General features: G+C 70.5%; 107 protein-coding genes, 2 tRNA genes, 1 other RNA gene, 2 pseudogenes and 1 riboswitch (1 of these 113 only partly in view). Of the genes and pseudogenes, 67 read left to right on the top strand and 45 right to left on the bottom strand.

Features of this window, described 5'->3' with window-relative positions; translation table 11 throughout:
• Nucleotides 1–75, bottom strand: partial view of an FHA domain-containing protein gene (locus ACIQ6Y_RS38440; protein ID WP_404047377.1) — the 5' end (the start) only. 3126 nt of this gene lie to the left of the window's left edge; 75 of the gene's 3201 nt are visible here — the first part of the coding sequence; its start codon is at nt 73–75; its stop codon lies off the left edge, out of view.
• 328 nt (nt 76–403) lie between these two features.
• On the opposite strand from ACIQ6Y_RS38440, the gene ACIQ6Y_RS38435 reads away from it, so the two are divergent.
• The 4 genes from ACIQ6Y_RS38435 (at nt 404) to ACIQ6Y_RS38420 (ending at nt 5621) form a co-directional block, all read left to right on the top strand.
• On the top strand, nt 404–2065 hold the full coding sequence (locus ACIQ6Y_RS38435; protein ID WP_404047275.1) for a serine/threonine-protein kinase: 1662 nt from the start codon (nt 404–406) through the stop codon (nt 2063–2065).
• Nucleotides 2066–2195: 130 nt separating this feature from the next.
• Nucleotides 2196–3434 carry a serine/threonine-protein kinase gene (locus ACIQ6Y_RS38430; RefSeq protein WP_404047272.1) on the top strand — a complete coding sequence of 413 codons (1239 nt, stop codon included), beginning with the start codon at nt 2196–2198 and terminating at the stop codon, nt 3432–3434.
• A 112-nt stretch (nt 3435–3546) separates the two neighbouring features.
• Entirely contained in the window at nt 3547–4650 is a 1104-nt protein-coding gene (gene prfB / locus ACIQ6Y_RS38425) for a peptide chain release factor 2 (protein WP_404047269.1), read from the top strand.
• A gap of 302 nt (nt 4651–4952) precedes the next feature.
• Nucleotides 4953–5621, top strand: coding sequence for a hypothetical protein (locus ACIQ6Y_RS38420; protein ID WP_404047266.1), 669 nt, complete (start codon nt 4953–4955; stop codon nt 5619–5621).
• 64 nt (nt 5622–5685) lie between these two features.
• Here ACIQ6Y_RS38420 and ACIQ6Y_RS38415 read toward each other — a convergent pair whose 3' ends face one another.
• Entirely contained in the window at nt 5686–5880 is a 195-nt protein-coding gene (locus ACIQ6Y_RS38415) for a hypothetical protein (protein WP_404047263.1), read from the bottom strand.
• 194 nt (nt 5881–6074) lie between these two features.
• Here ACIQ6Y_RS38415 and ftsE point away from each other — a divergent pair, with 194 nt between their 5' ends.
• From ftsE to dacB, 8 genes are all read left to right on the top strand, one after another.
• The gene (ftsE, locus tag ACIQ6Y_RS38410; protein ID WP_399642071.1) at nt 6075–6764 is read left to right on the top strand and encodes a cell division ATP-binding protein FtsE; all 690 of its coding nucleotides are present in this window, start codon (nt 6075–6077) and stop codon (nt 6762–6764) included.
• Between the two features lie 37 nt (nt 6765–6801).
• Nucleotides 6802–7719, top strand: coding sequence for a permease-like cell division protein FtsX (ftsX, locus tag ACIQ6Y_RS38405; protein ID WP_404047257.1), 918 nt, complete (start codon nt 6802–6804; stop codon nt 7717–7719).
• A 67-nt stretch (nt 7720–7786) separates the two neighbouring features.
• The gene (locus tag ACIQ6Y_RS38400) at nt 7787–8950 is read left to right on the top strand and encodes a S41 family peptidase (protein ID WP_404047254.1); all 1164 of its coding nucleotides are present in this window, start codon (nt 7787–7789) and stop codon (nt 8948–8950) included.
• Between the two features lie 58 nt (nt 8951–9008).
• The gene (gene smpB, locus ACIQ6Y_RS38395; protein ID WP_404047375.1) at nt 9009–9551 is read left to right on the top strand and encodes an SsrA-binding protein SmpB; all 543 of its coding nucleotides are present in this window, start codon (nt 9009–9011) and stop codon (nt 9549–9551) included.
• Nucleotides 9552–9647: 96 nt separating this feature from the next.
• Nucleotides 9648–10016: a transfer-messenger RNA gene (gene ssrA / locus ACIQ6Y_RS38390) on the top strand.
• Nucleotides 10017–10114: 98 nt separating this feature from the next.
• Complete coding sequence (locus ACIQ6Y_RS38385) at nt 10115–10999, top strand: DUF4232 domain-containing protein (protein WP_404047251.1); 885 nt, start codon at nt 10115–10117, stop codon at nt 10997–10999.
• Between the two features lie 67 nt (nt 11000–11066).
• The gene (locus ACIQ6Y_RS38380) at nt 11067–12035 is read left to right on the top strand and encodes an alpha/beta hydrolase family esterase (RefSeq protein ID WP_404047248.1); all 969 of its coding nucleotides are present in this window, start codon (nt 11067–11069) and stop codon (nt 12033–12035) included.
• A gap of 29 nt (nt 12036–12064) precedes the next feature.
• Nucleotides 12065–13654 (top strand): D-alanyl-D-alanine carboxypeptidase/D-alanyl-D-alanine-endopeptidase, encoded by a 1590-nt coding sequence (gene dacB / locus ACIQ6Y_RS38375; protein ID WP_404047245.1) that lies wholly within the window; start codon nt 12065–12067, stop codon nt 13652–13654.
• A gap of 3 nt (nt 13655–13657) precedes the next feature.
• Here the strand turns inward: dacB and ACIQ6Y_RS38370 are convergent, their stop codons facing one another.
• The 6 genes from ACIQ6Y_RS38370 to ACIQ6Y_RS38345 all read right to left on the bottom strand — a co-directional run bounded on the left by ACIQ6Y_RS38370 (nt 13658) and on the right by ACIQ6Y_RS38345 (nt 21485).
• A complete protein-coding gene (locus tag ACIQ6Y_RS38370) occupies nt 13658–14665 on the bottom strand; it encodes a LacI family DNA-binding transcriptional regulator (RefSeq protein ID WP_404047242.1) in 1008 nt (335 codons plus the stop codon).
• Complete coding sequence (gene yicI, locus ACIQ6Y_RS38365) at nt 14665–16914, bottom strand: alpha-xylosidase (RefSeq protein ID WP_404047239.1); 2250 nt, start codon at nt 16912–16914, stop codon at nt 14665–14667. Before yicI ends, ACIQ6Y_RS38370 begins: the two co-directional genes overlap by 1 nt.
• Before the next feature lie 11 nt (nt 16915–16925).
• Nucleotides 16926–17750, bottom strand: a complete 825-nt coding sequence (locus tag ACIQ6Y_RS38360) for a carbohydrate ABC transporter permease (protein WP_404047236.1) — start codon at nt 17748–17750, stop codon at nt 16926–16928.
• Nucleotides 17747–18655, bottom strand: a complete 909-nt coding sequence (locus tag ACIQ6Y_RS38355) for a carbohydrate ABC transporter permease (RefSeq protein WP_404047233.1) — start codon at nt 18653–18655, stop codon at nt 17747–17749. Before ACIQ6Y_RS38355 ends, ACIQ6Y_RS38360 begins: the two co-directional genes overlap by 4 nt.
• Nucleotides 18652–19953 (bottom strand): ABC transporter substrate-binding protein, encoded by a 1302-nt coding sequence (locus ACIQ6Y_RS38350; RefSeq protein WP_404047230.1) that lies wholly within the window; start codon nt 19951–19953, stop codon nt 18652–18654. The genes ACIQ6Y_RS38355 and ACIQ6Y_RS38350 overlap by 4 nt, the downstream gene beginning before the upstream one ends.
• Before the next feature lie 263 nt (nt 19954–20216).
• Entirely contained in the window at nt 20217–21485 is a 1269-nt protein-coding gene (locus ACIQ6Y_RS38345) for an MFS transporter (protein WP_404047372.1), read from the bottom strand.
• Nucleotides 21486–21646: 161 nt separating this feature from the next.
• Here ACIQ6Y_RS38345 and ACIQ6Y_RS38340 point away from each other — a divergent pair, with 161 nt between their 5' ends.
• The 9 genes from ACIQ6Y_RS38340 to ACIQ6Y_RS38300 all read left to right on the top strand — a co-directional run bounded on the left by ACIQ6Y_RS38340 (nt 21647) and on the right by ACIQ6Y_RS38300 (nt 34528).
• Nucleotides 21647–22615, top strand: coding sequence for a LysR family transcriptional regulator (locus ACIQ6Y_RS38340; protein WP_404047227.1), 969 nt, complete (start codon nt 21647–21649; stop codon nt 22613–22615).
• 1096 nt (nt 22616–23711) lie between these two features.
• Entirely contained in the window at nt 23712–24467 is a 756-nt protein-coding gene (locus ACIQ6Y_RS38335) for a hypothetical protein (protein WP_404047224.1), read from the top strand.
• Entirely contained in the window at nt 24467–26665 is a 2199-nt protein-coding gene (locus ACIQ6Y_RS38330) for a polysaccharide deacetylase family protein (protein ID WP_404047221.1), read from the top strand. The genes ACIQ6Y_RS38335 and ACIQ6Y_RS38330 overlap by 1 nt, the downstream gene beginning before the upstream one ends.
• The gene (locus ACIQ6Y_RS38325) at nt 26662–28200 is read left to right on the top strand and encodes an acyltransferase (RefSeq protein WP_404047219.1); all 1539 of its coding nucleotides are present in this window, start codon (nt 26662–26664) and stop codon (nt 28198–28200) included. Before ACIQ6Y_RS38330 ends, ACIQ6Y_RS38325 begins: the two co-directional genes overlap by 4 nt.
• Before the next feature lie 983 nt (nt 28201–29183).
• A complete protein-coding gene (locus ACIQ6Y_RS38320; protein ID WP_404047216.1) occupies nt 29184–29834 on the top strand; it encodes a hypothetical protein in 651 nt (216 codons plus the stop codon).
• Between the two features lie 86 nt (nt 29835–29920).
• Nucleotides 29921–30775: a hypothetical protein gene (locus ACIQ6Y_RS38315; RefSeq protein ID WP_404047213.1), complete on the top strand. Its 855-nt coding sequence runs from the start codon at nt 29921–29923 to the stop codon at nt 30773–30775.
• Nucleotides 30776–30930: 155 nt separating this feature from the next.
• Complete coding sequence (locus tag ACIQ6Y_RS38310) at nt 30931–32328, top strand: nitrate/nitrite transporter (RefSeq protein WP_404047210.1); 1398 nt, start codon at nt 30931–30933, stop codon at nt 32326–32328.
• Between the two features lie 307 nt (nt 32329–32635).
• Entirely contained in the window at nt 32636–33787 is a 1152-nt protein-coding gene (locus ACIQ6Y_RS38305; protein WP_404047207.1) for a uroporphyrinogen-III synthase, read from the top strand.
• Nucleotides 33788–34051: 264 nt separating this feature from the next.
• On the top strand, nt 34052–34528 hold the full coding sequence (locus tag ACIQ6Y_RS38300; protein ID WP_404047204.1) for a hypothetical protein: 477 nt from the start codon (nt 34052–34054) through the stop codon (nt 34526–34528).
• Here the strand turns inward: ACIQ6Y_RS38300 and ACIQ6Y_RS38295 are convergent.
• From ACIQ6Y_RS38295 to ACIQ6Y_RS38255, 9 genes are all read right to left on the bottom strand, one after another.
• Entirely contained in the window at nt 34511–35110 is a 600-nt protein-coding gene (locus tag ACIQ6Y_RS38295) for a hypothetical protein (protein ID WP_404047201.1), read from the bottom strand. The genes ACIQ6Y_RS38300 and ACIQ6Y_RS38295 overlap by 18 nt on opposite strands.
• Before the next feature lie 8 nt (nt 35111–35118).
• Nucleotides 35119–36513: a hypothetical protein gene (locus ACIQ6Y_RS38290; protein ID WP_404047199.1), complete on the bottom strand. Its 1395-nt coding sequence runs from the start codon at nt 36511–36513 to the stop codon at nt 35119–35121.
• Nucleotides 36510–36812: a hypothetical protein gene (locus tag ACIQ6Y_RS38285; protein ID WP_404047196.1), complete on the bottom strand. Its 303-nt coding sequence runs from the start codon at nt 36810–36812 to the stop codon at nt 36510–36512. The genes ACIQ6Y_RS38290 and ACIQ6Y_RS38285 overlap by 4 nt, the downstream gene beginning before the upstream one ends.
• Before the next feature lie 3 nt (nt 36813–36815).
• A complete protein-coding gene (locus ACIQ6Y_RS38280; RefSeq protein WP_404047194.1) occupies nt 36816–37436 on the bottom strand; it encodes a hypothetical protein in 621 nt (206 codons plus the stop codon).
• A 178-nt stretch (nt 37437–37614) separates the two neighbouring features.
• Nucleotides 37615–38274, bottom strand: coding sequence for a hypothetical protein (locus ACIQ6Y_RS38275; RefSeq protein WP_404047191.1), 660 nt, complete (start codon nt 38272–38274; stop codon nt 37615–37617).
• 87 nt (nt 38275–38361) lie between these two features.
• Nucleotides 38362–39306 (bottom strand): hypothetical protein, encoded by a 945-nt coding sequence (locus ACIQ6Y_RS38270; protein WP_404047188.1) that lies wholly within the window; start codon nt 39304–39306, stop codon nt 38362–38364.
• Nucleotides 39307–39380: 74 nt separating this feature from the next.
• Complete coding sequence (locus ACIQ6Y_RS38265) at nt 39381–40043, bottom strand: hypothetical protein (protein ID WP_404047186.1); 663 nt, start codon at nt 40041–40043, stop codon at nt 39381–39383.
• 209 nt (nt 40044–40252) lie between these two features.
• Nucleotides 40253–40906 carry a hypothetical protein gene (locus ACIQ6Y_RS38260; RefSeq protein ID WP_404047184.1) on the bottom strand — a complete coding sequence of 218 codons (654 nt, stop codon included), beginning with the start codon at nt 40904–40906 and terminating at the stop codon, nt 40253–40255.
• 84 nt (nt 40907–40990) lie between these two features.
• Entirely contained in the window at nt 40991–41530 is a 540-nt protein-coding gene (locus ACIQ6Y_RS38255) for a DUF1772 domain-containing protein (RefSeq protein WP_404047181.1), read from the bottom strand.
• Nucleotides 41531–41698: 168 nt separating this feature from the next.
• Between ACIQ6Y_RS38255 and ACIQ6Y_RS38250 the strand changes: the two genes are divergently transcribed.
• The 7 genes from ACIQ6Y_RS38250 to ACIQ6Y_RS38220 all read left to right on the top strand — a co-directional run bounded on the left by ACIQ6Y_RS38250 (nt 41699) and on the right by ACIQ6Y_RS38220 (nt 49851).
• The gene (locus tag ACIQ6Y_RS38250) at nt 41699–42298 is read left to right on the top strand and encodes a CGNR zinc finger domain-containing protein (RefSeq protein WP_404047178.1); all 600 of its coding nucleotides are present in this window, start codon (nt 41699–41701) and stop codon (nt 42296–42298) included.
• 217 nt (nt 42299–42515) lie between these two features.
• Nucleotides 42516–43097, top strand: coding sequence for a sigma-70 family RNA polymerase sigma factor (locus tag ACIQ6Y_RS38245; protein ID WP_399642039.1), 582 nt, complete (start codon nt 42516–42518; stop codon nt 43095–43097).
• A gap of 50 nt (nt 43098–43147) precedes the next feature.
• Complete coding sequence (locus ACIQ6Y_RS38240) at nt 43148–43909, top strand: anti-sigma factor family protein (RefSeq protein WP_404047175.1); 762 nt, start codon at nt 43148–43150, stop codon at nt 43907–43909.
• 422 nt (nt 43910–44331) lie between these two features.
• Nucleotides 44332–44850, top strand: a complete 519-nt coding sequence (locus tag ACIQ6Y_RS38235) for a cupin domain-containing protein (RefSeq protein ID WP_404047173.1) — start codon at nt 44332–44334, stop codon at nt 44848–44850.
• A 226-nt stretch (nt 44851–45076) separates the two neighbouring features.
• Nucleotides 45077–47374: a HelD family protein gene (locus tag ACIQ6Y_RS38230; RefSeq protein ID WP_404047170.1), complete on the top strand. Its 2298-nt coding sequence runs from the start codon at nt 45077–45079 to the stop codon at nt 47372–47374.
• 401 nt (nt 47375–47775) lie between these two features.
• A complete protein-coding gene (locus tag ACIQ6Y_RS38225) occupies nt 47776–49197 on the top strand; it encodes an NAD-dependent malic enzyme (protein WP_404047167.1) in 1422 nt (473 codons plus the stop codon).
• Between the two features lie 372 nt (nt 49198–49569).
• Nucleotides 49570–49851, top strand: a complete 282-nt coding sequence (locus ACIQ6Y_RS38220; protein ID WP_360212855.1) for an HU family DNA-binding protein — start codon at nt 49570–49572, stop codon at nt 49849–49851.
• A 158-nt stretch (nt 49852–50009) separates the two neighbouring features.
• Here the strand turns inward: ACIQ6Y_RS38220 and murA are convergent, their stop codons facing one another.
• Complete coding sequence (gene murA, locus ACIQ6Y_RS38215) at nt 50010–51353, bottom strand: UDP-N-acetylglucosamine 1-carboxyvinyltransferase (protein ID WP_404047164.1); 1344 nt, start codon at nt 51351–51353, stop codon at nt 50010–50012.
• 246 nt (nt 51354–51599) lie between these two features.
• Between murA and ACIQ6Y_RS38210 the strand changes: the two genes are divergently transcribed.
• From ACIQ6Y_RS38210 to ACIQ6Y_RS38170, 9 genes and pseudogenes are all read left to right on the top strand, one after another.
• Nucleotides 51600–52172 (top strand): YqgE/AlgH family protein, encoded by a 573-nt coding sequence (locus ACIQ6Y_RS38210; RefSeq protein WP_404047161.1) that lies wholly within the window; start codon nt 51600–51602, stop codon nt 52170–52172.
• 29 nt (nt 52173–52201) lie between these two features.
• Nucleotides 52202–52489 carry a DUF3039 domain-containing protein gene (locus ACIQ6Y_RS38205; RefSeq protein ID WP_389327261.1) on the top strand — a complete coding sequence of 96 codons (288 nt, stop codon included), beginning with the start codon at nt 52202–52204 and terminating at the stop codon, nt 52487–52489.
• 289 nt (nt 52490–52778) lie between these two features.
• Nucleotides 52779–53546, top strand: a pseudogene (locus ACIQ6Y_RS38200) (carbohydrate ABC transporter permease); the annotation flags it as partial.
• Nucleotides 53543–54367 (top strand): carbohydrate ABC transporter permease, encoded by an 825-nt coding sequence (locus ACIQ6Y_RS38195; protein WP_404047157.1) that lies wholly within the window; start codon nt 53543–53545, stop codon nt 54365–54367. The pseudogene ACIQ6Y_RS38200 and the gene ACIQ6Y_RS38195, both read left to right, overlap by 4 nt.
• A gap of 10 nt (nt 54368–54377) precedes the next feature.
• Complete coding sequence (locus ACIQ6Y_RS38190) at nt 54378–56012, top strand: beta-N-acetylhexosaminidase (RefSeq protein WP_404047369.1); 1635 nt, start codon at nt 54378–54380, stop codon at nt 56010–56012.
• 224 nt (nt 56013–56236) lie between these two features.
• Nucleotides 56237–57130, top strand: coding sequence for an FAD binding domain-containing protein (locus tag ACIQ6Y_RS38185; protein ID WP_404047154.1), 894 nt, complete (start codon nt 56237–56239; stop codon nt 57128–57130).
• On the top strand, nt 57127–58821 hold the full coding sequence (locus ACIQ6Y_RS38180) for a (2Fe-2S)-binding protein (RefSeq protein WP_404047152.1): 1695 nt from the start codon (nt 57127–57129) through the stop codon (nt 58819–58821). The genes ACIQ6Y_RS38185 and ACIQ6Y_RS38180 overlap by 4 nt, the downstream gene beginning before the upstream one ends.
• Nucleotides 58818–61133 (top strand): xanthine dehydrogenase family protein molybdopterin-binding subunit, encoded by a 2316-nt coding sequence (locus tag ACIQ6Y_RS38175; protein ID WP_404047150.1) that lies wholly within the window; start codon nt 58818–58820, stop codon nt 61131–61133. The genes ACIQ6Y_RS38180 and ACIQ6Y_RS38175 overlap by 4 nt, the downstream gene beginning before the upstream one ends.
• Nucleotides 61134–61622: 489 nt before the next feature.
• Nucleotides 61623–62135 carry an SUKH-4 family immunity protein gene (locus ACIQ6Y_RS38170; protein ID WP_404047147.1) on the top strand — a complete coding sequence of 171 codons (513 nt, stop codon included), beginning with the start codon at nt 61623–61625 and terminating at the stop codon, nt 62133–62135.
• Here ACIQ6Y_RS38170 and ACIQ6Y_RS38165 read toward each other — a convergent pair.
• A tRNA-Cys gene (locus ACIQ6Y_RS38165) sits at nt 62104–62178 on the bottom strand. The genes ACIQ6Y_RS38170 and ACIQ6Y_RS38165 overlap by 32 nt on opposite strands.
• A gap of 223 nt (nt 62179–62401) precedes the next feature.
• On the opposite strand from ACIQ6Y_RS38165, the gene ACIQ6Y_RS38160 reads away from it, so the two are divergent.
• From ACIQ6Y_RS38160 to ACIQ6Y_RS38140, 5 genes and pseudogenes are all read left to right on the top strand, one after another.
• Nucleotides 62402–63862 (top strand): MFS transporter, encoded by a 1461-nt coding sequence (locus ACIQ6Y_RS38160; protein WP_404047145.1) that lies wholly within the window; start codon nt 62402–62404, stop codon nt 63860–63862.
• A 32-nt stretch (nt 63863–63894) separates the two neighbouring features.
• A pseudogene (locus tag ACIQ6Y_RS38155) lies at nt 63895–64135 on the top strand (type II toxin-antitoxin system death-on-curing family toxin); the annotation flags it as partial.
• Between the two features lie 174 nt (nt 64136–64309).
• Complete coding sequence (locus tag ACIQ6Y_RS38150) at nt 64310–66100, top strand: DEAD/DEAH box helicase (protein WP_404047142.1); 1791 nt, start codon at nt 64310–64312, stop codon at nt 66098–66100.
• A gap of 355 nt (nt 66101–66455) precedes the next feature.
• The gene (locus tag ACIQ6Y_RS38145; protein WP_404047140.1) at nt 66456–67097 is read left to right on the top strand and encodes an IclR family transcriptional regulator; all 642 of its coding nucleotides are present in this window, start codon (nt 66456–66458) and stop codon (nt 67095–67097) included.
• A 102-nt stretch (nt 67098–67199) separates the two neighbouring features.
• On the top strand, nt 67200–67991 hold the full coding sequence (locus ACIQ6Y_RS38140) for a S16 family serine protease (protein ID WP_404047137.1): 792 nt from the start codon (nt 67200–67202) through the stop codon (nt 67989–67991).
• Here ACIQ6Y_RS38140 and ACIQ6Y_RS38135 read toward each other — a convergent pair.
• The 7 genes from ACIQ6Y_RS38135 to ACIQ6Y_RS38105 form a co-directional block, all read right to left on the bottom strand.
• Nucleotides 67988–68161: a hypothetical protein gene (locus ACIQ6Y_RS38135; RefSeq protein WP_404047134.1), complete on the bottom strand. Its 174-nt coding sequence runs from the start codon at nt 68159–68161 to the stop codon at nt 67988–67990. The genes ACIQ6Y_RS38140 and ACIQ6Y_RS38135 overlap by 4 nt on opposite strands.
• Nucleotides 68162–68174: 13 nt before the next feature.
• Nucleotides 68175–68747 carry an ArsR/SmtB family transcription factor gene (locus ACIQ6Y_RS38130; RefSeq protein ID WP_404047132.1) on the bottom strand — a complete coding sequence of 191 codons (573 nt, stop codon included), beginning with the start codon at nt 68745–68747 and terminating at the stop codon, nt 68175–68177.
• A 100-nt stretch (nt 68748–68847) separates the two neighbouring features.
• Nucleotides 68848–69816: a glycine betaine ABC transporter substrate-binding protein gene (locus ACIQ6Y_RS38125; RefSeq protein WP_404047129.1), complete on the bottom strand. Its 969-nt coding sequence runs from the start codon at nt 69814–69816 to the stop codon at nt 68848–68850.
• Nucleotides 69813–70622, bottom strand: a complete 810-nt coding sequence (locus ACIQ6Y_RS38120) for an ABC transporter permease (RefSeq protein ID WP_404047126.1) — start codon at nt 70620–70622, stop codon at nt 69813–69815. Before ACIQ6Y_RS38120 ends, ACIQ6Y_RS38125 begins: the two co-directional genes overlap by 4 nt.
• Nucleotides 70619–71863, bottom strand: a complete 1245-nt coding sequence (locus tag ACIQ6Y_RS38115; protein WP_404047123.1) for a betaine/proline/choline family ABC transporter ATP-binding protein — start codon at nt 71861–71863, stop codon at nt 70619–70621. Before ACIQ6Y_RS38115 ends, ACIQ6Y_RS38120 begins: the two co-directional genes overlap by 4 nt.
• Nucleotides 71856–72503: an ABC transporter permease gene (locus ACIQ6Y_RS38110; RefSeq protein ID WP_404047120.1), complete on the bottom strand. Its 648-nt coding sequence runs from the start codon at nt 72501–72503 to the stop codon at nt 71856–71858. The genes ACIQ6Y_RS38115 and ACIQ6Y_RS38110 overlap by 8 nt, the downstream gene beginning before the upstream one ends.
• 29 nt (nt 72504–72532) lie before the next feature.
• Complete coding sequence (locus tag ACIQ6Y_RS38105) at nt 72533–73009, bottom strand: Lrp/AsnC family transcriptional regulator (RefSeq protein WP_404047118.1); 477 nt, start codon at nt 73007–73009, stop codon at nt 72533–72535.
• 122 nt (nt 73010–73131) lie between these two features.
• Between ACIQ6Y_RS38105 and hppD the strand changes: the two genes are divergently transcribed.
• On the top strand, nt 73132–74277 hold the full coding sequence (hppD, locus tag ACIQ6Y_RS38100) for a 4-hydroxyphenylpyruvate dioxygenase (RefSeq protein ID WP_404047116.1): 1146 nt from the start codon (nt 73132–73134) through the stop codon (nt 74275–74277).
• On the opposite strand, the gene ACIQ6Y_RS38095 is transcribed toward hppD, so the two are convergent.
• Nucleotides 74274–75677, bottom strand: a complete 1404-nt coding sequence (locus tag ACIQ6Y_RS38095) for a tetratricopeptide repeat protein (protein WP_404047113.1) — start codon at nt 75675–75677, stop codon at nt 74274–74276. The two genes, hppD and ACIQ6Y_RS38095, sit on opposite strands and share 4 nt — an antisense overlap.
• Nucleotides 75678–75769: 92 nt before the next feature.
• On the opposite strand from ACIQ6Y_RS38095, the gene ACIQ6Y_RS38090 reads away from it, so the two are divergent.
• Nucleotides 75770–77176 (top strand): FAD-binding oxidoreductase, encoded by a 1407-nt coding sequence (locus ACIQ6Y_RS38090; RefSeq protein ID WP_404047110.1) that lies wholly within the window; start codon nt 75770–75772, stop codon nt 77174–77176.
• 17 nt (nt 77177–77193) lie between these two features.
• Here the strand turns inward: ACIQ6Y_RS38090 and ACIQ6Y_RS38085 are convergent, their stop codons facing one another.
• Complete coding sequence (locus tag ACIQ6Y_RS38085) at nt 77194–77670, bottom strand: SsgA family sporulation/cell division regulator (RefSeq protein ID WP_404047108.1); 477 nt, start codon at nt 77668–77670, stop codon at nt 77194–77196.
• 254 nt (nt 77671–77924) lie between these two features.
• On the opposite strand from ACIQ6Y_RS38085, the gene ACIQ6Y_RS38080 reads away from it, so the two are divergent.
• Both ACIQ6Y_RS38080 and ACIQ6Y_RS38075 read left to right on the top strand, forming a co-directional pair.
• Nucleotides 77925–79508, top strand: a complete 1584-nt coding sequence (locus ACIQ6Y_RS38080) for an RDD family protein (protein ID WP_404047105.1) — start codon at nt 77925–77927, stop codon at nt 79506–79508.
• A gap of 73 nt (nt 79509–79581) precedes the next feature.
• Nucleotides 79582–80277, top strand: a complete 696-nt coding sequence (locus tag ACIQ6Y_RS38075) for an RDD family protein (protein ID WP_404047103.1) — start codon at nt 79582–79584, stop codon at nt 80275–80277.
• A 60-nt stretch (nt 80278–80337) separates the two neighbouring features.
• Here ACIQ6Y_RS38075 and ACIQ6Y_RS38070 read toward each other — a convergent pair whose 3' ends face one another.
• Entirely contained in the window at nt 80338–80598 is a 261-nt protein-coding gene (locus ACIQ6Y_RS38070) for a hypothetical protein (protein ID WP_404047100.1), read from the bottom strand.
• A gap of 359 nt (nt 80599–80957) precedes the next feature.
• Here ACIQ6Y_RS38070 and ACIQ6Y_RS38065 point away from each other — a divergent pair, with 359 nt between their 5' ends.
• Both ACIQ6Y_RS38065 and ACIQ6Y_RS38060 read left to right on the top strand, forming a co-directional pair.
• Entirely contained in the window at nt 80958–83303 is a 2346-nt protein-coding gene (locus tag ACIQ6Y_RS38065) for an immune inhibitor A domain-containing protein (RefSeq protein ID WP_404047098.1), read from the top strand.
• A gap of 120 nt (nt 83304–83423) precedes the next feature.
• The gene (locus tag ACIQ6Y_RS38060; RefSeq protein WP_404047096.1) at nt 83424–83786 is read left to right on the top strand and encodes a hypothetical protein; all 363 of its coding nucleotides are present in this window, start codon (nt 83424–83426) and stop codon (nt 83784–83786) included.
• Here ACIQ6Y_RS38060 and ACIQ6Y_RS38055 read toward each other — a convergent pair.
• Nucleotides 83779–84366 carry an isochorismatase family protein gene (locus ACIQ6Y_RS38055; protein ID WP_404047093.1) on the bottom strand — a complete coding sequence of 196 codons (588 nt, stop codon included), beginning with the start codon at nt 84364–84366 and terminating at the stop codon, nt 83779–83781. The genes ACIQ6Y_RS38060 and ACIQ6Y_RS38055 overlap by 8 nt on opposite strands.
• Nucleotides 84367–84498: 132 nt before the next feature.
• Entirely contained in the window at nt 84499–85830 is a 1332-nt protein-coding gene (locus ACIQ6Y_RS38050) for a nicotinate phosphoribosyltransferase (RefSeq protein ID WP_404047090.1), read from the bottom strand.
• Between the two features lie 7 nt (nt 85831–85837).
• Between ACIQ6Y_RS38050 and clpS the strand changes: the two genes are divergently transcribed.
• The 7 genes from clpS to ACIQ6Y_RS38015 all read left to right on the top strand — a co-directional run bounded on the left by clpS (nt 85838) and on the right by ACIQ6Y_RS38015 (nt 90673).
• Nucleotides 85838–86203, top strand: coding sequence for an ATP-dependent Clp protease adapter ClpS (clpS, locus tag ACIQ6Y_RS38045; RefSeq protein ID WP_404047366.1), 366 nt, complete (start codon nt 85838–85840; stop codon nt 86201–86203).
• A 12-nt stretch (nt 86204–86215) separates the two neighbouring features.
• A complete protein-coding gene (locus ACIQ6Y_RS38040; RefSeq protein ID WP_404047087.1) occupies nt 86216–86809 on the top strand; it encodes a DUF2017 domain-containing protein in 594 nt (197 codons plus the stop codon).
• 351 nt (nt 86810–87160) lie between these two features.
• A complete protein-coding gene (locus ACIQ6Y_RS38035) occupies nt 87161–88579 on the top strand; it encodes an amino acid permease (RefSeq protein ID WP_404047085.1) in 1419 nt (472 codons plus the stop codon).
• Nucleotides 88580–88725: 146 nt separating this feature from the next.
• Complete coding sequence (locus ACIQ6Y_RS38030) at nt 88726–89148, top strand: Mov34/MPN/PAD-1 family protein (protein ID WP_404047082.1); 423 nt, start codon at nt 88726–88728, stop codon at nt 89146–89148.
• Between the two features lie 79 nt (nt 89149–89227).
• Nucleotides 89228–89323 (top strand): putative leader peptide, encoded by a 96-nt coding sequence (locus tag ACIQ6Y_RS38025; protein WP_343234080.1) that lies wholly within the window; start codon nt 89228–89230, stop codon nt 89321–89323.
• Nucleotides 89324–89437: 114 nt separating this feature from the next.
• Nucleotides 89438–89716 (top strand): MoaD/ThiS family protein, encoded by a 279-nt coding sequence (locus tag ACIQ6Y_RS38020; protein WP_404047079.1) that lies wholly within the window; start codon nt 89438–89440, stop codon nt 89714–89716.
• A 6-nt stretch (nt 89717–89722) separates the two neighbouring features.
• Nucleotides 89723–90673, top strand: coding sequence for a PLP-dependent cysteine synthase family protein (locus ACIQ6Y_RS38015; RefSeq protein ID WP_404047076.1), 951 nt, complete (start codon nt 89723–89725; stop codon nt 90671–90673).
• A 273-nt stretch (nt 90674–90946) separates the two neighbouring features.
• Here the strand turns inward: ACIQ6Y_RS38015 and ACIQ6Y_RS38010 are convergent, their stop codons facing one another.
• The 8 genes from ACIQ6Y_RS38010 to ACIQ6Y_RS37975 all read right to left on the bottom strand — a co-directional run bounded on the left by ACIQ6Y_RS38010 (nt 90947) and on the right by ACIQ6Y_RS37975 (nt 96588).
• Complete coding sequence (locus tag ACIQ6Y_RS38010) at nt 90947–91357, bottom strand: type II toxin-antitoxin system PemK/MazF family toxin (RefSeq protein ID WP_404047073.1); 411 nt, start codon at nt 91355–91357, stop codon at nt 90947–90949.
• A gap of 82 nt (nt 91358–91439) precedes the next feature.
• On the bottom strand, nt 91440–92096 hold the full coding sequence (locus tag ACIQ6Y_RS38005) for a hypothetical protein (RefSeq protein WP_404047070.1): 657 nt from the start codon (nt 92094–92096) through the stop codon (nt 91440–91442).
• Nucleotides 92093–92641, bottom strand: a complete 549-nt coding sequence (locus tag ACIQ6Y_RS38000) for a hypothetical protein (protein ID WP_404047067.1) — start codon at nt 92639–92641, stop codon at nt 92093–92095. The genes ACIQ6Y_RS38005 and ACIQ6Y_RS38000 overlap by 4 nt, the downstream gene beginning before the upstream one ends.
• A gap of 100 nt (nt 92642–92741) precedes the next feature.
• Nucleotides 92742–93191 (bottom strand): hypothetical protein, encoded by a 450-nt coding sequence (locus ACIQ6Y_RS37995; RefSeq protein WP_404047065.1) that lies wholly within the window; start codon nt 93189–93191, stop codon nt 92742–92744.
• A 56-nt stretch (nt 93192–93247) separates the two neighbouring features.
• Nucleotides 93248–94528: a putative T7SS-secreted protein gene (locus ACIQ6Y_RS37990; RefSeq protein ID WP_404047062.1), complete on the bottom strand. Its 1281-nt coding sequence runs from the start codon at nt 94526–94528 to the stop codon at nt 93248–93250.
• A 47-nt stretch (nt 94529–94575) separates the two neighbouring features.
• Nucleotides 94576–94875: a hypothetical protein gene (locus ACIQ6Y_RS37985; protein WP_404047060.1), complete on the bottom strand. Its 300-nt coding sequence runs from the start codon at nt 94873–94875 to the stop codon at nt 94576–94578.
• A gap of 22 nt (nt 94876–94897) precedes the next feature.
• The gene (locus ACIQ6Y_RS37980; RefSeq protein ID WP_404047363.1) at nt 94898–95938 is read right to left on the bottom strand and encodes a hypothetical protein; all 1041 of its coding nucleotides are present in this window, start codon (nt 95936–95938) and stop codon (nt 94898–94900) included.
• Nucleotides 95926–96588, bottom strand: a complete 663-nt coding sequence (locus ACIQ6Y_RS37975; RefSeq protein WP_404047057.1) for a hypothetical protein — start codon at nt 96586–96588, stop codon at nt 95926–95928. The genes ACIQ6Y_RS37980 and ACIQ6Y_RS37975 overlap by 13 nt, the downstream gene beginning before the upstream one ends.
• Before the next feature lie 450 nt (nt 96589–97038).
• Here ACIQ6Y_RS37975 and ACIQ6Y_RS37970 point away from each other — a divergent pair, with 450 nt between their 5' ends.
• The gene (locus ACIQ6Y_RS37970) at nt 97039–97791 is read left to right on the top strand and encodes an MBL fold metallo-hydrolase (RefSeq protein WP_404047055.1); all 753 of its coding nucleotides are present in this window, start codon (nt 97039–97041) and stop codon (nt 97789–97791) included.
• 66 nt (nt 97792–97857) lie between these two features.
• On the opposite strand, the gene ACIQ6Y_RS37965 is transcribed toward ACIQ6Y_RS37970, so the two are convergent.
• Both ACIQ6Y_RS37965 and ACIQ6Y_RS37960 read right to left on the bottom strand, forming a co-directional pair.
• Nucleotides 97858–99120 (bottom strand): PTS transporter subunit EIIC, encoded by a 1263-nt coding sequence (locus ACIQ6Y_RS37965; protein WP_404047052.1) that lies wholly within the window; start codon nt 99118–99120, stop codon nt 97858–97860.
• Between the two features lie 298 nt (nt 99121–99418).
• Nucleotides 99419–100708 (bottom strand): PTS transporter subunit EIIC, encoded by a 1290-nt coding sequence (locus ACIQ6Y_RS37960; protein ID WP_404047049.1) that lies wholly within the window; start codon nt 100706–100708, stop codon nt 99419–99421.
• Between the two features lie 152 nt (nt 100709–100860).
• On the opposite strand from ACIQ6Y_RS37960, the gene ACIQ6Y_RS37955 reads away from it, so the two are divergent.
• The 4 genes from ACIQ6Y_RS37955 to rdgB all read left to right on the top strand — a co-directional run bounded on the left by ACIQ6Y_RS37955 (nt 100861) and on the right by rdgB (nt 103109).
• A complete protein-coding gene (locus tag ACIQ6Y_RS37955) occupies nt 100861–101094 on the top strand; it encodes a glucose PTS transporter subunit EIIB (RefSeq protein WP_404047046.1) in 234 nt (77 codons plus the stop codon).
• A gap of 77 nt (nt 101095–101171) precedes the next feature.
• Nucleotides 101172–101897, top strand: coding sequence for a ribonuclease PH (gene rph, locus ACIQ6Y_RS37950; protein ID WP_404047043.1), 726 nt, complete (start codon nt 101172–101174; stop codon nt 101895–101897).
• Nucleotides 101898–102034: 137 nt separating this feature from the next.
• On the top strand, nt 102035–102436 hold the full coding sequence (locus tag ACIQ6Y_RS37945; RefSeq protein WP_404047041.1) for a hypothetical protein: 402 nt from the start codon (nt 102035–102037) through the stop codon (nt 102434–102436).
• Between the two features lie 67 nt (nt 102437–102503).
• On the top strand, nt 102504–103109 hold the full coding sequence (gene rdgB, locus ACIQ6Y_RS37940) for an RdgB/HAM1 family non-canonical purine NTP pyrophosphatase (protein WP_404047038.1): 606 nt from the start codon (nt 102504–102506) through the stop codon (nt 103107–103109).
• Nucleotides 103110–103152: 43 nt separating this feature from the next.
• Here rdgB and ACIQ6Y_RS37935 read toward each other — a convergent pair.
• The 3 genes from ACIQ6Y_RS37935 to bcp all read right to left on the bottom strand — a co-directional run bounded on the left by ACIQ6Y_RS37935 (nt 103153) and on the right by bcp (nt 104401).
• A tRNA-Leu gene (locus ACIQ6Y_RS37935) sits at nt 103153–103237 on the bottom strand.
• Between the two features lie 19 nt (nt 103238–103256).
• Entirely contained in the window at nt 103257–103832 is a 576-nt protein-coding gene (locus ACIQ6Y_RS37930) for an HNH endonuclease (RefSeq protein ID WP_404047035.1), read from the bottom strand.
• Nucleotides 103833–103933: 101 nt separating this feature from the next.
• On the bottom strand, nt 103934–104401 hold the full coding sequence (gene bcp / locus ACIQ6Y_RS37925) for a thioredoxin-dependent thiol peroxidase (protein ID WP_404047033.1): 468 nt from the start codon (nt 104399–104401) through the stop codon (nt 103934–103936).
• Between the two features lie 93 nt (nt 104402–104494).
• Here bcp and ACIQ6Y_RS37920 point away from each other — a divergent pair, with 93 nt between their 5' ends.
• The 3 genes from ACIQ6Y_RS37920 (at nt 104495) to ACIQ6Y_RS37910 (ending at nt 105725) form a co-directional block, all read left to right on the top strand.
• Nucleotides 104495–104824: a DUF3618 domain-containing protein gene (locus ACIQ6Y_RS37920; RefSeq protein WP_404047031.1), complete on the top strand. Its 330-nt coding sequence runs from the start codon at nt 104495–104497 to the stop codon at nt 104822–104824.
• A gap of 94 nt (nt 104825–104918) precedes the next feature.
• Nucleotides 104919–105221, top strand: a complete 303-nt coding sequence (locus ACIQ6Y_RS37915) for a co-chaperone GroES (protein WP_203634995.1) — start codon at nt 104919–104921, stop codon at nt 105219–105221.
• Nucleotides 105222–105280: 59 nt separating this feature from the next.
• Nucleotides 105281–105371, top strand: a riboswitch (guanidine-III (ykkC-III) riboswitch).
• 33 nt (nt 105372–105404) lie between these two features.
• On the top strand, nt 105405–105725 hold the full coding sequence (locus ACIQ6Y_RS37910) for a multidrug efflux SMR transporter (protein WP_239766353.1): 321 nt from the start codon (nt 105405–105407) through the stop codon (nt 105723–105725).
• A 57-nt stretch (nt 105726–105782) separates the two neighbouring features.
• Here ACIQ6Y_RS37910 and ACIQ6Y_RS37905 read toward each other — a convergent pair whose 3' ends face one another.
• Nucleotides 105783–108191: a transglycosylase domain-containing protein gene (locus ACIQ6Y_RS37905; protein ID WP_404047027.1), complete on the bottom strand. Its 2409-nt coding sequence runs from the start codon at nt 108189–108191 to the stop codon at nt 105783–105785.
• A 208-nt stretch (nt 108192–108399) separates the two neighbouring features.
• Here ACIQ6Y_RS37905 and ACIQ6Y_RS37900 point away from each other — a divergent pair, with 208 nt between their 5' ends.
• The 4 genes from ACIQ6Y_RS37900 (at nt 108400) to ACIQ6Y_RS37885 (ending at nt 111750) form a co-directional block, all read left to right on the top strand.
• Nucleotides 108400–109200: an ABC transporter permease gene (locus ACIQ6Y_RS37900; protein ID WP_404047024.1), complete on the top strand. Its 801-nt coding sequence runs from the start codon at nt 108400–108402 to the stop codon at nt 109198–109200.
• A gap of 91 nt (nt 109201–109291) precedes the next feature.
• The gene (locus tag ACIQ6Y_RS37895) at nt 109292–110056 is read left to right on the top strand and encodes an ABC transporter permease (protein WP_404047361.1); all 765 of its coding nucleotides are present in this window, start codon (nt 109292–109294) and stop codon (nt 110054–110056) included.
• 6 nt (nt 110057–110062) lie between these two features.
• Nucleotides 110063–111028 (top strand): ATP-binding cassette domain-containing protein, encoded by a 966-nt coding sequence (locus ACIQ6Y_RS37890; RefSeq protein WP_404047022.1) that lies wholly within the window; start codon nt 110063–110065, stop codon nt 111026–111028.
• Between the two features lie 32 nt (nt 111029–111060).
• Nucleotides 111061–111750, top strand: coding sequence for a DUF1707 domain-containing protein (locus ACIQ6Y_RS37885; protein ID WP_404047019.1), 690 nt, complete (start codon nt 111061–111063; stop codon nt 111748–111750).
• Nucleotides 111751–111891: the final 141 nt, after the last annotated feature.

Below are 111891 nucleotides of genomic sequence, written 5' to 3'. Positions count from 1 at the left end.
GTCACGGCTCGTGGCCCGGGCGCGCGCCTCGGCGGCGGGGCCCAGCGGGTCTACGACGGTCAGCCGGATCTGCATCGCCGTCAGCGGTCCCTTCTGCGCGCGGGCGCGGACTCCCCCCACCACCACACGAGCACGTCGGCCAGTACTGCACGCATCCTCGCACCTGCCACCGACAACGCGCCCGCCGCCCGGGAAGAAGTGATCTTGATTGGTCGGCTCTGCCCGTAAAAGTGCCTGATCCCGGTCACGCGGACGATCAGTAGAGATCGGTCACGCCCGGCCCGGGCAACCAAAAGGAACGGCGCCGACGTCTTTCCTTCGAACCTCTGCTTCGATCCGCACAGCACTACAGTGGGTCGGAACATCGGGACACTCTTCGGGCAAGCAGCAGGGAGCGCGTGACGTGCGGCCAGTCGGCAGCAAGTACTTCCTCGAGGAGCCGCTCGGCCGCGGCGCCACGGGAACCGTCTGGCGAGCCCGCCAGCGGGAGACGGCCGGTGCCGAGGCGGCCGTGCCCGGCCAGCCCGGCGAGACCGTCGCGATCAAGGTGCTCAAGGAAGAGCTCGCCAGCGACGCGGACATCGTGATGCGCTTCCTGCGCGAGCGCTCGGTCCTGCTCCGGCTCACCCACCCCAACATCGTCCGGGTCCGTGACCTGGTCGTCGAGGGCGAGCTGCTGGCCCTGGTGATGGACCTCGTCGACGGCCCCGACCTGCACCGCTACCTCCGCGAGAACGGCCCCTTCACGCCCGTCGCGGCCTCGCTGCTCACCGCGCAGATCGCCGACGCGCTCGCCGCCAGCCACGCCGACGGAGTGGTCCACCGCGACCTGAAGCCGGCCAACGTCCTGCTCGCGCAAGCCGGCGGCGAGATGCACCCGCTGCTGACCGACTTCGGCATCGCCCGCCTGGCCGACTCGCCGGGCCTGACCCGCACCCACGAGTTCGTCGGCACGCCCGCGTACGTGGCTCCCGAGTCCGCCGAGGGCCGTCCGCAGACCTCCGCCGTGGACATCTACGGCGCCGGCATCCTGCTGTACGAGCTGGTCACCGGCCGTCCGCCGTTCTCCGGCAGCTCCGCCCTGGAGGTCCTGCACCAGCACCTCAGCGCCGAGCCGCGCCGTCCCTCCACCGTGCCCGAGCCGCTGTGGACGGTCATAGAGCGCTGTCTGCGCAAGAACCCCGACGACCGCCCCAGCGCGGAGAACCTCGCCCGTGCCCTGCGCGTGGTCGCCGAGGGCATCGGGGTGCACGCGAACTCGGCGCAGATCGCCGCCGCCGAGAACGTCGGCGCGCTGCTCGCGCCCGACCCGGCCCCCGCCGCCGTACCGGGCGCCGCCGACGCCACGCAGGTGCTGCCCCACAGCGGGCAGGGCGCCTACGACCCCAACGGCGCCACCAGCGTGCTGCCGCACACCGGCCCGGCCGGTGCCGCGGACCCCACCGCCGTACTGCCGAACACCGGGGCGGCCGACCCGACCGCGGTCATGCCGCCGGTGCCGCAGGGGCAGCCCGGCGCGCCCGAGGAGCCGCACCCCTGGCAGTCGCAGCTGCGCGCGGCCCGCGACCGCAACGAGCAGACGCAGGTCCAGTACCTCGACCCGAACCAGGACCCGCTGCGCCGCCGCCCCCAGCGGCAGGTGGCCCGGCCGCAGCAGCAGCCGCGCCCGCAGCAGCCTCAGCAGCAGCGCCCGCAGCAGGGACCGCCGCCCGGGTACGGCCATCCGCAGCAGCAGCGCTACCAGACGCCCCAGCCTCCGGCGCCGCAGCCGCAGCGGTACGCCCCCGCGGCGCCCCCGCAGCCGCAGCAGCCCCAGCCGCCGGTGCGCGAGCCCCGGCAGCCGCGTGGGCGCAGCGCCAACCCGGTGCGCATCCCGGGGCTCGGCTGCCTCAAGGGCTGCCTGGTCATGATCGTCGTGCTGTTCGTGGCGGGCTGGCTCATCTGGGAGCTGAGCCCGCTGCAGGACTGGATCGGCACCGGCAAGGGCTACTGGGAGCAGATCAGCGACTGGTTCGGCACGGTCTCGGACTGGATCGGGGAGCTCGGCGGGAACTCCTCGCAGTAGCACCGCAGGCCGCCGGTGACGGTGAGTCTGTGGATTTGTCGACACCTGGCGGGTGATTTATGCCTCGGCGGTGAAGGTTGGCTCGTCGGACGCGTACTTTTAACGACAACACGCGTCTGTAGGAGCAGTCTTGGCACGGAAGATCGGCAGCCGGTACACCGCCAACCAGATCCTGGGGCGGGGCAGCGCCGGCACGGTGTGGCTGGGCGAGGGCCCCGACGGGCCCGTCGCCGTCAAGCTGCTGCGCGAGGACCTCGCGTCGGACCAGGAGCTCGTCGGGCGCTTCGTACAGGAGCGCACCGCCCTGCTCGGCCTGGAACACCCGCACATCGTCTCCGTACGCGACCTCGTGGTCGACGGCAACGACCTCGCGCTCGTCATGGACCTGGTCCGGGGCACCGATCTGCGCACCCGCCTGGAGCGGGAGCGGCGGCTCGCCCCCGAGGCGGCCGTGGCGATCGTCGCGGACGTCGCCGAGGGGCTCGCCGCGGCGCACGCGGCCGGGGTCGTGCACCGGGATGTCAAGCCGGAGAACGTGCTCCTGGACATGCAGGGCCCGCTCGGGCCCGGCGGGGCGCACCCGGCCCTGCTGACCGACTTCGGCGTCGCCAAGCTCATCGACTCGCCGCGCCGCACCCGCGCCACGAAGATCATCGGCACGCCGGACTATCTCGCGCCGGAGATCGTCGAGGGGCTGCCGCCGCGCGCGGCCGTCGACATCTACGCGCTCGCGACCGTGCTCTACGAGCTGCTGGCGGGGTTCACGCCGTTCGGCGGGGGGCATCCCGGCGCGGTGCTGCGGCGGCATGTGACCGAGACGGTCGTGCCGCTGCCCGGCATCCCGGAGGAGCTGTGGCAGCTGCTCGTCCAGTGCCTGGCCAAGGCACCGGCCTCCCGACTGCGCGCCTCCGAGCTCGCCGCCCGGCTGCGCGAGCAGCTGCCGACCCTGACGGGGATGCCGCCGCTGGACGTGGACGAGCCGGACAGCGAGCCCGAGGAGGAGTCCGCGGGGGGCGTGACCGGACGGGGCGAGGTGCCTGCGGCGCGGGAGCGGAAGGGGGCCGTGTCGCTGGTCCCGGGCGCGAAGCCCGACTCCAACCGTGACACGCATACGTCGATGAGGGTGCCCGCGCCCGACGAGCTGGCCGGCGGCGCCCGGGGTACGGCCCGTGCGCCGCGGGCCTCCGGCGCGCCCCGGCCGGGTTCCGCCCGGCACCGGTCCGCCACCCGGAGGCGCCGGCTGACGCTGGGGGCCGCCGCGGTGGCCCTGGTCGCCGCTGTGGGAGTCGGCACATGGGCGGCCACCTCGGGCGACGACCCGGGCACCCCCTCCGACGACCGCGGCTCCTCGTCCCCGGCGTCCCCCTGAGCCCCGGGGCTCCGCCCCGGACCCCGGCCCCGTTCCCCCTGTGAACCGCGCTCACCGCCTGTGAACCCCACTCACGGACCTCGCCGCCCGGCGGAGCCGTTACGCTGGGAGCGTGGCAGTCGTCGATGTATCCGAAGAGCTCAAGTCCCTCTCCTCGACCATGGAGTCGATCGAGGCCGTTCTGGACCTCGACAAGCTGAGGGCAGACATCGCCGTGCTCGAGGAGCAGGCGGCCGCGCCGTCCCTGTGGGACAACCCGGACGAGGCGCAGAAGATCACCAGCAAGCTGTCCCACCTCCAGGCGGAGGTGAGGAAGGCCGAAGCCCTGCGCTCGCGGATCGACGATCTCTCCGTGCTGTTCGAGATGGCCGAGGAGGAGGACGACCCGGACACCCGTGCCGAGGCCGAGTCCGAGCTCGCGGCCGTCAAGAAGGCGCTGGACGAGATGGAGGTCCGCACGCTGCTGAGCGGTGAGTACGACGCCCGCGAGGCGCTCGTGAACATCCGTGCCGAGGCGGGCGGCGTCGACGCCGCCGACTTCGCCGAGCAGCTCCAGCGCATGTACCTGCGCTGGGCGGAGCGCCACGGCTACAAGACCGAGCTCATCGAGACGTCGTACGCCGAAGAGGCCGGCATCAAGTCGACCACCTTCTCCGTGCAGGTGCCGTACGCCTACGGCACGCTCTCCGTCGAGCAGGGCACCCACCGCCTCGTGCGGATCTCGCCCTTCGACAACCAGGGGCGCCGCCAGACCTCCTTCGCGGGCGTCGAGGTGCTTCCGGTCGTCGAGCAGACCGACCACATCGACATCGACGAGTCCGATCTGCGCATCGACGTCTACCGGTCCTCCGGGCCCGGTGGCCAGGGCGTCAACACGACCGACTCCGCGGTCCGCATCACGCACCTGCCCACCGGCATCGTCGTCTCCTGCCAGAACGAGCGCTCGCAGATCCAGAACAAGGCCACGGCCATGAACGTTCTGCAGGCGAAGCTGCTCGAGCGGCAGCGCCAGGAGGAGCGGGCCAAGATGGACGCCCTCAAGGACGGCGGCAGCTCCTGGGGCAACCAGATGCGTTCGTACGTCCTGCACCCGTACCAGATGGTCAAGGACCTGCGGACGGAGTTCGAGGTCGGCAACCCGCAGGCCGTGCTGGACGGGGAGATCGACGGCTTCCTGGAGGCCGGCATTCGCTGGCGCAAGCAGCAGGAGAAGTAACTTTGTCGATTTGACAGTTTGATGATCGATTCGCCAACCGCCCTCGCTTTCGGGGGCGGTTGGCGTTTGTCCGGGTTTCGCAGGACGCTCACAGGGGTGAATTCCGGCATCGCGCACCGGAATTGGGCAATGCGTACGCAACGGCCTTGACGTTGCTTTGAAAAATGGGAAGGGTGAAGCGTGGCATGCGTATTCCTGGGACGCATGTGAACCGGGGGGCTTCGCTTCGATCCGACTACCTCCGTTGATCACCGTCCCGAGCGCCGCCTCATCGACGATCAGCTACTGGGGGTAGCAGCCTGATGACCAACAAGACGCGGATCCGAGTCGCGCGCATAGCGGCCGGTGCCGTGATCGCCGCCGGTGCCTCGCTGACCGCCGCGGGAGCCGCTTCCGCCGCCGAGTCCGACGAGTGCGTCCTCGGCATCCTGTGCGCCGACGAGTCCCCGAGCCCCGACCCGGAGCCGGACCCGACCAACACCGGCCTGCCGACCGACATCCCCACGGACCTTCCGACGGACCTGCCGCCGGAGCCCACGGAGGAGCCGACGGAGCCGACGGAGGAGCCGGAGCCCACCACCGAGGAGCCCAGCGAGGACCCGAACCCGACCGAGGACCCCTCGGAGGACCCGAGCACCGGTAACGGCAACGGGAACGGCAACAACGGCAACGGGAACGGCCAGGGCAACGGCAGCTCCGGCAACAACACCGACCCGAACGGTGGCTCCGGCGACTCGGCGCAGGGCGAGGGCTCCTCGTCCCTGACCGACACCGGCACGGACACCGGTACGGGCACCGGCACCGGCACGGGCTCCGACACCACCGCCCAGGGCGGCGGCCAGGAGCTCGCCGAGACGGGTGCCGCGCAGACCACCTTCCTGGTGATCGGCGCCGCGACGATGATCGCCGGCGGTATCGGCTTCCGCATCCTGCCGCGACTGGTCGGCGGCCGGGGCGGTGCGGCTGCCTGACGGCGGCCGGCGTCTCTCACGCCAGTTCCAAGGGCCTGGAGCTCGCGCTCCGGGCCCTTCGGCGTCACACGGTCTGGTGGGCGGCCAGCAGCGCCACAGCGGCGATCAGGATGGCCAGCAGCGCGATGAGCGCCATGGGGTTCAGACCGGCGAAGAAGTTCTCCTGCTGCAGTCGCTCTCTGTTCGCACGGCACACCGGACAGCGACCCTCCGCCACAGGGGCGGCACAGTTCGCGCACACCAACCGGTCGTACGTCATGCGCTCGCCCTCCTAGTGCCGGGTCCTTACCTGAGAACGCGCCCGGGGGTGAGAACGTTCCCCCTCCACTGTGCCAGGTTCTTCCGGTGCGCAAAAACGAACAAGGTACACACAACCGCTCCCGGAGCCTGCGGTTGCGCACCCGGTTCGCGTATGGTCACGCACATCTACCCCCGGCGACCCGTGGTGCACCCGTGATCCGATTCGACAACGTCTCCAAGGTCTACCCCAAGCAGAGCCACCCCGCACTCAGGGATGTGTCCCTGGAAGTGGAGAAGGGCGAGTTCGTCTTTCTCGTGGGGTCCTCCGGCTCCGGCAAGTCCACGTTCCTGCGGCTGGTCCTGCGCGAGGAGCGGGCCAGCCACGGGCAGGTGCACGTACTGGGCAAGGACCTCGCGCGCCTCTCCAACTGGAAGGTGCCGCACATGCGCCGCCAGCTGGGGACCGTGTTCCAGGACTTCCGGCTGCTGCCGAACAAGACGGTGGCGGAGAACGTCGCCTTCGCGCAGGAGGTCATCGGCAAGTCCCGGGGCGAGATCCGCAAGTCCGTGCCGCAGGTGCTGGAACTCGTGGGCCTCGGTGGCAAGGAGGACCGGATGCCGGGCGAGCTGTCCGGCGGTGAGCAGCAGCGCGTGGCCATCGCGCGGGCGTTCGTGAACCGGCCCAAGCTCCTGATCGCGGACGAGCCCACCGGCAACCTCGACCCGCAGACCTCCGTCGGCATCATGAAGCTGCTCGACCGGATCAACCGGACCGGCACGACCGTGGTGATGGCGACGCACGACCAGAACATCGTGGACCAGATGCGCAAGCGCGTCATCGAACTGGAGAAGGGCCGCCTCGTGCGCGACCAGGCACGTGGCGTCTACGGCTACCAGCACTGACGACCGACTGCTCCACGGAAAGGCTTGACCAGACGCCATGCGCGCCCAGTTCGTACTGTCGGAGATCGGTGTGGGTCTCCGCCGCAACCTGACGATGACCTTCGCCGTCGTCGTGTCCGTCGCCCTGTCCCTGGCGCTGTTCGGCTGCACGCTGCTGATGAGCGATCAGGTCAACACCATGAAGGGCTACTGGTACGACAAGGTCAACGTCTCGATCTTCCTCTGCAACAAGAGCGACGCCGAGTCCGACCCCAACTGCGCCAAGGGCGCGGTCACCGAGGATCAGAAGAAGGAGATCCTCGCGAGCCTCGACAAGATGAACGTCGTCGAGAAGGTGACGTACGAGTCGCAGGACGAGGCGTACAAGCACTACAAGGAGCAGTTCGGCGACTCCCCGCTGGCCAGCTCCCTGACGCCGGACCAGATGCAGGAGTCGTACCGCATCAAGCTCGAGGACCCGACGAAGTACAACGTCGTCGCCACCGCGTTCAACGGGCGTGACGGCGTGCAGTCCGTGCAGGACCAGAAGGGCATCCTGGACAACCTCTTCGAGCTGCTCAACGGCATGAAGTGGGCGGCTCGGGCGGTCATGGCGCTGATGCTGGTGGTGGCGCTGATGCTGATCGTCAACACCGTGCGCGTCTCGGCGTTCAGCCGTCGGCGGGAGACCGGGATCATGCGCCTGGTCGGCGCCTCCGGCTTCTACATCCAGGCGCCGTTCATCGCGGAGGCGGCCGTCGCCGGACTCATCGGCGGCAGCGTGGCCTGCGCCTTCCTGGTGGCCACGCGCTACTTCATCATCGACCACGGCCTCGCCCTGTCCGAGAAGCTCAATCTGATCAACTTCATCGGCTGGGACGCCGTCCTCGGCACCCTCCCGCTGATCCTGGTGACCAGCCTGCTGATGCCCGCGCTGGCCGCGTTCTTCGCGCTGCGCAAGTACTTGAAGGTGTGACGCACGCCCCGAGGGCCGTACGGTCAACCGACCGTACGGCCCTTGCCGTTGTCCTAGACTCACCGCCATGTCAGGTCGTGACCTGTTCTGTCAGCCCCGCCGCGTCGGCCGCGGGGCTGCCCTGACATTGGTGTTCGCCGGGGTGCTGGCCGCCGGTGCGGCGACCGGGGCACTGCCCGGTGAGGAGCGCAGACCCGAGCCCGAGGTGAGCCGGACCGCCGCCGCGTCGGTCAGCCGGCACGAGGTGGCCGAGGCCGCGGCCGAGGCGATGGCCGACGGCAAGTCCCCGGAGGAGGCCGCCGAGCGCGCGGTCAGCCGCAGCGGGGACCGGTGGGGGGCCGTGTACTCGGAGGGCGAGTACGAGGAGTTCACCGAGGCCCTGGACGGGCGCTACACCGGCGTCGGGCTGTGGGCCCGGCGCGAGCGGGACGGGCGGATCGAGGTGGCCCGGGTGCGCTCGGGCTCACCGGCCGACGGGGCCGGCATCCGCGAGGGCGACCGGCTGCGCAGCGTAGACGGCCGCACGGTCGACGGGCGCCCGGTCACCGAGGTCGTCTCCCTGCTGCGCGGCGACGCCACCGAAGCGGCCGTCGGTACGACGGTCAGGCTCGGCCTGGAGCGCGGCACACGCGCGTGGAGCGTCACCCTGCGCCGCGCGAGCCTGTCCACGGAGCCGGTGACCGTACGGGGGCTGCCCGGCGGGGTCACCGTGATCAAGGTCGCCGCGTTCACCAAGGGCTCGGGCGAGCGGGTGCGGGGCGCCGTACGGCAGGCCCGTCCCGGCGGGATCATCCTCGACCTGCGCGGCAACTCCGGAGGCCTGGTCACCGAGGCCGTCAGCGCCGCCTCGGCCTTCCTCGACGGGGGCCTGGTCGCCACCTACGACGTCGAGGGCGAGCAGCGCGCCCTGCACGCCAAGCCCGGCGGCGACACCGAGAAACCCCTGGTCACCCTGGTCGACGGCGGCACCATGAGCGCGGCCGAGCTGGTCACGGGCGCCCTGCAGGACCGCGGCCGGGCGGTCGTCGTGGGCGCCCGCACCTTCGGCAAGGGCTCGGTGCAGATGCCGAGCCGGCTGCCCGACGGCTCGGTCGCCGAGCTGACCGTCGGCCACTACCGCACTCCGGCGGGCCGGGGCGTCGACGGCCGGGGCATCACCCCCGACCTGGAGGCGGACGGGGAGGCCCTCAAGCGGGCCGAGACGGTGCTGAGCGGACTGGGCAAGCAGTAAACGGCTTCCCGTCGGACCCCTGTGTAGTGCGAAAATGGACGGCACTATGAGCAAGGGAATGTACGTACCCAAGGAGTCCCAGCCCAAGCAGGGCGGGACGGCCGCCAAGGCCAAGGACGGCGAGAAGGGCGGCAAGCGCAAGATCGTCGCCCAGAACAAGAAGGCGCGGCACGACTACGCGATCATCGACACCTACGAGGCCGGCATCGTGCTGACCGGCACCGAGGTGAAGTCGCTGCGTCAGGGCCGTGCCTCGCTGGTCGACGGGTTCGTCCAGATCGACCGGGGCGAGGCGTGGCTGCACAACGCCCATATCCCCGAGTACAGCCAGGGCAGCTGGACCAACCACTCCGCGCGCCGCAAGCGCAAGCTGCTGCTGCACCGCGAGGAGATCGACAAGCTGGAGGTCAAGGCGGGGGAGACGGGTCACACCATCGTGCCGCTCGCCGTGTACTTCAAGGACGGCCGCGCGAAGGCCGAGATCGCTCTCGCGCGAGGCAAGAAGGAGTACGACAAGCGCCAGACCCTGCGCGAGCAGCAGGACCGCCGGGAGTCGGACCGGGCGATCGCGGCGGCGAAGCGCAGGCAGCGGGGCGCGTAGCCCCGCCGGGAATACGCTGGCACAGGCGTGCGTTCGTCACGTACGATGGCAGCAGCACCGGCCGGACGACCGGTGTGCAGATTGAAAAATCAACATGGGGATGATCGGTTTCGACAGCGGCTGTCGAAGCAGGGGAAGCGTGTCGAGGAAGCGGCCATGATCTCGTAAACCACAGGCCGAAACAAATAATCGCCAACACCAAGCGCGATTCCTTCGCCCTCGCTGCCTGATCAGCGACTCGCGAAGTGTCAGCCCGGGCCTGTTCCCGTCCCGGATCCTGGCATCAGCTAGGGAACTAAACCTTGATCCCGGTCACGGGGTGAAGAGGGAAATCTAACAGTGACTGAGCCCGTTCCGGACTTGTCTGGGTGATCCGGAGGGCTGAGAAACTCGTACCAGACTGCACACGGAGAAGCCCTGATTCCGCACCGTTGGACGCGGGTTCGATTCCCGCCATCTCCACCAGCCCCTTTCGGGGGCACACCCCATGTGGGCACAGGCCCCGTCGCTTCCGAGCGGCGGGGCCTGTGTCATGTGGTGATCCCATGTGATGGGGTGAGCGGATGCCGATACGTCTTCGTGCCGTTCCCGCCGCACTCGCCGGTGTCCTGCTGCTCGCCGCGTGCGGCTCCGAGCAGGCCTCGCCGCAGAGCACCACAGGCCCGGCGACCTGCGGCCCGTCCACGGGTCCGAGCCCCGCTCCCGACCCGTCGCCGGAGGACGGCGTGAAGGTCGTCGCACTGGACACCTGCGGGTCCCAGGCCTCCGCCGAGATCGAGGTGACGAACCGGAGCACCCAGGCCGCCGCCTTCACCGTCACCCTCGGGTTCGTCTCGGAGCTGGGAGGCGACACCGTGGAGCACGTCGTCGCGTCGGTCGGCCCGGGCAGGACCGTCTGGAGCGCCGTCGATCTGGGGGCGTGGTCCCAGGTGTCCGACCTCAAGGTCCTCAAGGTGCGCAGCGTGCCCGCCGCCGAGGCGCCCTCCGCGTCGGGGCCGTGCCCGGCCTCCGGGGTGCATGTGTACGCCGACCAGGGCGACGCCGCCATGGGGCTGCGCGTGGTCGGGCTGCATCTCGTCAACTGCGGCAGCACGCCGTACGAGCTGAACGGCTACCCCGAAATCGAGCTCCTCGACGAGGCGCATGACTCCGTGAAGGGCGTACGGATACTGAAGGGGACCGAGCAGATCAGCACCGGTCTCGGCGGCGAGGGCGGGCCTCGGCCCGTCGTCCTCGAGCCCGGTGAGGGCGCGGCGGCCACGCTGGCCTGGCGCAACACCACCCAGTTCGGCGAGGCGGTGAACGTGCCCTACGTCCGGCTGGTTCCCAAGTCCGGTGCGCGGCCGGTCATCGTGACGCCGGAGCTCGACCTCGGCACGACCGGGCGGCTCGGCGTCGGGGCATGGCGCAAGGACGACAGCGGCGTCCAGAGTTCCGGCCGCCCATAGCCGGAGGGCCCCTTGTGGGGTCCCACTCCATATCGGCCGTTGGTTCACGGTTCTACGTTCCCTTCCCATGACACAGACCAGAGCCGCAAGCCTCATCGCCGTCCTGACGGCCCTTCTCGCCGTCCTGCTCACCCCGGTGCCCGCGTCCGCCGCCTCCCTCCAGGAGGTCACCGGGTTCGGGACCAACCCCGGGGCCCTGAAGATGTACCGGTACGTCCCCGACGGGCTGCCCGCGGGCCGGCCCGTCGTCGTCGCACTGCACGGCTGTACGCAGAACGCGTCCGGGTACGGGACCGGCAGCGGCTGGCTGCAACTGGCCGACCGCTGGGGCTTCTCCGTCGTCCTGCCGCAGCAGCAGGCCGCCAACAACTCCTCCGCCTGCTTCAACTGGTTCCAGACCGGCGACATCCAGCGCGGCCAGGGCGAGGCCGCGTCCGTCGCGCAGATGGTCGACCGGCAGCTCGCCGACACCGGCGGGGACGCCTCCCGGGTGTACGTGACCGGGCTGTCCGCCGGAGGCGGGATGACGGCCGTGATGATGGCGGCGTACCCGGAGAAGTTCGCGGCCGGCGGGGTCGTCGCCGGGCTGCCCCACGGGTGCGCGCAGGCCGCCGGGTCGCCGTACGTGTGCATGTACGTCGGGGCCACGCAGACCCCGAAGCAGTGGGGCGACCGGGTGCGGGCGGCGCGGCCCGGGTACACCGGGCCCTGGCCGGTGCTGACCGTCTTCCAGGGCAGCGCCGACTACACGGTCAAGCCGGTCAACATGACCGACCTGATGCGGCAGTGGACCGATGTGCACGGCGCCGACCAGACCGCGGACGTCTCCGACACCGTCGCCGGCTACCCGCACCAGGTGTTCCGGGACCCGGCCGGGCGGCCGGTCGTCGAGACGTACAGCCTCACCGGGATGGGGCACGGGCAGCCCGTCGATCCGGGCAGCGGGAGCGAGCAGTGCGGGACGGCCGGGGCCTATCTGCTCGACGTGAACCTGTGCGCGGCCTCTCGTATGAGCCGCGCGTGGGGTCTGTCGTAGGTCCCCGTCATCCGGGATGCTCCTGAGGCATGAGCAGACCCGGCATCAACCTTCCCAAGAGACTGTGGACTTGGCCCGTGACGCTGGTGCTCGCCGCCGCCGTCCTCGGGCCCGGGGCACCGGCCGGTGCGGACGCCGACCGCACCGGCCTGCCCGAGGCCATCGACACCATCCTCGGCGACCCGCGCATGGAGGGCGGCATCGCGAGCGTCGTCGTCGCCGACGCGGCGAGCGGTGACGTGCTGTACAGCCATCTGCCCACCACCCGCCTGATGCCCGCCTCCAACACCAAGCTCGCCACCTCCGCCGCCGCGATGGGGATCCTCGGCCCCGAGCACCGGTTCACCACCGACGTGCTCACGGGCGGGCGCCGCGTGGGCTCCACCCTCGTCGGCGACCTGTATCTGCGCGGCACCGGCGACCCCACGCTGCTGGCCGCCGACTACGACCGGCTCGCCGCCGACGTCGCCGCCTCGGGCGTCACCCGGGTCGAGGGACGGCTCCTCGCCGACGACACCCGCTTCGACGACCAGCGCCTGGGCCGCTCCTGGGCCGCCGACGACGAGTCGTCGTACTACTCCGCCCAGATCAGCGCGCTCAGCGTCGCCCCGGACACCGACTACGACACCGGCACGGTCATCGTCACCGTCACCCCGGGGGCGAAGGCCGGCGACGAGCCGTCCGTCACCGTCACACCCGACACCGACTACGTCGACGTACGGGTCGACGCCACCACGGTCGCGGCGGGCGGGGCCAACGACCTCACCGTCGAGCGCGAGCACGGCGGCAACACCCTCCATGTCACCGGCACCACACCCGTCGGCGGCTCCGGCGCCAAGGAGTGGGTGACCGTGTGGGAGCCCACCGGCTACGCCGCGGCCGTCTTCCGGGATGCGCTCGCCGCGCACGGCGTACGGGTCACCGGGCCGACCCGGCTGGGACGGCAGACCCCCTCCGGCGCACGGCAGTTGGCGTCCCACGCGTCCATGCCGCTGAAGGACCTGCTGATCCCGTTCATGAAGCTGTCCAACAACATGCACGCCGAGGCCCTCACCAAGGCCATGGGGTACAAGGTGTCCGGGCAGGGCACCTGGCCGGCCGGGCTCGCCGCGGTCTCCGGCTACCTCAAGGGCGTCGGCGTCGACACCGCCCGCGTCCGCCAGGTCGACGGCTCGGGCCTGTCCCGCATGGACAACTTCCCCGCGGCCCAGCTCACCCGGCTGCTGCTCGCCGTCCGCGCCGAGCCCTGGTACGCCGACTGGTACCGGTCCCTGCCCGTCGCCTGCGACCCCGCCCGGTTCGTGGGAGGCACCCTGCGCACCCGGATGTGCAACACGCCCGCCGCACGCAACGCCCGCGCCAAGACCGGCTCGCTGACCGGGGCTTCGGCGCTGTCCGGGTACGTCACCGACGCGGACGGGCGTGAACTCGTCTACAGCATCGTGCTGAACAACTACCAGGCCTCGTCGGTGAAGCCGCTGGAGGACGCCGTCGTCGTCACCCTGGCCCGCTCCACCGCCGATGAGGCGGCGACGCCCGCGACCGTCCGGAGCACCGCCCCGGGCAGCGGCCCGGACAGCGGCCTGGAGTGCGCCTGGGCCAAGCCCGCCCGCTGCTGAACCTCACGGCGTGCGGGGCGCCGTGGACGCCCGTACCGTCAGCCGGGGCCGCAGCGAGGTGGCCCCCGGTACGGGCGTCCCGGCGAGCTTGCCGACCAGCAGTTCCACCGCGCGGGTGCCGAGCTCGGCGGTCGGCAGCGCGACGGACGTGACGGGCACCCGCACGGACTCGGCGAGGTCGTCCGGACAGATCGCGGTGACGGACAGATCGCCGGGCACCCGCAGCCCGAGCTGCTCGAACGCCTCGACCAGCGGCTCCAGGACGGCCTCGTTGTGCACCACCACCCCGGTCAGCGCGGGCTGGGCGCGCAGCAGTTGCTCGGCGACCCGGCGGGCGGCGGCGGGCGCGACCTCGCAGGGGTGCACCCGCGAGGACATCCCGGCCCGGTCGGCGGCCGCGGTGAAGCCCTGCACCACCCGCTGGGCGAACGCCGTCCGGCGCACATACACCTCCGGCGGCGACCCCACCAGCGCCACCACCCGGTGCCCGAGCCGCGCCAGATGGTCCACGCAGGCCTCGGCGGCCGCCCGGAAGTCCAGGTCGACGCAGGTCAGCCCGGCCGGCTCGGCGGGGAACCCGATCAGCACCGAGGGCCGCTCCAGCGAGCGCAGCAGCGGCAGCCGGGGGTCGTCGAGCTGGACGTCCATCACGATCAGCGCGTCCACCAGCGCGGTGTCGGCGACCCGGCGCAGCCCGTCGTCGCCCTCCTCCTGGGTCAGCAGCAGCACGTCATGGTCGTAGCGCCGTGCCGTGGTCACCACGGACACCGCGAACTGCATGACGACCGGCACATGGATGCCCGCCCGCAGCGGCACCACCAGCGCCAGCACGTTCGACTTGCTGCTGGCCAGCGCGCGGGCCCCGGCGTGCGGGCGGTAGCCCAGCTCGCGGACGGCCTCCTCGACGCGCCGCCGGGTCTCCTCGGAGATCGGGCGCTTGCCGCTCAGGGCGTAGGAGACGGTGCTGGGGGAGACCCCGGCGCGCCGCGCCACATCGGTGATCTTGACCATCAGTCCAGCTCCAGCAGCAGGAACCCGGTCCCGGCCGGCGCCCGCACGATCCGCTCCCCGGCCGCCAGCGCCCAGGGTGCGGCCGGATCGCCGCACGAGGCCCGCAGGGCGGTCCCTTCCCGCACGACGGTGAAGTGCGTGTCCCCGACCCGGACCGCCACCTGGGCGCCGCGCTCCAGGCCGTACGCGTGCAGGGTGACGTTCTCGGCGTGCGGGTAGTCGGGCCGGTCGTCGACCGCGCCCACCGGGATCACCGCGCCCGGTCTGACCAGCAGCGGCACGCTGGTGAAGCCGTGCCGCTCACGCACCCAGCGCGGCCCGGTGACCGTCTCGCCGGTCGTCAGATGCGTCCAGGTGCCCTCCGGCACGTAGTAGGACACCTCGCCGGAGTCGGCGAACACCGGCGCGACCAGCAGGTCGGGGCCGAGCATGTACTGCCGCTCCAGATGCGTGCAGGCGGGGTCGTCCGGGAACTCCAGGACCATCGCCCGCATCACCGGCACGCCCTCGGTGTGCGCGACGCGGGCGGCCTCGTACAGATACGGCATCAGCCGCAGCTTCTGCCGGGTGAAGTGCCGCAGCACGTCCACCGACTCCTCGTCGAACAGCCACGGCACCCGGTAGGAGGAGCTGCCGTGCAGCCGGCTGTGCGAGGACAGCAGGCCGAAGGCGATCCACCGCTTGAACAGGGCGGGTGTGGGCGTGCCCTCGAAGCCGCCGATGTCATGGCTCCAGAACCCGAACCCGGTCAGACCGAGCGAGAGTCCGCCGCGCAGCGACTCCGCCATCGACTCGTACGTCGCCTCGCAGTCGCCGCCCCAGTGCACCGGGAACCGCTGGCTGCCCACGGTCGCCGAGCGGGCGAACAGCACGGCCTCGCCCTCGCCGCGGTGCCGCCGCAGCACGTCGAAGACGGTCCGGTTGTACAGATACGTGTAGTAGTTGTGCATCCGCTCCGGGTCGGAGCCGTCCGACCAGACCACGTCGACCGGCACCCGCTCGCCGAAGTCGGTCTTGAAGCAGTCCACGCCCTGCGCGAGCAGCGCCTCCAGCTTGGACGCGTACCAGTCGCGGGCGGCCGGGCTGGTGAAGTCGACCAGTGCCATCCCCGGCTGCCACAGGTCCCACTGCCACACGCTGCCGTCCGGCCGCTTCAGCAGATGCCCGAGCGCCCTGCCCTCGGCGAACAGCGGGGAGCGCTGCGCGATGTACGGGTTGATCCACACGCTGACCCGCAGATCCCTCTCGTGCAGCCGGGCCAGCATCCCTTCCGGGTCCGGGAACACCCGCGTGTCCCACTGGAAGTCGCACCAGTTCAGCTCGCGCATCCAGAAGCAGTCGAAGTGGAACACCGACAGCGGAAGTTCGCGCTCCCGCATGCCCTCGATGAACGAGGTGACGGTCTTCTCGTCGTACGACGTCGTGAACGAGGTCGACAGCCACAGGCCGAAGGACCAGTCGGGCGGCAGGGCAGGGCGGCCGGTGAGGGCGGTGTAGCGGCGCAGGATCTCCTTCGGGGTGGGCCCGTGGATGACGTAGTACGTCAACTGCTGGGCCTCGACGCTGAACTGGACGCGGGAGACGGTCTCCGAGCCGACCTCGAAGGACACCTTGCCGGGGTGGTCGACGAAGACGCCGTAGCCGGCGTCGGTGAGGTAGAAGGGGGCGTTCTTGTAGGCCTGTTCGGTGGACGTGCCGCCGTCGGCGTTCCAGATGTCGACGACCTGGCCGTTCTTGACGAGCGGGCCGAAGCGTTCGCCGAGGCCGTACACGCAGGTGCCGACGGTGAGGTCCAGCTGCTCGCGCAGATAGTGGGCGTCGGTTCCGTCCCGCATGATGCCCATGCCCTTGGGGCCGCTGGAGGTGAGGGTGCGGCCGCCCGCGAGGAAGTCGACCTGCCAGGGGCCCGTACGGGAGACCCGTACGGAGAGGGCGCCGGAGGTGACGGTGGCGTGTTCGTCGTCGTACGCGGTGTGCGCGGCGCACTTCTCCTCGGCGAGGGCGAACGCGGGGCCGGCCGGCCGCTCGCCGTCGAAGTGGGTGAGGGTGACGCCGATGACGTCCGGCATCGGGGTGTGCACGCTGATCGTCACGACCGGTCCCTTCAGCAGGTCGCCGCGGTGGCGGACGGGCTGGGTCGGCGCGTGGATCTCCAGCCGGCCGTCCTCGGCGGTGACGTCGAGGACCTCGGCCGGATGGGCTGCGGTGACGCCCTCGCGCAGCAGCCAGTGACCATCGGTGAACTTCACGTGGGGTGTCCTTACTTCACGGCTCCCACGGCGATGCCGCGGGTGAGCGTCCGCTGGAAGACGAGGAAGAAGACGACGGCGGGCAGCACACCGAGCAGGGCGGCCGCGTTGGTCATCGTGGCGTCCATCAGCCGCTGGCCCTGGAGCACGCCGAGGGCCACGGACACGGTCTGGTTGTCGTTGGAGATCAGCATCACCAGGGGGAGCAGGAACTCGTTCCAGGTCCAGACGAAGAAGAAGACCATCAGCACCCCGAGCGTGGGCCGGCTGACCGGGACGACGACCCGCCACAGGATCTGCCACTTGTCCGCCCCGTCGATCCGGGCCGCCTCGATCACCTCACGCGGGAACCGGCCGAGGACCGAGGAGAGCAGATACGTGCCGAACGCCGTCTGCAGCACCGTGAACACGATGATCACGCTCAGCCTGGTGTCGTACAGGCCGAGTTCCTTGCTCAGGTAGTAGACCGGGTAGACCAGCGCCTCCTGCGGCAGCGTGTTGGCCAGCACGAAGAACGCCAGCACCCAGGTGCGGCCCCTGATCCGGCCTATGCCGATCGCGTACGCGTTCAGCACCGACAGGCCCACGGCGAGCACGGCCACGGACCCGCTGATGAGGAGGGAGTTGAGCAGCTTGCGCGGGTAGTCCACCCGTTCCCAGAAGTTCTCCAGGCCGTCCAGATGGATGCCCTCGGGGAGGCTGAGCGGGCCGTTCTGCGCGTACTCCGCGGGCGACTTGACCGCGTTCATCACCACGATCAGGAACGGCACGACCATGAAGAGCGCGGCGAGGCACAGCGCGATCAGCACCGGGTAGCGGCGCAGGGCCCTGGTCATGACTCCTCCGCGCGGGTCTGGAGCTTCAGCCCGACCAGCGAGAGCGCGAGGATGAGCACGGTGAGCACGGTGGAGATCGCGGCGCCGTAGCCGACCTGCGTCTTCTCGAAGAACGTGGTGAAGGAGAAGTAGGAGGGCACGTTCGTGGCCCCGCCGGGCCCGCCCTTCGTCAGCACGTACACCGCGCCGAACACCTTCAGCGCCGCGATCGTGCACCAGGTCAGCACGACGTAGATCTCCCCGCGGATCTGCGCCAGCGTGATGTGCCCGAAGCGGCGCCACCAGCCCGCCCCGTCCAGCTCGGCCGCCTCGTACAACTGCGGGTCCACCCGCTGGAGTCCCGCCATGAACACCACCAGCGGGAAGCCGATCTGCACCCACACCATCACGCCCATGACGCTGTACAGGGCGAGGTCGGGGTCGCCGAGCCAGTCCTGCTGCCAGGAGGAGAGTCCCACGGCCTTCAGCAGCTCGTTGAGCGAGCCGTTCTCCGGCGCGAGGATCCAGCTCCAGACGATGCCTGCGACCGCGATCGGCAGCACCTGCGGAAGGTAGAAGCAGGCGCGCAGGACGGTGACCGTACGGGTGCCGAAGTGCTTGCCGATGTAGTCGAACAGGGCGGCGGCCAGGACGAGTCCGAGCGCCGTCGGCACGGCGGCCATCGCCAGGACCATGAACAGGCTGTGCCGGAACGACGCCCAGAACTCGCTGTCGTCCAGCAGCTCACGGTAGTTGGCGAGTCCCGACCACTGCGGGGTGCCCACGCCCTGCCAGTCGGTGAAGCCGACGTAGGTGTTCATCGCGAACGGCAGCACGACGACCGCGAGGAAGGCGAGGGCACCGGGCAGCAGGAACAGGGCGTAGGAGTGGCGCAGCCGGCTTGTCACGTCTGTCGTGCTCGTCATCGCTCGGGCGCGCCCTTGTCGTACGCCTCCTGAAGGGCGTCCAGGTAGGCGTCCGGTTCGGTGCTGCCGGTGAGCAGCTTCTGGGTCTCGGAGACGAGGACGTCGTAGAAACCGGGGACCGGCCAGTCCGGGTAGAAGGCGAGGCCGTCCCGGGCGGTGAGGGTGTTGAAGTCGGCGATGAGCTTCTTCGCCTTCGGGTCGGTGACGGCGCTCGGGTCGGCCGCGACCGGGACGCCGCCCTTGTTGCCGAGCAGGTTCTGGATCTTCTTCGACAGGGTGATGTCGATGAAGTCGTAGGCCAGTTCCTTGTTCTCGGCGCTCTGGGGGACGACCCACAGATTGCCGCCGGAGCCGAGGGTGAGGTCGGAGCCGGGCCACAGGAAGGTGCCCCAGTCGAAGGCGGCCTCGTCCTGGAAGCGGCCGTACCACCAGCTGCCGGAGAACAGGATCGGAGCCTTGCCCCGGAGGAAGGAGACGCCCGCCTCCTCGGCCTTGGTGCCGCTGGACGTCCCGGCCAGGTAGCCCTTGTCGACCCAGTCGGCGAAGGTCTGCGCGGCGTACGTCCAGGCCGGGTCGTGGAAGTCGGTCTCGCCCCGGTACAGCTCGTAGGCGTCGACCCACGAGCGGTCCGCCTTCGACAGGGCCAGCTGGTAGAGGTACTGCTGGGCGAGGTACTCGGCGCCCGCGTTGGCCAGCGGGGTGACGTCGTGCTCGGCGAAGGTGTCCATCGCCGCGGTCAGTTCGTCGAACGTCCTCGGCTCGGGGACCTTGTACTTGGCGAACAGGTCCTTGTTGTAGAAGACCATCGTGTACTCGGCGTAGTTCGGCACGCCGTACCACTTGCCGGAGCCCATCACGCCGTTCGCGTCGTACAGGCTGGTCGTGCGCACCCCGGGGCCGAGCTTGTCGTCCCAGCCGCGTTCGGTGGCCTCGGGGGTGAGGTCGGTGAGCAGGCCCTGCCGGGAGAGCAGGCCGGCCGTGGCGTTGCCCTTGTTGTACTCCATCAGGTCGGGCGCGTCGGAGGAGTTGAGGACCATCGGGGCGGTCTTCTGGATCTGCTCGAACGCCTTCTCCTCGTACGTGACCCGCACGCCGGGGTGCGTGGCCTCGAACTCTCTGATCGCCTCGGCCCAGGCGATGCCCATCGCGCTGTTGGGGGCCTCGTAGTGCCAGAGGCGGAGGGTGGTGCTGTTGCCGTCGCTTCCGCCGTCGTTGCCGCCGCCGCAGGCGGCCAGCAGCAGGGATCCCGCGAGGATCACCGTGCCTGCCGCCGCCGTACGCCTTCTTGCCGTCAACATCCTGTGCCTCCTGGGGAGGGGAGCCGGATGGTGCATCGGGGCTTGGCCCGTCGAAGCGATTCGATGAGGGGCGTCGAAGCGCTTCGACGGAGGAAGGTATGTGGGGGCGGGGTGGGCGTCAATGGGTCGGACGGGAGTGGTTGTTGCGGAGATCCGTGTCAGCGGCGGCGGGTGGCGAGGGTCAGCGGTGGGTGCCGCGGGTGGCGTGGCGGGCGGCGAGGGTCAGCGGTGGGTGTCGCGGGTGGCGTGGCGAGCGGCGAGGGTCAGCGGTGGGTGTCGCGGGTGGCGTGGCGGGCGGCGAGGGTGATCAGCAGGGCCGTGGCCGCCGCGGTGACCGGGATGCCGTAGCCGGCGGTCTCCGAGAGGTGCTCGGCGGCCCAGCCGCCCAGCGCGCTGCCGCCGGAGATGCCCGCGAGGAGGCCGGTGACGGCGAGGGTCATGCCTTCGTTGAGGCGGCCCTCGGGGGTGCGCTCCTGGATCAGGCTCATGCCCGTGATCATCGTCGGGGCGGTCGCCATCCCCGCCACGAGCAGCGCGGCGGCCAGGACGAGCAGCGAGCCGGTGAGCTGCGCGGCGAGCAGGGGCAGGCCCATCAGGGCCGTCATCGCGGCGATGGACCAGGGATACCGCCGGGCAGCCGGACCGCCCGGCTTGAGCGCCCCGTAGACCAGCCCCGCGATGCAGGACCCGGTCGCCTGGAGGCCGAGGACGACACCCGCCGCCGAACGGTGTCCCTGTGCGTCCGCGAACGCGAGGGTGACGACCTCCATGGCCCCGAAGACGACGCCCATCGCCAGACAGGCGAGCAGCAGCGGCGGCATGCCCGGGGCACGCAGGGGCGAGCTGCCGGACGCGGCCGGCGGTGAGGGCGGCGGCTCGGTCGAGCGCTGCGCGAGGAACACCGCCATGCCGGTCAGCAGCAGCGCCCCGCCGGCGAGCGTGCCCGCCTCCGGGAAGAGGGTCCCGCACAGGAACGCGGCGAGCACCGGGCCCAGCATGAAGCACAGCTCGTCGGCGGCCTGTTCGAAGGAGTTCGCGGTGTGCAGGGCGTCGGGGTCGCCCTTGAGCAGGTGGTTCCAGCGGGCCCGGGACAGGCCGCCGATGTTCGGGCAGGTCGCGGTGGCGGCGTACGCGGCGAACAGGGTCCAGTCCGGGGCGTCGTACCGCACGCACAGCAGCAGCGCGAGCCCGCCGAGCACCGCGAGCAGCGTGGCGGGGGCGGCGATCCTCGCCTGGCCGTGCCGGTCGATCAGCCGCGCGGTCCACGGGGCGACCAGCGCGGTCGCGGCGAGGCCGGTCGCGGTGACGGCTCCGGCGAGGGCGTACGAGCCGCGCGCGTCGGCGATCATCATCACCGCGCTCACGCCGAACATGCCCATGGGCAGCCGGGCGATCAGATTCCCGATCGTGAAGATGCGGGTGCCGGGGCGGGAGAGGAGACGGCGGTAGGGGCCGGGCGTTCGGGTGGGGCGGGGACGGAGACGGAGGTCGGCGGCTATCAGGGTGTCGGCGGTGACGGCGAGGTGGAGCATGGGGCTGTCGTGGCGGGCGCGGCGGGGGCTGTCCTGGAGGGTGTGCGGGGGCATGGTGATCAGCCTCGCGCCGAGGCGATCAAGGGGTCCAACACCTTTACGGCACCCATTCACGCACTCCTGTTGTCAATCCGGCGCGGGTGGCGTTGTAGGTTCGGCGGATGCCGTCGCCCCACCCCGACCCCCGCCTCCTGCGCGGCTTCGTCGCCGTAGCCGAGGAACTGCACTTCACCCGCGCCGCCGCCCGGCTCTACGTCGCCCAGCAGGCGCTCAGCCGGGACGTACGGCGACTGGAGCGGGAGCTGGGCGCGGAGCTGTTCGTGCGCAGCACCCGGCAGGTGACGCTGACGGCCGACGGCGAACGGCTGCTGCCGCACGCGCGGCGAGTCCTCCAGGCCCAGGACGACCTGCTGTCCGCGTTCGGGCAGGCCCGCCCGCTGCTGGTCGACTGCAACTCCACCGGCCTCGGCACCCCGCGCCGCGTCCTGCACCGGGCCCGCGAACTCGCCCCCGGCCATGAGCTGATGGCCCGCTACGAGAGCGGCCTCACCGGAGCCGTGGCCGAGCTGCTCTCCGGGCGCCTCGACGTGTCGTTCGGCCGCTACGCGGGGCTCGCCCCGGCGCTGCGGGCCGGGCTCGACCATCAGCCCGTGCGCTACGAGCCCATGGCCGTCCTGCTCCCCGAGGACCATGCCCTGGCCGCTTGGGAGCGGGTGCCGCTGGCCGCCCTGGCGGGTGAGGAGGTGTACGCGGGCGCCGGCAATCCGCGGACGCCGGAGTGGACCGACCTCGCCCGTCGCCTGTTCGAGGGACGCGGCATCGAGGTCGCGTCACCCCTTCCGATGGCCGTCGGTGACGAGGAGTTCGGGCGGATCATGGCCAAGACCCGCAACCCCGTGCTGGCCGTGGTCGACTTTCCGGCCATGCCCGGAGCTGTGCTGCGGCCGCTCGTCGATCCGGTGCCACTGTCGCCTGTGTCACTGGTCTGGCGAAAAGGGCTGGTGCATCCGGCGCTGGATGCGCTGCGCCGGGCTGCGGTGCAGGTCGCGGGGGAGGAGGGGTGGCTCCGGCGACCTGAAGGGGGATGGATTCCGGCCACCGATGCGAAGATCATGTCGGGTCCCGAGTGACACGTGGGAACCAGGGAACCTCCACGTGCGCTACATTCATGGCCTGAGCACGGTGTGGTAAAGGGGGCGCTCGGATCGGGTGGGGGCCTGATCTCGATCGACGGGTGCTCGGCGTCGTACGCGCACCCCGAACTGTCCCGTGGGGGGATGCGCGCACGTGAACAACTGGCGAGAAGACGCCCAACCGGAGTGGCCCGAGGCCACGTCCGGCTCGTCGGACATCCCGGCCCCGCCGATGCCCAGGCCTGTGCCCATGCCTTCGGGCATGCCCGCGCCGACGCCGTCGCCCGTGCCTACGCCCGTGCCTTCGCCTTCCGCCGAGACGCAGGTGCTGCCTGACGCGGCCCTCGCCGGCTGGCACGCCGCCGTGGCCGACAGCGGGGCGGACGAGACCGCCGTACTGCCCAGGGCCGTACGGCCACGGCAGTCGCCGGAGTCGATGCCGCCCGCGTCGGGCGAGCGGGGGCTGCCGCGCCGGGGGCGTGCGGCTCCCGGGGGTGCGCCTGGTGGGCAGGGCCGTGGCGGGATGCCTGGCGGCGTGATACCCGGGGGTGGAGTGCCTGGTGGCGCGATAGCCAAGGGTGGAGTGCCTGGTGGCGCGATAGCCAAGGGTGGAGTGCCTGGTGGCGCGATAGCCAAGGGTGGAATGCCTGGTGGCGCGACACCCAGGGGCGGAGTGCCTGGTGGCGCGATACCCAGGGGCGGAATGCCCGGTGCCGGCATGCCCGGTGGGCCGATGTCCGGCGGCGGTACGACCGCGGGAGGGTGGCCTGCCACCGGCAGGGGGCGGCACGCCGCACCCAGGCCCGGTCAGGGACCCGGGCCCGCGCCTGCTCCGTCCACAGCTTTCGCCGCACCCGCTCCCTCTGCTCCCTTTGCTCCCTCTACTTCCTCCGCTCCTTCCGCCCCGGGCGCCTCCTGGTTCGACGGTGCCGACGGTGCCGACGCGGGCGCCGTCGCGGGCGCGGAGGCCACCGCCGTACTCCCGACCACCCCCGAAGCGGTTGACACTGCCGCCCCCCGCGACCCCTGGGCCGAGACCGAGGAGGCCGCGCCCCGGGCCGGGGCCGCCGCGGCCACGCACGACCCGCACGAGGTGACGGTCCAGCTGGACGCCGTACAACTGGGCGATGTGGCGCTGCGCCCGGTGAAGGGCGGCGTGACCGGCGCCCAGGACGGCTCGGACGGGCCGGTGTTCGTCGACGAGACGGGCCGCCGCAGCCGCATGTGGCGCCGACTGGGCGTGGCCGTGGGAGTCGCCTGCGCGGTCTACGCGGTCGTCATCGTCGCCACCCTGCTCTCCGGCAGCTCGGACGCGCCCTGGCTGCCTGTTCCCGGGCAGAAGGGTGACAAGCCCGCCGGGCAGGTCGACTCGCCTGTCCTGCCGTCGCAGTCGGGGCTGCCGTCGCAGACGGGGGCCGCCGAGTCGCCGGAGGCCGACCCGAGCGCGACGGCCGGTTCGACGCCGGCCGCGGGAGCCGACCCCGGCGCTGCCGGTACGGCGCCCACCGCCGAGGTGCCCGCCGCCGGTGCCACGACCGGGCTCGACCCGGCCCAGCCGAGGACGACCGCCCCGCAGCCCGGAGGCGGCGTGACCCAGCCCGACCCCGAGCCCACGGAGACGGCCACCGAGCCCGACCCCGAGCCGACGACGCCCAGCGCCGACCCGACCACGCCCGACCCGTCGGCCGAGACCGGCGGCGGCGACAGCGGGGGCGGCGACGGCGGCACGACGGGGAACGGCCCGCTCGCATCCGACCCCCTTGCGGCGGAGCAGGGCGGCAGCGAGCCGTCCACGCTCGCCGCACCCCCCTCCGCTCAACCCTCCCCGTCCCCGGAGTACATCCTCTGATGGCATCCCGCAAACGCCGTCACGGGCCCCCGGCCGGAGCCCGAGACGGCTCCCGGCGCCCCCGTGTGCCCATGCGCCTGCTGCTCCCCGCGCTCGTCCTCGTCGCCCTGATGGCGATGCTGATGCTGCGCGGCTATGTGCACAGCGAGATCCTGGCCGACCACCGCGTCCGGCCGCCCGCCTCCTCCGACCACGTGCCGGAGAAGATCCTCGAGGGCGGGCCGGTCATCGACACCCGCGGGGGCCGGGCCGTCACCCTGAGCGTCGAGAGCCACCGGCTGGTGCTCACCTTCGACGACGGCCCCGACCCGGAGTGGACGCCGAAGGTCCTGGACGTGCTGAAGAAGCATCACGCGCACGCCGTCTTCTTCGTCACCGGCACCATGGCCTCCCGCCACCCCGACCTGGTGCGGCGCATGGTGGAGGAGGGCCACGAGATCGGCCTGCACACCTTCAACCACCCCGACCTGTCGTACCAGTCGAAGAAGCGCATCGACTGGGAGCTGTCGCAGAACCAGCTCGCCATCACCGGCGCGGCCGGTATCCGCACCTCCCTGTTCCGCCCGCCGTACTCCTCCTTCTCCGACGCGATGGACGACAAGTCGTGGCCGGTGACCGAGTACATCGGCAGCCGCGGCTACATCACGGTCGTCAACAACACCGACAGCGAGGACTGGCGCAAGCCCGGCGTCGACGAGATCATCCGCCGCGCCACCCCCAAGAACGGCAAGGGCGCGATCGTCCTGATGCACGACTCCGGCGGCGACCGTCACCAGACGGTCCAGGCGCTGGACAAGTTCCTGCCGCAGATGCAGGCCGAGGGGTACAAGTTCCAGAACCTCACCGAGGCCCTCGGCGCGCCCAGCGCCCACTCCGAGGTCACCGGCCTCGACCTGTGGAAGGGCAAGGCGTGGATCTTCCTGGTCCAGGCCTCGGAGAAGATCACCGACGGTCTGGTGGCCGGGCTCGCCGTCATCGGCACCCTGGTCATCGGCCGGTTCGTGCTGATGCTGCTGCTCTCCGGCTACCACGCCCGCCGGGTGCGCCGCCGCGGCTTCCGCTGGGGGCCGCCGGTCACCGAACCGGTGTCCGTGCTGGTGCCGGCGTACAACGAGGCCAAGTGCATCGAGAACACGGTCCGTTCGCTGATGGACAGTGAGCACCCCATCGAGGTCCTCGTCATCGACGACGGCTCCTCCGACGGCACCGCGCGGATCGTGGAGGCCATGGGCCTGCCCAACGTACGGGTGATCCGCCAGCTCAACGGCGGCAAGCCCTCCGCGCTCAACCGGGGCCTGGCCAACGCCCGGTACGACATCGTCGTCATGATGGACGGCGACACCGTCTTCGAACCGGCCACGGTCCGCGAGCTGGTCCAGCCCTTCGGCGACCCGCGCGTCGGCGCGGTCGCGGGCAACGCCAAGGTCGGCAACCGTGACTCGCTGATCGGCGCGTGGCAGCACATCGAGTACGTGATGGGCTTCAACCTCGACCGCCGTATGTACGACGTGCTGCGCTGCATGCCGACGATCCCCGGCGCGGTGGGTGCCTTCCGGCGCTCCGCCCTGGAGCGGATCGGCGGCATGAGCGACGACACGCTCGCCGAGGACACCGACGTCACCATGGCGCTGCACCGCGACGGCTGGCGGGTCGTCTACGCCGAGAACGCCCGCGCCTGGACCGAGGCCCCCGAGTCGGTCCAGCAGCTGTGGTCGCAGCGCTACCGGTGGTCGTACGGCACCATGCAGGCCATCTGGAAGCACCGCAAGGCGCTGGTCGAGCGGGGCCCGTCGGGTCGCTTCGGCCGCGTGGGCCTGCCGCTGGTCTCGCTGTTCATGGTGGTGGCCCCGCTGCTGGCGCCGCTGATCGACGTGTTCCTGTTGTACGGAGTGGTGTTCGGCCCGACCCAGAAGACGGTCGTGGCGTGGCTGGGCGTCCTGGCCATCCAGGCGTTCTGCGCCGCGTACGCCTTCCGCCTGGACAAGGAGCGGATGACGCATCTGATCTCGCTCCCGCTCCAGCAGATCTTGTACCGCCAGCTCATGTACGTCGTACTGCTCCAGTCCTGGATCACCGCCCTCACCGGTGGCCGGCTGCGCTGGCAGAAACTGCGCCGCACGGGTGTCGTCGAGGCACCCGGCGGCCCGGTACCGCGCCAGCGCGCGGCCGTTGGTGACGATCGGAGGCCGGTGGGATGACACAGGAAAATGCACGGCGCGGCATCGAGCCGTCGCCGGCATACGGGGCTGCGTACGACGGGCTGTACGGCGCGCAGGGTGCGCAGGACGCCCAGGACGCGCAGGGCGCGTACGGGGCCGGCTCGTACGGTTCGAGCGACGGGGCGCAGGGGGCGTACGACTCGTACGGCGTTCCGCACCAGCGGACGACGGCTACGGGGCAGGGGCAGGCGCAGGCGCAGGGGCATGGGCCGGAGGCGGCTGCGGTTGCTGTGACGGCGAATGCGAAACCGGCACCGGCACCGGGGGCGGGGGCGGGAGCGGGGGCGGCGCCCAAGAAGGCGCCGGGGCGTGACCGCTACCTGGACCTGCTCCGCTCGATAGCCCTGGTCCGTGTGGTGGTGTACCACCTCTTCGGCTGGGCGTGGCTGACGGTGCTGTTCCCGTCCATGGGCGTGATGTTCGCGCTGGCGGGCTCGCTGATGGCGCGCTCGCTGAGCCGCCCGGCCTGGGGCGTGATCCGGGGCCGGGTGCGCAGGCTGCTGCCTCCGCTGTGGGCGTTCAGCGCGGTGGTGCTGGCGCTGATGTTCGCGGGTGGCTGGAACCCCACGAAGAACACGGAGGACGGCCCCACCTGGGCGCTCCTCGAACTGGTCAACTACATCGTCCCGATCGGCGCCCCGCCGTTCCCCTGGCACATCGGCTCCAAGTCGGGCCTGCTGGAGGACACCTGGGCCGTGCAGGCGGCGGGCCCGCTGTGGTACCTGCGGGCGTACCTGTGGTTCGTGGTGGCGTCGCCGCTGCTGCTGTGGGCGTTCCGCCGCGTGCCGTGGGCGACGGTGTTCGCGCCGCTGGCGCTGACCGCGGTGGTCGGCACGGGCCTGGTCACGATCCCGGGCGAGACGGGCAACGCGGTGACCGACTTCGCGGTCTACGGCGGCTGCTGGGTGCTGGGCTTCGCCCACCAGGAGGGTCTGCTCAAGCAGATCCCGCGCTATGTCGCGATCTCCTGCGCGGGCCTGCTGATGGCCTTCGGCCTGTGGTGGGCCTCGGGCCATCTCGGCCCGGACGGCTGGGACCTCAACGACATTCCGCTGGCCCAGGCCACCTGGTCCTTCGGTTTCGTCGTCATCCTGCTCCAGTACTCCCCGTCCTGGCAGGAACTCCCCGGCCGCCTCGCCAAGTGGGACAAGCTCGTCACCCTCTCCAACAACCGGGCCGTGACGATCTACCTCTGGCACAACATGCTCATCATGGCCACGATCCCGATCATCGACCCGGTCTACGAGCTGCCCTTCATGCAGAGCGACCGTGCGGTGGCCGCGCTCGACTCCACGTACATGATCTGGATGTTCTGCCTGGTCTGGCCCCTGATCGGCCTCGCCGTCCTCGCCTTCGGCTGGATCGAGGACCTGGCGGCCAAACGCCCGCCCCGCCTCTGGCCGAACGGAGCGGCCCGGCCCACCTCCCGCCGAGGCACCTCCGGCGGGCCCACGCCCCCGGCCGACGACTCCCGGGCCCGCGGCACTTCACGCCGCCGCCGCGCATCGGTCTGACCCGGGGATGGGGGAGCCGGGGGACGTGACCTCGAGGGGCACCGGACATGCATCCCCCGGGGCCGGGGATGCCGACCCCGGCCTTGGGCGGGCGAGGGGACCGGGCTGCTTCCGCTGCCCGGAGGGGCGAACGCTGGGCTCGCGCGGTCTGGTCCTCCGGGCGGGGCTTCGGACGCTGGGCTTGCGCGGTCTGGTCCTCCGGGCGGGGCTTCGGACGCTGGGCTTGCGCGGTCTGGTCCTCCGCTGCCGGGCGGGGCTTCGGGCTCCGGTCTTCCGCTGTCTGGTGGGGCGTCGGTGGCGGGGCTTCCGCTGTCTGGTGGGGCGTCGGTGACGGGGCTTCCGCTGTCTGGTGGGGCGTCGGTGACGGGGCTTCCGCTGTCTGGTGGGGCGTCGGTGAGTGGCCCACCGCTGCCTGGCAGGGCGACGGACTCCAGCCTTCCGCCGACCGGCCGGGCATCGGACACCGGCCCGCCGCCCCCCGGCCCGCCCCTGGACGCCGACTCGTCCGCCGCTGACCGGCCACCGTCCCCGCCGGCGTATCGGGAGTCCCCCTTCGGCTCACCCTTCGCGGCCGGCTACGGGACGCCTCTGCCTGCGGAACTGCCCACCCCCGCACCGGGCGAACGGCCCGCACGGGTCCCCGGATCACGTACGCCGTCCCCTCCCGTGCCGCCAGAGGCGACGCCGCGCACCTCACCTTCGGCCGGGTCCCACGACAGGCCGGCATCCGGGGCCACGCGCCGTGGCGTTCGTCTCATGGCTGCCGCGTGCACGGCGGCGGTGACGCTGCTCGGCGGGGTGGCCGGCTGGTACGCGCTGATGCGCTGAAGGACGGGGCGTGAAGGCTTCGGTCCTTCGCTCCACGCCCTTTGGCCGCGTCAACTCGGAGGCATGCGAGGGCATTTCGCCCGGCGCGGCCCACTGTGAGCCCCGCTACCGTGTGGGTTGCCTCCCGGACCCCACATGCCCCACCAGGAGCTCCTGTGACCTGCCGTCGGCTTCGACATGCCCTCGCCCTCACCGCCGTAACAGCGGCGCTGCTCGTCGTGACGGGCTGCGGCGGAGGGAGCGGCGCCTCCAAGGCAGACGACAACAGAGCGGGCGGGAACACCGACGTGAGCCCGTCGCCGTCGCCCACGAAAGCGGTCACGAACCGGCCGGAGATCACCCTCCCGTCGGACCTGAAGCTGGTCTTCGAGGACGCGCCGACCGGCGACCCGGTCAAGGACGCCGTCCTGGCGGACAGTGCGGAGCGTATGCGGGCCGTCGACGCCGCGATCACCGGTACGGACCCCAAGGGCGAGGCGATCGGCTACTACAACACCGGCAAGGCCCTGGAGGCCGCGCTCTCCTGGGTCGGGCAGTTCAAGGACGCCGGAGCCACGATCACCGGCGAGGTGCGCTACTACGACCGCGAGGTCACCCTCGAGGGCCAGAACTCCGCGACCCTCACCTTCTGTGCCGACGAGGGCAAGGGCTTCAGCAAGGACAAGAAGACCGGCGAGGTCGCGAGGACACCGGTCACCAAGAACAGCTACGTCCTCTACAACACCAGCCTGGACAAGAACGCCGACGGCGTCTGGCAGACCTCCCAGGTCCTCTCCGTGCGGGGAGCGGCCCGGTGCCGGCCGTAGGGGGGTGCTTCGGCGGAGCGCAACGTCCATGTGGAAAGCTTCCCCCGTTGCGCCTGTGAACAGCGATGCCGACGAGGAGCGGGTGGATGAAGAAGCGGCAAGTCCGCAAGATGCTGCGGGAGATGGCGACCGGGCAACCCGTCACGGTGAGCAGTCCCATGGCATCCGTGAAGAAGCTCGCTCGATTCGCTTATGTCGCCCAGCAGTTCGGGTACGAGTACGCGGACGTACGGCAGGGCGGGCAGCACAACAGCGAGTACACGATGCTGCTGGTGCCCGACCACTCCCCGCAGGGCCGGGCGCGGGCCGCGCAGAACTGGGCGCAGTATCCGAACGCCGGGGACGGGGCGTCCCTGCCTCCGCTCGTGCCGAACGCGGTGGAACTGCTGAAGGCGCGGATCAAGTTCGACATCTCCGGGCGGCACGCGGAGAAGCGGCGCATCCGGCTAGCGGCGACCGGCATCCCTCTCGCCTGCGTGGGCCTCGTCTTCGAGCTCGGCGCCGACACCACGGCGTTCGTCGTCGCCGGAGTTCTGTGCGCCGCCGGGCTGGGTCTGCTCCCGCTCGGCCTCGCCTACTCCCGCCGCGACAACGCCAGGCAGGCCGCCCTCCTCCAGGCCGCCGGCTTCACGCAGGTACGTGACGAGACGGGGCGGCTGCGGTACGTGCCGCCGGGCGGGCAGCTGCCGGGGCACGGGAACCCGTTCGCGGGCGGGATGCCTCCCGGGGTGCCGCCGCAGACGCCGTACGCCCCGGGCGTCTCGCAGCCGTACGCCGCCGGGCCGTACGCCGCCGGGCCGTACGCGCCCGGGCCTCACGCACCCGGCCCCTACGGCCCCGTACCCCCGCAACCTCAGCATTCACAGCCGGCCCACCACCCTCAGCCGTACCCCCAGCCGTACCCCCAGCAGAACCCCCACTGGCAGCCGCCCCGCACCTGAGGCCATGCCCGGACCTCTCATCCGCTCCTTCCCCCGGGTGAGAGCAAAGTTCCTTACCGGTCACCCACAGCCACAGACAGGAAACGCGCCCTCCCTACCTTCGGGACTCAGCCACTCCCAGCCAGACCTGAGCCCCGGAGCACGTGGAGGCGTTCATGACAGCATCAGGTACGACCCCCTCACCCCCCGCCACTGCCACCACTGCCAGGGGCGGCCGCTGGATCGAGCGGTGGGACCCGGAGGACGAGGTCTTCTGGGAGGACACCGGCTGGAAGGTGGCCCGCCGGAACCTCGCCTTCTCAGTCCTCTCCGAGCACATCGGGTTCTCGATCTGGACCCTGTGGTCGGTGATGGTGCTGTTCATGGGCCCGGAGTACGGGCTGACCCCGGCGGACAAGTTCCTGCTGGTGTCCATGGCGACGCTGGTCGGCGCGATCGTCCGCGTCCCCTACACCTTCGCCGTCGCGCTCTTCGGTGGCCGGAACTGGACGATCGTATCGGCGAGCCTGCTGCTGATCCCGGCGGTGGCCGCGTTCATCGTCATGGAGCCGGGGACGTCGTACTCCACCTTCCTGATCTGTGCGCTGCTCACCGGTGTCGGCGGCGGCAACTTCGCGTCGTCCATGACCAACATCAACGCCTTCTTCCCGCTGAGGAAGAAGGGCTGGGCGCTCGGCCTGAACGCCGGCGGCGGCAACATCGGTGTGCCCGTCATGCAGCTGATCGGCCTCGCGGTGATCGGCGCGAGCGGCGGACCGCGGGTGCTGCTGGGGATCTACATCCCGCTGATCGTCGTCGCCGCGGTCCTGGCCGCGCTGTACATGGACAACCTCTCCAGCGTGAAGAACGACACCGGCGCGGCCAAGGACGCGGTGAAGGAGGGCCACACCTGGATCATGGCCTTCCTCTACATCGGCACCTTCGGCTCCTTCATCGGCTACAGCTTCGCGTTCGGGCTGGTGCTGCAGACGCAGTTCGGCCGTACGCCGCTGCAGGCCGCGTACGTCACCTTCATCGGCCCGCTGCTCGGCTCCCTGATCCGCCCCATCGGCGGCCGGCTCGCCGACCGCTACGGCGGCGCGAAGATCTCCCTGTGGAACTACGTGGCCATGGCCGCCGCCACCGCGGTGGTCCTGGTGGCGAGCGAGCAGGAGTCGCTGCCGCTGTTCACCACGGCCTTCATCGCCCTGTTCGTGCTGAGCGGGCTGGGCAACGGTTCGACGTTCAAGATGATCCCCGGCATCTTCCAGGCCAAGGCGCTCGCCCAGGGCCTCACGGGTGAGGAGGCCGCGGCGTACGGCCGGCGCCTGTCCGGGGCGTCCATGGGGCTCATCGGCGCGATCGGGGCACTCGGCGGACTCGGCATCAACCTCGCCTTCCGCCAGTCCTTCCAGACCGCCGGCACGGGCACGGGAGCGTTCCTCGCCTTCCTCGCCTTCTACGGCGCCTGCTTCGTGGTGACCTGGGCCGTATACCTTCGCCGTCCGGCGGCAGGACGCGGTTCCACGGCCGCTGCCGAGGCGAAGCCCGAGCTCAGCTACGCCGAGGTGTGACGTAACACCGGCGCAATCAAGCGGAACCGAGCCTGTCACGCGCCGTTGACAGGCTCGGCCGCATGTAGGTGCAAAGGGGTCCGCTGGGGCCTGTCGTTCGGATCAGGTCGGCTGAGAGGGACCGTGTGTCTCAGCCGAGCCGAGCGGGGTCTGGTGCGTGCAGCTGCAAGGCGGAGGAGGGCGTCGACGCGGAGCGTCGGCAACCGACGACAACGCCGCAGATGTGCGCACCAGACCCCGCGACGCCGGCATGATCCGAACGACAGGCCCCAGGCCCCGCTGACTCTAAGAGTGCGGGACGAGAGTTATGTACGACGAACAGCAGTCGCCGGAGCATGGACCCCTTGCCGGTTTCACCGTCGGGGTGACGGCCGCGCGCCGCGCCGAGGAGCTCGGGACGCTGCTCCAGCGCCGCGGCGCCTCGGTCCTGCGCGCGCCCGCCCTGCGGATCGTGCCGCTGGCGGACGACGGTGAGCTGCTCGCCGCCACCAAGGAACTCATCGACCGCGTCCCTGATGTGGTGGTCGCCACGACAGCCATCGGCTTCCGCGGCTGGATCGAGGCCGCCGACGGCTGGGGCCTCGGCGAGGCCCTCCTGGACCGGCTGCGCGGCGTCGAGCTGCTCGCCCGCGGCCCGAAGGTCAAGGGCGCGATCCGCGCGGCGGGGCTCACGGAGGAGTGGTCGCCTGAGTCGGAGTCGATGGCGGAGGTCCTCGACCGGCTCCTCGCGGAGGGCGTGGACGGCCGCCGTATCGCGATCCAGCTGCACGGTGAGCCGCTCCCGGGCTTCGTTGAGGCGCTGAAGGCCGGCGGCGCCGAGGTCGTGGGCGTCCCCGTGTACCGCTGGATGCCGCCGGAGGACATCGCGCCCGTCGACCGCCTCCTGGACGCGGCCGTGGCCCGGGGCGTGGACGCGGTGACCTTCACCAGCGCCCCTGCTGCGGCGTCCCTCCTGTCCCGCGCGGAGGAGCGAGGCCTGCTGCCGGAACTCCTCACGGCCCTCAACCACGACGTTCTGCCGGCCTGCGTCGGCCCGGTCACGGCCGTCCCGCTCCAGGCCCTCGGCGTCGAAACGGTCCAGCCCGACCGCTTCCGCCTCGGCCCCCTCGTCCAGCTCCTCTGCCAGGAACTCCCCGCCCGCGCCCGCTCCCTGCCCATCGCCGGCCACCAGGTCGAGATCCGCGGCCACGCCGTCCTGGTCGACGGCACCCTCCGCCCCGTCCCACCCGCAGGCATGTCCCTGCTCCGCGCCCTCTCCCGCCGCCCGGGCTGGGTCGTCGCCCGAGCGGACCTCCTCCGCGCCCTCCCCGGCGCCGGCCGCGACGAACACGCCGTGGAAACCGCCATGGCCCGCCTCCGCACGGCCCTCGGCGCACCGAAGCTGATCCAGACGGTGGTGAAGCGGGGGTATCGGCTGGCGCTGGATCCTGCGGCTGATGCGAAGTATGCGGATGCGTGAGGGGCGGGGAGTGGTGTCTGAGCGGTTTGCGTCACGGTAGGGCGCGATTACCGGGGCGTTCGACGCGACACCTGACATAACCAATGGCTGCAAACACCTCCGACCGGCTTTTTGAAGCACCGCGGCGGCGTGCGGGCTCGAGACACTGCGCCGAGCCGTGGTTATGCTCGGTCCGTCCTCGCTTCGCCTTGGAGAGTCATGTCCGCAGGATCAGATGCCAGCCAACCGGACGCCCGGCGTCCTGGCCGTTCGGTCGTCGGCTCTGTGGTCTTCGGGGCGGGACTGATCGTCGTTCTCGCGACCATGGCGTCGGGTGCCTTTGCAGGTGTGACCCTGGTGGCCCGTCTGGCCGACGACTCCTTCCTGGCCGCGGCTGTCCCCGAGGACGGACTCGGCGCTTTCATCGTCGGAGGACTGACCGCCGGCGGCCTGCTGGGTCTGATGCTGCCGCTGATCCTGCTCGGATCGCTCCGAGGCAACGCCACGACCCCACGGCTCAGCGTGGGGGAAGCCGTCGGCAAGCTCCTCCTCCTCGGGGGTATCTGCACCTACCTGCTGGTGGTCGCTCTGGTCGCGGCCCAGCTCGGTCGGCTCCTTCCCGAGGAGCTGACCACCCTTCTGGGTGTCTTCGTCGTCGGCTTCAGCTGGGTGCCGCTTGCTCTCTTTCCCTGGCGCGACATCGGTCTCGGCGGGATCGTGAAGAAGCCGTTGAGACCGACAGGTTCAGACGAGCCTCAGTGACGCGGCCAGTTCATCGGCGACCTTTCCGAGTTCCTCTCCTAGACCCAGCGCCGTCCAGAGCAATCGACATTCGAGCGCCACGGACGCCCTCCTGGGCAGGACGTAGTGACACACCCCCTCGACCACCGTGCCGCTGCTGGACTCGGGGTCCGACGGCTCCAGCCGGTTCACCCGCAGTGCTGGGCCGACGGGCAGCTCGGCCTCGGAAACCCTGGGGCTTCCGAAATACGGACCGACGGCGGCCTCGGCCTCAGCTCGGAGAATGTCCAGGCGCAATGCTTCCGGCGGAACCTTCAGCTCTCGTACCGAATAACTGGCGATGACCGATTCGTTGGGCGGGGCCAGCAGAGCAGCACAGAGAGCTTGCTGCCGTACCGCGACTGTCCAGTACCAGAGCAGGTCCTTGGCAAAGCCATCGAGCAGCTCTTGAGGAGAGCTCGCGGCCAAGTGCTGCGAGGACACGGACCGAGCCCACGGCTCCGGTTCCGCGGCGGAGAGATCAAGGACGATCCAGTTCCCCGGGGTCGGCAGTTCGACTCGGCATTCTCGCCATTCAGGGTCCTGCTGCTCGGTGAAGCCCATCAGGACCCTCACCTTCCTGCCAGCGACGCGTCAGAACCCGTCACGTCGATTTCCGGCTCACCTTGGAACAGTTCCACAAGGCTGCTGGTGTCGGATGCGGCGCCCGTGCCCGTTGCTCCCAGTGCCCAGGAGTTGTAGGCGAGAGCCTGCTTGAAGGCATCAGGCGTGCCGATGAAGTCGAGATCAGCCTGGCCGATGTTGCGCATACGTCCTACTTCGTCGACCATTCCCGGCCCTACGTACATGCTGGCCACTCCTCGTGCACCGCCGGTGTTCCATGCGTTGCGGGCGGCAGAGAGGTTGTCCTGGACCTTGAATAGGTCACGCCAGTTGCTGCGGACCACGCCCAGGTCGTCGGCGAACGAGCGGGGCAGGCCCTTGAAGGCAGCGCCCAAACCGATATCGGGCCGGGCGGCGTGCGTCACGGCGCCTGCCCGTGCACCCACCATCTCCACGACCAATGCGCGGCGTGCGGCCGCATTCATGGCCGGATTCCAGGCACGTACGTACTGGGTTGCCGCTGTCCAGACTTTGCTGCGTCCCACGGTCGCGGCAAGCTTGGCTCCCGCCGAGAAGACTCGTCCGATACCGAACGTGGCCAGCCCGAGCACGTCCATGGCGACGTCCTTCCAGCTGGCGTCGCCGTTGATGAGCATCAGCACATGGCAGATCAGGGAGAGGGCTGTCATGACGAGTGCGACGGTGCCCAGGATCCCGGCGAGTGCTTGACCGATGATCGGGATCCAGCCGACGAAGAGAGCCAATGCGCCGCAGACTGCGGCGATGCCGCCTGCGACCTCGCTGATGAGCGTCAGGGTGTCGCGTAGGTCGTCCAGCAGATCATCGTTGAGACCGTCGTCCTCGACAGCGTTGTGGATGGACGTGGCGGCCTTGTCGCCGGCGTCGCGGTGACGTGACTTCAGTCCGCCTAGTTTCCCACGCATGCCGGACAGTTCATCCGTCAGATCCGAGACTTTGTTGTCGAGCTTCTTCTGAGCATCGTCATCAGTGCCCTTCGGCGGGTGGTCTGCCCTTGAACGGGCGGTGGACAGTTCGCCGGCCTTGGTCTCGGCCTGCGAGAGCAGGGAATCCGCTTCGCCCTGGATCTCGTCAAGGCTGGTGTAGTACTCCTTGAGTGCCGTGCCTGCCACCTCGTAGCGGCCTTGGGCCTTGCTGACTTTTTTCGCGGTCTCACTGGCCTTGTCGGCGAATTCACGACCGGCATCGGAGTCCCAGCTCTTCTGGTCTCCCACACGACGCAGCGCATCGGCTGTGTCCTTGATGGTCTTCGCCGTGTTGGTGAATCGGGTGGCGAGTGCCTTCAGCTCGTCGACGCCGCCCGGCACGGGGTCGGCATGCTCGCCGAGCACCTCCCAGCGGTAGTCGGCAGGCCGCCGCGTCACTTCTTCTTGCCCTTACCGACGAGAGCTTGGTAGAGAGCGGTGTCGAGCTCCTTGTATGCCTTGGACGCTTCCTTCGCGAGCGTGCCGAGCCCCTCGATGTCCTTGATCATTTGATTGCGGTTGTCGTCCCAGTCGTCGGAGAACTCCTGAATCCGCTCAAACAGCTTGTCGTGCCCGACTGTCCGTCGATCGTAGGAGTCCATGAGCTTGTCCAGGCCTTCGAACTCGGTGGCGATGGTACGCAGTCCGGTTCCCACTTGGTGCAAGTCGTCCGTGGAGACCCTGAGTCGCTCACCCATGTGTCACCCCGCCTTGGGGTCCTCGGTGTGCCGACGCCAGCGCAGCGAGCCGGCGACCGCGTCGAACAGTTCCACCATCGCGTCTGCGATGGGCTCCAGCGGAGTGCTGAACGTCAACATCAGCGACTCGTCACGGCCCGGTACCGGCACGAAGTACTCCACGATCGTGTCCTCGAACTGTGACCCGAGCTTCTTGGTCTGCCGGTTGCGTCCACTGCGCCGTGTGCGTGAGGCCCGGCCTGTGCCAGGAAGGGTCACAGGGGTTACCTCGCCCCTGCCGGCGAGTGCTGCCACCGCATCGATGCTGTCGAAACGCCTGGAGACCCGGGAGATGAGCAGTGAGGCGGACAGCGGGATGCCGGCCGCTTCCAGAAAGGACAGATAGAGCACGAGCCCGCCCTGTTCGGCACCGGCTTCAGCTACACCGATCAACTGTTCTTGGGCCTTGCGGCGCAGGACCGGCTGGTCGTCCACACCAGCCCACTGTCTCTTGATCAGGCCGGCGACCGACGCCTCTCGCTGCTCTCCGGGCTGAAGGGGGATTCGGTACCAGTCCTCCGGAGTGATCAGGCCGAAGCCTGCATCGTCCTCTGGGAGCGGACCGTGCTCCGCAGACTGTTGCATGCTCGCTCTCTCGATCAGATGCGGGATCGTGCCATCGCCGGTTGACCGACTGCGTCCGAATGTTAGAGGGAAGCAGCAGCCGACGGGCCATGTCGCCATGGAGGTCATGGGGATGGTCGACTGTCTTGCGAAAGCCTGCGCAGAGCAAGCAGCAGAGCCGCCGCCTGTCCCTGGTGCGTTACGGCCGGCACACCGTACTGCCCCGCTGAGACGTCAGCCTTTCGGTGACCCACACCCCCCGGTCGTTGAGCCTGAGCCTGGTGTTGTAGAGGACGTAGCCGCCGTCCGACTCCGGCGTCACCGCCGTCTTCCCGGTTCTCAGACTCTTGTTGTACGCCTTGTTCTGGTCCTCGCAGTAGACCAGGCCGGCCGTCCCGTCGTCGTTGACCTGCACCTTGGCGTCGTAGAAGCGCTTGGTGCCGGTGATGCGGTCCTTGTAGTCCACGAACTCCTGGATGAACTTCTGGCTGCCTGCGGCTGCCTCGCCCTCGGAGTAGAAGCGGTACGCCTGGTGAAGCGGATTCTGTTCGGCGATGGCCATGTCCACGGCCTTGACGAACTGCTGTCCGTCGTTCAGAACGGCGTCCTTTGCCGCATCGCCGGTCCTCGACCACTCGAAGGTGTACGTCAGGTCCGACGGTAGGTCGATCTCGGGGCGGGCCGCGTCCTCTGCCGTGGCAGCCGTGGGCGACGGCGATGAGCTCGTGTCGGTGTCCGCCCCTGCGATCTTGTCGTTCCTCTTGGGCGGCTCCTCGTCGGCGCCACATGCCGCGACAAGGAACAGGGCAGTTGTTGCGGCGACGAGGGAGGAGAGGAGACGCGATGAGCGGCGGATCATGGGAGCTCCTGATGAGGGGAACTTGGTCGGCGCGACGAAGTGACCCTGCTTGATGTTCAAGGGCGTTGGGAAACCGACGCCGTCCCGTCAGCGGTTGACGGCCTGGATCTCCTGGACGACGACGTCCTGGGTGGCGCCGAAGGTGCCGTCGGGCAGGTTGCCGCCCGCTCCGCCGCTGCCGGTCCAGCTGATCTGCCAGGTGATCGTTGCCTTGAGCGGGTAGGAGCCGTTCCCCGAGGAACGCAGGTACCGCACGCCGCAGGGCGGGGTCTGGAAGGCCTTGCCGCTGGCGTAGGGCTCGCCGATGCGGCCGTCGGTGATCCGGCAGGTGCCGGAAGACGGGTAGGTCTCGGCGTCCGGAGTGCCGGGGTCGATTTCGAGGGCGACCGGCTCGGCGGTGGTCGTGGCCTCGATGCCGAGCAGGGGGACGGAGGCGGTGACGGAGACGGGCTTGAACTCGGCACCGTCCAACCAGGCCCAGGTGGGCAGGTTGACCTTGGTGGCCCCGGCGGGTGCTAGGTCGACCTTCGTAGAGGGGACGCGGATCTCGGCGTAGGCCAGTTGGGCGAGCATCTCCGGGGTAATGGCTTCGGGGACGTCGGCGGGCGGCGGGTCACCCTTGTCCACCCAGAACGGAGGCTTTTCGCATTCGAGAGCGCCCGGGTCTCCCTCGCGGCCTTCCGTGACGTAGGAGTCCCACCAGTAGCCCTTGCCGGACTTCTCCTTGTTGAAGTCCTTGTAGGGGTGCCCTTCGACATAGCGGGCGCGCTGCTCGGCGTCCCATTGGTAGCCGGTCGACTCGGCCTGCCAGATCGGTTCCAGGTACGCCTTGAGTTCTTCGGGCGAGTACTTCGGGGCGTAGTAGCAGGCCGGCGGGGTCCATGTCGTCGAGGAGGTCACGGTGCCGGTCGACTGCCCGGAGCCGTTCCTCGAGTGGTCGAAGACGACGGCGCCTGCCGTCGCGGAGACGGTCTGACCCTCCTTGTCCCCGTTGACCTGTGTCTCGGAGCCCGTCCCCTTGCCTCCGGGCACGACGTCGGCCCAGGCCTGAGGCCCCCACGACCAGAGCAGGGCAGCGGCTACGGCGGCGCACGCTGACGCCTTGGCTACGGCTGGCACTGGGCGGCTCCCCTCACCGACACGATCTGGGAGGTCTGCCAGACGCCGTCGGCGTTCTTGTCCAGGCTGGTGTTGTAGAGGACGTAGCTGTTCTTGGTGACCGGTGTCCTCGCGACCTCGCCGGTCTTCTTGTCCTTGCTGAAGCCCTTGCCCTCGTCGGCACAGAAGGTGAGGGTCGCGGAGTTCTGGCCCTCGAGGGTGACCTCGCGGTCGTAGTAGCGCACCTCGCCGGTGATCGTGGCCCCGGCGTCCTTGAACTGCGCGACCCAGGAGAGCGCGGCCTCCAGGGCCTTGCCGGTGTTGTAGTAGCCGATCGCCTCGCCCTTGGGGTCCGTACCGGTGATCGCGGCGTCGACGGCCCGCATACGCTCCGCACTGTCCGCCAGGACGGCGTCCTTGACCGGATCGCCGGTCCGCCCGCCCTCGAAGGCCACCTTCAGGTCCGACGGGAGGGTGATCTCCGGCCGGCTCGTGTCCGTCGGGGCCGAAGTCGCGGGCGAGGGAGATGGGTTGGGGTCCGTGTCCGCGCCTGCGATCTTGTCGTTCGCCTCGGAGGTCTCGTCCCCGCCGCCGCAGCCCGTGAGGAGCAGCAGCGCCGCCGCTGTTACGGCGGTGAGGGCGGGGACATGGCGAGCCTGGCGGTGGGTCACAGGAGCTCCTGGTGGGGCACGTGGGGTCCGGGAAGCACCCCACACCGTAGCGGGCCCGCAGAAGACCGCACCAGGGTGAACCGGGCTTGCCGGCATCTGGGCATCCGTCCTTGCGCAAGCGGGCCCGACTGGCGCCCCTCCTGGGAGTGTTGTTGTTCAGCGGCGACCGACCGTGAGTCCCGAAGCGAAGGGCAGCTGGTTCGCCCTGATCAGGGCAGGCATTTGGCACTCCCCCTCTGCGATTCCAGCCGCTCGGTGACCCAGACGCCGTTGTCGTTCTTGCGTAGGGTGCTGGCATAGATGACGTAGCTGTCCCTCGTCACCGGAGTGACATCCGTCTTGCCGGTCTCCAGGAACTTGTTGAAGACCTTGCTCTGGTCCTCGCAGTACACGAGGGCCGCGGTGCCGTCGTCCTTCACCGTCAGGCTCTCGTTGTAGTAGCGGGTCACACCGGTGGTGCGGGCCTTGTGGTCGACGAAGTCCTGGATGAACTGCTGGGTCCCGGCCGCGGCCGAGCCCTTGGAGTAGAAGCGGTACGCCGCGTGCAGGGGGTCCTGCTCGGCGATGGCCATGTCCACGGCCTTGATGCGCTGCTCGGCGTCGCTCAGTGCCGCGTCCTTGTCAGGGTCGCCGGTCCTTCTCCACTCGAACCTGTACGTGACGTCCGAAGGCAGTTTGATCTCGGGGCGGTTGACGGCAGTCGAGGGGGCGTCGGTCGGTGAGGGCGATTCCGCGGTCTCGGTCTTCGCGCCTGCGATCTTGTCGTTCGCCTGGGAGCTGTCATCGCTACTGCTGCATGCGGACAGCGAGAGGACCACGACGGCCGTCAGTGTGGCTGCGAGCGTGAGAGGGCGGCGGTTCACTTTCAACTCCGGGTGAGGCGAGGTTCTCACGAGTGGACCAACGCTATGGGTGGGGCTGGGGTGACACCAGGCGTACTTCCGCCGTCACACGGTCACCGCGTCGGCATGAGCCGACCTGGCAGTCGTCGGCCGGCCCTGCCTCAGGAGCGCCCCGGTCAGCAACGCCAGCGCCACAGTCGACAGCACTGCCCTGGCCGCGTTCCAAGCCACCCACGCGTCCTCGAAGTGCTCGCGGGCCGTTGCCGCGGAGGCCGTGGTGGAGGCGAGTTGGTCGTTGAGGGGGACGTTGCCGGCCACGGTGAGCAGGAAGGTGAGGGCGTAGGCGGCGCAGGCGGCCCAGGTCCACCAGCGGTGGTTCTCGGTACGGGCCTGCCAGGCGGCGGCCGCGCACAGCAGAAGTGCGCCCATGAAGACCGAGAGGAACAGGGGGTTCTGGATCACGTCGTTGATGTCGCGCATGACCTGTACGAAGACGCGGTCGTCGCTGCGGGACAGGGCGGGCATCACGGCGCAGGCGAAGATGAAGAACGTGCCGGCCATCAGGCCCGTGGTGAGGGTGGCCGCGCCCAGGATCAGGGTGGCGGTCGTGCGGTTCGTGGTCGTTCCTCTTCGGTTCGTGTTCATGGCTTCAGTCAACCGGGCCCGCCTCCCGCCCGACATCGTTCAGGCGCGCTGTTCCATACGCGCGCGTCCACGGAGGGGTATCGCCGCCGTACGCGGGCAGGCACTGTGGTGAGGAACCTTCCTGGGAACCTTCCCACCGTGTTTCAACCGCTAGGCGGTGACAGGCACATGGCCTCGGTACCGGGTACGCCCACCCTCCCGTACGAGCTGCGGTTCGACGCCGGGCGCGTCTGTCTCGACCTGCTGGCGACCGGGCATCCCGGCGACCGGCTGGGCTCGCCGGAGGTGCTGCGGGCGTGGATCGTGGGCAGTGGGCTGGTGCCGGTGGGCACACCGCTGGGGCATGCGGATGCCGGGTGGGTGGGAGAGTTCCGGGAACTGCGCGCTGTCGTCGGGGCGTTGGTGGAAGGGCAGCTCGATGCGCGGCCCGTGCACGACGCCGTGCTGGTGCGGCTCAACGACCTCGCCCGGCCCTCGCCTCCCGCCCCCGGCGTCGTACGCGCGGCTGACGGCAGCCTCGTACGGGCGCTGGACGGACGGCCGGAGTGCGCCGGGCTGCTCGGGGCGGTCGCGCGGGACGCCGTGGAGCTGCTCACCGATCCTGTCGCACGGGCCGCGCTGCGGCGGTGCGCGGGGGACAACTGCCTTCTCGTGTACGTCGACACGTCCCGGGGGCGTCGTAGGCGCTGGTGTTCCAGTGAGGTGTGCGGGAACCGGGAGCGAGTCGCCCGGCATCGGCGTCGTGCGGCCGCCCTCGCCCGGGCCTGACGCGTGACGCGCTTGCCCGAGGATCTCTCTCCCTTCCAACTCCTCGATCTGTGAAGGAAAAACGCGGGAACCCGGGAGGGAATGTGCCTCCATGTCACCACTCGTGACATGACCCCGCGGAAAACTGTCGCTTCCCTTTGAACACCCGCCGCCCCCCGTCCGTACCCGTCGTCGAGCGACCGGCTGGGGGAGCCCAGTTGAATCGGGGACACCGGAGGTGGGCGTGCGCAAGGATGCGGCCGTGGCCAAGGAACGTGGAACGAGGGCCCGACATCGCATGTCCCAGCCCTCGGAGCCGGACGAGGAGCTGATGCGCGCGCTGTATCAGGAGCACGCCGGACCCCTCCTGGCCTATGTGCTGCGGCTGGTCGCCGGAGACCGGCAGCGGGCCGAGGACGTCGTGCAGGAGACGCTCATCCGTGCCTGGAAGAACGCCGGTCAGCTCAATCGGGCGACCGGTTCGGTACGCCCCTGGCTGGTGACGGTCGCGCGCCGCATCGTCATCGACGGCCACCGCAGCCGGCAGGCCCGGCCGCAGGAGGTCGATCCGTCGCCGCTGGAGGTCATCCCCGCGGAGGACGAGATCGACAAGGCGCTGTGGTTGATGACGTTGTCCGATGCTCTCGACGATCTGACGCCCGCCCATCGGGAAGTGCTCGTCGAGACGTACTTCAAGGGGCGTACCGTCAATGAGGCGGCGCAGACCCTGGGGATACCCAGTGGCACGGTCCGGTCCCGGGTGTTCTACGCCCTGCGTTCGATGAAGCTGGCACTGGAGGAGCGGGGGGTGACGGCGTGATGAGCAGCTACGGAGGATTCGGCCCGGGCGGATCCGGACATCCTGGACCCATGCAGGGATCACAGGGCCCGAACGAGCACGAGACCGTCGGCGCCTACGCCCTCGGGATTCTCGACGACGCCGAAGCAACCGCTTTCGAGGTCCACCTCGCGACCTGCGAGTGGTGCGCGCAGCAGCTCGACGAGCTGGCTGGGATGGAGCCGATGCTGGCGGCTCTGGCCGACCTGCCGGGCACCGGCACGCCCGCCGTCGGGGAGTCGTTGTCCGCCCGGCCGAGCCCGCGGCTGGTGGAGCGGCTGGTCGACGAGGTCGCCGAGCGGCGGGCCCGTAAGCGACGGCGCGGGTTCTATCTCGTCGCCGCGGCGGCCGCGCTGATCATCGGCGGGCCGCTCGTCGCCGTCGCGGCCTCCGGCGGCGACACCGGCACCAAGGTCGAGGCGCATCCGTCGAGCCCCGCCAAGGAGGCCTTCGACGTCATGCACGACAAGGTGCGGGCCACCGACCCCGCCACCCAGGTCAGTGCCACGGTCGCTCTGGAGAAGAAGGCCTGGGGCACGCATGCCGTGCTGGAGCTGACGAACGTCAAGGGGCCCGAGAAGTGCTCCCTGATCGCCGTCGGCAAGAACGGCGAGCGCGAGACGGTGACCTCCTGGTCCGTCCCCAACTGGGGCTACGGCATCCCGGACTCCGCCGCTGAGCAGGCCCGCCAGCCGCTCTACGTCCACGGCGGCGCGGCCTTCGCCCCGAACGAGATCGACCACTTCGAGGTGATGACCTTCGACGGCAAGCGGCTGGTGGAGGTCGACGCGTAGGGCTGTCCGCCGGGCCCGTCCTGGTCGTACGGCCCCCAGGGCGTGGGTCGCCGAGCGGTGCCCGATGCCGACCCCAGGCCCCAGGCCCCTCCGGGCGGCGTGGGGCGCGAGTGGTGCCCGCGCCGGGCCCCCCGTTCGGTCCCGCCGGGACACCGACCGGTGAGCCCGGCGGCCGGGCCCGTCCTGAAGCCAGGCGCCCGGCTGCCGGGCCCGTCCTGAAGCCAGGCGCCCGGCTGCCGTGGCTCGGCCTGGCCCGGCCCGGGTGCCTTCCGGGGCGGGGCGGCGGCCCTACGGCCCACCAACTGCAGTACTAGGCATTCAGCCCTCGGCCCCGGCCCCACCCAAGATCATCCGCAAGCCCGATGCCCCCTTCCGGACGCGGGAGCCACCATGCCGGTGGAACCTGCCAAGAGGAGCGCATCATGTCGTACCCGGAACACCCCGAGTACCCGGAAGACCGCTACCACCGCGACAAGGGCGAGGTGAACGCGGTCTTCCGCCCGGCCGACAGCCCACCGGACATCTCCTCACCCGGCGCCTCCACCCACTACCTCGCCACCAACGCGTCGACCGGCGGCGAATTCGGCCTGTACAAGGTGGAGCTGGGTGCACGGTCCGCCGGGGCCAAGACCCACTTCCACAAGGCGATGTCGGAGTCCTTCTACATCCTCTCCGGCGCACTGGAGCTGTACAACGGCGAGAAGTGGGTGACGGGCCGCGCGGGCGATTTCCTGTACGTCCCGGTCGGCGGCCTGCACGCCTTCAAGAACGTGACCGACGAGCCCATGTCCATGCTCATGCTCTTCTCCCCGGGCGCCCCACGCGAGGAGTACTTCGAGCGGGTCGCGGAGATGGCGCAGCGCGGTGGCGAAGAGCTCAAGCAGTTCCGCATCCGACACGACAGCTACTTCCTGGAAGACTTCGAGCCAGGGGAGGAGTAGTCCGGGGCCGGCCCGGCCTGTACGAGTTCGCCGGCGGCCTCCCTTCCGGGGCGGGGGCGCCGAGCCGCGCTCGCACCAGCCCCGCCCCCCAAAAAAACCGCCCCCGCCAGGGCACGGACAACCCCACCCCCAGGACCCATCCGCAAGACAGCCCCGGCCGCCGTAGCCTGACCCGCCCCCCTTCGCGTACGGTTGACGGCTGCCCAGCACGTCAGAAGGGGGCCCGGTGGCCGCTCAGGCTCAACAGGAAACCGCGGTCGGCGCGGCCTCGGACTCGGTCCGTGACCGTGAGATCAGCGTGGAACAGGAACACCTGGACCGGGTGTACCGACGCCTGGAGGAGAAGATCCACGAGGCGGAGTTCCTCATGCACGACGCGGCCAAGCGCGGCCAGGTCGGCACGCCCGGCGCGCTCGCCGAGCGGGACGCGCAGGTCTTCCGGGCGGGTGTCCACCTCAACCGGCTCAACAACGAGTTCGAGGACTTCCTCTTCGGACGGATCGACCTGCTGCTGGGGAAGGACGGGAAGAAGGGGCCCGACGGCGCCTACACCGCGGTCGAGCCCGCCGAAGGGGCCGTGCGGGCGGACAACACCGCCGACATCGCCGAGACCCTGCACATCGGCCGGATCGGCGTCCTCGACCAGGACTACGCCCCGCTGGTGATCGACTGGCGGGCCCCCGCCGCCGCTCCCTTCTACCGGTCCACGCCCGTCGATCCGGGGAGGGTGGTCCGCAGACGCGTCATCCGCTCCAAGGGGCGCCGTGTCCTCGGTGTCGAGGACGACCTGATGCGGCCCGAGCTGAAGGCCACCCTCGGCGGACAGGAGCTGCCCGTCATCGGCGACGGCGCCCTGATGGCCGCGCTCGGCCAGGCCCGCAGTCACACCATGCGGGACATCGTCGCCTCCATCCAGGCCGAGCAGGACCTGGTCATCCGTGCGCCCGCCGCCTCCGTGACGTACGTCGAGGGCGGGCCGGGGACGGGCAAGACCGCCGTCGCCCTGCACCGGGCCGCCTACCTGCTCTACCAGGACCGGCGCCGGTACGCGGGCGGCATCCTCATCGTCTCGCCCACGCCCCTGCTGGTCGCCTACACCGAGGGCGTGCTGCCCTCGCTCGGCGAGGAGGGCCAGGTCGCCATCCGGGCGATCGGCTCGCTCGTCGACGGGGCCGAGGCCACGCTGTACGACTCCCCGGCCACGGCCCGCGCCAAGGGCTCGTACCGGATGCTGAAGGTGCTGCGCAAGGCCGCGCGCGGAGCTCTGGAGCTGAACGATTCGCCAGAGCGGCTGAGGGTCGTCGCCTTCGGCCGCCGCCTGGAGCTGGAGGCCGCCGAGCTGGACCGCGTCCGGCGCAACGCCCTCGGCGGCACGGCCCCCGTCAACCTGCTGCGCCCGCGCGCCCGCAAGCTGCTGCTCGACGCCCTGTGGGAGCAGTCCGGCGGCGCCGCCCGGCACACCGACCCGGAGCTGGCGGCCGAGCTGCGCTCCTCCTTCGACGAGGACGTGACGAGCGAGGACTCCTTCATCGCCTTCCTCGACGCCTGGTGGCCCGAGCTGACCCCGAAGGCCGTCCTGGCCGCCATGGCCGACGAGCGCCGCCTCGGCCGCTGGGCGCGCCGCATCCTCAACCCCGGCGAGGTCCGCAAGGTCGCCCGCTCCCTCAGACGCGACGGCCACTCCGTGCACGACATCGCGATGCTCGACGAGCTCCAGGCGATCCTCGGCGCCCCGGCCCGCCCGAGGAGGAAGCGCGAACTGGACCCGCTGGACCAGCTCACCGGCCTGGAGGAGCTGATGCCGACGCGCGAGGAGTCGCAGCGCGAGCGCGCCGAGCGCCTCGCCCAGGAGCGCACCGAGTACGCGCACGTCATCGTCGACGAGGCCCAGGACCTCACCCCGATGCAGTGGCGCATGGTCGGCCGCCGTGGCCGGCACGCCACCTGGACGGTCGTCGGCGACCCGGCCCAGTCCTCCTGGTCCGACCCGGACGAGGCCGCCGAGGCCCGTGACGAGGCCCTGGGTACCCGCCCGCGCCGCCGCTTCGAGCTGACCGTGAACTACCGCAACCCCGCCGAGATCGCCGAGCTGGCGGCCAAGGTGCTGGCCCTGGCCATGCCGGGCGCCGAGTCCCCGTCCGCCGTACGGTCCACCGGCGTGGTCCCGCGTTTCGCCGTCGTACGGGACTCCCTGCGCGAGTCCGTGCGCGCCGAGGCCGAGCGGCTGCTGGAGCAGGTCGACGGCACCGTCGGCGTGGTCGTCGCGATGAACCGGCGCGAGGAGGCGCGGCGCTGGCTCGACGGGCTCGGCGACCGGGTGGTGGCGCTCGGCAGCCTGGAGGCCAAGGGCCTGGAGTACGACGCGACGGTCGTGGTCTCGCCCGCGGAGATCGCCGACGAGTCCCCGGCCGGCCTGCGCGTGCTCTACGTCGCGCTGACCCGGGCGACCCAGCAGCTCACCGTCGTATCGGCGGAGCGGGACGAGCCGGACGCGGCCGGGGTGCCGGATCTGCTGCGGGACTGACGCGCCCATGATCCGAAGAGGGCGACTTCCCATAACCCGGGCGAACCCGGCGCAGGGGAATGGCCCGGCGGCATCCGTTTGTTAGCCTTGTCGTGACACCGGCCCGATCCAAGCCCCCGGGCCCAACCTTCGTCCCTCAGAGGGACCACTTGCCGCGAGGCGAGCATGGCGGGTCGGTGTCATGAACGTACGAAGAGGCCCACGTCGAATGTGACGTGGGCCTCTTTGTCGTCGCAGGACTGGCTGATCGATTCTCGTATCGTGGAAGATGTTTTCCGAAGTCGCACCTCGCCCTGTGAACAAAACGTCCGCAAGTCGGGGCGACTACTCCCTACTCGGGGGTAGGTGCGACGATCGGACGGCACAACTTCGCGACACCGTGAAAGCAGAGGAAGTCGGCCATGGCAACGGCGCCCAGCGTCTCCTACTCGATGACGATCCGGCTGGAGGTGCCCGCGAGCGGAACCGCCGTCTCGCAGCTCACCACCGCCGTGGAGTCCTCCGGAGGCTCGGTGACCGGCCTCGACGTCACCGCTTCCGGCCACGAGAAGCTCCGGATCGACGTCACGATCGCGGCCAGCTCCACCGCACACGCCGACGAGATCGTCCAGCAGCTGCGCGGCATCGAGGGCGTCACTCTCGGCAAGGTCTCCGACCGTACGTTCCTGATGCACCTCGGCGGCAAGATCGAGATGGCGTCCAAGCACCCCATCCGCAACCGTGACGACCTGTCCATGGTCTACACGCCGGGTGTGGCCCGCGTCTGCATGGCCATCGCCGAGAACCCCGAGGACGCCCGCCGCCTCACCATCAAGCGCAACTCCGTTGCGGTCGTGACGGACGGCTCCGCCGTGCTGGGCCTCGGCAACATCGGCCCGATGGCCGCGCTGCCGGTCATGGAGGGCAAGGCGGCCCTGTTCAAGCGGTTCGCCGGGATCGACGCCTGGCCGATCTGCCTGGACACCCAGGACACCGACGCGATCGTCGAGATCGTCAAGGCGATCGCCCCCGGGTTCGCCGGCATCAACCTCGAGGACATCTCCGCGCCCCGCTGCTTCGAGATCGAGGCCCGGCTGCGCGAGGCCCTGGACATCCCCGTCTTCCACGACGACCAGCACGGCACCGCCATCGTCGTCCTGGCCGCCCTCACGAACGCCCTGCGGGTGACCGGCAAGGCCATCGAGAACATCCGGGTCGTCATGTCCGGCGCCGGCGCCGCCGGTACGGCCATCCTGAAGCTGCTGCTCGCCGCCGGTGTGAAGAGCGCTGTCGTCGCCGACATCCACGGTGTCGTGCACGCGGGCCGCGCCGACCTGGTGGACGCCCCGGCCGACTCGCCGCTGCGCTGGATCGCCGACAACACCAACCACGAGGGCCTCACCGGCACGCTGAAGGAGGCCGTGCGCGGCGCGGACGTCTTCATCGGTGTCTCCGCCCCGAACGTCCTGGACGGCGACGACGTGGCCGCCATGGCGGACGGCGCGATCGTGTTCGCGCTCGCGAACCCCGACCCCGAGGTCGACCCGGCGATCGCCCGCCAGACCGCGGCCGTCGTGGCCACCGGCCGTTCCGACTTCCCGAACCAGATCAACAACGTGCTGGTCTTCCCGGGTGTGTTCCGCGGTCTGCTGGACGCCCAGTCCCGCACGGTCAACACCGAGATGATGCTGGCCGCCGCCAAGGCGCTCGCGGACGTGGTGACCGAGGACGAACTGAACCCGAACTACATCATCCCGTCCGTCTTCAACGACAAGGTCGCGGGCGCCGTCGCGGGCGCCGTGCGGGAGGCCGCGAAGGCGGCGGGAGAGGCGCAGCACGCCTGACGTGCCGCAGCGCGCCCGACGTGCCGCAGTGCACGTCGGGTTGCACGTCCGGTGCACGTCCGGTGCACTTTTCGATGCGTGAACACCGGGGCTGTGAACCTTGCCACGGACGCTCTTCGGCGCGTCGTGGAACCGGGCCCGGCCGATCAGCCTCTAGGGTGTCGGCCAGGCTCCGGCCCTACTTTTCGTGTGACTCGTGTGACTCCCAAGGGTGTTCTCACGACTCCTGCGGGTGCCGGATTGGCTTTCCCGCCGCAGGTAGAGGCAGGATGCGTCCCTGGGCGCGAGCGCATCGGCATTCGCAGCAGCGCCTACTATGCGGCTCCGTCGCGTGGGGCGCCCCAACGGCAAGAAGAACACGGGAGTAACAACATGAACCGCAGTGAGCTGGTGGCCGCGCTGGCCGAGCGCGCCGAGGTGACCCGCAAGGACGCCGACGCCGTGCTGGCCGCGTTCGCCGAGGTTGTCGGCGATGTCGTCGCCAAGGGCGACGAGAAGGTCACCATCCCTGGCTTCCTCACCTTCGAGCGCACGCACCGTGCCGCTCGCACCGCGCGCAACCCGCAGACCGGTGAGCCGATCCAGATCCCGGCCGGGTACAGCGTGAAGGTGTCCGCGGGCTCGAAGCTCAAGGAAGCGGCCAAGGGTAAGTAACCCCCCGCTTCAGCGCCGCTCTGGTGCGGCGCCGTGGGCGACTGCCGGTCCGCCGTGGCTGGTCGCGCAGTTCCCCGCGTCCCTAGGGCGCAACAATGCCGATGGGGCGGTCACCCGGGTAATCCGGGTGACCGCCCCATCGGCGTATCTCTTTCGGGTCAGAGCGCCTTGCCCGGCAGCTCGACCTTCGCGCCGAGCTCCATCAGCTTGTCCATGAAGTTCTCGTAGCCGCGGTTGATCAGCTCGATGCCGTGGACCCGGGACGTGCCCTGGGCCGCGAGAGCCGCGATCAGGTACGAGAAGCCGCCGCGCAGGTCGGGGATGACCAGGTCGGCGCCCTGGAGCTTGGTGGGGCCGGACACGACCGCGGAGTGCAGGAAGTTGCGCTGGCCGAAGCGGCAGTCGGAGCCACCCAGGCACTCGCGGTAGAGCTGGATGTGGGCGCCCATCTGGTTCAGGGCGGAGGTGAAGCCGAGGCGGGACTCGTAGACCGTCTCGTGGATGATCGACAGGCCGGTCGCCTGGGTCAGCGCCACCACCAGCGGCTGCTGCCAGTCGGTCTGGAAGCCGGGGTGCACGTCCGTCTCCAGCGCGATGGACTTCAGCCGGCCGCCGGGGTGCCAGAAGCGGATGCCCTCGTCCTCGATCTCGAAGGCGCCGCCCACCTTCCGGTAGGTGTTCAGGAACGTCATCATCGAGCGCTGCTGGGCGCCGCGGACGTAGATGTCGCCCTCGGTCGCCAGCGCCGCGGACGCCCAGGAGGCGGCCTCCAGGCGGTCCGGGAGGGCGCGGTGGGTGTAGCCGCCGAGCTTGTCCACACCGGTGATGCGGATCGTGCGGTCCGTGTCCATCGCGATGATGGCGCCCATCTTCTGCAGGACGCAGATCAGGTCCTCGATCTCCGGCTCGACGGCCGCGTTCGAGAGCTCCGTCACGCCCTCGGCCAGGACGGCCGTCAGCAGCACCTGCTCGGTCGCGCCGACCGAGGGGTAGGGCAGCCGGATCTTGGTGCCGCGCAGCCGCTGCGGGGCCTCCAGGTACTGGCCGTCCGCGCGCTTCTCGATCGTCGCGCCGAACTGCCGCAGCACCTCGAAGTGGAAGTCGATGGGCCGGCCGCCGATGTCGCAGCCGCCGAGGCCGGGGATGAAGGCGTGGCCGAGACGGTGCAGCAGGGGGCCGCAGAAGAGGATCGGGATGCGCGACGAACCGGCGTGGGCATCGATGTCAGCGACGTTCGCGCTCTCGACGTGCGACGGGTCGAGCACCAGCTCGCCCGGCTCGTCACCCGGGCGGACCGTCACGCCGTGCAGCTGCAGCAGGCCGCGTACGACCCGCACGTCGCGGATGTCCGGAACATTGCGCAGTCGGCTCGGCGCGCTGCCCAGCAGTGCGGCGACCATGGCCTTCGGTACGAGGTTCTTCGCACCGCGGACACGGATCTCGCCCTCGAGCGGGGTTCCGCCGTGGACAAGCAGTACGTCATCAGCGCCGTTGACGGTCATGAATCTCGCGTTCCGTGGAGTGGGGCAGGGGGCCAGAGAGAGACAGAGTAATCGCCGTCGGCCCCCGGTCCGTAAGCCTGAGGAGGCCATGGTTCCGTCATAGCTCTGTCACAACACGAACCGTTTCTCCGTGGGCACATGGGGTCACCGTGCGCCGTGGCCGCGCCTCGTGCGCCGTGAGCTGCGCGCACTCGCGCACGGCGATGGGGTCCCCACAGCGCGGCAAGATGCGGGATCATGTCTGGCATGACCGAGGTGTCCTCGCTCACAGGGCGGCTGCTCGTGGCCACGCCCGCCCTGGCGGACCCGAACTTCGACCGCGCGGTGGTGCTCCTTCTCGACCACGACGAGGAGGGCTCCCTCGGCGTCGTCCTCAACCGCCCCACCCCGGTGGGAGTGGGCGACATCCTGGAGGCCTGGGCGGACCTGGCCGGTGAGCCCGGCGTCGTCTTCCAGGGCGGTCCGGTCTCCCTGGACTCGGCTCTCGGGGTCGCGGTGATCCCCGGCGGCGCCACCACGGACGGCGCCCCGCTCGGCTGGCGGCGCGTGCACGGCGCGATCGGCCTGGTCGACCTGGAGGCCCCGCCCGAACTGCTCGCCTCCGCGGTCGGCTCCCTGCGCATCTTCGCCGGATACGCGGGCTGGGGCCCGGGCCAGCTGGAGGACGAACTGGTCGACGGCGCCTGGTACGTCGTCGAGTCCGAGCCCGGCGACGTCTCCTCCCCGGCCCCCGAGCGGCTGTGGCGCGAAGTGCTGCGCCGCCAGCGCAACGAACTGGCGATGGTGGCCACATATCCGGACGACCCTTCGCTCAACTGATGCGTGTGAGCTTCAGTACCCTGGGGCGTATGAGCACTCTCGAGCCCGAGCGCGGGACTGGTACGGGGACCCTCGTCGAGCCCACGCCGCAGACTTCCCACGGCGACGGCGACCACGAGCGCTACGCCCACTACGTCCAGAAGGACAAGATCATGGCGAGCGCCCTCGACGGGACCCCCGTCGTGGCGCTCTGCGGCAAGGTCTGGGTGCCTGGCCGTGACCCGAAGAAGTACCCCGTGTGCCCCATGTGCAAGGAGATCTACGACTCCATGGGCGCGGGCGGGGACGACAAGGGCAAGGGCGGCGACAAGAAGTAGTCCGGCTCGCCTGACTTTCCGAAGGCCCCCGGGACGCGTTGCGGCGCGCTTCCCGGGGGCCTTCGCGCGTCCTGGAGCGGTCGTACGAAGCGGTCGTACGAAGCGGTCGCAGGAATCGGTCGCAGGAATCGGTCGCAGGAATTGGTTCAGACCTCTTGTGGACGGCTTCCCGCAGTCTCTAGCCTCTGAGGCGTTGTGCAGAGCAAAACCACCATTGCGCATGTTGCAACGCATCCGTGCTTGGAGGCTCGCTCCATGAAGTTCCCCCCACGTCTCGCCCTGCTCCTGGCCGCAGGCGCAGGTCAGCGGAGGCGAGCCGACCTCCTTCCGCGGACTGGCCAACTACGCCGAGCTGTTCGGCGACCCCCAGTTCCGGGACGTCCTGCCGGCCACCGTCCTGTTCGCCGCGGCCTGTGTCGTCTCCACCCTGGCGGTGGGCTGCGCCCTCGCCGTGCTGCTCACGCGCGTGCGCGCCCTGCCGCGCCTGGCGCTGATGCTGGCGGCCCTCGGCACGTGGGCCACTCCCGCGGTCACCGGGTCGACGGTGTGGCTGTTCCTGTTCGACCCGGACTTCGGGCCGGTGAACCGGGTCCTCGGACTCGGCGACTTCTCCTGGACGTACGGGCGCTACAGCGCGTTCTTCCTGGTCCTGCTCGAAGTGGTGTGGTGCTCCTTCCCGTTCGTGATGGTGACGGTGTACGCCGGTGTCCGCGCGGTTCCCGCCGAGGTGCTGGAGGCGGCCGCGCTGGACGGGGCGTCGGCGTGGCGGACCTGGTGGTCGGTGCTGGCGCCGATGCTGCGGCCGATCCTGGCCGTCGTCACCGTCCAGTCGGTCATCTGGGACTTCAAGGTCTTCACGCAGATCTACGTCATGACGGGCGGCGGCGGCATCGCCGGCCAGAACCTGGTGCTGAACGTGTACGCCTATCAACAGGCCTTCGCCTCCTCGCAGTACAGCCTCGGCGCGGCCATCGGCGTGGTGATGCTGCTGATCCTGCTCGCCGTGACCCTGGTGTATCTGCGGCTGCTGCTGCGGCGGCGCGGGGAGGGGCTGTGAGGCGGCCCGGGCGGTTGCTCGCGGACGGCGTGGCGCTGTGCGTGGCCGTCGTCGTGGCCTTTCCGCTGTACTGGATGGTGCTCGGCGCCTTCCGGCCGGCCGGGGAGATCGAGTCGACCGCGCCGCGGCCGTGGACGTCCTCGCCCACGCTGGATTCCTTCCGGCGGGTCTTCGGGCAGCAGGAATTCGGCCGCTACTTCGCCAACAGCGTGGTCGTGGCGGTGAGTGTGGTGATCGCCTCGGCGTTCATCGCGTTTCTCGCGGCGGTGGCGGTGACGCGATTCAGGTTCCGCTTCCGGACCACCCTGCTGGTGATGTTCCTGGTGGCCCAGATGGTGCCCGTGGAGGCGCTCACGATCCCGATGTTCTTCCTCATGCGGGACCTCGGGCAGTTGAACACCCTGGGGTCCCTGATCCTGCCGCACATCGCCTTCTCGCTGCCCTTCGCGATCTGGATGCTGCGGGGGTTCGTGAAAGCGGTTCCGGAGAGCCTGGAGGAGGCCGCGTACCTCGACGGGGCGAGCCGGGCACGCTTTCTGTGGCGGATTCTCTTCCCGCTCGTCCTGCCGGGCCTGGTGGCCACGAGCGTGTTCTCCTTCATCTCCGCCTGGAACGACTTCCTGTTCGCCAAGTCCTTCATCGTCAGCGACATCTCGCAGTCCACGCTGCCGATGGCGCTGCTGGTGTTCTACAAGCCGGACGACCCGGACTGGGGCGGGGTCATGGCGGCGTCGACCGTGATGACGATTCCGGTGCTGGTGTTCTTCGTACTCGTACAACGGCGTCTGGTCTCCGGGCTGGGCGGGGCGGTAAAGGACTGACGTGACCGACATGCAACTGATTCCGGCGCCACGGGCGATCGACGGCCCCACGCGCTGTGCCGTGCTGTTCGACCGGAGCACCCCTGTCTGGGCCGGACCGGGGACGGAGACGACGGAGCGCTGGCTGCGCTCCACCCTCGGCCCGGCACTCGGTCTGGCGTTCCCGGCGGGCCCGAAGGACGCCCCGGGAGGCCTGCGGCTGCTGGTGGACGACTCCCTGGAGCCGGAGGCCTACCGGCTCACGGCCGTCCCCCACAAGGGCGTCGAGATCCGCGGCGGTGACGCGGCCGGGGTGTTCTGGGGCGCGCAGACGCTACGGCAACTGCTCGGCCCCGACGCCTTCCGGAGGGCGCCCGTACGGCCCGGGGCGACCCTGGGAATCCCGAGCCAGGTCATCGAGGACGCACCCCGTTTCCGCTGGCGCGGCCTCATGCTCGACGTCGCCCGGCACTTCATGCCCAAGGACGGTGTCCTGCGCTATCTCGATCTGATGGCCGCCCACAAACTCAACGTGCTTCATCTGCACCTGACGGACGACCAGGGCTGGCGGCTCGAGATCAAGCGGTATCCACGGCTGACCGAGGTCGGCTCCTGGCGGGCCCGCACGAAATTCGGGCACCGCGCCTCACCACTGTGGGAGGAGAAGCCGCACGGGGGCCACTACACCCAGGACGACATCCGCGAGATCGTCGCCTACGCCGCCGAGCGGCATATCGCGGTCGTCCCGGAAATCGACGTCCCCGGACACTCGCAGGCCGCCATCGCCGCGTATCCGGAACTCGGCAACACCGACGTCATCGCCGCATCCATGGCAGGAGGCACCGCCCTCTCCGTCTGGGACAACTGGGGGATCTCTGCCAACGTACTCGCCCCCACTGACAACACCCTGCGCTTCTACGAGGGGGTGTTCGAGGAAGTCCTGGAGCTGTTCCCGGGCGAGTTCGTGCACATCGGCGGGGACGAGTGCCCCAAGGACCAGTGGCGGCGTTCGGCCGTCGCCCAGGCCCGGATCGAGGAACTCGGGCTCGCCGACGAGGACGAACTCCAGGCCTGGTTCATCGGCCACTTCGACAAGTGGCTCTCCGCGCGCGGGCGCAGGCTCATCGGCTGGGACGAGATCCTGGAGGGCGGGCTCGCCGAGGGCGCCGCGGTGTCCTCCTGGCGGGGTTACGCGGGCGGGATCGCGGCCGCGCGCGCGGGCCACGACGTCGTCATGTGTCCCGAGCAGTTCGTGTATCTGGATCATCGTCAGGACGCGGGCGCGGACGAGCCGGTCCCCATCGGCCACGTCCGCACCCTGGAGGACGTCTACCGCTTCGAGCCCGTTCCCGCGCAACTGACCGACGAGGAGGCGGGACATGTGATCGGCACCCAGGCCAACGTGTGGACCGAGGTGATGGAGGACCAAGGGCGCGTGGACTACCAGACGTTCCCCCGCCTCGCGGCCTTCGCCGAGGTGGCCTGGAGCGCCCTGCCCGCCCCGGAGGAACGGGACTTCGCCGACTTCGACCGCCGTATGGCCGCCCACTACCGGCGCCTCGACGCCCTGGGGGTCGCCTACCGGCCGCCCACCGGGCCTCGGCCCTGGCAGAAGCGGCCCGGTGTCCTGGGGCGCCCGCTGGAGGGACCGCCGCCGAACCGATAATGCCAAAAGGTGCAAAGTGTCACCGAAGAGTGCCAATTCGCGCTCACCGGTGAAGCCGTGCGAAAACGGACCATCTCCTCGGTGAGGTGGGCGAATGCCTCCTAGCGGACCCCCGCGTTCGGCCCCTGCGATGATGTGCCAGAGTTGCCACGTCCGCCTTGTCGGCACGTACCGTACGGCAACACAGGTGGGACCAGGTGGGGCAGCGGGAAGGGGCAGCCGGTTTGACCACGCACGCACCGCAGGCGGCGCAGGCCGTCACCCTGCCCACGACGTTGGACGAGGCCGTGGCGGCACTCACCGCCATGCCCGCGGCCGTGCCCGTCGCGGGTGGCACCGACCTGATGGCCGCCGTCAACTCCGGGCAGCTCAGACCCACCGCACTCGTCGGCCTCGGCCGGATCAGCGAGATCCGCGGCTGGCAGTACCAGGACGGCCACGCCCTGCTCGGCGCCGGACTCACCCACGCGCGGATGGGCCGCCCCGACTTCGCCGCCCTCATCCCGGCGCTCGCCGCCGCCGCGCGCGCGGCCGGGCCGCCGCACATCCGCAACGCCGGCACCCTCGGCGGCAACATCGCCACCGCCGCCCCGACCGGTGACGCGCTGCCCGTGCTGGCCGCCCTGGAGGCGACGGTGATCGTCGCCGGACCGGGCGGCGCCCGCCGGGAGATCCCGGTCTCGCACCTGCTGGCCGGCATGGACATGCTGCGCGGCGGCGAACTCATCGGCTACGTGCGCGTGCCGCTGCTGCACGCCCCCCAGGTCTTCCTCAAGGCCACCGGCCGCACCGGCCCCGGCCGCGCGGCCGCGTCCGTCGCGCTCGTCCTCGACCCCGCCCGCCGGGGGGTGCGCTGCGCGGTGGGCGCCATAGCGCCGATGCCGCTCAGGCCGCTGGAGGCCGAGCAGTGGGTCGCCCAGCTCATCGACTGGGACAACGACCGCGCGATCGTCCCCGAGGCCCTCGGCGCCTTCGGCGAGTACGTCGCCGCCGCCTGCATCCCCGACCCGGTCCCGGCGGAGGACGGCTCGGTGCAGCCGCTTCCGCCCGCAGTACTGCACCTGCGGCGCACCGTCGCCGCGCTGGCCCGACGAGCACTGGGGAGGGCACTGTCGTGACCGACGACCAGCACGGAGAGGGCACGCCCCAGGCGCCGGGCCGCTGGGACCCGCTGCCCCAGGGCGACTACGACGACGGCGCCACCGCCTTCGTGAAGCTCCCCGAGGGCGGCATCGACGCGCTGCTGGCCTCCGCCGACAGCCCGCTCGCCGCACCCGGCCACGGCTATGTGCCGCCGCAGATAACGGTCGCCCCGGCCTCCGGCGCGGGCACCGACCCCGCGGCCACCGGCACCTGGAGCATGCCCGCCGAGGGCGTCCAGTGGCCCGCGCCCGAGACGGGCTCCGTGGGCGACGACCGGTTCACCTACCACCCCGGCGCGACCGGGCAGTGGACCTTCGGAGACGCCAACGCCCCGGCCCAGGAGCCCGCGCCCGCGCCCGCGCCCGGGCACGAGGTCACCGGGCAGTGGTCCATCCCCGTCGCGAACGGCGACCTTCCCGACGAGTCGGGCGAGTACACCACGTCCGCCCTCGTCGAGCAGTGGGGCGGCACGCCCCCGGCCACGCTGCCGGGCGGCGCATCCGCCCCCTGGGCCGCGCAGCAGGACCCCGGCCAGACGTGGGGCGGGCAGCAGGTGGCCGAGCCGGGCGCCCCGTACGCCGACCCGTTCCCCGCGGGGGCGCCTGCCGCCGCGCAGGCCCCGGAAGCCGCCCCTGAGGCGCCTGAGGGCGTCCCCGGTCCGGAGAGCCCCGAGAGCCCGGAGACGGCCGTCGAGGCGCCTGTCGGGGCCGAGGGGGAGCCGGAGCACGGCACGGGCCCGGACGACGCCGTGGAGGCCGTCTCCGAGGCGTCCGGCACCCCCGCCGAGGCGACCGCCGCTCCCGAGGCCGAGACCGCCCCCCAGACGGCCCCGGACACCGCGGACGACCCCGCCGCCGGCGACGTACCCGCCGAAGCCGCCGATGACGTACCCGCCGAAGCCGCCGACGCCGCAGCGGGCGCCGACGACGCACCGGACGCCCAGGACGCCGCTGCCGAACTCCCTCCGCCCCCGGGCGAGGAGCACCCCCTCGCCTCGTACGTCCTGCGGGTCAACGGCGCCGACCGGCCCGTGACGGACGCCTGGATCGGCGAGTCGCTGCTCTACGTGCTGCGCGAGCGGCTCGGGCTGGCCGGGGCGAAGGACGGCTGCTCGCAGGGCGAGTGCGGGGCGTGCAACGTGCAGGTGGACGGCCGGCTGGTCGCGTCCTGCCTGGTGCCCGCGGCCACCGCCGCCGGCAGTGAGGTGCGCACGGTCGAGGGCCTGGCCGCCGACGGACAGCCCTCCGACGTGCAGCGCGCGCTCGCGCGGTGCGGCGCCGTCCAGTGCGGCTTCTGCGTGCCCGGCATGGCGATGACCGTGCACGACCTGCTGGAGGGCAACCCGGCGCCGACCGAGCTGGAGACCCGGCAGGCGCTGTGCGGCAACCTGTGCCGCTGCTCGGGCTACCGGGGCGTGCTGAACGCCGTCCAGGAGGTCGTCGCCGAGCGCGAGGCGCACAGAGGCGCCGAGAGCGGCGAACGCGACGGCGACGAGGCACGTATCCCTCACCAGGCGGGTCCGGGCGCCGGCGGCGTCAACCCGTCGGCGTTCGAGGCGGGCCTGCCCCCGGGCACCCCGCACCCGCACGACCTGCCGCACGACCAGGCGTACGGACACGGCCACGATCAGGGCTACGGACAGGGACAGGACGGAGGCCAGGCGTGAGCAACGAAGCCGCCACCGCGACCACCACCACCGCGGAGGCCGCCCCCGCTCCGGAGGCGATCCCGCACGGCCTCGGCTCCTCGCTCGCCCCGGCGGACGCGCGTGCCAAGACCGAGGGCACCTTCCCCTACGCGGCCGACCTGTGGGCCGAGGGCCTGCTGTGGGCGGCCGTGGTGCGCTCGCCCCACCCGTACGCGCGCATCACCTCCATCGACACCACCCACGCGCGGGAGATGCCCGGCGTCCGCGCGGTCGTGACGCACGAGGACGTGCCGGGCAGTCCGGTGCACGGGCGCGGCACGGCCGACCGGCCGGTGTTCGCCTCCGACCTCGTACGCCATCACGGCGAGCCCATCGCCGCCGTCGCCGCCGAACACCCCGACACCGCGCGGATGGCCGCGGCCGCCGTCATCGTCGAGTACGAAGTACTCGACCCGGTCACCGACCCGGAGCACGCCTTCGAGGCGGAGCCGCTGCACCCCGACGGGAACCTGATCCGGCACATCCCGCTGCGCCACGGCGACCCGGAGGCGGCCGGCGAGGTCGTCGTCGAGGGCCTGTACCGCATCGGCCGCCAGGACCCGGCCCCGATCGGCGCCGAGGCCGGTCTCGCCGTGCCCCGCCCGGACGGCGGCGTCGAGCTGTACACCGCCTCCACCGACCCGCACACCGACCGCGACGCCCTTGCCGCCTGCTACGGCCTGGCGCCCGAGCAGGTGAAGATCGTCGTCACCGGCGTCCCCGGTGCCACCGCCGACCGCGAGGACCAGGGCTTCCAGCTGCCGCTCGGCCTGCTCGCCCTGAAGACCGGCTGCCCGGTGAAACTCACGGCCACGCGCGAGGAGTCCTTCCTCGGCCATGCCCACCGCCACCCCACACTGCTGCGCTACCGCCACCACACCGACGCCGAGGGCCGGCTGGTGAAGGTCGAGGCGCAGATCCTGCTCGACGCGGGCGCGTACGCCGACACCTCCTCCGACGCGCTCGCCGCGGCCGTCTCCTTCGCCTGCGGGCCGTACGTCGTCCCGAACGCCTTCATCGAGGGCTGGGCGGTGCGCACCAACAACCCGCCCTCCGGCCATGTACGCGGCGAGGGCGCCATGCAGGTGTGCGCGGCCTACGAGGCGCAGATGGACAAGCTCGCCAAGAAGCTCGGCGTCGACCCGGCCGAGCTGCGCCTGCGCAACGTCCTGGCCACCGGTGACGTGCTGCCCATCGGCCAGACGGTGACCTGCCCGGCCCCAGTCGCGGAACTCCTCCAGGCCGTACGGGACTTCCCGCTGCCCGAGCTGCCGATGGACACCCCCGAGGACGAGTGGCTGCTGCCCGGCGGCCCCGAGGGCGCGGGCGAGCCGGGCGCGGTGCGCCGGGGCGTGGGCTACGGCCTGGGCATGGTGCACATGCTCGGTGCGGAGGGCGCCGACGAGGTCTCCACCGCGACCGTGAAGGTCCAGGACGGTGTGGCGACGGTGCTGTGCGCGGCCGTCGAGACGGGGCAGGGCTTCTCCACGCTGGCCCGGCAGATCGTGCAGGAGACGCTGGGCGTCGACGAGGTGCATGTCGCGCCCGTCGACACCGACCAGCCGCCCGCCGGCCCGGGCTGCCGGGGGCGCCACACATGGGTGTCGGGCGGCGCGGTGGAACGCGCGGCCAAGATGGTCCGCACCCAGCTGCTCCAGCCGCTGGCGCACAAGTTCGGCATGTCCACGGAGCTCCTGCAGATCACCGACGGCAAGATCACGTCGTACGACGGGGTCCTGTCGACCACCGTGGCCGAGGCCATGGAGGGCAAGGAGCTGTGGGCGACCGCCCAGTGCCGGCCCCATCCCACCGAGCCGCTGGACGAGGCCGGGCAGGGCGACGCCTTCGTCGGGCTCGCGTTCTGCGCGATCCGCGCCGTCGTGGACGTCGACGTGGAGCTGGGCTCGGTGCGCGTGGTGGAGCTGGCCGTCGCGCAGGACGTCGGACGGGTGCTCAACCCGGCCCAGCTGACCGCCCGGATCGAGGCCGGGGTCACCCAGGGCGTGGGCATCGCCCTCACCGAGAACCTGCGCACGCCCCGCGGCACGATCCGCCACCCCGACCTGACCGGTTACGCGCTGCCGACTGCCCTGGACGCGCCGGACATCCGGATCGTGAAGCTGGTGGAGGAGCGGGACGTCGTCGCGCCCTTCGGCGCCAAGGCGGCCAGCGCGGTGCCGGTGGTCGCCTCCCCGGCGGCGATCGCCTCCGCGGTGCGCGCGGCGACCGGGCGACCGGTGAACCGGCTGCCGATCAGGCCGCAGGCGGCCGTGGTGGTCGCGGGTCAGTGAGGCGCGGGGCCCGGGCTGGTGGGGCTCGGGGGTCCAGGCTGGTGCGGTAGCCCAGGCTGGTGTGACGGGGTGCGGGCTGGTGTGGCGCGGGTCTCCGGGCTGGTGGGGTGCGGTGAACCGGCTGTGTAGCGCGGGGTTCGGGCTGGTGTGGCGCGGGTCTCCGGGCTGGTGGGGTGCGGTGATCCGGCTGGTGTGACGCGGGTCTCCGGGCTGGTGGGGTGCGGTGATCCGGCTGGTGTGGCGCGGGGTCCGGGCTGGTGACTCGGGGGTCCAGGCTGGTGTGGCACGGGGTCCAGGCTGGCGTGGCGTCGAGGGCCCGGAGGCGTGGCGCGCGGCCGTCGGTCGCCGGGTCGGTTGTCCGGGCTTGCCGGGTTTTCCCCAGGTCGGGGTCGTTGTCAGTGGTGCCGCGTAGTCTTCTGGCAGTGGGCGGCGCTGCCTGGATTCCGTGGCGGCTGCTGCCCCTGAGCACCAACGCGCACGGGGGAAACGATGACGCTGCTGACGAGTGAGCCGCCGTTGCGGCTGCCGCCGAAGTTCGCACAGGGCCGCTCCGGGCTGGCCCTCGACCTGCCCTACCGCCTGCTGGACCGGGAGTTCGGCCGGGGCCGCGTCGTCCGCTTCGAGGACGTCGACTTCCCGACGGCCCTCACCCACGAACCCACCCGCCGCTTCCTGCGCGAGACGGGGCTGCCGGAAGAGGGCTTCCTCTTCGCCCTGGACACGGAGTTCCCGCTGGCGCCACTGGGGGAGTACGTCGCGGAGGAACGCCCTGAACTGCCTCTCCCCATGGCCGATGCCGGCCACCTGATACGCCTCGGCCGCCTCACGCAGGACAGCAGCGTCGTCCTCGACGGCCGCACGGGCCGCCTCCTCGACTGGAGCGAACCCGAAGGCACACTGCATCCGCTGAGTGCGGACGTCTCCACCTTCGCCTTCTCCCTTTGGCAAGTGCGCCGGGAGTCCGCGCTGTTGGAGGCCGTGGCGGGAATCGAACCCGCGTAAGTCGCTTTGCAGGCGACTCCCTGAACCACTCGGGCACACGGCCGTTGGCGAGTCCCTCGGGTTTTTGCTCCCCTGTCGAACTCGGTGAAACGACCGTAGGCCGGGGCCTGTTGAGAGCTCAAGGGACGGGCCCGCCCTGCAACGGGACTGCCATACGCCGTTCATGAAAGGGGGGCGTCATCGTGCCGGTCGTACGACCAAGGTCCCAGTCCGAGCGGGCCTCCCGACAGGGGTCAAAGGCCGCTTCGGGCCTTACGCTGACGACCATGACAGCCCTGGAACCGCGCGACACGGACGTCGCCGCACAGAACTCCGATCCCACCTCGGCCGGGCGGGCCGAGGAGCGCGTGCTGAGCCGTGCGTACCGGGCGCTGAGCATCGGGATCGTGTCCGTGGTGCTGCTGATCGCGTTCGAGGCGACGGCCGTGGGGACGGCCATGCCGGTGGCCGCGCGGGAGCTGGACGGGGTGTCGCTGTACGCGTTCGCGTTCTCCGGGTACTTCACGACGAGCCTGTTCGGGATGGTGCTGTCCGGCCAGTGGTCGGACCGGCGCGGCCCGCTCGGGGCGCTGACCGGGGGCATATCGGCGTTCGCGGCGGGGCTGCTGCTGTCCGGGACGGCCGGCGCGATGTGGCTGTTCATCCTCGGCCGGGCGGTCCAGGGGTTCGGCGGGGGACTGGTGATCGTCGCGCTGTACGTCGTCGTGGGCCGCGTCTATCCGGAGCGGCTCCGCCCGGCGATCATGGCGGCGTTCGCCGCGAGCTGGGTCGTACCGTCGATCGTCGGTCCGCTCGCGGCGGGTGCGGTGACCGAGCACATCGGCTGGCGCTGGGTGTTCATCGGCATCCCGGTGCTGGTGGTCTTCCCGCTGGCCCTCGCGCTGCCGCAGATACGCAGCCGGGCGTCGGGCCCGGTGGGGGAGAAGGCGGACAGCGAGGTGCGGGGGTCCTCCGACCGGCGCCGCATCCGCCTCGCGCTCGGTATCTCCCTGGGCGCGGGACTGCTGCAGTACGCGGCGCAGGACCTGCGGTGGATATCGCTCGTGCCCGGCGTCGCCGGGGCCGCGCTGTTGGTGCCGGCCGCGCTGGGGCTGCTGCCGCGCGGCACCTACCGGGCGGCGCGGGGGCTGCCCTCCGTGGTGCTGCTGCGCGGGCTGGCGGCGGGGTCGTTCATCGCGGCCGAGTCGTTCGTGCCGCTGATGCTGGTCACCCAGCGGGGGCTGTCGCCGACGCTGGCCGGGTTCTCGCTCGCGGCGGGCGGCGGGACATGGGCGCTGGGCTCGTGGGTGCAGTCGCGGCCTCGGGTGGAGCCCTACCGGCAGCGGCTGATCACCCTGGGCATGGTGCTGGTGGCCGCGGCCATCGCCACCGCGCCGAGCGTGCTGATCGACTGGGTGCCTGCCTGGACGGTCGCGGTCGCCTGGGGCTTCGGCTGCTTCGGCATGGGCCTGGTGATCTCCTCCACCAGCGTGCTGCTGCTCCACCTCTCCGCCCCGGAGGAGGCCGGCACCAACTCCGCCGCGCTCCAGATATCCGACGGCCTGTCCAACGTCCTCCTCCTCTCCGCGGGCGGCGCCGCCTTCGCGGCCCTCGGCGGCGGCACGGTCACCCACGCCGCGACCGAGGCCTCCGGCTCCCACCCGGCGGCCTTCACGGCGGTGTTCCTGCCGATGGCGGCGGTGGCGCTGGTGGGGGCATGGGTGACGACGCGGCTGCGGGAGCGGTGAGCGGCTCACGGGGGGGGGTAGCTGCCTGCGAGCAGGCCTACACCGACCTGCACGAGCAGGCCGCCGCCCTGCTCCACGCCCTCGCGACGAACCACCCGCTCGTCGACGGCAACAAGCGCACGGCATGGCTGGGCGGCGGCCACGTTCCTGGCGGTGAACGGCGTCGATCTCACCGGATGCGACCAGGACACGGCGTACGACCTGGTCGTCGCCGTGGCCGCGGGTGAGCTGAGTGACGTGGGGGAGATCGCGGGGCGGCTGCGGCTGCTGTGACGTCAGTCCCACCCGCGGGCGACCGGGTGTCGTTCGCGCGTTGACGGGGCCGGGTCGCCGGTAGGGTGGCCCGGTTGTCATACGTAGCCGAGCCACCCCCGTACGGAGACCGTGACTACCGCCCGCCCGTCACCCACCACCACCCTCAACGGAGGGCCCTCCGGGCCCGCACCTATGTCTGCTTCTGCCTCCCACTCCCACCACCTGTCGCCGGCCTTCCCGGGCCGCGCCCCCTGGGGCACCGCGAGCAAGCTGCGCGCCTGGCAGCAGGGTGCGATGGAGAAGTACATCCAGGAGCAGCCGCGTGACTTCCTCGCGGTCGCGACGCCCGGCGCAGGCAAGACGACCTTCGCGCTGACGCTGGCGTCCTGGCTGCTGCACCACCATGTCGTGCAGCAGGTGACCGTGGTCGCGCCGACCGAGCATCTGAAGAAGCAGTGGGCGGAGGCCGCGGCGCGGATAGGGATCAAGCTGGACCCGGAGTACAGCGCGGGCCCGCTCGGCAAGGAGTACCACGGCGTGGCCGTGACGTACGCCGGTGTCGGGGTGCGGCCGATGCTGCACCGCAACCGGGTCGAGCAGCGCAAGACCCTGGTGATCCTGGACGAGATCCACCACGCCGGTGACTCCAAGTCGTGGGGCGAGGCCTGCCTGGAGGCCTTCGAGCCCGCCACCCGCCGGCTCGCGCTCACCGGTACGCCCTTCCGGTCCGACACCAACCCGATCCCCTTCGTGACGTACGAGGAGGGTCAGGACGGCATCCGGCGGTCGGCGGCCGACTACACCTACGGCTACGGCTCCGCCCTCGCCGACCACGTCGTGCGCCCGGTGATCTTCCTGTCCTACAGCGGCAACATGCGCTGGCGCACCAAGGCGGGCGACGAGATCGAGGCCCGGCTCGGCGAGCCGATGACCAAGGACGCGATCAGCCAGGCCTGGCGGACCGCGCTGGACCCGCGCGGCGAGTGGATGCCGAGCGTGCTGCGCGCGGCCGACCAGCGGCTGACCGAGGTCAGGAAGGCCATCCCGGACGCGGGCGCGCTCGTCATCGCCTCCGACCAGGACTCCGCGCGCGCCTACGCCAAGCTGATCCGCGAGATCACCGGCACGAAGGCGACGCTCGTGCTGTCGGACGACGCGGGAGCCTCGAACCGGATCGACGAGTTCAGCGACAGCAACGACCGGTGGATGGTCGCCGTCCGCATGGTGTCCGAGGGCGTCGACGTGCCCCGGCTCGCGGTCGGTGTGTATGCGACCACGATCTCCACACCGTTGTTCTTCGCTCAGGCGGTCGGGCGTTTTGTGCGTTCGCGCAGGCGGGGCGAGACGGCGTCGGTGTTCCTGCCGACCGTGCCCGACCTGCTCACCTTCGCGCACGAGATGGAGGTCGAGCGCGACCACGTCCTCGACAAGCCGAAGAAGGACGGCGAGGAGGACCCGTACGCCGAGGAGGACAAGCTCCTCCAGGAGGCCGAGCAGCAGAAGGACGAGGACACCGGCGAGCAGGACATGCTGCCGTTCGAGGCGCTGGAGTCCGACGCCGTCTTCGACCGGGTCATGTACAACGGCGCCGAGTTCGGTATGCAGGCCCACCCGGGCAGCGAGGAGGAGCAGGACTACCTCGGCATCCCGGGGCTCCTGGAACCCGAGCAGGTGCAGCTGCTGCTGCAGAAGCGGCAGGCCCGGCAGATCGCGCACAGCCGCAAGAAGCCGGACGCGGAGGCCGATCTTCTGGAGATGCCCGCCGAGCGGCGGCCGGTCGTCACGCACAAGGAGCTGATGGAGCTGCGCAAGCAGCTCAACACGATGGTCGGGGCGTACGTCCATCAGAGCGGCAAGCCGCACGGGGTGATCCACACCGAGCTGCGGCGGGTGTGCGGCGGGCCGCCGAGCGCGGAGGCCACGGCCGGGCAGCTTCGGCAGAGGATCGCCAAGGTGCAGGAGTGGGCTACTCGGATGCGGTGACCGTGGCTGGTCGGTGTTGTCTTTCGGGTGCCGCGCCGTCGTGGTTGGTCGCGCAGTTTCCCGCGCCCCTAGGGCATCGCCCCCCAGGGCGTTTCCGGGCAAAGGTGAGCAGGTCACTCCGACCCTTGCCCGGATTCTGGACTTAGCCTTCCGCTGAGCGAACCCCCTTCGCTAATGTCCCGCTACGCACACGCCCCGTGGCAGCGCCGCCGCGGAGCGCAGCCGTGAAGCGACTGGGTCCGGACAAGCCGGGCCGTCAGCCGATCGGCGGCCTCTGAAAGCGCGTCGCTGACGGGACTCGGCGACGCATCTGCCGCGAGGGGGCTGCCGACCTCACCACTAAGGAGTGGGCGTCGTGACCGCGGAGACCTCCCAGACGCTCGACCGGGGACTCAGAGTCCTCAAGCTGCTGGCCGACACGGACCACGGGCTGACTGTTACCGAGCTCTCCCACAAACTCGGCGTCAACCGGACCGTCGTCTACCGCTTGCTGGCCACACTGGAGCAGCACGCACTCGTACGCCGTGACCTCGGCGGGCGTGCCCGGGTCGGGCTCGGCGTGCTGGGGCTGGGGCGGCAGGTGCATCCGCTGGTGCGGGAGGCCGCGCTGCCGGCGCTGCGCTCACTGGCCGAGGACATCGGCGCGACCGCGCATCTGACCCTCGTCGACGGGGCGGAAGCCCTCGCCGTCGCGGTCGTCGAGCCGACCTGGACCGACTATCACGTCGCCTACCGCGCGGGCTTCCGGCATCCGCTGGACCGGGGCGCCGCCGGCAAGGCGATACTCTCCGCCCGCCAGAAGCCCTTCGAGGACCCCGGCTACACGCTGACCCACGGCGAGCTGGAGGCCGGCGCGAGCGGCGCGGCCGCACCCCTGGTGGGGGTGACCGGCGTGGAGGGCAGTGTGGGCGTGGTCATGCTGGCCGACGCGGTGCCGGAGCGGGTGGGGCCGCGGGTCGTCGAGGCGGCGCGAGAGGTCGCCGAGGCCCTGCGCTGATCTCCACGCCACCGGGACGGCCGTCTCGTCCTCGCAGGAGCCCCTCGCAGGAGGCCCTCGGGCGGGCACGGCCGCACTCAGGGGTCACGTTAGATTGACCCCGTGCTCTCTCGTCTCTCGCGCCCCCAGGCCGTCGCCGTCTGTGCCGTCCCCGTCGTGGCCCTGCTCGCCACGGCCGCGTTCGCGCCGCTGCCGTTCTCGGTGGCGCAGCCGGGGATGACGGCGAACGTGCTGGGCGAGAACAAGGGCGACCCGGTGATCACGATCTCCGGCGCCCGGACCGATGAGACGCACGGCGAGCTGCGGATGACCACGATCGAGGCGACCAGCCCGGACACGCGGGTGTCCCTCGCCGATGTGCTGGACAGCTGGTTCCGCACCGACCGGGCGGTCATGCCGCGCGACTCGGTCTATCCGAGCGGTGACACGGTCGAGGAGATCGAACGGCACAACACCGAGCAGATGAAGCAGTCCCAGGACGCCGCAGCCGAGGCCGCCCTGAACTACCTCAAGCTGGACGCCGACGATGTGAAGGTGACCCTGAAGCTCGCCGACGTCGGCGGCCCCAGCGCGGGTCTGCTCTTCTCCCTGGGCGTCGTCGACAAGCTGAACGGCGACGGCCCCGGCCGCGATCTGACCGGCGGCCGCGTCATCGCCGGCACGGGCACCATCGACGCGGCCGGCCGGGTCGGCGCCGTCGGCGGTGTGGCCCTGAAGACCCAGGCCGCCAAGCGCGACGGCGCGACGGTCTTCCTGGTCCCGAAGGCCGAGTGCTCCGACGCCCGCTCGGAGCTTCCCGAGGGCCTGCGCCTGATCCCGGTCACCACCCTGAAGGGCGCGGTCGACGCGCTGGTGGCCCTGGAGACCGGCAAGGGGTCCGTGCCGAGCTGCTAACGCGCCAGCGCCGGGCGCTGCTGCGGGGCGGCGAGGCGCAGCCCCACCTCGACGAGGGTCCAACCGAGACGCTCGCGCAGGTCGGCGGGGCGGTGGGCGTCCTGGGCGAGGCGGTGGGTGTCGGCCTCGGTGCGCAGGCGGGTGTAGCGGGCGAGGTCGGGCGTCGTCATCGGTGTGCCTTTCTCAGTCGGTGATGAGCGGGAAGGCGTGCGTGTGGACGCGGACCGTCTTCGCGTCCGGGTCGTCCTTGTCGCGGAAGCGGTCGACGAGAGCGTGCATCTGCTCGATCAGCTCCTGCGTCTGCTCCCGGGTGAGCCGGAGCGTCATGCTGCTCATGTCGGTGGCCCGGTTCCACTCCTCCGACAAGGTGTGACGATTGCCGAGCCAGGTGGACAGCTCACGGGCGTGGGTGTTCGCCACCTCGTGCAGATAGAGGTCGGCGGCGCCTCGCACGGCGGGATTCGGGTCGTGCAGCAGGGTGTCGTCGAACTCCAGGCCCCGGACGGCCGCCCGCCACCACCGCTCCCGGCCCTTGCCGTGCTCGGGTGCGTCCTCGACGAAGCCGTAGGTGGCGAGCTGGCGCAGGTGGTAGCTGGTCGACCCGCTCGACTCGCCCAGTTTCTCGGCGAGTTGGGAGGCGGTGGCGGGTCCGCCGAAGCGGAGTGCGTCGAGCAGCTGCATGCGCAGCGGATGTGCGAGCCCGCGCAGCGAGCGGGCGTCGAGGGTGCGGACCTGCGGTTCCTGGGGCTCGTCCATGCATGCAAAGGTAGCCTTGCAAAGAAACCTCTGCAAGGGGTTCTTTGCAACGAGTTCTTTGTAAGCCTTCTTGGTCCGCTCACGCCGGTCGCGGAGCCCCTCAGCCCTCCTTCACGAACCCCTCGTCCGTCATCCAGTCCAGCGCCACCGCGTGCGGATCCTCCCCGTCCACGTCCACGCGCGCGTTCAGCTCCCGCGCCACCGCGTTGTCCAGCTTCTTCGTCACCGGGGCGAGCACGTCCGCGATGGCCGGCCACTTCCGATAGGTCTTGGAGTTGATCTCGGGCGCGGCGTTGTAGTTGGGGAAGAACTTCTTGTCGTCGGCCATGACCTCCAGGTGCATCGACTTGATGCGCCCGTCGGTGGTGAACACCTCGCCGTAGGTGCAACTGCCCTTCTCGGCCTGGGTGTAGATGATCCCGGTGTCCATCTGGGTGATCCGGGACGCCGGTACGTTCATCCCGTACAGCTCCTGCATGCCCCGCAGCCCGTCCGCGCGGTTGGCGAACTCGCTCTCCACGCACAGGGTGACGGCCTTCGGGTCGGACTTCGCCAGCGCGGCCACGTCGGACAGCGTCTTCGTGCCGTACTTCTTGAAGTTGTCCTGGTTCATCGCCAGCGCGTACGTATTGTTCAGCCGCGACGGCGGCAGCCAGGTCAGCCCGTTCTTCACGTCGGCCTTGCGCACGGCCTCCCACTGCCGCTGCGGGTCGTCGATGGGCTCGCTGTTGCCCAGGTACGTGATCCACGCCGTGCCCGTGTACTCGTACATGGCGTCCGCGTCGCCCTTGAGGACCGCCTCGCGCCCGCCGATGGAGCCCTGGATGCCGGTCCGGTCCAGGACGTCCGCGCCGGCCGCCTCGAAGGCGATGCCCATGATCGCGCCGAGGATGAGGCTCTCGGTGAACGACTTGGAGGTAACGGTCAGTTGGGCGCCCTTGAGCGGCTCGCCCTTCCCGATCGAGCCGGGCCTTACGTCGTCGACCATGGGGGAGCCGCTGGTCAGGCCGCAGCCGGGCATCAGCGCGGCCAGCAGCACGGCCGGTGCGAGGAGTGCGGCCCGCCTCATCGTCCGGCCTCCAGTCCGCGCGGCCGCAGCATCAGTTCGGCCAGCGACGCGAGCCAGTCCACCAGCAGGGCGAGTGCGATGGTCAGGATCGAGCCGAGCACCAGCACGGGCATGCGCTGGTTGGTGATCCCGGCCGTGATCAGCACGCCCAGGCCGCCGCCTCCGCCGAAGGTCGCAAGCGTGGCGGTGCCGACGTTGAGGACGAGCGCCGTCCGCACACCGGCCAGGATCAGCGGCACCGCCAGCGGCAGCTCCACCTTCGTCAGCACCCCGAGCTGCGACATCCCGATACCCCGGGCCGCCTCCAGCAGGGTGGGGTCGTTGGCGCGCAGGCCCGCGATCGTGTTGGACAGCACCGGCAGCACGGCGTAGGCGATCATGCCGATCAGGGCGGCCCTGCGGCCGATGCCCAGCCAGATCACCAGCAGCGCGAGCAGGCCGATCGCGGGGGTCGCCTGGCCCATGTTGGCGACGGCCATCACCAGCGGGGTGGCCCGCCGCAGGGCCCCACGGGTCAGCAGGATGCCGAGCGGGACCGCGATGACCAGCACGAAGAACGTCGAGATCACGGTGAGTTGGACGTGCTGCCACAGCGCCTTGGACACCTGCCCGTCGGACAGCGCGTTCTCGGAGATGGTGTCGAGGTCGGCCTGCTGGAACCACAGCCAGGTGGCGAGCAGCACGACGACCAGGAACACCGGCAGAAAGGTCAGCTTCTGCCAGGTGACCCGCCTGCGCTGCGGCGGACTCGGCGGCGGCGTGCGTTCCGCCTCCTGCTCCTGCTCCTGAAGCTCGGGTGTGCTCACGCCTTCCCCTCCCCTGAGAAGCCCTCCTGCTCCGCGTGGGTGCGCTCGGCCCGCGCCTCCTCCAGCTCGTGCTGGTGCTCCATGGCGTCCAGCCGGTCGGCCTCCAGCAGCTCGTGCACGGAGTTCATCAGCGTCTCCATGTCGACCACGCCGGTGTACTCCCCGCGCCGCCCGGTCACCGCCACCCGGCCTGCGTTGTCGGTGAGCACCGCCTCCAGCGCGTCGCGCAGGGTCGCGTCCCGGGTCACCGTGTCGTGCACGAGCGTGCCCGCGCGGGCGAGCGAGCCCTTGGCCCGCATCAGGTCCCCGCGCCGAAGCCACTTGTAGGGGCGGCCGCGCTTGTCGAGCAGCAGGATCTCGTTGGTGCCGCTGGAGCGCAGCATCAGGAAGATCTCCTGCAGCGGGGTGTCCACGGTCACTGTCGGATAGTCGGTGATCTCCACGTCCCGCACGCGGGTGAGGTTGAGCCGCTTCAGGGCCGCACCGGCGCCGACGAAACCGGAGACGAAATCGTCGGCCGGGTTGGTCAGAATCGCCTCGGGGGTGTCGAACTGAGCGATGTGTGATCGTTCGCGCAAAACCGCGATCCGATCGCCCAGTTTGATCGCTTCGTCGAAGTCATGGGTGACGAACACGATCGTCTTGTGCAGTTCGTGCTGCAGCCTGATCAACTCGTCCTGGAGATGGTCACGCGTGATCGGGTCGACCGCACCGAACGGCTCGTCCATCAACAGCACCGGAGGGTCCGCGGCCAGCGCCCGTGCCACCCCGACCCGCTGCTGCTGGCCGCCGGACAGCTGGCGCGGATAGCGGCCGTGGAACTCGCCCGGGTCCAGGCCCACCAGGTCCAGCAGCTCCTCCACACGGTCCTTGATGCGGCCCTTGGACCAGCCGATCATCTTCGGCACCAGCGCGATGTTCTGGGCGACGGTCATGTGCGGGAACAGGCCGGCCGACTGGATCGCGTAGCCGACCTTGCGGCGCAGCTTGACCGGATCGATGTCCGTCACGTCCTCACCGTTGATCCGGATGCGACCACTGGACGGCTCGATCAACCTGTTGATCATCTTGAGCGTCGTTGACTTACCGCAGCCGGACGGCCCGACGAAGATGACCGTCTCGCCCGCCTTGATCTCCATGTTGACGTTGTCGACGGACGGCTGCGGATTGCCGGGATACCGCTTGGTGAGGTTCTCCAGCTCGATCGTGGCACCGGTGGTCGATGCATCCACATCAGACACGGATCCCCCTCGGAATCGTCAGCCGCCCGATCAGGACGTACACGGCGTCGAACAACAGGGCCAGCACGATGATCCCGAGCGTGCCCGCGAGCACCTGGTTGAGCGCGTTCTTGCTGCCCAGGGATGCGATCCCGCGGAAGATCTCATTGCCGAGGCCGGGCCCGGAGGCATAGGCGGCGATGGCCGCGATGCCCATCAGCATCTGTGTCGAGACCCGGATGCCGGTCAGGATCGGCGGCCACGCCAGCGGCAGCTCCACCCGGGCCAGCCGCATCAGCCGGGACATCCCGATGCCCTTCGCGGCGTCCACCAGGGACGGATCGACCCCGCGCAGGCCGACGATCGAGTTGCGCACGATCGGCAGCAGCCCGTAGAGGATCAGGGCGATCACCGTCGGCGGCACACCGAGCCCGACCACCGGGATGAGCAGACCGATCATCGCCAGCGACGGAATGGTCAGCACGGTGGACGTGGCGATGGTGGCCAGGTTCCCGGCCCAGTCGCTGCGATAGGTGACGACACCGATCAGCACCCCGAGCACGGTCGCCACGACCATGCACTGGAACACGGCGCTGGCGTGCTGGAAGGCGTCCGTGAGCAGTTGCTGGTGGCGGTTGCCGAGGTACTCCCAGAAGTTCAAGCGCGCTCACCCCAAGGTCGGCTTAAGAATCACTCCCTCCGGTCCTCCGCGGCCTGCTCCACCAGCGGGATGACCCGCAGCGGAACGGGGTTCTCCATGACGATCGCGGTGGAGGCCCGGACGATCCCATCGAAACCGACGACCAGGTCGATCACACGCTGGAGATCGGCGTTCGAGCGGGCCACCAGCCGGCACAGCATGTCCCCGCTGCCGGTCGTGGTGTGCAGCTCCAGCACCTCCGGCACGGTCGCCAAGTGCGCCCGCACATCGGCCCCTTGGCCCTGCCGGATCTGCAGCGTGGCGAACGCCGTGACCGGGTAGCCGAGGGCCGCCGGATCGACCTCGGGACCGAAGCCGCGGATGACTCCATTCGACGTAAGCCGGTCCAGGCGCGCCTGCACCGTGCCGCGCGCCACGCCGAGGCGCCGGGACATCTCCAGCACCCCGATGCGCGGCTCGCGCGCCAGCAGCACGATGATCCGGCCGTCCAGATGATCGATCGCCACAAGTCCCTCCCGGGTGGTCATCCTGTACAGAAAGTCCGCCACTACGGGCCGGTCACTGCACAGATTGCCCAGTGAATACGCGAACTATTGCGCACCTTGCAGGTCGGCGCGAGGCTTCGGCTATGACGCAGACCACACACCACACTCCCGACACCGCCCGGCAGGCCGATCCCTTCCCGGTCAAGGGAATGGACGCGGTCGTCTTCGCCGTGGGCAACGCCAAGCAGGCGGCGCACTACTACTCCACCGCCTTCGGCATGAAGCTGGTCGCGTACTCCGGACCGGAGAACGGCAGCCGCGAGACCGCGAGCTACGTGCTGGAGAACGGCTCCGCCCGGTTCGTGCTCACCTCGGTGATCAAGGCCGCCACCCCCTGGGGCCACTTCCTCGCCGAGCACGTGGCCGAGCACGGCGACGGCGTGGTCGACCTCGCCATCGAGGTCCCCGATGCCCGCGCCGCGTACGCCTACGCGATCGAGCACGGCGCCACCTCCGTCGCCGAGCCGTACGAGCTGAAGGACGAGCACGGCACCGTCGTCCTCGCCGCGATCGCCACCTACGGCAAGACCCGCCACACCCTCGTCGACCGCTCCGGCTACGACGGCCCCTACCTGCCCGGCTACGTCACCGCCAAGCCGATGGTCGAGCCGCCCGCCCAGCGCACCTTCCAGGCCATCGACCACTGCGTCGGCAATGTCGAGCTCGGCAAGATGAACGAGTGGGTCGGCTTCTACAACAAGGTCATGGGCTTCACGAACATGAAGGAGTTCGTGGGTGACGACATCGCCACTGAGTACAGCGCCCTGATGTCCAAGGTGGTCGCCGACGGCACGCTCAAGGTCAAGTTCCCGATCAACGAGCCCGCCATCGCCAAGAAGAAGTCCCAGATCGACGAGTACCTGGAGTTCTACGGCGGCGCCGGCGTCCAGCACATCGCGCTGAACACCAACGACATCGTCGCCACCGTCCGCACCATGCGCGCGGCCGGAGTCCAGTTCCTCGACACCCCGGACTCCTACTACGACACCCTCGGCGAGTGGGTCGGCGACACCCGCGTGCCGGTCGACACGCTGCGCGAGCTGAAGATCCTCGCCGACCGCGACGAGGACGGGTACCTGCTGCAGATCTTCACCAAGCCGGTCCAGGACCGCCCGACGGTGTTCTTCGAGCTCATCGAGCGGCACGGCTCCATGGGCTTCGGCAAGGGCAACTTCAAGGCCCTGTTCGAGGCGATCGAGCGCGAGCAGGCCAAGCGCGGGAACCTCTAACGCATTTCAGGCAGCGGTGTCTTCGGTGGCTCGCCGAGCGCGTCCAGCGCCCGGCGGGCCACCGGCGCGTGCAGAGGCGAGAAGTACGGATTGATCCGCAGCGCCTCCTGAAGATGGCGCCGGGCGGGACCGACCATCTCCAGGTCCCGCTCGATCATCGCGCGGTGGAAGGTGTACAGCGCGCTGCGCACCCCGCCTCCGTGCTCCGCGTCCGTCGCCCGAAGGGCGAAGGCGAGCGCCTCCTCGTCCTGCCCGGCCCGGTGCAGCGCCCAGCCCAGCGCGTCCGCCACCGCGATCCCCGGCTGCCGCCGCCACTCCGCCCGCAACCGCCGTACGGCCGCCGCCGGATCCCCGTGGTCCGCCTCCAGCACGCCGAGCACCAGCTCCTCGTCGACCCCGCCCGCGCCGGCCGCCCGCACCCGCTCGCGCAGCAGGTCGTACTGCACCCGCGCCGCCTGCCCCAGCCCCAGCGACTCGTACAACTCGCCCAGCTCCAGCGCGTACTGCGGCACCGGCTGCTTCTCCAGCGCCGCCCGGTAGGCGCTCAGCGCCTCCGTCGTGCGCCCCAGGGCCGCCAGCGCCCGCCCCTGACCGGCCTGCGCGGCCCGCTGGTCGGGGTCCGTGCGCAGCGCCTCCTGGAAGTGCCTCAGCGCCGCCTCGCGGTCCCCGCGCTCGAACGCCAGCTGCCCGCCCCGCTCCAGCCACGCCGCCCGCTCGGCCGGGGTGCGGGCCGCCGCGGCCGCGTCCGACAGCGCCGCCGCCGCGTCCTCGCGCCAGCCCCGGTCCCGGTACACGGCCGCAGCCCGCGCCTGCACGGCCGGGCCGGAGCGCAGCTCCAGCAGCCGGTCGAGGGCCCGCTTCGCCGCCTTGTGGTCGTTCAGCCCGGTGCACGCCTCGATCAGCGGCCCGTACGCCGTCCAGCGCCGGGCATCCGCCCTGAGCGCGGCCTCGCTGTACCCGCGCGCGGTACGGAAATCCCTGCGGGCGTTCGCCAGCACGGCGAGGCCCTCCAGCGCGGAGGCGTTCCTGCGGCCCCGCAGCGAGGTCCGCAGCGCCCGCTCGGCCCGCGGGAACCACTCGGCGTCGGCCAGCCGCCGCCCCTGCTCCACGTACGCCGCCCCGAGCACCGCCCATGACTCGGAGTCCTTCGGATGCCCGCGCAGGTGCGCCTCCCGGTCGGCGATCAGCGCCGCCAGATCGGGCAGCGCGGCCGGCACCCCGGCCGTGACCGCCGTCTGCGCCAACGCGAGCGGCCCCGGCGACCCCACCGCCCCGTCCCGCCCGTCCGGCGGCAGCGCCATCAGCCAGCCGCCGAACCCCAGACACCCCACCAGCGCCCCGACGACCACCCCGTTCGCCAGGCGCGCCCGCAGCCGAGCAGCCTTCTCCTCGCTCTCCATGCCGCTCACTGTGCGTCAGTACGACGACCGCACCCGGGCAGCCCAGGGGCGCCGCCCGCGGGGTTCACACCGATGGCCCCGGGTGCCAGGCTGTGATCATGAGCCGTATCGAAGCCGCGCCCGACGAGGCGCAGGGCAACCTCACCGACCGGCTGCGCGCGGGCCTCCCGGCCGAGGCCGTCCTGACCGACCCGGACGTCACCGCGTCCTACGCCCACGACATGGCGAGCTTCTGCCCGGCCGGCGTCCCCGCCGTGGTGGTCCTGCCCCGTACGGTCGAACAGGTCCAGCACGTCATGCGCACCGCGACCGAACTCCGCGTGCCCGTCGTCCCGCAGGGCGCCCGCACGGGCCTGTCCGGCGCGGCCAACGCCTCCGACGGCTGCATCGTCCTGTCCCTCACCAAGATGGACCGCATCCTGGAGATCGACCCGGTCGACCGCATCGCCGTCGTCGAACCGGGCGTCGTCAACGCCGCCCTCTCCCGTGCGGTCGCCGAACACGGCCTCGCCTACCCGCCCGACCCCTCCAGCTGGGAGATGTGCACCATCGGCGGCAACATCGGCACGGCGTCGGGCGGCCTGTGCTGTGTGAAGTACGGCGTGACGGCCGAGTACGTCCTCGGCCTGGACGTCGTACTCGCCGACGGCCGCCTGATGTCCACCGGCCGCCGCACCGCCAAGGGCGTCGCCGGATACGACCTCACCCGCCTGTTCGTGGGCTCGGAGGGCTCGCTGGGCATCGTCGTACGGGCCACGCTCGCCCTGAAGCCGCAGCCGCCCCAGCAGCTCGTGCTGGCCGCCGAGTTCGCCTCCGCGGCCGCCGCCTGCGACGCCGTCTGCCGGATCATGGCCGACGGACACGTCCCGTCCCTCCTCGAACTGATGGACCGTACGACCGTCAAGTCGGTCAACGCCCTCGCCCGCATGGGGCTGCCCGACAGCACCGAGGCGCTGCTGCTCGCCGCGTTCGACAGCCACGACCCGGCCGCCGACCTCGCCGCCGTCGGCGCCCTGTGCGAGGCCGCCGGAGCCACCCAGGTCGTGCCCGCCGACGACCCCGCCGAGTCCGAGCTGCTCCTCAAGGCCCGCCGGCTGTCGCTGACCGCGCTGGAGGCCCTCAAGGGCACGGCGATGGTCGACGACGTGTGCGTACCGCGCTCCAGGCTCGGCGACATGCTCGCGGGCGTCGAGCGCATCGCCGACAAGTACGCCCTCACCATCGGCGTCGTCGCCCACGCCGGCGACGGCAACACCCACCCCACCGTCTGCTTCGACGCCACCGACCCCGACGAGTCCCGGCGCGCCCGCGAGTCCTTCGACGCGATCATGGCCCTCGGCCTGGAACTCGGCGGCACCATCACCGGCGAGCACGGCGTCGGCGTCCTGAAGAAGGAATGGCTGGCGCGCGAGATCGGCCCCGTCGGGGTGGAGATGCAGCGGCAGATCAAGCAGGTCTTCGACCCGCTGGGCATCCTCAACCCGGGCAAGGTGCTCTGAACCACCCGGCCGACGGCTCACTCCCCGTCCAGCGACTCGTCCGACGGCCACGGGTCGCGCAGCCACAGGTCGTCGGCCGGAGTCGGCGCCAGCAGCTCGGCGAGGCCGTCGTCGATGCCGAGCTGCTCCGCCTCGGAGCCCGGCGGGACCACCCGCAGCGTGCGCTCCAGCCAGGACGACACCTGCGCGGCGGGCGCCTCCAGCAGGGCGTCGCCGTCCGGCGAGCTGAGCGCCATCAGCACGACGCTGCGCCCCGCCACCTTGGTCGGCCACACCCGCACGTCCCCGTGCCCGCAGGGCCGGAACACGCCCTCCACCAGCAGTTCACGGGCGAAGGTCCAGTGCACCGGGTGCTCGGAGTTGATGTGGAAGGTGATCTGCACCGCGAACGGGTCGTCGGTGCGGTAGCCGAGCCGGGCCGGGACCGGGATGCTGCGCTCAGGCGACAGGATGAGCTTGAGCTCCAGCTCGCGCTCCACGACGGTGTTGTGCATGTCCGTTCCTTCCTCGTACGGGTCTGGCGTACGGGTCTCACGCTGGCCCAGGGGCGGGCCCGTACGAGTGGAGAGCGGGGTGGGCCCGGAGCATTACGCGGGTTCTGAGAAATTTTTTTCCGGGCTGCGTGGAGATGGGGGTACGGCGTTGCCCGGAAAGGAGTCGGTCCTGCGGGACGGGCCCTGCCGGTTGCGCGCGTCTGATAGATGTGGAGGCCCCCATACGACCCCCGAGCAGATACGGGACGACGGACATGAGCGCCCCAACCCCGGCCCCCGGTGACGACCGGCCCCGCGAGGGCTACTACCCGGACCCTTCCATTCCCGGATACGTCCGCTACTGGAACGGTTCTGCCTGGGTGCCCGGCACCAGCCGCCCGGCGCCGTCCGACGGCGAGCCGCTCGCACCGCCGCCGGGCATGGCGACGCCGCCGCCCGCCGTGGAGGAGACCGGCCCCCACTTCTTCGACGAGGACCCGCAACCGGAGCAGACTCCGGCCGAGCCGGCCTCCGCGTGGGGCGCCGACCGCACCCGGCAGTCCGGCTTCGGCGGCGAACAGGACCGCCGTGTCTCCTGGGGCGCCCCGGGCGCCGACCCGCGCGTCCCCGCCGACGCGCCCGACGCCGACAGCGGCAACACCTTCGTCTTCCGCCGCCCGACGGCGGGCGCCGAGCAGCCCCCGGCGGGCCCGGCCGGCGGTCCGGGCGTCACCGGTTCGGGTACGAGTGCCCCCGGCGCGGACAGCCCGGGCGGCGGCCCTCGCTTCGCGGGCGGGGCCGGCGGTTCCGCTGCCGCCTCCGCGGGGGCCGGTTCCCGTCCCGGTCCTTCCGACGAGGGGACCATGACCTTCCGGGCCGTCTCCCCGCGCGCGGGAGCACCCGGCTTCGCCGCGGGCAAGGCCGCCGCCGAGCGGGCCGGGGGCCAGGGCCCGTCGGGAGCGGCCGCCGCCCCGCAGGCCGGTGCTGCGCCGGTCGCCCCGCAGGGCAACGCCCAGGCCGGTGCTGCGCCTTCCGGCCCGCAGTCCGCCTCCGCACCCTCGGCCCCGCAGGCCGGTGCTGCGCCGATCGCCCCGCAGGGCAACGCCCAGGCCGGTGCTGCGCCTTCCGGCCCGCAGTCCGCCTCCGCACCCTCGGCCCCGCAGCCCACCCCGGGCGTCCCCCCGCAGTCGGTGGGCTCGCCGCAGCCTGCCCCGGTGGCGGCCGGCTCCCCGCTCACCACCGGCCCCGGCGGGGGCCAGTCCTCCTGGGCCCAGCAGGTGCACCGCCTCGCGGCAGGGCCGGGGGAGGAGCAGCCCGTCGCGCCCTGGAAGCCGCCCGTGGAGGACATCTTCCAGGCGGCGGCACGCCGGCAGGCCTCGGCCCGCCCGGCGGGGCTCGGCAAGCGGCTGGCGGCCCGGCTGATCGACACCGTCGTCGTCGCGGGCGTCACCGCGGCGGCCGCCGTGCCCCTCGGCACCAAGGCGCTGGACCACGTGCAGGGCAAGATCGACGAGGCCAAGCTGTCCGGGCAGACGGTCACCGTCTGGCTGCTGGACGGCACCACGTCGGCCTACCTCGGCGTCGTGCTGGCCGTCCTGCTGCTGACCGGCGTCCTCTACGAGGCGCTGCCCACCGCCAAGTGGGGCCGCACGCTGGGCAAGCGGGCGCTGGGCCTGGAGGTGCGCGACATCGAGGCGCACGAGCCCCCCGCGTTCGGCGCCGCACTGCGCCGCTGGCTGGTCTACAGCGTCCCCGGCCTGCTCTGCTTCGGCGTGATCGGCGTCCTGTGGGGCCTGTTCGACCGCCCGTGGCGCCAGTGCTGGCACGACAAGGCGGCGCACACCTTCGTGGCCGGGTAGCAACGGACGACCGGGTAGCCCGGACGGCCGCGCGCCGGATGCGCCGCCGGGGCCCTCGCGGTCCACTCGGGCCATGAGCACCGAACCGCCCCCCGGCTCCGGCGGCCAGCCGCCGGAGGACGACCCGTTCAGGAAGCAGCCCCCGCCCGGTGAGGGCTCGGGCTCGCCGTACGACGTGCCGCCGGGCGGCGGTGGCGCGCAGCCTCCCCCGTACGGCGGTCAGCCCCCGCCCCCGGGAGGTCCGTACGGCGGTGGTGGCCCCTACGGCGGCGGTGATGCCTACGGCGGGGGCGGTTACCCGGCCGACCCGCTGGCCGGCATGCCGCCGCTCGCGGACAGCGGCAGGCGCACCCTCGCGAGGATCGTCGACATGATCCTCGTGGCCATCGTCGTGTGGCTGCTCACCTGGGGCTTCGGTGTCGACAACTACGACGTGGACGCCGACGACGTCGAGGTCGGCAAGTCCTTCGGGCAGTCCCTGGTCGCGGCCGTCCTCTACATCGCGTACGACACCTTCATGATCGCCAGGACGGGCCAGACGCTCGGCAAGAAGTGGCTCAGGTTGCGTGTGGCCAACCTGGAGAACGGCGCGACGCCCTCGGTGCAGGCCACGCTGATCCGATCGGCGGTGCTGTGGGTGCCGTTCGCGTTCTGCTGCGCCTGTCTGTGGACGGCGATCTGCGGCGGCTGGAGCTTCTTCGACAAGCCCTACAAGCAGGGCCTGCACGACAAGGCGGCCAAGACGGTCGTGGTCAGCACCAACGGCTGAACGAGCGGGAAGAAAAGGGGTGGATCAGGCCGAGCCGCCCCTTTTCGCTTACCTGCGCCGTCAGTTGTCGGCGGCGACCGACGCCGCCACCGGCTCCTGCTGGGCGGGCGACGGCCGCGTCACCGCGGCCGGACGCGTCGGCCGCGCGGGCGTGCGCGCCGGCACGGCCAGGGAGACCAGCAGCCCGAGCGTGAGCGCGACGGCGGCGACCACTGCGACACCCGCGGCCGAACCGGCCCCGGACAGCAGCAGCATGGCGAGCGTGGACAGGATCACGGTGCACGAACCGTAGACGAGCTGTGCGGCAGTCGGACGAGGCATGGCAATCGTGTCCTCGGAAGCGGGGGCAAGGCTCACCGCCTGCATGCCCGACCGGAACGGGGGGTAAGCGTGACCTTCCCTACAGGGCCGGTGCACAGGGGGCGCACCGAGTCATGCCGTCCATCAGCTGGACATATGCATGCGCCCGTTGAATATGACGGGATGTCGGGCCCGGCGTTCGCTGAGCGAGGCGGTGCATCCGCATAGTGCACTTGACCTGCTCAAGTCAAGATCTGTCTTTTCCGCGCAACCTCTAGTCCAATGTCGTCACTTGAACACGCGTTGATCACGCGCGCGGGCGCCCCTCCATGACCAGGACCCCTTCCTTCCGTGCGCGCGGACGCGGGGGAGGATCTCAAGTGACCAGCAGACCCTGGACGTTCAGAGCCGCGGCGACCGCCGTTGCGCTCGCTGCGGCCACCGCGACGTTCTCGACGTTCGCCGTGGCCCAGGCCGACTCGGCCGGTGCCCCCAAGGCACCCGCCGCCGACCGCCGGGACCCGGCGGCTCCCAAGGTTCTCGAGCAGGAGCACGACCTCGAGGGCCCGTTCAGCAAGACCCAGGCCGCTCAGCGCGAAGAAGCCCTGAAGCAGGTCATTTCCGGCAAGGCGGAAATCCAGAACCGCGGCGGCTCGCAGGTCGTCGAACTGGAGAGCCGTCGCGGCGACAAGTACGTCGAGCTCGGCCGGGAGAAGACCGACAAGATCTTCACCATCCTGGTGGAGTTCGGCGACCAGGTCGACAGCCGCTACGGCGGCACGCCCGGCCCGCTGCACAACAAGATCGAGCAGCCCAACCGCGCCGAGGACAACAGCACGGCCTGGCAGGCGGACTACAGCCGCGAGCACTTCCAGGACCTGTACTTCGGCCACGGCACCGCCTCGATGAAGACCTACTACGAGAAGCAGTCCTCGGGCCGCTACTCGGTCGAGGGCGAGGTGCAGGACTGGGTCAAGGTCCCGTACAACGAGGCCCGTTACGGCTCCAACGCCTGCGACCCGGACAACTGTGCCTGGTTCGCCGTCCAGGACGGCGTCAACGCGTGGGTCGCCGGCCAGAAGGCCGCCGGCAAGACCGACGCCGAGATCAAGGCGAAGCTGGCCGGCTACGACCAGTGGGACCGCTACGACCACGACAACGACGGCAACTTCAACGAGGCCGACGGCTACATCGACCACTTCCAGATCGTCCACGCCGGTGAGGACGAGTCCGCGGGCGGCGGCGCCCAGGGCGAGGACGCGATCTGGGCCCACCGCTGGTACGCCTTCGGCACCGACGCCGGCGCCACCGGCCCCGAGGGCAACAAGCTCGGCGGCACGCAGATCGGCTCCACCGGCGTCTGGGTCGGCGACTACACCATCCAGCCGGAGAACGGCGGCCTCGGTGTCTTCGCCCACGAGTACGGCCACGACCTCGGTCTGCCGGACCACTACGACACCCAGGGCGGCGAGAACTCCACCGGGTTCTGGACCCTGATGTCCTCCGGTTCCTGGCTCGGCACGGGCAAGGACACCATCGGTGACATGCCCGGCGACATGACCGCCTGGGACAAGCTGCAGCTCGGCTGGCTCGACTTCGAGACCGCCACGGCCGGCAAGAACTCCCGCCACAAGCTGGGCGTCGCCGAGTACAACAACCGCAACGCCCAGGCGCTCGTGGTGAAGCTGCCCAAGAAGGCCGTCACCACCGAGATCGTGCCCCCGGCCGGCGGCGCCAAGCAGTGGTGGGGCGGTCGGGGCGACGACCTGCGCAACACCCTCACCCGCTCGGTCGACCTGACCGGCAAGACGTCGGCGGCGCTGAACCTCGACGGCTGGTACGAGATCGAGAAGGACTACGACTACCTCTACGCCGAGGTGTCCACCGACGGTGGCACCAACTGGACCGTCCTGGACGGCACGGTGGACGGCCAGCCGATCACCCGTGACGGCAGCGACAAGCCGGCCCTGACCGGCACGGTCGACGGCTGGAAGAAGCTGTCGTACTCCCTGGACGCCTACGCGGGCAAGAAGTTCGACCTGCGCTTCCGCTACCAGACGGACGGCGGCACCTCGCTGAAGGGCTTCACGGCCGACAACATCTCCGTCGTCGCCGACGGCACCGCGCTGTTCACGGACAACGCCGAGACCGACGACGCCGGTTGGGCGAAGAAGGGCTTCGACCGCGTCGGCGCCTCCTTCACCGCGCAGTACGACCAGTTCTACATCGCGGAGAACCGCCAGTACGTGTCGTACGACAAGACCCTCAAGGTCGGCCCGTACAACTTCGGCTTCGCCTCGAAGCCGTCCTGGGTGGAGCACTACCCGTACCAGAACGGTCTGCTGATCTGGAAGTGGGACACCTCGCAGACGGACAACAACACCAGCCAGCACCCCGGTGCCGGTCTGCTGCTGCCGGTCGACGCCCACCCGGCCCAGCTGAAGTGGTCCGACGGCACCCTGATGCGTGCCCGCATGCAGTCCTACGACTCGCCGTTCAGCCTCTACCCGACCGACAGCATCACGCTGCACAAGGCGGACAAGGTGACCACCGTCCCGTCGCTGAAGGGTGTGTCGATCTTCAACGACCACCTGCACAGCTACTACGACGTGAACAACCCGCGCGTGGGTGTCAAGATCACTGACACCAACACCAAGATCCGGATCCTCAAGGAGGCCACGAACGGCTCCTCGATCCTGCTCCAGGTGTCGCCCGCGGTGAAGTAAACCGCATCACTGCAGGTCACAGGCGTATCGGCGGTAACCCCTGGCGGGTTGCCGCCGATCGTGTTTAGGTGCGTGCTGTGGATTTCTTATTGACACCGGTGCGCACGGGGGTGTGACTGCATGGCCGCAGGAGGTTTCTGCAAGCTGCCGAACGGCAGCGTGGTGGTGGCGCTGAACCTGCCCAGCCCCGCCGCCGAGGGCTCCGCCGCGGTGCGGGTCCTCGTCCTCGCCCAGAACCGGGCGCGCGCCCTGACCAGGCTGCGCAATCTGGGCCTGAGGGCGGTCTACCTGCGCGGCAACGCGGCCCCGCCGAGCCCGGACGAGATCACGGCCGTCCTGCACCACCCGGACGGCCTCATATGGCGCACCGCCCCCGACAACGGTGTCACCGTCGTCGGCGAGCTCTGGCACCCCATCCGCAGCCTGCTCAGACGCCCGGCGGGGCCGCTCCAGCAGCCCGCCGGCGGCCCCATGGTCAGCTGACGACCGGCTTGCCCGTCAGTTCCACCCCGGCCGCGCGCAGCTCCTCCAGGGCGCGGCCGGTGCTCTCCTCGGCGACGCCGGCCGTCAGATCGAGCAGCACCTGGGTGCGGAAGCCCTCGCGGGCCGCGTCCAGGGCGGTGGCCCGTACGCAGTGGTCGGTGGCGATGCCGACGACGTCCACCTCGTCGATCTCCCGGGCTCTGAGCCAGTCGGCCAGCGAGGTGCCGTTCTCGTCGGTGCCCTCGAAGCCGCTGTAGGCCGCGGAGTACGCGCCTTTGTCGAACACGGCGTCGATGGCGCCCGAGGCGACGGCCGGCGCGAAGTTCGGGTGGAAGCCCACGCCCTCCGTGCCCGCCACACAGTGCGCGGGCCAGGAGTGCGCGTAGTCGGGGTTGTCGGCGAAATGGCCGCCGGGCGCGATGTGGTGGTCACGCGTGGCCACCACATGCCGGTACCCGGCCGGAGCCTGTCCGATCAGCTCGGTGATGGCCGCCGCCACATCGGCACCTCCGGCCACCGCGAGGCTCCCCCCTTCGCAGAAGTCGTTCTGCACATCGACGACGATCAAGGCGCGACGCATGGTGGATGTCCTTCGACGAACGGCCGGAAACAAGCAAGCCTAGTGATTCGAGGCGGTCAAGGGGAGAGGGCCTTCTTGGGGGCGCGGGGAACTGCGCGAGCGACCACGGCGAATCCGCAGCCTCACACGGTCTCAGCGCACGTACTCGGTTTGAAGCACGGGTTCCCCCCGAGACAGCTGCGTAGCCGACAACGGCAACCCGTCCCGAACTGCGACATGCCGCTCCCGCACCACGTCCAACGGCTCGCGAGCCACCACGGCGCCCCCCTTGATCAGCTCGACCAGGAGCTGCCGGTCCGCCAGCTCCGCCGGGACGGCCCCCGTTCCGACGACCTCCGCCTCGGCGACCCCCTCGGCGTCCACCCTGCGCGCGGCCCACTTGCGCCCGCCGATGGACGTCTTGCCGCCGGACGCCTTCTTGGCCACCGGCACCAGCGGCGCCTTCGGGTCCCCCGACTCCGCCCGCGCGACCAGCTTGTACACCATCGAGCAGGTCGGATGCCCGGACCCGGTCACCAGCTGCGTACCGACGCCGTACGCGTCCACCGGAGCCGCCGCCAGCGACGCGATCGCGTACTCGTCGAGGTCGGACGTCACGATGATCTTCGTGTTGGTCGCGCCCAGCTCGTCCAGCTGCTGGCGCACCCGGTGCGCGACCAGCAGCAGGTCACCGGAGTCGATGCGCACCGCGCCCAGCTCGGGCCCGGCGACCTCCACCGCGGTACGGACGGCCTCGGTGACGTCGTACGTGTCCACCAGCAGGGTCGTGCCGCGGCCCATGGAGTCCACCTGGGCCCGGAAGGCGTCGCGCTCGCGGTCGTGCAGCAGGGTGAAGGCGTGCGCGGAGGTGCCGACGGTCGGGATGCCGTAGCGGAAGCCCGCGGCGAGGTCGGAGGTGGAGGCGAAGCCGCCGACGTAGGCGGCGCGGGCGGCGGCGACGGCGGACAGCTCGTGGGTGCGGCGGGCGCCCATCTCGATCAGCGGGCGGTCGCCCGCGGCCGAGGACATCCGGGAGGCGGCCGCGGCGATCGCCGAGTCGTGGTTGAGGATCGACAGGATCACCGTCTCCAGGAGCACGCACTCGGCGAAGGAGCCCTCGACCCGCATGATCGGCGAGCCGGGGAAGTACACCTCGCCCTCCGCGTAGCCCCAGATGTCACCCGAGAAGCGGTAACCGGCCAGCCATTCCAGGGTCTCCTCGCCGACGATCCCGCGCTCGCGGAGAAACGCGAGGACGCCCGCGTCGAAGCGGAAGTTCTCGACGGCGTCCAGGACCCGCCCGGTCCCCGCCACGACGCCGTAGCGGCGGCCCTCGGGCAGCCTGCGCGTGAAGACCTCGAAGACCGACCTGCGGTCCGCCGTCCCGGCCCGCAGGGCGGCCTGGAGCATGGTCAGCTCGTACTGGTCCGTGAAGAGCGCCGTCGAGGGAACATCCACCGGCAGCCCAAGGTCCGCTGTGTTCATGCCGGGCATGCTACCCCCATTTCGTCAGTGTGACGATTTATCGCGGGCATGGCAGCATGGGACTGTGACGTCAGCCGCTCCCATCGAGATCGAACGCACCGAGTCGGCGGAGGAGGTCTCTGCCGTACCGGAGCCCGACGTCCCCTGGGTCACGATCGTCCACAACGACCCGGTCAACCTCATGAGCTATGTGACGTACGTCTTCCAGACGTACTTCGGCTACTCCAAGGACAAGGCCACCAAGCTCATGCTCGACGTCCACCACAAGGGCCGGGCGGTCGTCTCCAGCGGGAGCCGCGAGGAGATGGAGCGCGACGTGCAGGCCATGCACGGCTACGGACTGTGGGCCACCCTCCAGCAGGACCGGAAGTAGACGACCTCCCCGATGCCTGGCACCTTCGAACCGATCCCCGGCGGCGGCGCGGCCGTTGCCCTCGACGACGTCGAGATCTCCATCATCCGGTCGCTGGCCGTGCAGCTCCTGGAGCTGATCGGCCCCGGCCCCGCCGAGGACGACGACGCCGACCCGCTCGCCGAGCTGTTCGCCGAGGGGCCCAGCGAGCCCCCGTCCGACCCGGTGCTGCGCCGGCTGTTCCCGGACGCCTACAGCGACCCCGAGGCGCCGAGCGAGGACGAGGAGCAGCGGGCCCACTCCGCCGAGTTCCGCCGCTACACCGAGAACGACCTCCGGGCCGGCAAGCGGGAGAACGCCCTCGCGGTGATCCGCTCGCTGGACGCGCTGAACCTCGTCGGGGACGGCGGGGCCGTGCTGAAGCTGTCGCCGGAGGAGTCCCGGCAGTGGCTGGGCGCGCTCAACGACCTGCGCCTCGCGATCGGCTCCCGGCTGGACATCACCGACGAGGACGACACCGACCTGCTCTACCGGCTGCCCGACGAGGACCCGCGCAAGCCGATGGTGATGGCCTACCTCTGGCTGGGCGGGCTGCAGGAGACCCTCGTCTCCACCCTGATGCCCTGACCGTCCGGGTGTGACCTGCGTTGCGTTCGCTCAGCGGACGCTCAGATCCGGATAACGATCCCGTCAAAGGGACGGCCACTTACGCCCCGTTTATGTCCGATTGGTCCGCTTCTTCCTGTGCAATACGTCACAAGAGGGCCGGGCGATCAATGTTGCGGCCGTGATAAATCTTCACGACCGCCCGGCGAACACCACCCTTGTTCCGCCGGGTGCGCCACCGAGCCGGCGACCGCCGGCCAGGCATTGGGCAGGCCCGCACAGTCTGCTCAGCTCCATCAATCCGGGGGGATCGAGACCCGATCCGAGGCCGACGAGAGGCCTTTGATCGGCATGGAGAAAGGCGCACGACACATGACCTCTGAGAAGGTCACCGAGGTTCCTGAAGAGGGCTACGAGCGAGGGCTCGGCAGCCGTCAGGTCCAGATGATCGCGATCGGCGGCGCCATCGGCGTCGGCCTGTTCCTGATGGCCGGGTCGAACATCGCCAAGGCGGGCCCCAGCCTCATCCTGATGTACGCCGTGGCCGGCGTGATCATCTTCTTCATCATGCGCGCACTGGGCGAGCTGCTCCTGTACCGCCCGGTCTCGGGCTCCTTCGCGGAGTACTCCCGCGAGTTCCTCGGCCCGTTCTTCGGCTATTTCACCGGCTGGACGTACTGGCTGATGTGGGTCGTCACCGGCATGTCCGAGCTGACGGCCACCGCGCTCTACGTCCACTACTGGTTCCCGGAGATCCCGCAGTGGGTCACGGCGCTGGTCTTCCTGGTGATCCTCTTCGGGGTGAACCTGATCTCCGTCAAGCTCTTCGGCGAGCTGGAGTTCTGGTTCTCGATGGTCAAGGTCACGGCCCTGATCGGCATGATCGTGATCGGCCTCGGCGTGCTCACCTTCGGCTTCAGCTCGGCCGGTGACACCGCCGCCGTCTCGAACCTGTGGGAGTTCGACGGCTTCTTCCCCAAGGGCATCGGCTCGTCCCTGATGACCCTGCAGGGCGTCATGTTCGCCTACCTCGCGGTCGAGCTGGTCGGTGTCACGGCCGGCGAGTCGGAGAACCCGGAGAAGACCCTCCCCAAGGCGATCAACACCCTGCCCTGGCGCATCGCGCTGTTCTACGTCGGTGCCCTCACCGTCATCCTGTGCGTGGTGAAGTGGACCGAGTTCGCGCCGGGCGTCAGCCCGTTCGTCGAGGCCTTCGCGAAGATCGGCATCCCGGCGGGCGCCGGAATCGTCAATTTCATCGTCCTCACCGCGGCCCTGTCGTCCTGCAACTCCGGCATGTACTCCACGGGCCGCATGCTGCGGAACCTGGCCGCGAGCGGCGAGGCCCCCAGGGTCTTCGAGAAGCTGTCCTCCACGAAGACGCCCGCGCTCGGCATCTTCGTCTCGGTGCTCTTCATGAGCATCGGTGTGGTCCTGAACTACATCGTCCCGGAGAAGGCCTTCGGCTACGTCACCTCCGTCGCCACCGGCGCGGGCATCTGGACCTGGCTCATGATCCTCGTCAGCCACGTCCTGTACCGCCGCGCGGTCGACGCGGGCCGGCTGCCCGCCTCCTCCTTCCCGGCGCCGGGCGGCGCGAAGTGCTCCTACGTCGCCATCGCGTTCCTGCTCTTCGTCACGGGCCTCATCGCCTACGACAAGGACTCCCGGGTCAGCCTGTACGTCATGGCCGGCTGGGCCGTCGCGCTGATCATCGGCTGGTTCGTGCTGAAGGCGCGCAACCCGCAGGTCGCCGAGCGCCGCGAGCCGGAGCTCGAGAAGGTCGGCTGACCTTCCCAGACGTTCCTCCCAGGACGTCCGGCCGCCCGGGGACACTCGTGGAGTCCCCGGGCGGCTGCCGCTCAGGACGTCCGGCATATGGGCCGTTCCGTACCATCCCTCGGTACGGAACGGCCCTTCTGCTTATCCTTTCGGACATGCTGACCATCACCCAGGCCCTCGTCGACCAGATCGTCGCCCACGCGCGCAAGGACCACCCCGACGAGGCGTGCGGCGTCGTCGCGGGCCCGGCGGGCACCGGCCGCCCCGAGCGCTTCATCCCGATGCTGAACGCCGCGATGTCGCCCACGTTCTACGAGTTCGACTCGGGTGATCTCCTCAAGCTCTACCGCGAGATGGACGACCGCGACGAGGAGCCGGTGATCATCTACCACTCCCACACCGCGACCGAGGCATACCCCTCCCGTACGGACATCTCGTACGCCAACGAGCCCGGTGCGCACTACGTCCTGGTGTCCACGGCCGACACCGACGGCCTCGGCGACTTCCAGTTCCGCTCGTACCGGATCGTGGAGGGCGAGGTGACGGAAGAGGAGGTCAGGATCGTGGAGACCTACTGATTCCGTTATCCGGTCAGAAATCATCCAGCATGCGAGATCACACTCCGGGACCCGGGACGGGAATCGATACGATGAGCGCATGGTTCTGAACGACGTGAGCGACAAGACGCCGGGCATGCTGCTCGTGGCGCGGCTGCACGTCGACCTGTGCAGGCTCGCCAGCTCCATCTGTTGACGCTGCCCTGCCGCCGTACGGCCGTGGAGCCGCGGCGCTCACCGCACCACCCCGCATCATCCGCGCCGCCGCGCGCCCACCGACGTCATCCACTCCCGACAGGAGCCCACAGCCATGGCCATCGAGGTCCGCATCCCGACCATCCTCCGCCAGTACACCGACGGTCAGAAGGCGGTGGAGGGCAGCGGTGACACCCTCGCCGACCTGTTCACCGACCTCGAGACCCGGCACGCGGGCATCCACGCCCGCATCGTGGACGGCGAGCAGCTGCGCCGCTTCGTGAACGTCTACCTCAACGACGAGGACGTCCGCTTCCTCGACGGCATCAACACCAAGCTCACGGACGGCGACAGCGTCACGATCCTGCCGGCCGTGGCCGGCGGCATGGCCTGATCAGCGATGCGTTACGACTCTCCGCTGGCCGCGGTGGGCAACACCCCTCTGGTGCGCCTGCCGCGGCTGTCGCCGTCCGCCGACGTCCGCATCTGGGCCAAGCTGGAGGACCGCAACCCCACCGGCTCGGTCAAGGACCGCCCCGCCCTGCACATGATCGAGCAGGCGGAGAAGGACGGCCGTCTGACGCCCGGCTGCACCATCCTGGAGCCGACCTCCGGCAACACGGGCATCTCGCTCGCCATGGCGGCCAAGCTCAAGGGCTACCGCATGGTGTGCGTGATGCCCGAGAACACCTCCCAGGAGCGCCGGGACCTGCTCGGCATGTGGGGCGCGGAGATCATCTCCTCGCCGGCCGCGGGCGGCTCCAACACCGCCGTGCGCGTCGCCAAGGAACTCGCCGCCGAGCACCCCGACTGGGTGATGCTCTACCAGTACGGCAACCCGGACAACGCGGGCGCCCACTACGCCACGACCGGCCCGGAGATCCTCGCGGACCTCCCCTCGATCACCCACTTCGTGGCGGGCCTCGGCACGACCGGCACCCTGATGGGCGTAGGCCGGTTTCTCCGGGAGCACAAGCCGGACGTGAAGATCGTCGCCGCCGAGCCGCGCTACGACGACCTGGTCTACGGCCTGCGCAACCTCGACGAGGGCTTCGTCCCCGAGCTCTACGACGCCTCGGTCCTCACCACCCGCTTCTCCGTCGGCTCCGCCGACGCGGTGACCCGCACCCGCGAGCTGCTCCAGCAGGAGGGCATCTTCGCCGGCGTCTCCACGGGCGCCGCGCTGCACGCCGCGATCGGCGTCGGCCGCAAGGCCCTCGCCGCCGGCGAGCCGGCGGACATCGTGTTCGTCGTGGCCGACGGAGGCTGGAAGTACCTCTCGACGGGCGTCTACACGGCGGCGACGACGGAGGAAGCGATCGAGACGCTGCAGGGCCAACTCTGGGCGTGACGCCGACGCGAGGCAGGCCCTAGGGCCTGTCTTCCGGATCATGCCGGCGTCGCGGGGTCCGGCACGCACTCCCCCACTGCCTTAAGGGCGTGGGGGGACCCCCAGCGGCGTTGTCGTCGGTTGCCGACTCCCCCACTTTCGGCTTCGCTCGAGCGGGGGGGACCCCCATCGCGTCGACGCCCTCCTCCGCCTTGCAGCTGCACGCACCAGACCCCGCTCGACCCGGCCGAGAAGTGCAGTCCCTTTCAGCCGACCTGATCCGGAAGACAGGCCCTAGCTCGCAAGGTGACGGACCTGGTCCCAGAGAACCGGGTCCATCACCCCCACCCTCCGGCGGAACTCACACACCGGCACCTCACGCAGCTCGTCGGTCTCCAGAAAACTGGCCCGCCCCTGGGCATCACCGACAGCGCCCGGCGGCAGCGGCACGACCCCGGCCCGCTCGTCACGGAACCGGCTGCTGATCTTCGCCACGGTGGCCCGCCGCCCCCGCACCGCCAGCACCAGACACGGCCGGTCCTTCGCCCCCGGCCCGTCCTCGAAGGGCACGTTCGCCCACCAGATCTCGGCAGGCCGCGGCCGCTCCACGCCCACCGCCCGCCCGGCCCGGCCCCGCCACACCAGCGCGGCCGCGACACCGAGCAGCGCCACCACACCGAGCGCCAGCCACCAGGACGTGTCCATACCGACGAAGGTACCGGCGCACCCACCACCCCGCGCGCCCTCCGACACACGGCACACGCCCCGGGTCCAGCCGAACCGGTCTCTACGGCCTCGTGTCCGGCGAGGTGTCGTCCTCCGGTTCGAGGTCCCACACCGCCACGCTCACCTTGTGCGCCAGCTCTTCGATGTCCGAAGCGGCCCGGATGATCTGCGCGGTGTCGTCCGTGGCCGTCCACAGCAACACATCGGCGCCGAGTTCGTCGTCGCGCCAGGCGTAGCGGAGGGCGGCGAGCACCTCGGGAGCGTCACTCTGCCGCAGATAGCGGAATGCCCGCAGCCCTTCGCCGAGCAGCTCTGTGCGGAAGGACTCGACGACCGGCGGCTCCACGGCGTCCGGGTCCTCCGCTCCGACGAGGGCACGCAGCGTCTGCTCGCGGTCGCCTTGGGCCGGCTTGACCGTGGCGAAGAGCTGGAGAGGCATGCTCGTCGGTTCCCACATACGAAGCAAAACCCGCGTATCGAAGGGCTCGGGGGCGAAGGCCTCCGCGAAACGCCTCAGTGTGTCCGCGAGGAAGGGGATTCCCGACTCCCCTGGATCCAGGCCGTGCGCCCGCCAGAAAAGGCCGGCGCACGTACGTGTCCAGGCGTCGATGTCCTGCCACTCCTCGTCCCAGCGCGGAGGAAGCTCCAGCCAGCGGTTCGGGTCGTAGTCGATGTCGGGGCTGAACTCGTGCTCCAGCTCGACCGGGGAGTCGGTCATGTCCAGCTCCAGCGGAACGTCGTCATCAGGGCATCGAACCACTCGACCAAAGCGTCGGCGAGGTCATCCCGCGGGTCTCCAGCCCCGATGGTGGAGAAGGCAGCCACGAACCAGCGGCCCGGATCACCGGGCACGGAGACGAAGTAGTCGACCCGTCGGCTGGCCAGCTCCACTCCCTGCTCCGGGGCAGCGCTCATGACGCGTTCCCTCCGCACGGCGAGGGCGCCGTCCACCTCCCCGCTGCTCACCTCTGCGTCTGCAGCTTCGCCATCTGCCATCAGTTGCACCGCGACATCGGCCGGATCGGACAGGTCGCCGGCGGAGACGCCCGACACGACGGGGGCAGGTACCCGCGCTTGTGAAACGATGATCGACGCACCGAGATTCACCTCGCCCGCCAGCCGCATTGGCAGGTAGAGCTCCAGCGCCTCGGCCTTCCGCGCGTCGGCTACGGCGGCCCTCAGCCGACGTTCGAGTTCGAGCCGCAGCCGGGCAAGCTTGTCTCGTGGCACGTCAGCCGGAACGCGGGCGAAGGCCGAGGTCACGACGGAGCGTACGGCCTCCTCCGCGCTTCCCGGCCGCAGTGGGACTTGGACCCAGTCCGAAGGTAAGAGCAGCTGATAGCCGGCAGGGGGAGACGTCGGCTCAACCACGGGTGCCCACCTGCCTGTTCGTGTACCAGATGCCGACGAAGACGGCGATGCTGAAGGAGACCGCCGGCCACAGTTGCCAGCGACCGGCCAGTGCGCCAGGAAGCGCATAGACGAGGTACAGGCCACTCACCCATCGGAGTTCTCCGGACAACAGCGTGAACCGCTCACGGGTGTGAGCGTCCCAGAGCATGAAGAGCGTCAGCAACGGCGTGAATGCCGCGACATCCCACTCCCATGTGGGCAGCGGCAGGAGGCCCAGCGAGCCGCGCAGGCCGTCACTGACGAACAGCCGAAGCAGGGCGAGCACGCCCGCGATGAGGATCAGCCATCGCAGTTTCTCTCCCCGCCTGATGACCGCGCGTTCCGCCTCGGGCGGCTGCGGGTCCCCTGCCTGCCCTTGCTGCGAACCGGAGTGTCGCGCCCGCCTCCGGGCCTGCTTCACGTTCTCTGCGCGGGCCGCCTCTGGGCTCGACGGCTCCTGCTGCGGAGGACGGCGCCTCACCACTGTGATGTCCCGGGAAGCGGGGCTGTCAGGTCGCCCTTGGTCTCGCCGTACGTTCCTCCGATGAGGGGGTCCCAGTTGTCCGCGGTCTTGTCGCCGAGATCCAGTCCGGTTCCTACTCCCCATGAGGCACGCTGGATGCCGAGCTGCCGCTCGGCCTCGGCAGCGTTCTTCTGCAGCGCATGATTACCGGGGAAGGCATCTCGGGCTCTGCGGATGTCATCGATGCGCTGCTTCATCAGCTTGTCCCCCATGGCGCCGGCAGTGCCTGCCCTTGTCGCCTCGGGCAGGGGCGCGTCGCGTACTTCCCTCGCCGCAGCGCGTGCCTTGTTCCCGTCCGCGAGCCTGTGCAGCCGTCCTGCCTTGCCACCGACGGTTGCTCGGCGTGCGGCACTCGCGCGAGTGGCCGTTCGTTTGGCCTGCTGCTTCGCCAGCCCCTCGGCAATCGCCCGGGATTCCCGCTGGAGGCCCTTGACGGCTTTGGCCGCTCTCACGCCGTTGCGCGCCATCTTGAACGCGCCGATGTCCATGAGAACGTCCATCCAGGAGCCGTTTCCCGTCAAGGCCATGAGCAAGTGGACGCCGACGACGATTGCGGTGAGGACGACGACAATGCCGCCGACAGCAGGAAAGAACACCGCAACGACGGACAGTGCTGTCGCGAGCCAGCTCAGTCTGTCGGCCCACTCTCCCAGCCAGTCCGCGTCCGCCACCCAAGCTTTGAGGTTGTTCCACCAGCTGTCTTCCATGTCGTCGTCGATCGTCGACCGGATCTTGCCCGCGTAGTGGTCCGCGCGCTCGCTGTAGAAGGACACTGCGGAAGTCAGCTTGCGGCGGGCCGCCTCCAGATCCTCCTCCGCTCGCTCGACGGCCGGATCCTCGGACGCCGTGGTCTTGTCGGAGCCCTGTTTCGCGGTGTCCGGCTTATGGGCGTCGAGGATGCGTTGAGCGTCCTTGGCATCCTCCAGAGCCCGGTCGGCCTTCTTCTGGGCGGTCTCCATATCGTTCGCCCAGCCGTCGAGGTGCCCTTTCACCTTGCGGTACCGGTCCTGTGCAAGGTCCAGCCTGCGCTCGAGTCCGCGCGCCTTGTCGCCGAGTTCGTCCGCGTACTTGCCCTTCAGCCCGTCGCAGTCCGCGATCGCCTGCATAGCGGCGGCCTGGGTGCGCAGCTTCGCGGCCACATTCTTCATGTGCGTGACCTCGCGCCGGATCCCTTCCGGGTCTCCTGGAACGGGATCGGCCTCTGCGAGCGGCGCCCAGTCAGCCGGCCGTGCCATGAATGCTCCCCTTGAGAATTGCCATCGGTCCGTGTCCGTCCAAGGCGCTACTTCTTCCTGCCCTTGGTGGCGTTGGCCAAGTCGTCGTCGAGTCCCTTGAAGGCGTCGCTGGTCGTCTTGACCATGTTCCCGACCTCCTCGATCTCCTTGACCAGCCGCTTGCGGTTCTTGTCCCAGTTGTCGACGAATTCATCCATGGCGCTCTGGACGCCGCTGTCGCCGAGCAGGGACCTGATGTCCTGCTTCCACTGCTCCAGGCCCTGGAATTCACGGCGAATCTGCGCGAGTTGCTTGGCGCTGGTGGACAGAAGGTCGTAGTCGACCTGGAGATCCGATTTCCTCGACATATCCGTTCCCGTGTCTCACCCATCACCGATTGACGGCCTGGATCTCCTGAACCACGACATCCTGATCAGCTCCGAACGTGCCATTCGGAAGGTCGCCACCCTGCCCCGTCGTGCTCGTCCAGCTGATCTTCCAGGCGGTGGTCGCCTGGAGTTTGTACGAGCCCTCACCGGAGGAACGCAGATACCTCACCCCGCACGGCGGGGCCTCGTCGGCCTTGCCCTTGGCGTAAGGCTCACCGATCTGCCCCTTGCGGATCTCGCACCCACCGGAAGCGGGGTACGTGACGGCATCGCTCGTGCCCGGGGTGAGCTTCAGCGAGGCCGGCTCGGCGGCGGTCGTCGCGCTGAGACCGAGCAGCGGGAGGGAAGCGGTGACGGACACCGGCTTGAACTTCGCCGCGTCCAGCCATGCCCAGGTCGGGAGATTCACCTTCGTGGTGCCCTCCGGAGCCAGGTCGACCTTGGTCGACGGGACGCGGATCTGGGCGTAGGCGAGCTGGGCGAGCACTTCGGGGGAGACGGCTTGGAGGGCGTCGGCAGGCGGTGCGTCACCTTTGTCGACCCAGAAGGGCGTCTTGTCGCAGTTCTGAGAGGCCGGGTCCGCCTCGCGTCCCTCAGTGACGTATGCGTCCCACCAGTAGCCCCTGCCCGCCTTGTCCTTGTTGAAGTCCTTGTAGGGCTTGCCGTTGACGAAGTAGTCCTGCGTTTTCCGTGCCCATTCCGGGCTGGGCGCGCTGCTCGCCCATACCTGCCGCATCTGTGACTCGAGTTCCTTGGGCGTGTACCTCGGCGCGTAGTAGCAGGCGGGAGGCGTCCAGGACGTGGTCGACGTGACGGCGCCGGCCGATTCTCCGCTGCCGTTCTTCGAGCGGTCGTAGACGACCACGCCTGCAGCGGACGCCGAAACCGTCTCGCCGTCGACCTTGGCCGATGTGTCGGAGTCGACTTCGGTCACGGAGGGGGCGGGCCCCGGTGTCGCCCGTGCGGCATCCGGAATTCCTGCCGGAACAAGAGCGAGAAGCGTAAGGGCGCCGGTCCGGAGCGGTGTGATCAGGCGCCGCACCGCTCGTGCCCTCGCTCGGTGTATAGGCCGCTGGTCACCCACACGCCCTCGTCGCTCTTGTTCAAACGAGTGTTGTAAAGGACGTAGGGACTCTCGCCGGCCGGCGTCCTGTCCACCTTGCCGGTCTTTCGGTCCTTGTTGTACGCCTTGCTGTCGTCGGCGCAGTAGATGACGACAGCCGTCTTGTTGTCGCGAAGCGTCACCTGTGGATCGAAGTAGCGGATGGTTCCCGTCCAGGTGATGTTGGCGTCAAGCCATGCCTTGACCCACTTGACTTCACTGATGAGCGCGCCGTCTTGGTAGTAGAAGGCGAGCGCCTTCGACCTCGTGTCACCTCGGGCGATCGCGTCGTCAACCGAGCCGAGTGCTCGTTCCGCGTCGGCCAGAGCGGCATCCTTCGTCGCATTCCCCGTCTTCCAGCCTTCGAAGACACTCTTCATGTCCTTGGGTAACGCCATGCCCGGCCGGTCTGCGGTGTGCGATGCGCCGGCACTCGGCGAAGCCGAGTTCGACGAGCCGTCCCCTGTGTCCGCTCCCGCGATCTTGTCGTTGCCCTTGGCGCTGTCTTCGCCGCTCCCGCAGGCGGACAGCGACAAAGCCGTGACGACGGTCAGCGCAACGGCAGCGAGCAGGGCGGGGCGGCGGTTCACGGGTGGCTCCCGGTGGGGCGAGGGTTCTCAAGAGTGTGCTAACGCTATCGATGGGATCTGGGTGACAACAGGTGTGATTGCGTCAAATGAGGGCTGCAAATTGGGCATAACTCGGCAGAAGTCCCTCGTGGGCCGCCGAGTCGCACTGCCCCACGTTTCGTAATGCAACGCAGTTTGCGAACCTGTGTATGACAGTCGAATGTCAGCCTCAAGAGTCCAGTCATCGTGCCTTCCGCGGGACGCCGTCGCCCTGCACCTGACAACGCGGGTGATGTGGCCTCGGACCTTCGTCGAACAGCTGATCACCGGGTAGCTCGGATGGCGGCGCTCTTCAGGTGAGTTCGCCCACAACAGCCCCTGGCGGAGGAGCGACCGGACGTTTTGCGCCTTACGCTCGACGGACCGCACGACCCCCGTCTTTCACATCCCGCCAGCGGAGGTTTCTGCTTCATGAAGCTCACCGTCGTCGGCTGCTCGGGGTCGTTCCCGTCCGCGGAATCGGCCTGCTCGAGCTACCTCGTCGAGGCCGACGGCTTCCGGCTGCTCCTCGACATGGGCAATGGCGCCCTGGGCGAGCTGCAGCGCCACTGCGGTCTCTACGACCTCGACGCGATCTTCCTCAGCCATCTGCACGCCGACCACTGCATCGACATGTGCGCGTACTTCGTCGCGCGCTACTACCGGCACGACGGCGGTCGCTGCGCCCCCCTCCCCGTGTACGGCCCCGAGGGCACGGAGCATCGTCTGACCACGGCCTACGCCGACACCCCCTCGGCCTCCTCGATGAGCGAGGTCTTCGACTTCCACACGGTCAAGCCGTCCACGTTCGAGATCGGCCCGTTCACGGTCCACACCGAGCGGGTGGCCCATCCGGTGGAGGCGTACGCCATCCGGATCGAGCACGGCGGCAGGTCGCTGACGTACTCCGGCGACACGGGCGTCACGCCCGTCCTCGACGAACTGGCGCGCGACACCGACCTCTTCCTGTGCGAGGCCGCCTTCACGCACGGCAAGGAGAACATCCCCGACCTGCACCTCAACGGCCGCGAGGCCGGCGAGACAGCGACCCGCGCCGGGGTCCGCCGCCTGGTCCTCACCCACATCCCGCCGTGGACGGACCCCCACATCAACCTCGCGGACGCCCGTGCGGTGTACAGCGGGCCGGTGGAGCTGGCGGCGCCGAGGATGTCGTACGAGATCTGAGTGCTGAACAGGGGAAGGCCCCGGGAGCGTCCACCGCTCCCGGGGCCTTCCTCGTCCCGCGTGCTGTTACTTGGCCTCGGCCTTCAACAGCTCGGCCAGTTCCTCGTCGGACTCGCGGCCCGGCGTCGGCAGGTTGAACCTGACGATCGCGAAGCGGAAGACCACGTAGTAGACCGCGGCGAAGCACAGGCCCACCAGGGCCAGGCCCCACGGGTTGGTCGCGATGCCCAGGTTCAGGAAGAAGTCGACCGCACCGGCCGAGAAGCCGAAGCCGTCCTTCATGCCGAGCGCCCAGGTCAGAGCCATCGAGACACCGGTGAGGACCGCGTGGATCGCGTACAGCACCGGCGCGATGAACATGAAGGTGAACTCGATCGGCTCGGTGACACCGGTGACGAAGGAGGTCAGTGCAAGGGAGAACATCATGCCGCCGACGACCTTGCGGCGCTCCGGGCGGGCGCAGTGGACGATCGCGAGGCAGGCGGCCGGGAGGGCGAACATCATGATCGGGAAGAAGCCGGTCATGAACTGGCCCGCGGCCGGGTCACCCGCCAGGAAGCGGCCGATGTCGCCGCTCTTGCCCTGGTACTCGCCGGCCTGGAACCACGGGAAGGAGTTCAGCAGGTGGTGCATGCCGATCGGGATCAGCGCACGGTTGGCCACACCGAAGATGCCCGCGCCGACGGCGCCGGAGCCGACCAGCCACTCACCGAAGTTGTGCAGACCCGTACCGAGGATCGGCCAGATGTAGCCGAAGACGATGCCGATGATCAGACCCGCGAAGGCCGACAGGATCGGGACCAGGCGGCGGCCACCGAAGAAGCCCGCCCAGTCGGGCAGCTTGGTGCGGTAGAAGCGCTGGTAGAGCAGGGCCACGACGAGGCCCATGACCACACCGCCGAGGACCTTGGCGTCGACGGCCTGCTCGACCATCACGATCTTGCCGTCGACTATGGCTTCCTTCTTGGGCAGGCTGCCGTCCGTGAACGTGGCCAGCACGTTCTTGAACACGAGGTAGCCGGCGACGGCCGCGAGCGCCGTGGAGCCGTCCGACTTCTTCGCGAAGCCGATCGCGATACCCACGGCGAACAGCAGCGCCATGTTGTCGAGGATCGCGTTGCCGCCCGCCGCCATGAAGCCCGCGATCTTCGTGAGGAAGGTCGGGAACTCTGGGCGACCGAGCATGTCGGTGTTGCCGAGGCGCACCAGGAGGGCGGCGGCCGGCAGCACGGCAACCGGCAGCATGAGGCTGCGGCCGATGCGCTGCAGGACCGACATCACCCCGGCGCCCTTCTTGTCGGCCGCGGGAGCGGCGCTGGCCGTGGTCACAACTTCCTCCAGTGGGCAAGGCGCCGCCCAGGACATGGGAAGGGACGGCGGCGTCTCAGGTGGGTTGCGGCGCCCGTTCGGGACCTCCGCATGGTCTACACCACTCAGTGGTGTAGACCTGTTGTAGCACGGTGAAGGGCGTATAAGGAACCCGCGATTCCTGCTACCGCGGCGCTACGCGCAGTGCCCGGCGGGGCGACGCAAAAGGCCACGCGAAAGGCCGCGCAAAGGGTCACGGAAAGGGCGACGGAAAGGCCCCTCGGACCGGGGGTCCAAGGGGCCTTGAGGGGCGGGGAGTTCAGGCCTTGGTGACGTCCTCGTGTTCCTCCTCCGGCTCGCGGCCGGGTGTCTTGAGGTCGAACTTTGTGATCGCGAAGCGGAAGACGGCGTAGTAGACGGCCGCGAAGACCAGGCCGATGGGGATGATCAGCCACGGTTTCGTGGCCAGGTTCCAGTTGATGATGTAGTCGATGAGGCCGGCCGAGAAGCTGAAGCCGTCGTGGACGCCCAGGGCCCAGGTCACCGCCATCGAGACGCCCGTCAGCAGCGCGTGCACCGCGTACAGCGCGGGCGCGATGAACAGGAACGAGTACTCGATCGGCTCGGTGATGCCCGTCACGAACGAGGTCAGGGCCACCGAGAGCATCAGGCCGCCGACCTCCTTGCGGCGCTCGGGGCGGGCGGTGTGGGTGATCGCCAGAGCGGCCGCCGGCAGGGCGAACATCATGATCGGGAAGAAACCGGTGAGGAACTGGCCCGCGTCCGGGTCGCCCGCCAGGAACATGTTGATGTCGCCGTGCACCGCGGAGCCGTCCGGCTTGGTGTACGTCCCGAACTGGAACCAGATCGGCACGTTCAGGAACTGGTGCAGCCCGATCACCAGCAGCGCACGGTTCGCGATGCCGAAGATGCCCGCACCCCAGGCGCCCGCGTCGCTCAGCCAGTCGCTGAAGCTCTCCAGCGCGTCACCGATCGGCGGCCAGACCCACAGGCACAGGGCCGCGAAGGCGATCGCGACGAACGCCATGATGATCGGCACCAGCCGACGCCCGTTGAAGAAGCCCAGCCAGTCCACCAGCTTGGTGCGGTGGTAGCGCTGCCAGAAGAACGCCGCCAGCAGGCCCATCACGATGCCGCCGAAGACGCCCGGGTTCTGGTAGGTGAACGCCGTCACCGTCGCGTCGATGTTGCCCTGGCAGCCGATGTTGGGGACCGGCTTCGTCCCCGCCGGGCAGTCCTCCGGGAACTGGCGCAGCACGTTGTAGTAGACGAGAAACCCCGCCAGCGCGGCCAGCGCCGTCGAACCGTCGGACTTCTTCGCCATACCGATGGCCACACCCACACAGAACAGCAGCGGCAGCCCCAGCGCCCCGTCCAGCAGCGCGCCGCCCGCGCCCGCCATGACCTTGGACACGTCCGTCCAGCCGAGCCCGTCCTTGCCGAACACGTCCGGCTGGCCGAGCCGGTTGAGGATGCCCGCCGCCGGCAGCACGGCGATGGGGAGCTGAAGGCTGCGGCCCATCTTCTGCAGCCCCTGGAACAGGTTGTTCCAGCGAGCGCGCGGGGGGCTGACGGCTTCTTCACTCATGGTTTGGCGACCGCCTGTCAGGTGGTGTAGACCAGTCACGGACGATTTCGTTGCTGTGACGTCATCTTTCGGTACCAGCGGCACAATCGCTCGCGAAAATGGGCCAACTGTGGGTTACTGCGACAAAGCGGTTCGGATCAGGGAGAAAGAACATGGCCAGCAAGGCTGAGAAGATCGTTGCCGGGCTCGGCGGCATCGACAACATCGAAGAGGTCGAGGGCTGCATCACCCGCCTGCGCACCGAGGTCCACGACCCTTCGCTGGTCGACGAGGCCGCCCTGAAGGCCGCCGGCGCCCACGGCGTCGTGAAGATGGGCACCGCCGTCCAGGTCGTCATCGGCACCGACGCCGACCCGATCGCCGCGGACATCGAAGACATGATGTGAGCCTCCCGGTTCACCTGTAAGGGGCTCTTCCCACCGCGGGAGGAGCCCCTCGCGCTGCTCCCGATAGGCTCGTGGCCATGTCTCGAATCGACGGCCGCACCCCCGAACAGCTCCGCCCGGTCACCATCGAGCGCGGCTGGAGCAAGCACGCCGAGGGCTCCGTCCTCGTCTCCTTCGGTGACACGAAGGTCCTCTGCACCGCCTCCTTCACCGAAGGCGTCCCGCGCTGGCGCAAGGGCAGCGGCGAGGGCTGGGTCACCGCGGAGTACTCCATGCTGCCCCGCGCCACCAACACCCGCGGCGACCGCGAGGCCGTCAAGGGCAGGATCGGCGGCCGCACCCACGAGATCTCCCGCCTCATCGGCCGCTCCCTGCGCGCCGTCATCGACTACAAGGCCCTCGGCGAGAACACGATCGTCCTGGACTGCGACGTCCTCCAGGCCGACGGCGGCACCCGTACGGCAGCCATCACCGGCGCCTACGTCGCCCTCGCCGACGCCATCGCCTGGGCCCAGGGCAAGAAGCTGATCAAGCCCGGCCGCAAGCCCCTGACCGGCAGCGTCTCCGCCGTCTCCGTCGGCATCGTCGGCGGCGTCCCCCTCCTCGACCTCTGCTACGAGGAGGACGTACGGGCCGAGACCGACATGAACGTCGTCTGCACCGGCGACGGACGCTTCGTCGAGGTCCAGGGCACCGCCGAGGCCCAGCCCTTCGCGCGCGACGAACTCGACGCCCTGCTCGACCTCGCGGTCGCCGGCTGCGCCGACCTGGCCGCGCTGCAGACCAAGGCGCTCGCGCAGTAACGCACCGACAGTGACGGCGGGCGGTCCGGGCAACCGGGCCGCCCGCCGCCGCGTCACTAGGAATACGGGCGCACCGGCTCACCCCTGTGCGCCCGGCCGTTGAGGGGCCGCAAGGCCCAGAGGGAGGGACCGTTTCCATGGCCGCGAGCCGCCGACGCCGCCGTACCGCAGCCGTCGCCGCCACCCTGGCGGCCGTCGTGCTGACGGCCGGCCTGACCACCGGCTGCGACGCCGTCGACAAGGCGCTGAACTGCGTCGAGACCGCCGACGCCGTCGCCGATGCCGTGACCGACCTCCAGCAGGCGGTCGAGAACGCCGCCGACGACCCCGGCAAGACCGACGAGGCCATCGACGCCGTCGGTGAGAGCCTCGACAAGATAGACACCGAGACCGGCGACGCCGACCTCGACAAGGCCACCGAGGACCTGCGCAAGGCACTGACCGAGGTCACCACCGCCATCGACAACGGCGACGAGACGCCCGACATCAGCGGCGTCACCGACGCGGCCGGCGAACTCACCAAGGTCTGCACGCCGTAAGGCACTTCCGGGTGCCGCTCGTGAGGCACCGCGAGCGGGTCATGGCCGTACCGCGATACTGGACGCCATGACCCGCTTGATCCTCGCCACCCGCAACGCCGGAAAGATCACCGAGCTGAGGGCGATCCTCGCCGACGCAGGGCTGCCGCACGAACTCGTCGGCGCCGACGCCTACCCCGACGTCCCCGATGTCAAGGAAACCGGCGTCACCTTCGCCGAGAACGCCCTGCTCAAGGCGCACGCCCTCGCCCAGGCCACCGGCCTGCCCGCCGTCGCCGACGACTCCGGCCTCTGTGTCGACGTCCTGAACGGCGCCCCCGGCATCTTCTCCGCCCGCTGGGCCGGCCGGCACGGCGACGACCGGGCCAACCTCGACCTGCTCCTCGCCCAGCTCTCCGACATCGCCGACGAACACCGCGGTGCCCACTTCGCCTGCGCCGCCGCCCTCGCCCTGCCCGACGGCACGGAGCGCGTCGTCGAGGGCCGCCTCCTGGGCACCCTGCGCCACACCCCCGCCGGCACCGGCGGCTTCGGCTACGACCCGATCCTCCAGCCCGAGGGCGAGACCCGCACCTGCGCGGAGCTGACCCCGGCCGAGAAGAACGCGATCAGCCACCGGGGCAAGGCGTTCAGGGGACTCGTGCCTGTGGTGCGGGAGCTGTTGGGGGGCTGACAGCGACCGGTTCGGTCCCGCCGGCGCACGAACCGAAGAAGAGTGCGGTCGGTGGGACTCGAACCCACACGGGATTTCTCCCACGGGCACCTAAAACCCGCGCGTATCGCCTATTTCGCCACGACCGCCCTAAAAACGGACATCCGGCTAGCCGGTGCCGTCAGGTGACCACAGTGTACGGGGGTGCCCGCTCTCCCCGCGCCGGGCCTTCTTGCGACACCATGTGGCGGTCAGCGCAGGGCAGTTAGGGCAGAGGTAGCGAAGGTTTTCCGCGCGGTTGTCGAGCCAGTCGCCGTCGATGTGGTCGATCTGGAGCGTGATCGACTGCCCGAGCCATTCCCCGTTGTTGCCGCAGGACACGCACTCGTCCGCGGCCCGTGAGCGCGGTCGTGGAGCCGCTCCCCAGCTCCGCCGCTTGAAATGGCTGGTGTCGAGGCCGGCGGCCTCGATGCGGCGCCGGATATGGGCAAGCGTGCCGGTTGCGGGAGTCGCGGCGAGCTTCAGGGCCACCTCCCGCAAGGTCGAGGAGCACGCCGCCGCCGCGGCTATGGCCGGGTCCGAGTACCGGTGCCTGGTGAAGTGGCTGATGTCGATGCCGTGTGCGGCAACCTCCCGCTGGAGCGCGCGCCGCTGACCTCCGCTGGGCTTGAGGCCAAGCCGGCGCATCAGTTCGTTCCATGTGCGCGACTGGCTCACCGCGGAGGTGAGTGCCTCATGGTCCACCCGTCCCCCTCCCGGCCCGACCGGACGTTCCCCCTTCCCACGGATCAGCGATCCGAGGAGCGGATGGTCACGCCGGTTCGAGCCGGAGCGGGGTGGGTCGATCAGATGCCCAGATCCTTGATGATCTTGGCCACGTGTCCCGTCGCGCGGACGTTGTAGAGGGCTCGTTCGACCTTGCCCTCCTCGTCGACGACGATCGTGGAGCGGATGACGCCCATGTAGGTCTTGCCGTAGTTCTTCTTCTCGCCGAAGGCGCCGTAGGACTCCGTGACCGTCTTCTCCGGGTCCGCCAGCAGCGTGACCTTCAGGGACTCCTTGTCACGGAACTTGGCCAGCTTGTCCGGGGCGTCGGGGGAGATGCCGATGACGTCGTAGCCGGCGCCGGCCAGGAGGTCGAGGTTGTCCGTGAAGTCGCAGGCCTGCTTGGTGCAGCCGGGCGTGAGGGCGGCGGGGTAGAAGTACACGATGACCTTGCGGCCCTTGTGGTCCGACAGGGAGACCTCGTTGCCGTCCGCGTCGGGGAGGGTGAAGGCGGGGGCCACGTCCCCGGGCTGAAGTCGTTCGCTCATGCCAACGAGACTAACCGGGGGTCCTGACAGTGCGGGCGGGCGTTGAGCTGACAGACTGTCCGGGACAGCATCAGCAGACACGGAGGCCGTACGGTGGCGGACACGTCGGACACCAGAACCCCGGCGCAGATCGAGGCGGACATCAGGCGCCGCCGCGAAGTGCTGGCCGAGACGCTCGACGAGATCGGCGTGCGGGTGCACCCGAAGACCATCGTCGGCGACGCCAAGGCCAAGGTCGTGGCGAATGTCGATCACACCCTGGGCAAGGCCTATGTGCAGGTCAACCGGGTCGTGACCGAGGTCAGGGAGAAGTTCGTGGACGACGAGGGAGCGCCTCGCCTGGAGCGGGTCCTTCCGGTCGCGCTCCTCGCCGTCGGTGTCGTCGGGCTGCTCGCCCTCGGCACCCGGCGCCGCAGGGGCTGACCCTCTCGCGTCCTCATGTGCTGAAGGCAGGTAGGTTCGAGGTGTGAGCGCCAACAGAAACGACAGCACCCATCACGACAAGCTGCCCATCCGCATGCTGCACGACCGAGTCCTCGTGCGGCAGGACACCAGCGAGGGCGAGCGGCGTTCCGGCGGCGGCATCCTGATCCCCGCCACGGCCGCCGTGGGCCGTCGGCTGGCGTGGGCGGAGGTCGTCGCGGTGGGGCAGAACGTACGGACCGTGGAGCCCGGGGACCGCGTCCTGTACGACCCGGAGGACCGTGCCGAGGTGGAGGTGCGCGGCACCGCGTACGTGCTGATGCGCGAGCGCGACCTGCACGCCGTCGCCGCCGACCGGTTCGAGGGGTCCGAGGACTCCACCGGCCTGTATCTCTGAATTACCTTTGAATCAATGCCCGGGTGAGGGGCCGGTGACCATCGTCACCGGCCCCTCACTCGTTTTCTTGCTAGATTCGAAGGAGACCCCCGACGAGACGCGCCGTACCGGGGCCGCCGCACCGCGGCGGACGCGCAAAGACGACGCACCCCCTGACATGTCTGTCTCTCGGAGGTGCTCCCCATGGCCTGGGTTCTGCTCGTCGTCGCCGGTCTGCTCGAGGTCGGCTGGTCGATCGGGATGAAGTACACCGACGGGTTCACCCGCCTCGTCCCCAGCCTGTTCACCGGCGCCGGCATCGTCGCCAGCATGGTGCTGCTGTCCTACGCCGCCCGCACGCTGCCCATCGGCACCGCCTACGGCGTCTGGGTCGGCATCGGTGCGGCCGGTGCGGCGGTGCTCGGCATGGTGGTGCTCGGTGAGCCGGCCACCGCCGCCCGGATCTTCTTCATCTGTCTGCTGCTGGTCGCCGTGGTGGGCCTGAAGGCGACCTCAGGCCACTGACCTCTCGAAACCTCAGGCCACTGACCTCTCGAAAAGGCCACGGACCTCTCGAACAGGTCACTGACCTCTCAGGTCTCCGCCGCCCGTGACCAGGCCGCCGTCCGTGTCGCCCCCGCCGCCGCCGGCGTCCGTCCCGCCGTCCGTGGTGCCCCCGTCGCCGGTGGTGCCGCCGTCCGTGGTCGTCCCGCCGTCGCCGGTCGTGCCGCCCGTGACGACGCCCCCGCCCTCGGTCGTGCCGCCCGTGACGACGCCTCCGCCGCCGGTCACCACGCCGCTGTCCCCGGTGGTCCCGCCGTCCGTCGTACCGCCGGGGGACGGCGTGTCGGAGGGCTCTTCCTCCTCCTCGGTCGGCGCCTGCGTGGACGGCTCGTCCGTGGGCTCCTCCTCGGAGGGCTCCTCGGTCGGCAGGTCCCACGTGCCCTCCTCCTCCTGCACCCACAGGTCGAAGTCGGTGACCGGCGTGCCCTCCAGGGCGTCCCGGGTGAACTGCGCCCAGATGTCCCCGGGCGGCCCGCCGCCGTTGATGCGGTCCAGACCCAGTGCGTTGTACAGCGGCTCGTGCTCGGCCGTCTCCGGGTTCTGGCCCATCACGGCGACCACGGTGGCCAGGTCGGGGGTGTAGCCCGCGAACCACGCGGCCTTGTCGTCCTCCGCCGTGCCGGTCTTGCCGGCGGCGGGGCGGCCCGCCTCCTGGGCGGCGTAGGCGGTTCCGTTCTCGACCACGCTCTGCAGGATGGACGTGGTGGTGTCGGCGGCCTCCCGGCTGACGACCTGCTCGGTGCTGCGCGCGGGCAGCCGGATCTCCTCGCTGCCGTCCTTGGTGATCTTCTCGACCAGGGTGTACGTGCCGTGCTTGCCGTGGTTGGCGAGCGTCGCGTACGCCTCCGCCATGTCCAGCACGCTGGCCTGCGCGACGCCGAGCGCGATGGACGGCCCGGCCTCCTGCAGCTCGGGGGTGTCGGCGGGCAGGCCCAGGCCGATCGCGGTCTTCCTGACCTTCTCGACGCCCACGTCCACCGCCATCTGGGCGAACACCGAGTTCACGGACTTGTCGGTGGCCTCGCGGACGGAGATGTCGCCGTAGTCGACGTAGTCCTCGTTCTCCGGGGCGTAGTGGCCGCCGTCCCAGCCCTCGACCGGGCGCTCGTTGGTGCCGTCGTAGACCGTGTTCGGGGTGATGGGGCGGCCGTCCTGGGTGGTGGACGCGTTCTGCGCGGCCGCGGTGAACACGAACGGCTTGAAGGTGGAGCCGACCTGGAAGTCCCGGCGGGTGGCGCCGTTGGTGTACTGCTTGACGTAGTCGATGCCGCCGTACATCGCCACGACCTTGCCGGTCTTCGGCTCGACGGCGGCGCCGCCCGCGCGGACGTAGTTGTCGACCTCGCGGTTCTTCTTGTCCAGCTTGGACATCAGCTGGTCGTTCACGGCCTTCACGAAGGCGTTCTGCTTGCTCTTCTGGAGCGTGGTGGTGATGCGGTAGCCGCCCCGCTCCAGTTCCTCGGTGCTGAGGACGTCGTGCTCGGTGAGGTACTGCTTGATCGCGTCGACGACATAGCCGCGCTGCCCGGACAGGCCGGTGGAGACGGTGGCCTCCTTCGGCGCCGGGAACTTGATGCCCTGCCGCTCGGCGGCGGACAGCCAGCCTTCGGAGACCATGCCGTCCAGGACGTAGTTCCAGCGGGCCTCGGCGGCCCGGCGGTTCTCCGGGTGCGCGACCACGTCGTACTCGCTGGGCGCGTTGAGCAGCGCCGCGAGGTAGGCGCCCTTGGCGGCGTCGAGTTCGGTGGCGTCGACGCCGTAGTAGGCCTGGGCCGCGGCCTGGACGCCGTAGGCGTTGCGGCCGAAGTAGCTGGTGTTGAGGTAGCCCTGGAGGATCTCGTCCTTGGACGTCTCGCGGTCCAGCTTGATGGAGATGAAGAACTCCTTCGCCTTGCGGGTGAGGGTCTGCTCCTGGGCGAGGTAGTAGTTCTTCACGTACTGCTGGGTGATCGTCGAGCCGGACTGCTTGCCCTTGCCGGTCGCGGTGTTCCAGGCGGCGCGGACCATCGCCTTGGGGTCGACGGCCGACTCGGAGTAGAAGTCGCGGTCCTCGGCGGCCAGGACGGCGTGCTGGGCGTCCAGGGAGATCTGCGCGAGGGAGACGTTCTCCCGGTTGATCTCGCCGTCGCGGGCCAGCTGGCTGCCGTCGGCGTAGAGGTAGACGTTGCTCTGCTTGGTCGCGAGCGCGTTCGCCGGCGGGATCTTGACCATCGAGTAGCCGAGGAAGAACAGGCCGGCGATCAGCAGGACGCCGACGACGAAGGTGCCCAGCACCATCCGCCAGGTCGGCACCAGTCGGCGCCACCCGGTGCGCTTGGGCCGCTTGGGCTTTGCGCCGTCCCCCGGCACCTCGCCCGCCGGGGTCCCCGGCTCGGTTCCCGGTGCCCAGCCCTCGGCCGGTCGCTGCGGCTGCGGCTCGTCGCTCATCTCGTGCACGGACTCCTGTGTCGCGTCGTACGTTCGTTCCCGTACGCCCTCGTACGCCTTCTTCGCCCCCAGATGAAGACTCTCGCACCACGCGTTCCGTTCCCGGAGAGCGGCACGCGTTCGCCGAAAACTGTGTGGCAGGTCGCCGCGCACCCCCGGTAGGCTCCTGCGCTTTGCGTGTGCAGGCGGTTCCTGGGGGAGGTGCGGTGTGGGGACGGCACGGTTGTACGCGGCCGTCGCGGCGGGGGGATTCCGACGGTACGCCACTTATCGGGCGGCGACGGCCGCCGGGGTGTTCACGAACACCGTGTTCGGCGTGATCATCGTCTCCACGTATCTGGCGCTGTGGGACGAGAGACCTCACCTCGGCGGGTACGACCAGACACAGGCGGTCACCTACGCCTGGCTGGGGCAGGCGCTGTACTCGACGCTGGCGATCCAGGGCGGGGGCGCCGAGAAGGACCTGATGGCGCGCATCCGCACGGGCGAGATCGCGATCGACCTGTACCGGCCCGCCGACCTCCAGCTGTGGTGGCTGGCGACCGACTTGGGCCGGTCGATGTTCCAGCTGATCGGGCGCGGGGTGATCCCGTTCACCTTCGGCGCGCTGGTCTTCGACATGGCGCTGCCCACCGACGTCACCGCCTGGGCCGCGTTCTTCGTGGCGCTGCTGCTCGCGATGTTCGTCAGCTTCGGCATCCGCTACCTGGCCGCGCTGGGTGTGTTCTGGCTCATGGACGACCGGGGGATCTCCCAGGCCGTGATGGTCACGGGCGTCTTCTTCTCGGGGATGCTGCTGCCGCTGAACGCCTTCCCGGGTGTGCTCGGCGATCTCGCCCGGGGGCTGCCGTGGGCGGCGCAGCTGCAGATGCCGGCCGATGTGCTGATGGGCACGTCCGGGGCGCTCGGGGCGTACGTCTTCCAGGCCGCGTGGGCCGTGGCGCTGCTCGCGGCGGGCCGGCTGGTGCAGCAGGCCGCGACCCGGCGGGTGGTGGTGCAGGGTGGCTGACAGCGCTGTGCCGGAGCCCGGCCGCGCGTACTTCGAGGGGGCCGGTTCCCGGTTCCGGGAGGGGCTGCGGGCCTATGGGCTGATCGCCGGGATGTGGATCCGCTCCACCGTCGCCTACCGCTCGTCCTTCCTCCTGACGGTGATCGGCAACCTGCTGCTGACCGCGCTGGACTTCGTCGGCATCCTGCTGATGTTCTCGCAGGTCGACTCGCTGGGCGGCTGGACCCTGCCGGAGGTCGCCCTGCTGTACGGCCTGTCGGCGACCGCGTTCGGCTTTGCCGATCTGACGCTGGGCTCGATGGACTCCCTCGGCGCCCGGATCAGGGACGGCTCCTTCGACACGCTCCTGGTGCGGCCCGCGCCGGTGCTCGCCCAGGTCGGCGCCGACCGCTTCGCGCTGCGCAGGCTGGGCCGGATCACCCAGGGCGTGCTGGTGCTGGCGTACGGGCTGGTGTCGGTGGATGTCGCCTGGAGTCTGCCGAAGGTGCTGCTGGTGCCGATGATGCTGGCCGGCGGCGCGGTGATCTTCGGGGCGATCTTCGTCGGGGGCGCCGCCTTCCAGTTCCTGGCGCAGGACGCGACCGAGGTGCAGAACGCGTTCACGTACGGCGGGAACACCCTGCTGCAGTACCCGCCGGGCGTGTTCGGCAAGGACCTGGTGCGCGGGGTGACCTTCCTGCTGCCGCTGGCCTTCGTCAACTGGGTGCCCGCCGCCTATCTGCTGGACCGGCCCTACCCGATCGGGCTGCCGCAGTGGGCGGCGTTCCTGACGCCGCTGGTCGCGGTGGCGTTCTGCGTGCCGGCCGGGCTGGCGTGGCGGGCGGGCCTGAGGTCGTATCGGAGCACGGGGAGTTGAGGTCGGATGGCTGAGCATTTCATCGAGGTGGACGGTGTCGAGAAGGTCTTCGACGTCCGCCGCAGGACGGGCTTTCTGAAGCGGGAGCGCAAGCAGGTGAGGGCGGTCGACGGGCTGTCCTTCACCATCGGGCGCGGCGAGATGGTCGGCTACATCGGCCCCAACGGCGCCGGGAAGTCGACCACGATCAAGATGCTGACCGGCATCCTCACCCCCAGCGGGGGCCGGCTGCGGGTGGCCGGCATCGAGCCCGCCCGGGAGCGGGTCCGGCTCGCGCACCGCATCGGCGTGGTCTTCGGGCAGCGCACGACCCTGTGGTGGGACCTGCCGCTGATCGACTCCTACCGGCTGATGCACCGCATGTACCGCATCCCCGACGCCCGCTACCGCACCAACCTCGACCGCCTCGTGGAACTGCTGGATCTGGCCGACCTGTTGGAGGTCCCCGTACGGCAGCTCTCCCTCGGCCAGCGCATGCGCGGCGACATCGCGGCCGCCCTGCTGCACGATCCCGAGGTGCTCTACCTCGACGAGCCGACGATCGGCCTGGACGTCATCTCCAAGGCGAAGGTGCGCGCGTTCCTGCGGGAGCTGAACACCGAGCGCGGCACGACCGTGCTGCTGACCACGCACGACCTCCAGGACATCGAGCAGCTCTGCTCCCGGGTGATGGTCATCGACCACGGCCGTCTGATGTACGACGGCGCCCTCGCGGGTCTGCACGAGGCGGGGGAGAGCGAGCGGACGCTGGTCGTCGACCTGGAGCGCGAGATGCCGCCGATCGAGGTCGCCCCCGCCCGGGTGGTCCGCGTGGAGGGGCCGCGCCAGTGGCTGGCCTTCCCGGCGTCGCAGTCGGCGGCGCCGCTGGTCGCCGAGATCGCGGACCGTTTCCCGCTGGTGGACCTGTCGGTGCGGGAGCCGGACATCGAGGCCGTGATCGCGAGAATGTACGAGGGCAGGGCGACCGCATAGTGCGCGCGGCCCGGACCTCGTAGGCTGCTCGTATGACCGACGATGCCCCGGAGCTGCGGGCCTCCGACGCCGACCGTGAGCAGGTCGCCGAGATCCTGCGGGACGCCCTCGCGGAGGGCCGGCTGGACATGGCGGAGTTCGAGGAGCGGCTGGAGGCCACCTACCAGGCCCGTACCTACGGCGAGTTGACCCCGATCACGCGTGACCTGCCCGGTCCGGGAGGCGCGCCGTCCGTGGTGTCTTTCACCAAGGCGCCCGCGGAGACGGGGAGTTGGGCGTCGCGGATCGTCGGCGGGGAGGGCTCGTCCACGGGCGCCTTCGCGGTGATGGGCGGCTTCCAGCGCAAGGGGCGCTGGACCGTGCCGCGCAAGTTCACCTGCTTCGCCTTCTGGGGCGGCGGCGAACTCGACCTGCGCGAGGCGAACTTCGCCGACCGCGAGGTCGTGATCAACTGCGTGGCGATCATGGGCGGGATGCAGGTGACCGTGCCGCCCGGCGTCGAGGTCGTCGTCCGCGGTATCGGCATCATGGGCGGCTTCGACCACAGCGAGGAGGGCGTGCCGGGCGAGCCGGGCGCTCCGCGCGTGGTCATCACCGGGTTCGCCTTCTGGGGTGGGGTGGGGGTGGAGCGCAAGCTCACGCGTGCCGATCGGGAGCGGCGTCGGCTGGAGCGTAAGGCTGCGCGGCATGAGCTGCACCGGAGAGAGCGGGGCGGGGATTAGGGCCTGTCTTCCGGATCAGGCCGGCCAGGAGGCGGAAGACAGGCCCTAGGGCCTGTCGTTTGGATCATGCCGGCGTCGCGGGGTCTGGCACGCACTCCCCCACTGCCTTAAGGGCGTGGGGGGACCCCCAGCCGCGTTGTC

It is taken from the genome of Streptomyces sp. NPDC096205 (genome assembly GCF_044763135.1).
Lineage (GTDB): Bacteria > Actinomycetota > Actinomycetes > Streptomycetales > Streptomycetaceae > Streptomyces.
Note: the sequence above shows the minus strand (reverse complement) of the source record. Positions and strands in the feature narration are given on the sequence as shown.

Excerpts from the sequence above, each read along its gene's own strand:
- ACIQ6Y_RS38420 (WP_404047266.1), top strand. The coding sequence starts at position 4,953 with ATGACCAACAAGACGCGGATCCGAGTCGCGCGCATAGCGGCCGGTGCC.
- ACIQ6Y_RS38415 (WP_404047263.1), bottom strand. The coding sequence starts at position 5,880 with ATGACGTACGACCGGTTGGTGTGCGCGAACTGTGCCGCCCCTGTGGCG.
- ftsX (WP_404047257.1), top strand. The coding sequence starts at position 6,802 with ATGCGCGCCCAGTTCGTACTGTCGGAGATCGGTGTGGGTCTCCGCCGC.
- ACIQ6Y_RS38400 (WP_404047254.1), top strand. The coding sequence starts at position 7,787 with ATGTCAGGTCGTGACCTGTTCTGTCAGCCCCGCCGCGTCGGCCGCGGG.
- smpB (WP_404047375.1), top strand. The coding sequence starts at position 9,009 with ATGTACGTACCCAAGGAGTCCCAGCCCAAGCAGGGCGGGACGGCCGCC.
- ACIQ6Y_RS38385 (WP_404047251.1), top strand. The coding sequence starts at position 10,115 with ATGCCGATACGTCTTCGTGCCGTTCCCGCCGCACTCGCCGGTGTCCTG.
- ACIQ6Y_RS38380 (WP_404047248.1), top strand. The coding sequence starts at position 11,067 with ATGACACAGACCAGAGCCGCAAGCCTCATCGCCGTCCTGACGGCCCTT.
- dacB (WP_404047245.1), top strand. The coding sequence starts at position 12,065 with ATGAGCAGACCCGGCATCAACCTTCCCAAGAGACTGTGGACTTGGCCC.
- ACIQ6Y_RS38370 (WP_404047242.1), bottom strand. The coding sequence starts at position 14,665 with ATGGTCAAGATCACCGATGTGGCGCGGCGCGCCGGGGTCTCCCCCAGC.
- ACIQ6Y_RS38360 (WP_404047236.1), bottom strand. The coding sequence starts at position 17,750 with ATGACCAGGGCCCTGCGCCGCTACCCGGTGCTGATCGCGCTGTGCCTC.
- ACIQ6Y_RS38355 (WP_404047233.1), bottom strand. The coding sequence starts at position 18,655 with ATGACGAGCACGACAGACGTGACAAGCCGGCTGCGCCACTCCTACGCC.
- ACIQ6Y_RS38350 (WP_404047230.1), bottom strand. The coding sequence starts at position 19,953 with ATGTTGACGGCAAGAAGGCGTACGGCGGCGGCAGGCACGGTGATCCTC.
- ACIQ6Y_RS38345 (WP_404047372.1), bottom strand. The coding sequence starts at position 21,485 with ATGCTCCACCTCGCCGTCACCGCCGACACCCTGATAGCCGCCGACCTC.
- ACIQ6Y_RS38340 (WP_404047227.1), top strand. The coding sequence starts at position 21,647 with ATGCCGTCGCCCCACCCCGACCCCCGCCTCCTGCGCGGCTTCGTCGCC.
- ACIQ6Y_RS38330 (WP_404047221.1), top strand. The coding sequence starts at position 24,467 with ATGGCATCCCGCAAACGCCGTCACGGGCCCCCGGCCGGAGCCCGAGAC.
- ACIQ6Y_RS38325 (WP_404047219.1), top strand. The coding sequence starts at position 26,662 with ATGACACAGGAAAATGCACGGCGCGGCATCGAGCCGTCGCCGGCATAC.
- ACIQ6Y_RS38315 (WP_404047213.1), top strand. The coding sequence starts at position 29,921 with ATGAAGAAGCGGCAAGTCCGCAAGATGCTGCGGGAGATGGCGACCGGG.
- ACIQ6Y_RS38310 (WP_404047210.1), top strand. The coding sequence starts at position 30,931 with ATGACAGCATCAGGTACGACCCCCTCACCCCCCGCCACTGCCACCACT.
- ACIQ6Y_RS38305 (WP_404047207.1), top strand. The coding sequence starts at position 32,636 with ATGTACGACGAACAGCAGTCGCCGGAGCATGGACCCCTTGCCGGTTTC.
- ACIQ6Y_RS38295 (WP_404047201.1), bottom strand. The coding sequence starts at position 35,110 with ATGGGCTTCACCGAGCAGCAGGACCCTGAATGGCGAGAATGCCGAGTC.
- ACIQ6Y_RS38285 (WP_404047196.1), bottom strand. The coding sequence starts at position 36,812 with ATGGGTGAGCGACTCAGGGTCTCCACGGACGACTTGCACCAAGTGGGA.
- ACIQ6Y_RS38280 (WP_404047194.1), bottom strand. The coding sequence starts at position 37,436 with ATGCAACAGTCTGCGGAGCACGGTCCGCTCCCAGAGGACGATGCAGGC.
- ACIQ6Y_RS38275 (WP_404047191.1), bottom strand. The coding sequence starts at position 38,274 with ATGATCCGCCGCTCATCGCGTCTCCTCTCCTCCCTCGTCGCCGCAACA.
- ACIQ6Y_RS38255 (WP_404047181.1), bottom strand. The coding sequence starts at position 41,530 with ATGAACACGAACCGAAGAGGAACGACCACGAACCGCACGACCGCCACC.
- ACIQ6Y_RS38250 (WP_404047178.1), top strand. The coding sequence starts at position 41,699 with ATGGCCTCGGTACCGGGTACGCCCACCCTCCCGTACGAGCTGCGGTTC.
- ACIQ6Y_RS38240 (WP_404047175.1), top strand. The coding sequence starts at position 43,148 with ATGCAGGGATCACAGGGCCCGAACGAGCACGAGACCGTCGGCGCCTAC.
- ACIQ6Y_RS38235 (WP_404047173.1), top strand. The coding sequence starts at position 44,332 with ATGTCGTACCCGGAACACCCCGAGTACCCGGAAGACCGCTACCACCGC.
- ACIQ6Y_RS38225 (WP_404047167.1), top strand. The coding sequence starts at position 47,776 with ATGGCAACGGCGCCCAGCGTCTCCTACTCGATGACGATCCGGCTGGAG.
- ACIQ6Y_RS38220 (WP_360212855.1), top strand. The coding sequence starts at position 49,570 with ATGAACCGCAGTGAGCTGGTGGCCGCGCTGGCCGAGCGCGCCGAGGTG.
- murA (WP_404047164.1), bottom strand. The coding sequence starts at position 51,353 with ATGACCGTCAACGGCGCTGATGACGTACTGCTTGTCCACGGCGGAACC.
- ACIQ6Y_RS38210 (WP_404047161.1), top strand. The coding sequence starts at position 51,600 with ATGACCGAGGTGTCCTCGCTCACAGGGCGGCTGCTCGTGGCCACGCCC.
- ACIQ6Y_RS38205 (WP_389327261.1), top strand. The coding sequence starts at position 52,202 with ATGAGCACTCTCGAGCCCGAGCGCGGGACTGGTACGGGGACCCTCGTC.
- ACIQ6Y_RS38190 (WP_404047369.1), top strand. The coding sequence starts at position 54,378 with ATGCAACTGATTCCGGCGCCACGGGCGATCGACGGCCCCACGCGCTGT.
- ACIQ6Y_RS38170 (WP_404047147.1), top strand. The coding sequence starts at position 61,623 with ATGACGCTGCTGACGAGTGAGCCGCCGTTGCGGCTGCCGCCGAAGTTC.
- ACIQ6Y_RS38160 (WP_404047145.1), top strand. The coding sequence starts at position 62,402 with ATGACAGCCCTGGAACCGCGCGACACGGACGTCGCCGCACAGAACTCC.
- ACIQ6Y_RS38150 (WP_404047142.1), top strand. The coding sequence starts at position 64,310 with ATGTCTGCTTCTGCCTCCCACTCCCACCACCTGTCGCCGGCCTTCCCG.
- ACIQ6Y_RS38135 (WP_404047134.1), bottom strand. The coding sequence starts at position 68,161 with ATGACGACGCCCGACCTCGCCCGCTACACCCGCCTGCGCACCGAGGCC.
- ACIQ6Y_RS38130 (WP_404047132.1), bottom strand. The coding sequence starts at position 68,747 with ATGGACGAGCCCCAGGAACCGCAGGTCCGCACCCTCGACGCCCGCTCG.
- ACIQ6Y_RS38125 (WP_404047129.1), bottom strand. The coding sequence starts at position 69,816 with ATGAGGCGGGCCGCACTCCTCGCACCGGCCGTGCTGCTGGCCGCGCTG.
- hppD (WP_404047116.1), top strand. The coding sequence starts at position 73,132 with ATGACGCAGACCACACACCACACTCCCGACACCGCCCGGCAGGCCGAT.
- ACIQ6Y_RS38095 (WP_404047113.1), bottom strand. The coding sequence starts at position 75,677 with ATGGAGAGCGAGGAGAAGGCTGCTCGGCTGCGGGCGCGCCTGGCGAAC.
- ACIQ6Y_RS38085 (WP_404047108.1), bottom strand. The coding sequence starts at position 77,670 with ATGCACAACACCGTCGTGGAGCGCGAGCTGGAGCTCAAGCTCATCCTG.
- ACIQ6Y_RS38080 (WP_404047105.1), top strand. The coding sequence starts at position 77,925 with ATGAGCGCCCCAACCCCGGCCCCCGGTGACGACCGGCCCCGCGAGGGC.
- ACIQ6Y_RS38075 (WP_404047103.1), top strand. The coding sequence starts at position 79,582 with ATGAGCACCGAACCGCCCCCCGGCTCCGGCGGCCAGCCGCCGGAGGAC.
- ACIQ6Y_RS38070 (WP_404047100.1), bottom strand. The coding sequence starts at position 80,598 with ATGCCTCGTCCGACTGCCGCACAGCTCGTCTACGGTTCGTGCACCGTG.
- ACIQ6Y_RS38060 (WP_404047096.1), top strand. The coding sequence starts at position 83,424 with ATGGCCGCAGGAGGTTTCTGCAAGCTGCCGAACGGCAGCGTGGTGGTG.
- ACIQ6Y_RS38055 (WP_404047093.1), bottom strand. The coding sequence starts at position 84,366 with ATGCGTCGCGCCTTGATCGTCGTCGATGTGCAGAACGACTTCTGCGAA.
- ACIQ6Y_RS38050 (WP_404047090.1), bottom strand. The coding sequence starts at position 85,830 with ATGAACACAGCGGACCTTGGGCTGCCGGTGGATGTTCCCTCGACGGCG.
- clpS (WP_404047366.1), top strand. The coding sequence starts at position 85,838 with ATGCTACCCCCATTTCGTCAGTGTGACGATTTATCGCGGGCATGGCAG.
- ACIQ6Y_RS38040 (WP_404047087.1), top strand. The coding sequence starts at position 86,216 with ATGCCTGGCACCTTCGAACCGATCCCCGGCGGCGGCGCGGCCGTTGCC.
- ACIQ6Y_RS38035 (WP_404047085.1), top strand. The coding sequence starts at position 87,161 with ATGACCTCTGAGAAGGTCACCGAGGTTCCTGAAGAGGGCTACGAGCGA.
- ACIQ6Y_RS38030 (WP_404047082.1), top strand. The coding sequence starts at position 88,726 with ATGCTGACCATCACCCAGGCCCTCGTCGACCAGATCGTCGCCCACGCG.
- ACIQ6Y_RS38025 (WP_343234080.1), top strand. The coding sequence starts at position 89,228 with ATGGTTCTGAACGACGTGAGCGACAAGACGCCGGGCATGCTGCTCGTG.
- ACIQ6Y_RS38020 (WP_404047079.1), top strand. The coding sequence starts at position 89,438 with ATGGCCATCGAGGTCCGCATCCCGACCATCCTCCGCCAGTACACCGAC.
- ACIQ6Y_RS38015 (WP_404047076.1), top strand. The coding sequence starts at position 89,723 with ATGCGTTACGACTCTCCGCTGGCCGCGGTGGGCAACACCCCTCTGGTG.
- ACIQ6Y_RS38010 (WP_404047073.1), bottom strand. The coding sequence starts at position 91,357 with ATGGACACGTCCTGGTGGCTGGCGCTCGGTGTGGTGGCGCTGCTCGGT.
- ACIQ6Y_RS38005 (WP_404047070.1), bottom strand. The coding sequence starts at position 92,096 with ATGACCGACTCCCCGGTCGAGCTGGAGCACGAGTTCAGCCCCGACATC.
- ACIQ6Y_RS37990 (WP_404047062.1), bottom strand. The coding sequence starts at position 94,528 with ATGGCACGGCCGGCTGACTGGGCGCCGCTCGCAGAGGCCGATCCCGTT.
- ACIQ6Y_RS37985 (WP_404047060.1), bottom strand. The coding sequence starts at position 94,875 with ATGTCGAGGAAATCGGATCTCCAGGTCGACTACGACCTTCTGTCCACC.
- ACIQ6Y_RS37970 (WP_404047055.1), top strand. The coding sequence starts at position 97,039 with ATGAAGCTCACCGTCGTCGGCTGCTCGGGGTCGTTCCCGTCCGCGGAA.
- ACIQ6Y_RS37960 (WP_404047049.1), bottom strand. The coding sequence starts at position 100,708 with ATGAGTGAAGAAGCCGTCAGCCCCCCGCGCGCTCGCTGGAACAACCTG.
- ACIQ6Y_RS37955 (WP_404047046.1), top strand. The coding sequence starts at position 100,861 with ATGGCCAGCAAGGCTGAGAAGATCGTTGCCGGGCTCGGCGGCATCGAC.
- rph (WP_404047043.1), top strand. The coding sequence starts at position 101,172 with ATGTCTCGAATCGACGGCCGCACCCCCGAACAGCTCCGCCCGGTCACC.
- ACIQ6Y_RS37945 (WP_404047041.1), top strand. The coding sequence starts at position 102,035 with ATGGCCGCGAGCCGCCGACGCCGCCGTACCGCAGCCGTCGCCGCCACC.
- rdgB (WP_404047038.1), top strand. The coding sequence starts at position 102,504 with ATGACCCGCTTGATCCTCGCCACCCGCAACGCCGGAAAGATCACCGAG.
- bcp (WP_404047033.1), bottom strand. The coding sequence starts at position 104,401 with ATGAGCGAACGACTTCAGCCCGGGGACGTGGCCCCCGCCTTCACCCTC.
- ACIQ6Y_RS37915 (WP_203634995.1), top strand. The coding sequence starts at position 104,919 with ATGCTGCACGACCGAGTCCTCGTGCGGCAGGACACCAGCGAGGGCGAG.
- ACIQ6Y_RS37910 (WP_239766353.1), top strand. The coding sequence starts at position 105,405 with ATGGCCTGGGTTCTGCTCGTCGTCGCCGGTCTGCTCGAGGTCGGCTGG.
- ACIQ6Y_RS37905 (WP_404047027.1), bottom strand. The coding sequence starts at position 108,191 with ATGAGCGACGAGCCGCAGCCGCAGCGACCGGCCGAGGGCTGGGCACCG.
- ACIQ6Y_RS37895 (WP_404047361.1), top strand. The coding sequence starts at position 109,292 with ATGTGGATCCGCTCCACCGTCGCCTACCGCTCGTCCTTCCTCCTGACG.
- ACIQ6Y_RS37890 (WP_404047022.1), top strand. The coding sequence starts at position 110,063 with ATGGCTGAGCATTTCATCGAGGTGGACGGTGTCGAGAAGGTCTTCGAC.
- ACIQ6Y_RS37885 (WP_404047019.1), top strand. The coding sequence starts at position 111,061 with ATGACCGACGATGCCCCGGAGCTGCGGGCCTCCGACGCCGACCGTGAG.